The sequence below is a fragment of the Allosphingosinicella deserti genome, from assembly GCF_003012735.1.
Lineage (GTDB): Bacteria > Pseudomonadota > Alphaproteobacteria > Sphingomonadales > Sphingomonadaceae > Allosphingosinicella > Allosphingosinicella deserti.
On sequence record NZ_PXYI01000004.1, the window covers coordinates 1 to 112462 of the forward strand.

Here is a 112462-nt window from a genome sequence, read left to right on the forward strand (position 1 = left end):
CGAGGAGCGCACCGTCGAAGCCTGCTGGAAGCGCATCGGAACCCTCCTCGACTGCTTCGACCCCGTCGAATGCGCAAACTACCTCGCAAACAGCGGATATGCTTCAGTCTAAGATGATCATGCTCTAGTGCTGTTCGGCACGGTACGTGCCAACGGCCAGGTGGTCTGGCCGCTGATCATCCTGTTCATCTCGATGTATCCGGTGCGGCTGGGTATAGCGCTCGGCGGCTACCAATGGCTCGGCGCCGACGCGCTATGGCTGAGCTTTCCCGTCGGCATGGTCACGACGATGCTGATGGCGACCGCGCTTTATCTCCACGGCGGCTGGCGGCGCAGCGGGATCGCGCCGTCGCCGATCGACGAGCTCGAATGCCGCGAGCAGGCTGAAGCGACCCGGGAGCCGGGCGGCGCGCTCAATCCGGCGGCGTAGGATCCACCGGATCGGCGGGGACCACGACTTCGACCGCGCACTGGGCGATGCTGGCGGTGACTGGGGTTCTGGCGAGCACTTCGCCGTCGATCGAGATCTTCTGCCGTGGCCGAGTCTCGATCCTCATCGTGCGGCCGTGGAAATGCTCGACCGTGGCTTCGCGCGCCTTGAGCTTCATCATGCTCGACAGCCAGTTCCACATCAATTTCGTCTTGCTGCGCCCGATGACTGCCTGGACGACGAGCTCCCCGGTATCCACGTCGGCTTTCTCGACCAGTTCGACGCCGCCGTGGAAGCGGCCGTTGGCGATCCGGACCTCCGTCGCCCACACGGTTTCCTTGCCGCTCTCGCTCTCGATCGTGAGACGAAACGGCCGAAAGCGGATCAGGCACCAGCTCGCCCACATCAGATAGCCGACCCGGCCGAGATATCGTTTGAGGCGGTGCGGGATTCCTTCGCCGATCATCGGCGACAGACCCATTGCGGCACAATTGGCGAAATAATCGCCGTCGATCTTGCCGAGATCGATCCTCCGCCGCTGACCGTTGGCGATCGTATCGACCGCGCCTTCGAGATCGAGTGGAATGCCAAGCGTTCGGGCAAAGCTGTTGGCCGTGCCGAGCGGCAACAAAGCAAACACGCAGTCCCGTCCGACGACGAAATCGATCGTGCAGGAAAGAGATCCGTCGCCGCCGCCGACGATCACCATCGGCGCGCCGTCCTCAACGGCCTTGTCGACGGTGCGGTTGAGCTTGCGGGGATCCTTTACCGCATGGCTCGCAATCAGCCGGACGCCGGCTTCCTCGAGCAGTCTCTTGGCGTCGTTGAACAGCTCTTGTCCCCGCCGCGAATGGGCGTTGACGATGAGGACGGCGTCGCGCGGCACGGGGCGGGGGGTCATCAGCACGATGCGTTAAACTCGCCACGCATCCGGAATGTTCAACGGCCGGCGCGGCGATCGCGCGAAGCGCTTCCACCCCAAAGGATCAGGCCCTACAGCGGCGGCGATGACTCAGTCCTCTTTCCCCGCTTTGCGGATGCGCCGTACCCGGGCCCATGCCTGGAGCCGCGCGATGGTCGCCGAACATGTCCTGACCGCGTCCGACCTGATCTGGCCGCTGTTCATCGCCGAAGGGCAGGGGGTGGAAGATCCGATCTCCACGCTTCCCGGCGTGTCGCGCTGGTCCGTCGACCTGATCGCCAAGCGGGCGGTCGAGGCGCGCGATCTCGGCATTCCCTGTATCGCCCTGTTTCCGAACACACCGCGGGGCCTGCGGACCGAGGACGCCCGCGAGGCGCTCAATCCGGACAATCTGATCTGCCGCGCCGTCCGGGCCGCCAAAGACGCAGCGCCCGAGGTGGGAGTTCTCACCGACGTCGCGCTCGATCCCTACACCGCCCACGGTCATGACGGCATCGTCGACGAGGCCGGCTATGTGTTGAACGACCGTACCAGCGACGTTCTGGTCGAGCAGGCGCTGGTGCAGGCGGCGGCCGGCGCGGACATCGTCGCGCCGTCCGACATGATGGACGGCCGCGTTGCCGCAATCCGTGCTGCGTTGGAGCGAGACGGGCGGCACAACGTCCAGATCATGGCCTATGCCGCCAAATATGCGAGCGCCTTTTACGGTCCGTTCCGCGACGCAGTCGGCTCGCGCGGGCTGCTGAAGGGTGACAAGAAGACCTATCAGATGGATTATGCCAATGCCGAGGAAGCGCTGCGCGAGGTCGCGCTCGACCTTGCCGAAGGCGCCGATACCGTGATGGTGAAGCCCGGCATGCCCTATCTCGACATCATCCGCCGGGTGAAGGAGCGGTTCGAAGTGCCGGTCTTCGCCTACCAGGTTTCGGGTGAGTATGCGATGATCGAGGCCGCGGTGGCGGCCGGTTGTGCCGAGCGGGACGCGATGGTGATCGAGAGCCTGACCGCGTTCAAGCGGGCGGGTTGCTCCGGCGTCCTCACCTACCATGCAATGCTTGCCGCGAGACTGCTCGGCGGCTGAGGCCGCTTCCCTTCCGCGATGCAGGGGGGGTAAGGCGATTGTCGGAAATGACCGTGGGGAGATATCGAGTGGTGGTGCAGGCGTCCGTCTTCCTTCAAGCCTGCCCCAGACCGTGACGTCCGCCGCCGCCGTCCCGGATGTGCCGCTCGGCCGCTTCGCCCGGCCGCTGTTCCTGCTGACGATCCTGACCGGATCGTTCCTCCTTTTCCTCACCCAGCCGATGGTTGCGCGGATGGCCCTCCCACGCCTCGGCGGCGCGCCGGCGGTGTGGAACAGCGCGATGCTGGTCTATCAGGCGCTGCTGCTCGGCGGATATGCTTATGCGCATTTCCTTTCGCGGCTGGCGCCGCGGCGGCAGGCGGGCGTGCATCTGGCGCTGTTCGCCGTGGCGGCCCTGTGGCTTCCGCTGGGGATCGGACGGGGCGTGCTGCCGCCCGATGCGTCGCCGGCCTGGTGGGCCTTGTGGTTCCTGCTGAGCTCGATCGGCCCCGTCTTCTTCATCGTGTCGGCGCAGGCGCCGCTGATGCAGCGCTGGTACGCGCTCGATTTCGGCCGCGGCGACCCCTATCCGCTCTACGCCGCCTCGAATCTCGGCAGCTTCGCGGGCCTGCTGTCCTATCCATTGGTCGTCGAGCCGTTGATGACGCTCCAGCAGCAGAGCCTGCTCTGGACCGGCGGCTATGCGCTTTTGGTGCTGCTCGTCGGGCTGTGCGCGCTCACCGTCCCGCCCGGTGCGGTCGAGGAGGCGCCGCTCGAACAGGATGGAGCGCCGCCGTCGCGCCGTCAGTTGCTGTGCTGGGTTGCGCTGGCGGCGGTCCCGTCCGGGCTGATGCTGTCGACGACCACCCACCTCACCACCGACATCGTCGCGATGCCGTTGCTCTGGGTGGTGCCGCTAGGCCTCTATCTGTTGAGCTTCGTGGTCGCGTTCGCGGAGCGACGTGGATTGGCCAACGCTCTCACCCTGATCGCGCCCTTCGTGATGCTGATCGGCGGCGGCCTCGCCTTCAGCGGCGGCGCGCGGGGGCCCTTCTTCATGGCGACGCTCGGCCTGTTCCTGCTGTTCACGGTGGCGGTTGCGCTCCACACCGCAATGTACCGCTCGCGGCCTGCGGCCGGGCATCTCACCACCTTCTATCTTGCCATGGCGGTGGGCGGGATGATCGGCGGCATCTTCTGCGCGCTGATCGCACCGACGGTGTTCGATTGGACCTACGAGCATCCGCTGCTGATCCTCGCCGGCGCGGTGCTGGTGCCGCAATCGCCGCTGATCCCATGGGGCGCGCGCATGCCGAAGTGGCTTGCCGCGACGATCATCCTGTTCGCGTTCCTGCTCTCTTACTGCGCCGACATGAAGCCGTTCCTCTGGATCGACACCCATTGGGCGCTCGCTTGCAGCATCCTGATCTCGCTGCTCGCCTTGCTGTTCCTCGGCCGACGATGGCTCTTCGGCCTGTGCATTGCGGCTCTGATGCTGAGCTATGGCGGCTGGCGCACGCTCGATGAAAGCCGGCATGCCGATCGCAGCCGCTCCTACTTCGGCGTCTACTCGATCAGCACGCGCTCCGATCCGCCGGCGCGCCTGCTCACCCACGGCACCACCCTGCACGGGGTGCAGAATCTGGGCCCTTCCGGCGAGATCGAGCCGACGACCTATTATGCTCGTCGCTCCGGGATAGGCCATGCAATGGCCTCGCTGGAAGTCTTTCACGGGTCGGCCCCGCGCGTCGGCGTGGTCGGCCTCGGCACCGGTACGCTCTCCTGTTATGCGCTGCCGGGGCAGGATTGGCGCTTCTTCGAAATCGATCCCGCCATCGTCACCATCGCCCGCGATCCCGCGCGCTTCACCTTCCTGACGCGCTGCGCGCCGCAAGCCAAGATCGTGCTCGGCGATGCGCGGCTCAGCCTGTCGCGGGCCGCGCCAGGCTCGCTCGACCTGCTCGCGATCGACGCTTTCTCGTCCGATGCCGTGCCGATGCACCTGCTCACCCGCGAGGCGCTGCAAGTCTATCGCCGCGCATTGTCGCCGACCGGCATTCTGATGGTGCACGTGTCGAACCGATATCTCGATCTAGAGCCGGTGCTCGCCGCCGCCGCGAAGCGGGACGGATGGCATGCGCGGCTCTTCAGCTACGTTCCCACCGAGCCTGAAGAGGCCCGCAACATGACGGCATCGGTGTGGATCGCGATGGCCCCGGATCCGGATACGCTGCTCGCGCTTCAGATCTCGAGCGGCGAGGATGCCTATCTCTGGCGCCCGCTCAAGGGCCGCAAGGACTTCAAGGGCTGGACCGACGATCATGCCAGCATCCTTCCGTTGCTCGAGGACTGGCGGAATTGGGTTCCGGACGCGATGAAGGATCTGCGATGATCGAGACCGAGCGACTCTGGCTGCGCAATTGGACTCCGGCAGATTGCGAGCCGTTCATCCGGCACACCAACACGCCGGGGGTGATGCAATGGCTGGGTGGAGTCAGGAGCCCCGACTTCCTCCGCGACCGTATTCTCGACCGCTTCATCCCCTGGCAGGAAACGCTCGGCCACACCTTTTGGGCCGTGGAGCGCAAGGCCGACACGGAATTGCTCGGCTTTTGCGGTCTCAAGATCGCCGATGATCCGGGCAGCCCGGTAGAGGGCGAGCTCGAGATCGGCTGGCGATTGCGCGAGGATGCCTGGGGGCAGGGCTATGCCAGGGAGGCCGCCGCCGCTTCGCTCGATTTCGCGTTCACGACGCTCGGGGCAGCCCAGGTCGTCGCTCTCACCGTCGAGGGCAACAGCCCGAGCTGGGGCCTGATGAAGCGGCTCGGCATGACGCGTCGCCCGGATCTCGATTATCAGGGGCCGGATTGGGCCGAGGGGATCGTCATCGTCTATCTGATCCGCCGCGAAGAATGGCGCAGCTGATCCGGTTCGGCGGCCACGCGCCGCGAGTCGAGCCAAGCGCCTTCGTCGCGCCCGGCGCGCGGTTGATCGGCGATGTCGAGATCGGCCCCGAGGCGAGTATCTGGTACAATTGCGTCCTGCGCGGCGACGTCAACCGCATTCGGATCGGCGCCCGGACCAATATCCAGGACGGCAGCGTCATTCACGTGGATTCACCCAAGCCCGGCGCCGCGGCCGGCCACCCGACGATCATCGGCGCCGATGTGCTGATCGGTCACATGGCTATGGTCCATGGCTGCATCCTTCACGACCGCGCATTCGTCGGACTCGGCGCAATCGTGATGGACGGCTGCGAAATCGAGAGCGGCGCGATGCTCGCCGCCGGGGCGATGCTGACGCCCGGGAAGGTGATTCCGTCAGGCCAGCTGTGGGCGGGGCGACCGGCGAAATATGTGCGCGATCTCAGCGGCGCGGAGCTCGACGGCCAGGCGCAGGGCATCGCCCATTATGTCGCACTCGCCAGGGCGCATGCGGAGGCGATCAGCGGGCGCTGAGCCGCTGCTCGAATTCGCCGAGTTGGCGCTGCTGCTGTTCGGCCAGCGCTTGAAGCGATGAAGTTGCCGTCTGCAATTGCGCGCTGTCCGCGGCGCTGAGCGGGCCTTCGGCTGCCTGGGCGATCGCGAAGGCGTCGAGATCGGCGAGCGCCTGCAGAGTCGCGCTCCGTCGGGTCTGCGCCCGCGAGACCGCCTGCTGCGCCGCCACCCAGCTGTCGCTGCCGGCACCGCCAGCACGCGCCACGATCGGCCGAGCCGCCGCCACAGCCTCGGCGAACGCCGCGTCTCCGGCACGAGCAGCGGCGATCAATGCGGCGAGACGCGAAGCGATCCCGGGGCGGTCCGGGGCAGGCTCCGGCACCCGCTCCGGATCGCCGGAGGCGTAGAGGGCCTCGGCGGGACGCGGCGCCAGCGAAGGGTAGGGCCCCGGCGCCGCACACCCGGCTGCCAGAGCAAGACAGGCGGCGGAGCCGGCGAGCAGGGCGACGATCTTCATGACGTCTTCCTAGAGTGTCGCGGCACGGCGTGGAAGCGCCTCCGCACCCGTCCCGGCACGCTTGCCGAGGCCGTTACGTTTTTCCTCAGAACGGGCTTGCCACGTTCGGATGTTGCCCGTAAGAGCCCCTCCACCGGGCGCCCGTAGCTCAGCTGGATAGAGCACCAGACTACGAATCTGGGGGCCGGAGGTTCGAATCCTTCCGGGCGCGCCATTTCGCTTTCGCGAACAAGATCAGCGCCTTGCGCGCACCGCCAGTGGTGCTGCGGCGCGGATCTCCGCTAGAACAGACCATCGGATTCCAACCGATCGTCCGCGCGATCGCGCCGAAACGCACCCGCGACCGAAACGCCGACATCTCGGATTCCAGCCCAATGACGGGAGCAAGCGAGATGCTGTCCGAACTTTACTGGATCGAGGCGCCCGGCGTGCCCCGTCTTGCCACAATGGCGCGGCCGCGTGCCGGGGATTGGCTGGAGGACGAAGTGGCACATTGGGCGCGGTCGGGTGTCGGGATGGTCGTCAGCCTGCTCGAGCCCGACGAAGTCGACGATCTGCAGCTTGGCATGGAAGCGGCATTGTGCCGACGAAGCGGCATCGAATACCGCTCCTTTCCCATCCCGGATCGCGGTGTTCCGGACGATGTCGGCGCGGCCTGGCGCTTTGCAGCGGAGATCGCCGAAACGGGCAAGACGATCGCAATCCATTGCCGGGCCGGCATCGGTCGCGCCTCGATCGTAGCTGCGCTGGTCCTGATCTGGCGCGGCCTGGCCGCTGATGCCGCCCTTCATGCCATCGAAAAGGCCCGTGGACTTCCTATACCGGACACCGAGGAGCAACGCGCATGGGTGCTGACGTTTCGCGATCGGCAACGCTGATCCTCAGCCGCGTTGCGTCTCCTTCCTACCGGTCGTGCTTGTCCGCGCGTCGGCGGCCGAACAGCAATTTGCGCTCGAGGCGCTTGCGTAGGGCTTCGTAATAAGCGGTGAGGAACCCCTCGTTGCTGTCGACCTCGCCGATCCCGAACTTGTCCCGGATCGTGCTCGCCACCGCGGCCATGCTGTCGTCATTCCCCGCGCGCAGCACCTGCTCGAGCGTCTGCAACTCGTAGATGCCATAAGCGTCGAGCTGTTCTTCGGTAAACTGATAGGTTGCGCCAGTGGCCTCGCCCCGCATCAGATCGAAGGTCAGGCTGCGCTTGGGCGCATTGATCACCCAGGTGCCCGCGAGCAGATCTCCGATGCGAAGTCGATCGCGATTGAACAGGGGGAAGAACAGGAAGAGGCAGGCCCAGCCGAGGCCGAGCAGGGTCGTCGCCGTGTCGACTCCGTCTCCGGCCGCCTCGAAGCCGAGGAAAGAGAGCGGCAGATAAACTTCGATCTCGCGCATCAGATTGCGGGCGATGACCGCATCGGCGGTGAGCCGGCCGCCGTCGCGGGCGACGACCCGGAGGCCCGCGATCCGCTTGCCGAATGTCGCCGCGCGCGGACCCATCTCCATCAGAATGAAGTAGAAGTTTCGCAGCAGGAAGAAGCCGAGCAGCCAGGTGATCGCGAGCACCTCCAGCCCGTGACCTTCCGTCGCCCAAAGGCCGAGCAGGGCGACCAAAGTGAAGACGACGAGCACGGCGATCATCAGCATCGCATCGAGCATGAAGGCCGTCATGCGCTGGCCGGCGGTGGCGAGGGTGAGGCCGAGGTCGACGCCCTCCGGAGTGACCAGGCGCCGGCGCATCGCCGCTTCGTCGCGCGGTGCGAGCGCCGCCTTCTTTGCCCGTCTAGCCATTGCGCGGCCTGCGCGGTGCGTAGAAATAGACCAGCCAGAGCAGCAACATGGTGAGGCCGATCGCGTAGCGAACGGCGTCTTCACGGATCAGCTGGCGGGCGAAGCCTTCGAGCAGGCCAGCGGCGATCAGCATGAACACGACCCCGACCATGGCCGTCGCGGCGCCGCGGCCCACCATGCTCGCGGCGGCGAGCCGCGATGCAGCGCCCGGGAAGACCACGCTCCAGCCGATCCTCAGGCCGGCGGCACCGGCAAGGGCGATCGCGAACAATTCGGTCGAGCCGTGGATGATCAGCCAGCCGCCGAGCTGCGGGCCTAGCCCGTGCCCGCCGTACAGGGCTAGGAAGGCGCCGAGCATTGCGCCAGTGTAGACGAGCAGCAAGGTGGTCGGAACGCCGAAGGCGAAGCCGAGCGCGAAGCAGAAGATCGCAACCTGGGCATTGTGGGTGAACAAATAGGTGGCGAAGAAGGCCAGACCGTCCTGGTCGGCGCCGGAATAGAGGCTTTCGCGCAGCTTTTCCCGACTGGCGCTGAAATCGCGCCCCGAGGCGAGGTCGCCTGGGACGAAGGCGTTGAAATATTCGGGTTGCGCGGAGACGAGCAGATAGCCTGCGATCGTGCCGACCAGCATCAGTGCCAGCGCGATCAGCGTTTCCCGGCCGAGGCCGCGAACCGCAGCCGGCCAGTCATGCACGAAGAATTGCCGCAGACGTGCACCCGGCGAGGTCCTGACGCCGTAGAGAAAGAAATAGGCACGAGCACAGAGATGCTCGAGATAGGTGACGAGTTCCAGGTCCAGCGAGGTCTCTCGGGCTACCGACAGCGAGGAGAGGGCGCTGCGGTAGAGGACCGGCAGCGCCATCAGATCATCGTCGGACAGCGCGCGCGGCGACTTCCTCTCGCAAAGGGAGACGAGCGCATCGAGCCGTCGCCATTCCTCCTCGCGTTCGGCACGAAGGCCGCGGAACTGGGCTGGAGCGTTCACAGGAGGTTCCTCTGCTTGACCTCTAGATAGGCATTGACCAGCGCCGGCCCCGCGCGATCGTGCGCCGCCTCGATGACGTGGACGCCAAGCCGCCTCAGTCGATTGACGACCAGGCGCCGCTGCCGGAGCAGAGCCGCCGCGGTGACCGCCCTGGTGACGTCCTCCGGTGCGTTCGGTTCGGCGGCGGCGAAGCCTTCGAGCTCCTCGTCGCGGAACAGGATGAACAGGACGAGGTGGCGCTTCAGCAGGGTACCGACTGCCGCGAGCATCAGTTCGGCGCTGACCGTGTCCGCAAAATCGGTGAAGATGACGATCAGCGAGCGTCGCTGCAGCCCGGTGGCGAGAGTCGCCAGCCCGAGCGTGTAATTGGTCTCCCGGTCGGAATATTCGACCGCCCCGGCGACCCGCTGCAGCAAGGCGAACGATCGTGCGCCGGAGACGGGCTTGGTCGAGACCCGCGGGTGGGAATCGAACCCGAACAGGCTGACGCGGTCACCGTCCTTCAACGCGACATAGGCGGTGAGCAGGGCGGCGGATACCGCGCGGTCGATCTTCGGCAGGCCGACGAGCGGCTCGCACATCGTCCGTCCACTGTCGAGCGCGATGATGACATTGTTGTTGCGCTCGGTGCGGTACTCCTTGGCGAGCAATTTCCGATGCCGCGCCGACTGTTTCCAGTCAATCGCCCGCCGGTCCATGCCCTGCTGGAAATCGGCAAGCGAATCGAACTCCGCGCCTTCGCCGATCTGCATTCGTGCGGTGAGACCGTGGAGCATGTCGCGGTGGCTGTAATCGGCCGAGCGCTCCCGCAGCGCACGAATGTCGGGAACGATCACGATCTCGTCGGTGACCGCCAGCTGGCGCTGCTTCCACACCAAGCCGAGCGGGCCGCGCCATCGCACCCAGACATGCTCGAAGCCGGCGACGCCGCGCCGGATCGCAACAAGGGGAATGATCGTCGTGCCCCGTCCATTCGCGATGGCGGCGTGGCTGCGCAGGCCGTTCGGCGCTTCGAGGAGATAGTGGCTGCCGATCGCGATTTCGCAGTCGGTCGGCGCCCCCTTGGCGAATGTCACTTGGATATCCACCGCGAGCTCCGATCCTGCCGCGGCGCTGCGGGGGCCGCCGACGGTCACCGCCACGTCCTTCGGTGCAGCGCCGAGCGCCGCGTCGAGGATCAGCAGGACGATCAGGAAGCCGAGAAACGCGAGACCGGCGACCCAGTAAGCCGGAGCGAGCACGCCGATCAGCAAGGCCACCGGCGCCGAGGCGCCGGCAACCACGATCGCGCGCGCGGACGGATAGATCAACGCGGCGCCTCGACCGCTTCGAGCAGGCGATCGATCACCGTCTCGACCGGCCGCCCCTCGATCTCGGCCGCCGGGGAAAGGGCGACGCGGTGGCGGAGCACCGATGGCGCGAGCGCCTTCACGTCATCGGGAATCACGTAATCTCGGCCGTCGAGCGCGGCGCGCGCGCGCGCGGCACCGGCGAGCATCGCAGCCGCGCGCGGCGACGCGCCCGTCTCGAGATCCGGAGCTTCGCGTGTCGCCCGGACGAGGTTCACGACGTAGCTTGCGACCTCGTCGACCATCGGAATTGCCGCCACCGCGGCGACGGCGGCTGCGACCTCCTGGTTGGAGACCCTCGCCTCGATTCCCCATTCCTCGGCTCGCGGCGCCCCGAAGCGAGCGCCGTGCTGGGCGACGATCTTTCGTTCCTGTTCCGCCGAGGGATAATCCATCTGGTGCTTGAACAGAAAGCGATCGAGCTGGGCTTCGGGAAGCGGGTAGACGCCCTGCTGCTCGATCGGATTCTGGGTGGCGACGACCATGAAGCGATCGGACAGTCGATGGGTGTCGCCGTCGATCGTCACCGCACGTTCCTGCATCGCTTCCAGCAGGGCCGCCTGGGTCTTCGGCGGCGTGCGGTTGATCTCGTCGGCGAGCAACAGCTCACAGAAGATCGGACCGTGCGTCAGCGTGAACTGGCTCGTCTGGAAATTGAACAGATTGGAGCCGAGGATGTCGGCAGGCATCAGATCCGGCGTAAACTGGATTCGACCGTAATCGAGGCCCAGCACCCGCGCGAAGCATTGGACGAGGAAGGTCTTGGCCGTTCCCGGAGGGCCTTCGAGCAGAACGTGCCCGGACGAGAACAAGGCGACGAGCAGCAGCTCGACCGCCTCTTCCTGACCGACGATCGCCTTCGCGATCTCGCCGCGGATCGTTCCGGCGAGGCTTCTGACGTCTTCTAGCTTCACGTGATCAAGTCCTTCTTCCATCGAAAGAGGGCGCGCGCGGCGGCGAGGAGCCGCGATCGATCCTCGGAGTTGCGCGCCTCCTCGGCGAGCGTGCTGAATGTGGGCTGGTCGTGCGGGGAGAGCCGGTCGAGATAGGCATCGAGCTCGCCGTCGCGAAGCGCGAGATGCGCTCCGCTGTCACGCGCCGCCGATTCGCGGATAAGCTCGGCATAGGCCGCGCCTGCGCTGTGCTCGCGGCGTGCGATCCGAAGCAGGGTGGCGCTGTTCTCGACCAGTGCGCTCTTGCCGAATGCGACGGCTCTTTTGTCCTGCGCCGCCGGCCCGAAGCGGAAGGCGCCGTGAAGACCGGCGAGCAGTGCTGCGACCACGAGGGCGAGCGTCAGCGGGAGGAATGGCTGCTCGAACGCCAGCTTGAGCGCGCTCGGCTTGCGGGCGAAGCCGTTGAGCGTCAGATCGAACACGATCCCCTCCGCCTCGGTTGCGTTGAGCGCGTCGAGCAGGGTCAGGGCCGCTTTGGCGCGTGCCGGATCGCGCATTGCCTGATTGTTGAGCAGATCGGGCTCCGCGAGCACGTAAAGCGGGGCGTCGCCGACGCGGCCGAGCAGGATGGCGCCCGATCGGGTGGTCACCAGCGGCTGGAGATCGTCCCCGCCGATGGTCTGCACCATAGCGGGTAGCGGGGCACGGAAATCGGGCATGAAGCCCTCGCCCCGCGCGCCGCCGGACGAAGGCTTTTGCGCGATCTTGAACCCGGGCTCGTCGTCGAGCATCCGCTCGACCAGGAAGCTCGGCAGGGTGCCTGCGCCCTTCACCCACCCGGGATGCTGGAGATCGGGTACGACCTGCCATTTGGGGAGCACGACCAGCGTCGGCTTGGCCGTCCTTTTTTCCAGCACCGCCTCGAGCGCTTCGTTGGTCGTATCAGGCTCGGCGGCGATCACCACGAGATCCTCGGTGTCGAGCATGTCGATCGAACGGGCCAGCTCGACTTCGCCGTCGCCGAGTGTGATCAGCTGGACGACTCCCTTGAAGCCGACGGCAGAAGCCGAAAGCGCATGCGCGCGCCCGTCCCGGCTGTTGCGCAAATCGCCGGCATAGGCGGTCAGCACCATGAACAGGGCGAACGCGACGAGCCCGGCGGTAATCAGGGCCGCGACCATTTTTGGATTGAAGACTGGGAGGGCCGCTGAAGCGCTCTTCACTTCTTCCACTCCGGCGCGAATGCGAATTCCTCGTAAGATGCACGGCAGAGCGTCCAATCCTGTGCGTCGAGGGTGCGTCCTCCGAACAGACTGCGCTCCACTGCCATGACGATGCGGGAAAAGGCGGTGCGGGGGGCCGCGGGGATCTGGGGTGCCCCGGCAATGTCGCGGCTGGTCAGCGCGGGTCGCACGATCTTGGGGCGCTTGCGCTCGATTTCCTCGATGCTTCTGAACAGCAACAGGTGCGCAGCCTCACCGAACCTTCCGGATGCGGCGAGCGAATCCGCTTCGGCAAGCAGCGCGCGCGCCGGCGCTTCGTCGGGGCGCCAGGCATCGCTCGCCGGCCCCGGCTCCGCGTTGCGACGACGCTTCAGGAAAGCGAGGCCGCCGCCTTCGATCCAGCGAAACAGCCAATAGAGAATGGAAAGCACCACGATTGCGAGAACGATCCAGAAGATGGCCTTGAAGACCGGTCCGCCATTCTCGAGCAATTCGGCAAGCCACCGCAGCCAGGCCGGAGGCTCGGGCGGCACGAATTCCGGCAGATCGAACTGGATCGAACTGTCGGTGCGAAGCTTCGCATGCGCCTCTGCGAAGCGCGCAGGGTCGCCGGCCGCCGTCCATTCCTGTTCCGCTGAATCCGCCAAACCACGCCCCCTGCGGGCGATGTAAGCGGGTCTGCCCGCCGCGTGCAAGCGCAAGCGACGAGAGGGCGGCCGGCGCTGTGCCGATCTGGACAAAGCGGGTGCCACGGCTAAGCTGCGGGGCAACACGGAGGGGAATGATGGCAAGTCTGGCGCATCAGCAGAAAATCGACATTGGCCGGGTGATTCAGGGCGGGGTCAGCGCCGTCGGCGCGAACGCACCGATGTATCTGCTCGCGGCGCTGGTGCTCGCCGGCGTTCCAACCTTCCTTGTGCAGTATTTCTTCGTGACGGGGATTCAATCGTTCAACACGACGACGATCGTCCTGATGGTGGTGTCGGTTTTCGTGACATTGTTCGGGACCTATTTGCTTCAGGCGGCGATGGTTCGCTCCTCCATTCTCGTGCTGAGCGGACGGGACGCCGACATCGGTGGCAGCCTGGGCGTCGCGCTTCGCCTGGTGCTGCCGATGATCGGCCTTGCGATCGTGACGACGTTCGGGGTGGCGCTCGGCATGATGCTTCTGATCGTGCCGGGGATCATGCTCTATGTAGCGTGGGCCGTTGCCGTTCCCGTGTTGATCGAGGAGAAACGCGGCGTGTTCGGCAGCCTCGGCCGAAGCGCCGAGCTGACCAAGGGCTCACGATGGGCGATCTTCGGGCTGCTGGTCGTTTACGTCATCGTGGCCAGCGTGATCGGAGGGGTATTCGGCGCATTCGGTCCGACCAATCCGTTCGAGGCTTCCTTTGCATTCGCACTGGTCAACGCTCTATCCTCGACCGTGACCAGTCTCATTGCCGCGGCCATGCTCGCGAGCCTCTATGTCGAGCTCCGAACGGCCAAGGAAGGCGCGACCTCGGACGGGCTGGCGGCGATCTTCGCCTGATTTTGGCCGTGCCCGACGCAACCGGATCGGCCGAGAAACGTCCCTGCTGAATGCGTTCGACAATCGGCCTGTTCACCCTTGCGTCCCTCCTTCTTGCCGGCTGCGGAGGCCCGGATGCGTCCGGGCCGGCCGTGACCGGGGAGGATCGCGCCGCCGCGGCCGAGCAGCATGCCCAACTGCTTGCCGAATTCGGCGGCGCCTATCAGGGTGACGAGAGCGTCTATTTGACGCGGCTCGGCGGGAAGATCGCGGCGGCCGCGGGCCTTGAGGGACAGTGCACCTTCACTCTCGTCAACACCGACGTGGTCAACGCATTCGCCGTGCCCGGCTGCTACATCTACGTGACCCGCGGACTGATGGCGATCGTCGGCAGCGAGGGCGAACTCGCCTCGGTATTGGCGCACGAGGTCGGCCACATCGTCGGCCAGCACAGCAAGCGCCAGCAGAAAAGGTCGCTGTGGCGCGGGCTCGGCGTGCTTGCGGTGCAGGTGCTGACCGGATCGGAGCGGCTGACCCGCATCGCCGGCAACGCCGCGACCTTCTTCACGTTGCGCTATTCGCGGGCCCAGGAATATCAGGCGGACGATCTCGGCCTCGGCTTCCTTCGCTCCGCCGGCTACGATCCCTACGCGGCCTCCGACATGCTGGGTGCGCTCTCGCGGCAGGAGCAGTTTCTGGCCGCGACCAAAGGCCGGGACGAGGCGAAGAGCATTCCGGAATGGGCACGGACCCACCCGCTTACCGGCAGCCGCGTGGAACGCGCGCGGCAAGCCGCAGCGGCGACTGGCGCGCAGCCCGACGCCCTGCCGGAATATGAAGACCGGTATCTGCAGGCGCTCGACGGCCTCCTCTACGGCGACGATCCGCAGCAGGGTTTCGTCCTTGGCCGGCGATTCGCCCATCCGGTGATGCGGATCGGGTTCGAGGCTCCGGCGGGCTTCACGCTTACCAACAGCCCGCAGGCGATCCTGATCGAAGGGCCGGACGGATTGCGCGGAGAGTTCGGCGGCGGCCGGGTTCCGGAAGGGGGGCTTCAGGCTTATGCCGAAGCCCTGTTGCGCCAGCTGCTCGGCGATGCGCCCGTGCGCGTCGGCGATGGCCGGGCGGCGCGGGTGAACGGCGTCGACGCGCTGTTCGTGCCGGCCGCCGTGTCGACCGAAAATGGCGAGATCCCGCTGTCGATCGCCGTCTACCAGGCGTCTGGCGGCAATGCCTATCACTTCGCGATGGTGTCGAACTCGGCGGGCGGCTCGGCGGACGCGCTGGATCCGCTGTTCCGCTCCTTCCACCTGCTCTCGGCGGAGGAAGCCCGCCGCCTGCGGCCGCGGCGGATCAGGGTGGCCGAGGTCGGTCCGGGAGACACGATCGCCTCGCTTGCCGGACGCATGGCGGACACCAACCAGCGCGCCTTGTTCCTGTTTCTCAACGATCGCGCGCCGGACCAGCCCGTGCGGCCGGGCGAGAAGGTCAAGATCGTAAGCTTCGCCGAGCGGTGATAGGTTGTCAGGCTGCCCTCAGCCGACGTGCTCGGGCTTGCCCTTGCGCTTGGTGGAGGCGAGTTCTTCCAGCTGAGCCTCGCTCATCGATCCGGCCATGCCCTTAGATGCGCCCTTGAGCTTGCTCTTGGGCGTGTCGCCGCGCTTGGCCGAAAGTGCGGCTCCGGCGGCCTTTTGCTGCGCTTTCGATTTGGCAGGCACCGGTGACTCCTCTAACGGCACTCCCAACCGGAACCGACGCGCCCGACGCGCGGTTCCTTCGACACGATCCCAGCGGAGGAACAATGGACGAGATCGAATGGTGGGAGTTCGACTCCGCCAAGGACATGGCCGAGCAGGTTGCCGGTGACATCGGCTTCGTGATCGAAAGCGCGCTCGAGGCGCACAAGGGCGCGCGCCTGGCCGTGCCCGGCGGCTCGACCCCGGATCTGATCTATGCCGAGCTGCTCAAGCGCAAGGACATCGACTGGACCAAGGTTACGCTGATCCCGACCGACGATCGGCTGGTGAAGCTCGATGACGGTCTCAGCAACTACGGCAAGCTCGAGGGCTTCTTCGGCGCGAGGAAGGCCGACATCGTCAGCCTGATTGACGAAGCGGCACTGGAAAATCCGCAGGAAGCGGGCCGGCTTGCCGATGCGCGTCTTTCGCTGCTGCAATGGCCGCTCGATCTCGCCTGCCTCGGAATGGGTGCCGACGGCCACACCGCCAGCATCTTCCCGGGCCCCGATTTCGATGCGGCGGTGAACGGCCCCCGCACCCGCCGTGCGATCGGCGTGCGTCCCGATCCGCTGCCGGACGCGGCACCGGTCCCGCGGGTCACGTTGACCGCGCCGGCGCTCGCCTCGGCGCGTACCGTGATGATCGTGATCTCCGGTGCCGAGAAGCGGCGCGTCCTGGAGCAGGCGCTGAAGGAAGGGCCGCTTTCCTCTTATCCGATCGGCCGCGTCGTCTCGGCGATGGACGTTCCGATCGACATCTACTGGAGCGCAGAATGACGGCGCTTGCGGGGGCTCAGACGAGCTCCCGCACCCCTACTTCCTCGTAGAGCGCGGCCCGCGCCTGTTCGAGCTGTGCCCACATAGCGGGATCGAGCAGGTTCTCCGGCGTGATCGCCTCCGGCCACTCCTGCGCAATGACGGCGCCGATCCGGTCGAGCCTCGCTTCGTCGACCAGGAAGCGCGGATCCACCCGTTCGGGCTCAGCGACGACCCGCAGGCGCAGGCAGGCGGGCCCGCCGCCATTGGCCATCGACTGGCGCACATCGACCACGAAGATCTGCCGGATCGGTCCGTTGCCGGCGACATGCGCCTGCAGCCAGCTCCAGACCGACGGTGTGTCGCGCGCTTCGTCCGGGAGGATCATGCCCATGCCGCCGACGGGCAAGGTCACCAATTGCGCGTTGAACAGGTAGGATCGGATCGCGTCCTCAAGGCTCACGGCGCTGGCCGGCACCTCGACGATCTCGACCTCCGGCGCCAACCGCTTCAGCTCGGCATAGAAGACCGGGCCATTCTCGAACGCCTGCTCGTGGGTGAACAGGACATTCTCGTTGGCCACGGCGACCACGTCGTTGTGGAAGGCGCCGGCGGCGATCGCCGCCTCCGACTGGCAGACGAACAGGGTTCGATCGGGATCGAGGCGATGCAGGCGGGCGATCGCCCGACTGGCTTCCTCATGTTGGCGCACCGGGTAGACCCCGCCGCGCTGCCCGTAGACGAAGACCTCGACACCCGGGGCGTCGTGCGATGCGCACAGGCGCATGTGGTTGGCAGCGCCTTCGTCGCCAAAGGTTGCGGGCACCGGCGCATGGACGGCGAACCGCGTGTCGTCGGCGAAGGCCAGCCGGAGCTGCGCCAGCGTCTCCGGCCATTCGTGGCTGCGATGCGCCATCGTCCGCAGGTTCGCAGCGGTGAGGTGGCAGCGGCCGTCCGCGCAATCGGGGGCAGGCGAGACGGTCGCGGCATTGGCCGCCCACATCGCCGAGGCTGAGAAGGCGGCCGGGCGGAGCGAGGCAGGCACTGCCTCCACGCCGGTGCCGAGCTCCGCCAGCCAGGCACGATCCGGACGGCGGTGCGGCAGCAGGAGGCCCTGTGGAAGGCCGAGGCGGAGGTTGTGGCGCATCTTCTCGAGCCCTTGCAACGCCGCGGCACGGGGATGCGAGACCAGCCCCTTGTTGCTGGCGGAGGCAACGTTGCCGAGGCTGAGGCCGGCATAATTGTGGCTCGGCCCGATGATGCCGTCGAAGTTGATCTCCCGCATCGCTCAGCGACTCATGGCCAGGATCGTATCGCCTGCAGAAATGCCGAGCATCTGGGCCGTGGCGCGGCTGATCGTCGCACTGCCGCCCGGGGCGGTTTCGACGCAGGCGCAGCAGGCGCGGAAATCCTCCAGACGGCCGCTTGCCAGCATCTCCGAAGGGCCGCTGACCTCCTCCGCGATGTTCTCCACCGTCAGGCTGCGGGAATCCCGGATCGTGCGGATCTGGTCGGTCGGCGAGATCATCGTCGGGCCGCCGTCGAAGATGTCGACGTAGCAATCGAAGTGAAAGCCCTCATTTTCCAGCATCTTCATCGCCGCGCGTCCCTTGGGATGCGGGACGCCGATGACGCTGCGGGCGCTTTCCGGCAGCATCGCGGTGTAGATCGGAGTCTTCGGCATCAGATCGGCAATGAATTGGGTGCCGTGGGCGGCGTTGAATTCATCCGCTTCCTGGAAATTCATGCCGAAGAACTTGCCGGCAATCGCGTCCCAGAACGGCGATCCGCCGCTTTCGTCAATCACCCCACGCAGTTCCGCCAGTACGCGCTTGCCGAACCGTTCGCGGTGAAGCTTGATGAACAGATAGCGGCTGCGGGCGAGCAGCAGGCCAAGCCCGCCTGCGCGCTCTCCCGGGTGGAGGAAGAGGCCGCCGACTTCCGAGGAGCCTTCGAGATCGGTCGAGAGGTTGAGGAGCTGGGCGCGGAAGGTCTTGCCGAGTGCTTTCGACGTCTGGGTGAGGGTGCCGATTCGGTAGCTGTAGAATGGCGCGTGCACGCCGACCAATCCGAACACCTGGCAGGTTCCGCGGATCTGGCCGGTGTCGACATTTTCGAGCACGAACAGGAACATGTCGTCGCTCGGCTCGTCACCGGTTCGCTCGAACGATTTCTGCGAGCGGACGATCTTGTCGACCAGGGCGCCGCGGTCCGGCGGGAGGTTGGTGAAGCCGCCCCCGGTCAGCTTCGCCATTTCGTAAATGGCCTGGAAATCGTCATTGCCCGCCGGGCGCACGCGAAAGCTCACAATTTCTCCCCTGTAGCGAGCCGGAGGAGCGCCAGGGCCGACAATTGCGCGCGTTCCTCGAGGCTCTTCACGATCAGATATTCGTCTGTGGAATGAATGGCGCCGCCGCGCACGCCCATCGTGTCGACCACCGGCACCCCGCAGGCGGCGATGTTGTTGCCGTCGCAGACGCCGCCGCTCGCCCGCCATCCAATGTCCTGGCCGAGATCGGCGCCGCATCTTTTCACGAGGCCGAACAAGCGCTCGGCACCGGCATCGAGCGGCTTCGGCGGACGGCCGAAGCCGCCATGGACATGGATGACGACATCGTGCTCGGCGGCGATCGCATCGACCGCGCCGTCCAGCGCCGCCTCCGCCGCAGCCTGCTTCTCGCGTGTTTCCGGGCGCATATTGACCCGCAGGACGGCGAGATCGGGCACGACATTGTTGGGACTGCCGCCGTCGATCTTCGCGGGATTGACCGAGAGGCCGGGGGCGCGAGCTGCCGCCAGCCGCACGGCGAGGTCCGCCGCCGCGACCAGGGCGTTGCGGCCGTCCTCCGGATTGCGGCCTGCATGGGCGCTGCGACCGGTGACGACGATGGAGAAATTGCCGCTGCCGGGGCGCGCGCCGGCAAGCGTGCCGTCGGGCAGGGCGGCGGGCTCGTAAGTGAAGGCGGCATATTTCCCGCGCGCCGCCGCCGCGATCAAGGCGGCCGATCCGGGCGAACCGACCTCCTCGTCGGAATTGATGACGATCTCGTAGCCGAGAGTGGCGGCCAGCGGCGATGCCTCCACGGCCTTGAGCGCAGCAAGCATGACCGCGAGGCCGCCTTTCATGTCGGCGACACCGGGTCCGCCGAGGACACCGTTCTCGCGCCACGCAACCGACTGGAACGGATGATCGACACCGAACACCGTGTCCATGTGGCCGGTAAGCAGCAACTGCACCGGAGCATCGGCCCGGACCTTGAGATGAAGGTTGCGGCCATGTTCAATCGCGCGCGTGCTGCCGCCGGCATCGACGGCTTCGGCCGGGGAGGGGGCAAGCAGCGCGAGATCGCCGGGCAGGAGCGAAAAGGCGTCCGCCAGCATCGTGGCGATCCCACTCAGCCCCTCGAGATTGCGCGATCCGCTGTTGATCGCCGCCCAGGCCATCACCTGGTCGAGCATCGGCTCGGCGGCGCAGCGCGCAATCGCGTCGCGCTCGATGATCGTCAGCCCCCGCATCCGCTTGCTCTAGCCAACCGGTGCGGCGGAGTACAGGCGGCGCCCGTGGTCGATCAGCGCAGCCATTCGCGGAAGGCGTGGAGGACCTTTTCGTACAGCTCGCGTTTGAAGGGGACGATCATCGCCGGCAGGGTTTCCGGATCGGCCCAGCGCCACGCACGGAATTCCGGGTGCTCGGTTTCGATGTCGATATCCTCGTCTCGACCGAGAAAGCGGCAGAGGAACCAATGCTGGCGCTGGCCGCGCCACTTGCCCTTCCACAGCTTGCCGACGAGATCTTCCGGGAGATCGTAGAGCAGCGCCTCGGGAGCGCGGGCGATCACTTCGACCTTGTCGCGGGTGATGCCGGTTTCTTCTTCCAGCTCACGCAGGGCGCCGTCTTCCGGTTCCTCGCCCTCATCAAGACCGCCCTGCGGCATCTGCCAGGCCTCGAGCGTCGAGTCGAGGCGTTGCGCGACGAACACCTTGTTATCGCGATTGATCAGCATCACGCCGGCGCCGGGGCGATAGGGAAGGGTGTACCGGTCCACGCGGTTTTGCTCGCTCATTGTGCCTGTGCCTCCTCGATGATCAGCTTCAGCGCCTCGATCGCGCCGCGCACGTCGGTATCCGACGACGGAATCGCCTTTCGGAGCGAGATGAAGCCGTGGATGTTCCCGGTTGCCTCGCGGAACACCGTCCTCACCCCCGACTGCACCAGCGCGGCTGCATAGGCCCGGCCCTGGTCCCGGATCGGATCAAGGCCGGCGGTGAGGACCAAGGTCGGCGGCATGCCTGTCTGGTCCTTGAGCAAAGGCGCATAACGCCAGTCGTTCCGATCGGCCCGATAACACTCCTCGAACCATCCCATGTCATCTCGGGTGAGCAGATAGCCCTCGGCGAAATCGGTGAAACTCGGATAGCCCTTCGCCGGATCGGCGGCAGGATAGATCGGCCACTGCGCAAGGACGGGGACGGCTGCCGGCGAATCACGCAGAGCGAGGCTGACGACGATCGCGAAATTTCCGCCGGCGCTGTCGCCGCAAGGGATCAGGCCGGTGATGCCGCGGCCGAGCGCATCGGGGCTGGCCGATGCCCAGCGTGCCGCGGCGATGCAGTCGTCCGGCCCCGCGGGAAACGGATGTTCCGGCGCCAATCGATAGTCGACGGCCAGCACGGGGAGATCGAGCGCCTTGGCAAGCATCGTGCAAAAAGGCTCGTGCGTGTAGAGATCGCCAAGCACGAAGCCGCCGCCATGGAAGAAAAGCAGCAGCGGCCCCGGGGCGCGGGTTTCGCGCGCGTCGTAGAGGCGAAGCGGAATATCGCCGCCGGGTCCAGGACAGGAGAGATCCCGGATCACGACAAGCGGCTCCACGGGCGCATCCGCCACGTCCCGCGATTTCCGCATCATCTCGCGCGCCGCATCCAGGCCCGCTTCGCTGCTGCGCGGGCCCGGCAGGGCGTTGAGGAAATCGAGAAAGGCGCCGACATCGGGGCGCACGGAGGGTTCGGCGGATCGGTTCAAGCAGTCGGCTCCAATTTAGGCGCCGGGCGACGCCGAAGATCGGGCGTCATTAGGAACCAGGAGGAGGCGCGTCCACTGCCGGACATGCTCGGGAAATCCCGGAGCCGAGATCCCGAAAGGCGGACCGAGGCGCGCTAATGGGGGGAGCTGCCTCGGCCCTGACCGACCGGCGAACAGGGGTGATCGGGTCGGCTGCGCGCTCTTTGGCCGATTCGGGCCGGTACTTCCATATGGGAGGAACACCGTATCGCAGTTTCGACCGTCTACGTGGGACGGTACGTCGACACTCTTCGTCCCAGCCAGCCTGCCTCGGTTCGGCGTCGCTCGGGGAGCGACAGGGGCAGTGGGCACGCGAGAAGCCTCTTGCGAGCGCTTCCGCTCTTCCCGTCGCGGATCGCGGCAGGTGCCGCCAACTCAGTCGAGGACCTGGATGATCGATCGCTTTCCGGCGATCAGGCGTCCTGGAGGACGGCCGCGCGGGCGCGGTGGAGCGGCGCGCAGCGCTCGATCCAGGCAATCTCCATCTCGCGCCCTGTCTCGGCGAGTTGCTGCGCACGCCGCATGTGGAGCGCGCTGAGCTTCAAATGTGCGGTCGCGACCTCGGACCGTTCCGCTCGATACGCTGCATCGAGCTCGGCCCGTGCCCTGGCGACGTGGAAATCCTTGTCTTCGGAGGTCAGCACAAACACTCTCCCGGTGAATGGAGCGGTCGTTCGACTAGGCAGGCATAATGCCTTGGCGTTGAAGATCAGGCGCGGTGATTGTTACGCGTCGCCCAGACCAGCAGGCGCGCAAACAGCATCCAGCCGCCAATCTCTTGCTCGGCGAACTGTCGTGCGGCTCCTGAATTCATCTTTCCGTTCAGCATGCTTCGACTCCCGTCTTCCGCATGGCGAGCTTTAGCAGAGGCGTATTGCAGTCCGATGACGTTCGATCTTGGCGATCCGGGCTGGGACTGCCTCGGGCCGGAGTGCGAAGCTCGGACTGTGGCTAACGGGACGCACATGCGGCGGTGCGGCATGGCGCTGATCGAGCGGGGAGCGGGGCAAACAACAAGTGCCCGGACATCGCTGCCCGGGCACCTGCGTGACGATTGCTCGTCAACCCCCTTGGAAGATGACGGCCCGCACGAAATCCCACCTCGCATAGGATAACGGGGCCGATGCCTCCCCGAACCGAGGCCTTCGCCAATCGTCCGGTGACCCCTGCTAGGCGCTGAGGCCCCGTATTGTCACGGGGTAATCAAAGACTTGTGGCAAAATGCTGACGGGCTGTGTCGAGAATGCAACAGGTGGGTGTGTCCTGGAGCGAGTCGCAGGGCGGTTGCCTTGCATCTATGCCGCCCTTAGAGACTGGCCGCTCCCCCTGAACGGACACCTGCAACACAATGCGTCTCACCCGCTATCTGCTCCCCGTTACCAAGGAAACGCCCGCCGACGCCCAGATCGTCAGCCACAAGCTGATGCTGCGTGCCGGCCTCGTCCGCCAGACCGCTGCCGGAATCTATGCCTGGCTGCCGCTGGGGCTGCGGGTGCTGCGCAATATCGAGCAGATCGTCCGTGAGGAACAGGACCGAGCCGGAGCCGTCGAGCTGCTGATGCCGACCGTCCAATCGGCGGATTTGTGGCGTCAGTCCGGACGTTACGACGCCTATGGGCCGGAGATGCTGCGGTTCGTCGACCGCCATGAGCGCGAGATGCTCTACGGGCCGACGAACGAGGAGATGATCACCCAGCTTTTCTCCGAGGCTGCGCGCTCCTATCGCGATCTGCCGCGGACCCTGTACCACATCCAATGGAAGTTCCGTGACGAACGCCGTCCGCGATTCGGCGTGATGCGCGGGCGCGAGTTCCTGATGAAGGACGCCTACAGCTTCGACATGGACGAGGAAGGACTGAAGGAGAGCTATGAGGCGATGTTCGTCGCCTATCTGCGTACCTTCGCAAGGCTCGGCCTGCAGGCGGTGCCGGTGCGCGCGCCGACCGGCCCGATCGGCGGCAATCTCAGCCACGAATTCCACATCCTTGCCGATACCGGCGAGAGCGCGGTCTTCTACGATGCCGCGATCGAGGAGGTCACCCGCGAGGAATTGCTTTCCGCCGATGCGTCCACGATCGCGCGGCTCACCGGCCTCTATGCGATGGAAGAGGAAGAGCATGCCAAGGTGACGGACTGCCCGGTATCGGCCGATCGCCTGCGCACCCGCCGCGGCATCGAGGTTGGGCACATCTTCGCGTTCGGCACCAAGTATAGCGACAGCATGGGTCTTTCGGTCCAGGGCAAGGATGGCAACCAGGTGCGGCCGCACATGGGCAGCTACGGGATCGGCGTGTCGCGCCTGATCGGCGCGATCATCGAGGCGAGCCATGACGACAATGGCATCATCTGGCCGGAAAGCGTCGCACCGTTCCGGGTCGGCCTGATCAACATGCGTGTCGACGATGCCGCCTGCACCGAGGCCTGCGACATGCTCTATCGCGAGCTCCAGGCGGCCGACGTCGAGACGCTCTACGACGACCGCGACGAACGCGGCGGCGCCAAGTTCGCGACGATGGACGTGATCGGCCTGCCTTGGCAGCTGATCGTCGGACCCAAGGGGCTCGCCAAGGGCGTGGTCGAACTGAAGCATCGCGCCACCGGGGAGCGCGAGGAACTGTCCGTCGAAAGCGCGCTGGCGAGACTGACCCTGTGATCCTGAACCGCTATGAGCGGATGATCGCCCGGCGCTATCTGCTGCCGGGCAAGGGCGAGGGGTTCATCTTCCTGGTCGCCGCAATCAGCCTCGTCGCCGTGATGCTCGGAGTCGCGGCCCTGATCATCGTGATGAGCGTGATGAACGGCTTTCGTGCCGAGCTGTTCGACAAGATCGTCGGCCTGAACGGCCATGCCGTGATCCAGGGCTATGGCGGCCGGCTCGACAATTGGCAGGACATCGTCCGGCAGACCCGGGCGGCGCAGGGCGTCACCTCGGCCGTCCCGCTGATCGAGCAGCCGTTGATGGCGAGCTATTCCGGCCGCGTCGAAGGCGTGCTCGTGCGCGGCATGCAGCGACGGGACATCCTCGCCAATCCGACGCTCAAGGGGAAGGTGCTGGCCGGATCGCTCGAGACGCTGCAGCCGGGATCGAACAACGTCGCGATCGGTGCACGTCTGGCCGAGGCGCTCGGCGCCACGGTGGGCGGACAGATTTCGCTGATCAGCCCTGAGGGGCGATCAACCCCCTTCGGCACGGTGCCGCGGATCGTCTCCTACAACGTCTCGTCGATTTTCGAGGTCGGGATCTATGACTACGACAAGGCATTCGTCGTGATGCCGATCCAGGATGCGCAGGCCCTGCTGATGCTCGGCGACTCCGTCGGGATGGTCGAAGTGCAGACGGTGGATGCCGATCGGGTCGGCGAGATCCTGGCCCCGTTGCAGCCGGTGATCAGTGGCCGCGCGGTCGTGGCGGATTGGCGATCGCTCAATTCGTCGCTGTTCGAGGCGCTGCAGGTCGAGCGGGTCGCGATGTTCGTCGTGCTGTCGATCATCATCCTCGTCGCCGTGTTCAACATCCTCTCGTCGCTGATCATGCTGGTGCGGGCGAAAACGCGCGACATCGCGATCCTGCGGACGATGGGGGCCTCGCGCCGGGCAATGATGAAGGTGTTCATGACCGTCGGCGTGTCGATCGGTGCGCTCGGCATCCTCGCCGGCCTGGTGCTCGGCGCGATCTTCCTGTTCTTCCGTCAATCGGTGGTGAACTTCATCCAACTCGTCACCGGCCAGAATCTGTGGGATCCGTCGATCCGTTTCCTTACCGAGCTGCCGTCGAAGACGGATCCGTTCGAAGTGACCGCGATCGTGCTGATGGCGCTTCTGTTCAGCTTCCTCGCCACCCTCTACCCGGCGTGGAAGGCGGCGAGCACGGATCCGGTGCAGGTGCTTCGCTATGAATGACGTTCTTTCCGTCCGCAGCCTTCGCCGCAATTTCGAACAGGGCGGGGTGACCATCCACGTCCTGCGCGGCATCGATCTCGATATCCGCAAGGGCGAGATCGTTGCCTTGCTCGGCCCCTCCGGCTCCGGCAAGTCGACCCTGCTGCAGGCGGTCGGCCTGCTCGAGGGCGGCTTCGAAGGATCGATCCGGATCGGCGGGGAGGAAGCGGCATCGCTCGACAATGACGGCCGCACCCGTCTGCGCCGCGACGCACTCGGCTTCGTCTACCAGTTTCACCATCTGCTTCCCGATTTCACCGCATCCGAAAACGTGGTGCTGCCGCAGCTTATCCATGGCGCAGAGCCGAAGGCTGCGGCCGAACGGGCCGAAAGCTTGCTGTCCTCGCTTGGCCTCGGCCAGCGCCTGACCCACCGGCCGAGCCAGCTCTCCGGCGGGGAGCAGCAGCGCGTCGCCGTCGCGCGCGCGCTCGCCAATCGGCCGGCCCTCGTCCTGGCCGACGAGCCGACCGGCAATCTCGACGAGAAGACCGCTGACGTCGTGTTCGCAGAATTCCTCCGCCTGGTTCGCGATGAGGGCAGTGCCGCCCTGGTCGCCACCCACAATGAGCGGATCGCCGCCAAGATGGACCGGGTGCTGAGATTGCACGAGGGCGTGCTCGAGTGAGCGACGCGAGGCGGGGAGCCGGGGCGCGGATCGGAATCGCCGCGCTGAACCTTCTCGTTCCGGGGCTGGGCCTTCTTAGACTCGGACATTGGAAGGCCGCTCTGGCATGTGCCCTGGCAGCCCCAGTCGCCTGCCTTCTGCTCGTTCTCTTCTACATCGCCGCGCCAGTTCTGCACTTCTGGGGCTGGGCCGTGAGCCTTGGCCTCGTTTCCCTGACGATCGTGCTCGCGCTTGCGGCTTCGATAATCCTGAGCTGGCGCTGGAGCCCCCTCCGCCCTCTCGAACGTCCGGTCTGGCAACGCTGGTATGCGATCGTGGGGCTCGGCTTGGTCGCCATGCTGCTGGTCTCGGAGGTGGCGGGCCTTCCCCGGCTTTACTATCGGTCGTTCTACATTCCCGCCGAGAGCATGAATCCCCTCCTGCTGAAGAACGATCGCCTTGTCGCGGACATGCGGGCACGAGAGGTCCGCCGGGGCGACATCATCGTTCTTGCGGTCGGCGACTCCATGTACGTCAAGCGTGTGGCCGCTTTGCCCGGGGATCGCGTCGCGATGCGCGGCGGCATATTCGTACTGAACGGAACGCCCGTCAGGCAGCGCTTCGTCCGCCAGGAAGGCGAATATCGGCGATACGCCGAGCGCTTTCCCGGCGAAGTGGCGGAGCACGAGATCTACGACAAGGGCGAACAGCTTTTCGATGAAATGCGCGAACGCGCAGTGCCCCCCGGTCATTTGTTCGTGCTTGGAGACAATCGCGACATGTCGGCCGACAGTCGCGTGCCTCGTGCCGAGATGGGCGTGGAAATGCTGCCTGCCGCAGACATTCGCGGAAGGGTCTTGTTCAGGACGTACGGGCCGAGCGGGAGAATCGGAGAGTCGCTGACACGTTGAGGCGATTTCGTGCGTTGGGAGCGAAAATCCAACGGCAGGACCCCTCAGGAATGCACAAGCTCCTATCGACTGCTCTCGTCTGTTCGTTCATTGTCACGAGCGGCTGCGACTGGATGAAGGCCAAAAGCGCACCGGGCGCGAAAACGGAGAAGGAACTCGCTGCTGAAGCTGGCGAGCGCCTGCGCAAGGCCTGCTCGTCAGCGGAGACCTATGATCGGCTGAAGTCCGTCGTGTTCGACGAGGCAGCGCGGATTCGTAACTCCGATGCGCGGAACCTCGATCCGATCGCCGCCGCGTCGGTGGTCCGGATGGAAAAGCCGGTGGTGAAGAGCCGTGACGAGGCGCTCGATGTCACCGTCTGCAGCGGCCGCTTCATCCTCGAGCTTCCACCGGGCGCCGAAAATGCGTTCGACGGAATGCGCCGGGTCTCGGCCGAGGTCGAATATTCCGCGCAACCCGCCGCCGACGGCAGCGGCCTCGTCTACCAGATGGATGGCGCCGAGCCGATCGTCTACCGGCTCGCGACCTTCGGCCTTGCGGGCGGCAAGCTGCCCCAGGTCGTCACGGTCCCGCAGCCCAGCGCGCCCGCGGCCGCGGCACCGCAGGTCGATGTGGTGGATGCCAACCCAGCAGCGCAAGCGGCGCCGGCCCCGGTCCCAAAAGCGCCGCCCGTGCAACCGGGAGGCAAGCCCAGCTTCAATTGCCGCTATGCCGGCACCCGCTCGGAGCGGATGATCTGCGGGTCTCCTGCGCTGGCGGCCCGCGACCGGCAGATGGCCTCGGTCTATTATGAGGCGATGGCGAACAGCGATGCCGCGACTCAGCGCCACCTGCGCCGGAGCCGCGATGCCTTCCTCGCCCGCCGCGAGCAATGCGGCTCGGCGGCGTGCGTCGACGGCGTCTATGCAGCGCGGATTTCCGAGATCAAGACCGTCCAGGAAGGCCGCTGAAGCTGCGGATTTCCTGTGGAAAAGATCCCGTTTCACTTCCCATAAGCGGCGCGGCTGCCCATAACGAATCCATGTCCGCACCGTACGTCCCGCTTCGCATCTTCTCCTGCTACACGATGCTGGAAGGTGCGATCGAGCCCAAGGCGATCGCCAAGCAGGCGAAGAAGCTGGATCTGCCTGCAGCGGCGCTGACCGACCGCAACGGCCTTTATGCGGCGATGGCGTTCACCGACGCCTGCAAAGGCGAGGGCGTTCAGCCGGTCGTCGGGACGATGCTCGGGCTGGCCCGGCCCGGGACCCCGGACGGCAAGCCGCCGATCATCGACTGGCTCGCGCTTTATGCGCAGAACAGCGCCGGCTACGACAATCTCTGCGCTCTCGTCTCGGCCGCGCATCTCGATCGCCCGGTGGAAGAGGAAGCCCATGTCGGATTCGACTTCCTCGAGGGGCGTACCGATGGCCTGATCGCGCTCACGGCGGGCGCCGAGGGCGCGCTTGCACGGCTGATCGCCGAGGGACAGGATTCGCTGGCCGACGATGTGCTCCGCCGGCTCGAGACGCTGTTCCCGAACCGCCTCTATATCGAGCTCAGCCGCCGCGGCGATTCTATCGAGGAGGCAGCCGAGCCCCGGCTGATCGATCTCGCTTATGCCCGCAATCTCCCGCTGGTGGCGACCAATCCGGCGCGGTTTGCGGAGCCGCATTTCCACCAGGCCCACGATGCGATGCTTTGCATCGCGCAATCGAGCCAGATCGATCGCGACGATCGCCGCAAATCCTCGCCGGAAGCCTGGATGAAGCCGGCCGCCGAGATGCGCCGCCTGTTCGAGGATCTGCCCGAGGCGATCGAGAATACGGCCGTGGTCGCCCGCCGCTGCGCGGTCGGCGCGCCCAAGCGCAAGCCGATCCTGCCGAGCGTCGCCGGCGACCTCGAGGGCGAGGCGCGTCAGTTGCGCGAGGATGCCTTTACCGGTCTCGAGAAGCGCCTCGCGCTCTACCCCGATCTCACCGCGGAACAGCGCCAAGTCTATCTCGATCGCCTCGAATTCGAGATCAAGATCATCGTCGGGATGGGGTTCCCGGGTTATTTCCTGATCGTCGCCGACTTCATCAAATGGGCCAAGGACAACGACATCCCGGTCGGTCCGGGCCGCGGATCCGGTGCCGGCTCGGCGGTTGCCTGGGCCCTGACCATCACCGATCTCGATCCGCTTCGGCTCGGGCTGCTGTTCGAACGCTTCCTCAATCCGGAACGCGTGTCAATGCCCGACTTCGACATCGACTTTTGCGAAACCCGCCGCGGCGAGGTCATCCGCTACGTCCAGCAGCGTTACGGTGCCGACAAGGTCGCGCAGATCATCACCTTCGGTAAGCTCAAGGCACGTGCCGTGCTCAAGGATACCGGCCGGGTGCTGCAGATGTCCTATGGGCAGGTCGATCGCCTGGCCAAGCTGATCCCCAACCATCCGACCGATCCGTGGACGCTCGACCGCGCGCTGAACGGCGTATCGGAACTTGCCGCCGAATATAAGGGCGACGCTCAGGTCAGACGCCTGTTCGATCTTGCGATGAAGCTCGAAGGCCTGCCGCGGCACAGCTCGACCCACGCTGCCGGCGTGGTGATCGGCGACCGCCGGCTTGACGCGCTGGTGCCGCTCTATCGCGATCCGCGGTCCGACATGCCGGTCACCCAGTTCGACATGAAATATGTCGAGGGCGCCGGGTTGGTGAAGTTCGACTTCCTCGGTCTCAAGACACTGTCGGTCCTGCAAAAGGCGGCACATCTGCTCAGGAAGCGCGGTGTCGACGTGTCGTTCGAGACGCTGCCGTGGGACGACGAGGAAGTCTACAAGCTGCTCCAGCGCGGCGAGACGGTTGGCGTGTTCCAGCTCGAGTCCGAAGGCATGCGGCGCACGCTCGCGGCCGTGAAGCCGACCAATTTCGAGGACATTATCGCGCTCGTGTCGCTCTACCGGCCGGGCCCGATGGACAATATCCCGACCTTCGGCGCGCGCAAGAACGGCCGCGAGCCGATCGAGTACCCGCACGCCTTGCTCGAAAACGTGCTCCGCGAGACCTACGGCATCTTCGTCTACCAGGAACAGGTGATGGAAGCCGCCAAGGTGCTCGCCGGCTACAGTCTCGGCGAAGCCGACCTTCTGCGGCGCGCGATGGGCAAGAAGATCAAGGCGGAGATGGACGCGCAACGCGAGCGCTTCGTCACCGGCTGCAAAGCCAACAACATCGAGAAGGCGAAGGCCAACGAGCTGTTCGACTTGATCGATAAGTTCGCCGGCTATGGCTTCAACAAGAGCCACGCCGCCGCTTACGCGCTGGTCGCCTACCAGACGGCGTGGCTGAAGGCGCATCACCCGGTGGAGTTTTACGCCGCTTCGATGTGCTTCGACATGCACCAGACCGACAAGCTGGCCATCTTCGTCGACGACATGCGCCGGCTCGAGATCGAATGCCTGCCGCCCTGTGTCAACGCCAGCGCGGCCGAGTTCGACGTCGAGCCCCACGGTGAGGGGCATGCCGTCCGCTACGCGCTCGGTGCGCTCAAGGGCGTCGGCGAGAAAGCGATGGAACAGCTGGTCGAGGAACGCAAGGTCAAGGGACGTTTCAAGTCGCTCGACGATTTCGCCGAGCGGGTCGATCCGCGCCTGCTCAACCGCCGCCAGATCGAGAGTCTCGCCTCCGGCGGCGCATTCGATGCGCTGGCGCCGAACCGGGCGGCAGTGTTCGCCGCTGCCGAGACGATCCTCGCCCATGCCGCGAGCGCCGCGGAGGAAAGGACCAGCGGCCAGGGCGGCCTGTTCGGCGGCGAGAGCAACGTCGTGCCGATCCGCATGCCGGTCGCCGCGGCCTGGTCGATGGCCGAAAGCATGGCGGCGGAGAAGGAAGCCTTCGGTTTCTATTTTTCGGCGCACCCGGTCGATCGCTTCCGCCACCTTGCCGAGGCGCACGGTGCGCGCAGCTACGGGGCCTATTGCGCGATGCCGGCGCCGCCGGATGGGGGCCGGTCCAACGGCGTGATGGCCGGCATGGTCGAGGATGCACGCTGGCGAACGTCGGCACGCGGCCGGCGTTACCTCATGGCGACGATGTCCGATGCGTCCGGCCAGTTCGTTGCGACCTGCTTCGAGGATGACGTTGCCGAGCGGCTCGAAGAGGCGGCGAAAACCGGCGCCTGCGCGCTGCTCACGGTCGAACTCGATCGCCGTCCCGGCGACGAGACCCCGCGGGTGACGATCAAGCAGATCCAGCTGTTCGACACGCTCTCGAAGCGCGCTCGGCTCCAGCTGGAAGTCCAAGTCGAGGATGAGGCGGCGCTTCGCCGGCTCGCAGCCGCGCTCGCCGGCGAACGCGGCGGCAGCGGCGACTTGCGCCTTCGGGCGAAATTCGGAGGGGGTGAGGCCGAAGTCCTGCTTGGCCGCGACTTCAAGCTCGATGCCGATCTCGCCGCGCGCCTTGAACGCCTGCCCGGCATTGTCGCGGTGAATCTGTCGGCCGCGCCTGCGCCGCGGCTTGCGCTGGTTTCCTGAGGGCATACACTCCCCGCAAAACGGGAGAGTTTATGCTGGGTGGAATGCAGGATTGGCCTCTCCGCATCCCGCGGATTCTGGATCATGCGGCGCGGGAGCACGGCACGCGCGAGCTCGTCTCCCTCTATGCGGACGGCACCCGCACCCGCACGAATTGGGCCGGGATACACCGCGACAGCCGCAAGCTCGCTGCCGCGCTCGAACGCCTTGGCATCGCTCCGGGCGACCGGGTGGCGACGCTGGCGATGAACCACAGCCGCCACGTCGTTGCCTGGTACGGGACGATCGGCATGGGCGGCGTCATCCACACGATCAACCCGCGCCTGTTCGACGATCAGCTCGTCTACATCGCCAACCATGCCGAAGACCGGATCCTCTTCTACGACCGCGCCTTCGCACCACTGGTCGAGCGACTGAAACCGCGCTGGACCTCGATCGAGCATTTCATCTGCTTCGATCCCGCCGATGGACAAACGGGATTCGAAGACCTCATCGCGGCGGAAAGTGGTGATTATCCCTGGATAGAGGGCGACGAACGCGACCCGGCGATGCTCTGTTATACGAGCGGCACGACGGGCGACCCCAAGGGCGTGCTTTACGAGCACCGCTCGACCGTGCTGCAGGCGATGATGCTGACCTCGGGCGACGTGTTCGAACTCTCGGCGCGCGCCGTCGTGCTGCCGGTGGTGCCGATGTTCCATGCCGCGGCCTGGGGGCTGCCGTTCGCCACTGCGATCGTCGGCGGCAAGATGGTGTTCTCAGCCGATTATACGCCGAGCGCGATGTGCGATCTGATGCACGACGAAGGCGTCAGCCACACCGCGGGCGTGCCGACCGTCTGGCTGGCGCTGATCGGCCATGTCGAAGCGAGCGGCGCCGATCTCGCTAGCCTGCGGGTCGTCCATATCGGCGGGGCGGCGGCGCCGCGATCGATGATCGCCTGGTTCCGTGATCGCGGCATCCGCGTCGGGCACGCCTGGGGCATGACCGAAATGTCGCCGCTCGGCACCTGCGGCGCGCCGCTGGGAAACTGGGACGAACTCGGCGAGGCCGAGCAGCTCGATTATCTCTGCCGGCAGGGACGTGTGCCGTTCGGCGTCGAGCTCCGTACGCTCGACGACGCGGACGCTGTCCTGCCGCGTAACGGCAAGACGTCGGGACGGCTGCAGGCCCGCGGCCCCTGGGTGCTCGAGCGCTACTTCCAGGATGGGCGCGGGGCGGCCGTGGACGCGGAGGGTTGGTTCGAGACAGGGGACGTGGCGATCCTGCATCCCGACGGCGTGATGCAGATCACCGACCGCTCGAAAGACGTGATCAAGTCGGGCGGCGAGTGGATCAGCTCGATCGAGCTCGAAAATGCGGCGGTTGGTTGCCCCGGCGTCGCCGAAGCGGCGGCGGTCGGCGTGCCCCATCCCAAATGGGATGAGCGGCCGCTGCTGCTGATCGTTCGCAAGCCTGGCAGCGAAGTCACCTCCGAGCAGGTTCTCGACCATCTCGCGGACCAGGTGGCGAAGTGGTGGCTGCCCGATGAAATCCTGTTCGTCGACAGCCTGCCGCATACTGCCACCGGCAAGCTGTTGAAAACCACTATTCGGGAGGCGTATCGTGATCATCGCCTGCGAGGCGCGGCCTGAGGGATTGATGTGTGATCAGCGTTCAGAAGCAATTGTTCGATTTGGCTGAGAAGGGCCTTGGCGAGGGCCGGCAGCTGTGGGTGAGCATTGATCACGTTCCCGGCGAATGGCACCCGGTATCGAGCATCGCACTGAGCCGCGGGGGCAATTTCATCCGCATGTGCCGCGCCGACGACGGCACCCTGATGGTCTGCCGGTTCAAGGATCTTGCGGCGGTCCGCTTCGACGAAGGTCAGCGGGCAAGCGCTTAGAACAGACGGAGCTGGGCGCCTTGCGGGGGAACGAACAGGTCTGTCCTCAAGCTGATCTTCTCGCGGGTGAAGCCGTGTTTCGCCGAGGCGATCTTGAACCGGGTGGCGATCAGGTCCGCCCAGGGGCCGGAACCGCGCATCCGGGTGAAGAAATCAGGATCGTTGTCGCGCCCCCCACGCAGGGCCCGGATGATGTTCATCACCTTGTCGGCGCGATCTGGGAAATGCTCGTCCAGCCACGCCCGGAACAAGGGCGCGACCTCGTGCGGCAGCCGCACCGGGATGTAGAAGGCGCCGATCGCGCCAGCTTGCGCCGCGGCTTCGAGAATATGCTCGACCTCATGATCGGTAATCCCGGGCACCACCGGTGCGATCGCCACATAGGCGGGGATCCCGGCTTCGCGCAGCATCTTCACCGCCGCCAGCCGCTTGCGCGCCGCCGGCGCCCGCGGCTCGAGTGTGCGGGAGATGGCGGGAGTCAATGATGTCACCGACACCGCAACGCAGGCGAGACCCTCCGCCGCCATCGGTGCGAGGATGTCGATATCGCGGGTGACCCGGTCGGACTTGGTCGTGATCGTCAGCGGATGCCTGGTCTCGGCCAGCACCTCGAGGATGCTGCGGGTGATCTTCCACCGCGCTTCGATCGGCTGATAGGGATCGGTGTTCGTCCCGAGCGCCATCGGCCGCGGCACGTAGCCGCGCTTCGACAACTCGGCACGCAGCAATGCCGCCGCGTCCGGCTTGGCGAACAGCTTCGATTCGAAGTCTAGGCCTGGCGACAGATCGTGAAAGGCGTGGGTCGGCCGCGCGAAGCAGTAGATGCAGCCATGTTCGCAGCCCCGATAGGGATTGATCGAACGATCGAACCCGACGTCGGGAGAGACGTTGCGTGCGATGATCGTCTTCGGCCTCTCGACGGTTACCGTGGTCCGCAGCGGCGGCGGGGCTTCGTCGAGATCCTCGCGCGCATCCAGCCAATCGCCGTCCGCCTCCCGCACCGGGAGGTTGAAGCGGGTCGGCGTCCGGTTCTCGGGCGCGCCGCGGCCATGGTGCACATCAGGGCGACTCATGAAGGAGAGCATGGGCCGTGCCTTGGAACAGATCAAGAACAAAATCGCGCTTAGTCAGATACCCCGGACGGGGTGGAGACGAAGCAGGAACGGTGCTGAAGGCTCACCCTGATCGGTGCTGAAACGCTGAGCTCGGCAAGCGGACCTCAGTCGGTGCCGAGCGCCAGTTCCTTGTCGTTCTTCTGCAGCCGAACCGCCGCCGCGCCCGGCATGCCCGGGAAACGCGGCCACATGCCTTGCGCCAAAGCGTTGCGGCTCGGCGAGGTCTTGCCGTTGACCTGATCGTAGACCCAGTAATTGCGGAGCACGATCGGCACGTAACCGCGCGTTTCCCAATAAGGGATCGACTCGATGTAGAGGAGCGGATCGCCCTTATCCATCTGACGGAAATTCCATTCGCCGATCGGCTTCGGGCCGGCATTGTAGGCCGCGATCACCTTGGGAAGCAGCCCGCCGGTGGCCTGTAGATCCCGCAGATACTCGATATAGGATTGGCCGTATTTGAGGTTCGATGCCGGTTGGCTGAGCTGATCATTGGTGAACGCATCGCCGCGCGCGCGCGCGATGTCGCCGGCGGTGCCGGGGCGGACCTGCAGCAGCCCCTGGGCACCGGCCGGACTGATCACGGCGGTGCGAAAGTTCGATTCCTGCAGAGCGTGGCCGAACACCAGCGCCTGATCGACCCGCCAGCCCTTGCTCGGCCGCCAATCCGGTCGCGGATAGCGAGCGGCGATGTTGATCGTGGCCCCGCGCGGCGCATTATGGGCTAGCCAATATTGCGTTCCCGCAAGATTGAGGTCGGCCGCCAGATGAAGCAGACAATTGTGGTCGGCCGGGCCGCCGATCCGCGCCTGCTGGCGGAGGAACTGATCGGCAAGCTCCATCTCGCCGATCTCGGCGAGCGCGATAGCGGCCTTCACATTGGGCTTGTCCGCGATCGGGCGCCACTCGGCGTCGCGGTAATTGTGCAGACCGGCAAAGCCCGGATCGCGGATGCCGAGCGCCGTGGCGGACAGCATTCCGTAAAAGGTTTCCTTCAGACGCGCGGCGCTGCGCAATTGCTGCTGCACCCGCTCAGGGCGGCCGCACATCATGTCGGCGCGCGCGCCCCAATAATTGCCCGCTGCGGCAAGCTCGACATCCGTGGCGCGGCCGGCGACGGTGGCGAAGGCATCGGCGGCGGCCCGGCAATCCTTCATCCGCCAGGCGGCGAGGCCCGACGTCCAGGTCGCCTGCAACGCGAATTCGCCGATCCCGACGCGCGCCTGCTCCGAGATGCGGCGCGCATCCGCGTCGCTTCCGATCAGATAATAAGACCATCCGATCCGCTGCTGAAACTCGGTCAGGGCCTCCGGCGTCAGCAGCCCCTGCTTTTCAAGCAACAGCGCCTCTGCCTCCGCAGGCCGATCGCCGACGATCAGCGGCTGGATGAACTTGTCGAGGTCGGCGGCGACCGGGTCGTTCTTCGTGCCCGACACGCGCTCTCGGCGCGGCTGGCTGCCTTGCCAGATCAGTCGTTGCGGCTGGGGGAGAACCGGAAGCATTGTCGCCCCGCGGGTGGCGGCAAGCCGAGCCAATTGTTCGGCCTTCGGCATGTCGGGCGCCCGTTCGAGCACCGGAAGGATCTGCGCCAGCTCGGCCTTTGGCGAATTCTTGGCGAGATAGAGTTCGGCCCAGGCGGCGGCATGGAGGGGCCCCTCCGGCATCGCGGCGAGCTTCGCGGTAGCACCGAACCAATCCTCGGCACGCATCGCTGCGAAGATATCGCGATAGGCCGTGCGCTGATCGGCAGTGAGGACATTGGGGACGACGGCGCGGGCGCCGGCGTCGTCGGCAAGAGCCGGCGCCGCGGGAAGAGCGAGGGCGGCGGCAAGCAGGAGCGTTTTGAGCTTCATGCGTTCACCTCTTCGATCAGCATCTGGAGATCCGCCCAGGCATGGGCCTTGGCGGTGGGAAGGTTGAGCAAGGTTGCGGGCGGAATGGAAACCAAGGCCTTAACCGGTCCTGATTGCGTCTGGATTTCATGCCAGCGGCCACGCGCCTGTGCCATCGGCAATCCAATCAGCGCCTTCGCGCAGGCATCGCCCAGCAACAGCACCGCCTTCGGCGCGACAAGGCCGATATGATGCCGGGCAAGGGTTGCGCAATTGCGCGCGCTGTCGCTCGCAAACCGCCCGTCCGGCGAGCGCAGGCAGGACAAGGCCGCGAGATAGACCGAATTGCGATCCCGGCCGATCGCTGCCAGCATCCGATCGAACAGGCGGCCGGGCTCTCCGGACAGCAAGGTGCCGGTGCCGCAATCGTCGGTGGAGGGCATGTCCGCCAGGATCATCAGCCCGGAGGCAGGGTCGCCGGACGGGCAGACGCGGGGTGCCGAGGGGGCCGCGAAGTTCAGTGTCTCGCTTGTGCGCAGATAGGCCTGGAACAGGTCGATCTGGCCGGGGAGCTCTTCGACCGGTGCGGCGGGCGCCGGAACCGTCGGCGCCGAGGGTTGCAACGCCCGCCGATCCGGTTGCCTTTGCAGAGGGGCCGGCTCGCTCGCACGGGCCAGCGGCGCCGGCTGCGGGCGCAACCAGTCGCGCGGCTCTTCATCGATCAGAACATCGACGCCCGCGTCGGACCACCACTGCAGCACGCTTGCAGCGGCCGCAGGGGTCCAGTGTTCATTTCCCCGCTCCATCCCGATCCAGCAAAACGCTATAGCGGGCGGGCTGGTCAACCGTAAAATTGCCACCTATCTGCGAGGCGTTAGCTGCCCGCGATGAGGAGAGTCCCGGCAGCCCGCAAGGAGAGCTTGAATGTCCGAACGCGAGTCGATGGCGTATGACGTGGTGATCGTCGGTGCGGGCCCGGCCGGTCTCGCCGCGAGCATCCGTCTGAAGCAGCTCGCCGAGGCGGCGGGGCGGGAGCTTTCGGTCTGCATTTTGGAAAAGGGATCCGAGGTCGGCGCGCACATCCTGTCCGGAGCGGTGGTCGATCCGCGCGCGCTCGACGAATTGCTGCCGAATTGGCGCGAGCTCGACAGCCCCATGACCGTGCCGGTCATCGAGAACCATCACTGGGTGCTTACCCGCACCAAGAAACGCGAAATGCCGCATGCACTGATGCCCCCGTTCATGAACAACAAGGGCACCTACACAGTCAGCCTGGGCAATCTCTGCCGGTGGCTGGCGGGCCAGGCGGAAGCGCTCGGAGTCGAGATTTTCCCCGGCTTTGCCGCCGCCGAAATATTGTTCAACGAAGACGGTTCGGTGAAGGGCGTCGCCACCGGCGACATGGGCGTTGCCCGCGACGGAACCCGCAAGCCCGATTACCAGTCCGGAATGGAGCTGCACGGGCGTTACACCTTCTTTGCGGAGGGCGCCCGAGGGCATCTCACCAAGGAGCTGAAGCGCCTGTTCGACCTCGATCGGGACAGCGAACCGCAGGTCTATGGGATCGGGCTCAAGGAATTGTGGGACGTGGATCCGGCGAAGCACGTGGCCGGCCGCGTCATCCACACTCAGGGCTGGCCGCTTGACGATGCCTGGGGCGGCGGATTCCTTTATCACCAGGAGAACAACCAGGTCGCCCTGGGATTCGTAGTCGCACTCAATTACCGCAACCCGCATCTCTCGCCGTTCGAGGAGTTCCAGCGCTGGAAGCAGCATCCGGCGATCCGTGCTGTGCTGGAGGGTGGCAGGCGGGTCAGCTACGGCGCCCGCGCGATCAACGAGGGCGGCTACCAGGCCATTCCGAAACTGGTTTTCCCGGGCGGGGCGCTGATCGGATGCTCGGCCGGCTTCGTGAACGTGCCCCGGATCAAGGGCAGTCACACGGCGATGAAATCGGGGATGCTCGCCGCCGAAGCCGCTTTCGAGGCGATCGCTGCGGAACGCGCCGGCGACACGCTGGATGCTTATGACTCCAGTCTCCATGCGAGCTGGGTCGCGGACGAATTGAAGATGGTCCGCAACGTCGAGCCGATGGTCGCGAAGTTCGGTGGCACCGTCGGCACGCTCGCCGCAGGCCTCGACATGTGGATGCGCTACCTCAAGATCGGCCTGCCGTTCACGATGGGCCATCACCGCGACAATGAGGGCCTTTGGCGTAAGGACCTGGCGCCCAAGATCGCCTATCCCAAGCCCGACAACGTCATCAGCTTCGATCGGCTTTCCTCGGTCTTCCTGTCGAACACCAATCACGAGGAAGACCAGCCGGTTCATCTGACGCTCAAGGACGCCAGCATACCGGTGGAGGTGAACCTCGCCGACTATGACGGGCCCGAGCAGAGATATTGCCCGGCCGGCGTCTACGAATATGTCGAGGAAGGCGGGCGTCCGCGACTGCAGATCAACGCGCAGAACTGCGTGCATTGCAAGACGTGCGACATCAAGGATCCGACCCAGAATATCAACTGGGTCGTGCCGGAAGGCGGAGGAGGCCCTAACTATCCCAACATGTAGGCGTGCGCTCGGCGTCCTTCTCGCAGGCGCCCTGATCCAGCCCTTCAGTCCGGCATCGGCGCGAGTAGAGGACCAATCCGCGCTCGCCGCTTATGCGCGGGCGCTGGCCGCCGACAGCTTCGGTGCGGAGCAGCAGGCGATCGACGGCTATTCCGCCGCACTCGATCTTGCGCCGGATAATGACGTGCTCGCCGCGCGTGCGCTCGACGAGGCGATCGTCGGCGGCAACCACGCGCTCGCCGTGCGTGCCGCGGGCATTCTCGACAAAGCCGGGACGATCGGACCGGATGGACGGCTCGTGCTGCTCTCCGACGCGGTGCGGCGAAAGGAGTGGAAGCGTGCCGCGCTCCAGGCCGATCGCATGGCGGAGGACAAGGTCTTCGCCTTCACCGCGCCTCTGCTCCACGCCTGGATTGCGGTCGGATCGCGCAAGGGCGATCCCGTGGCGCCGATCGAGGGCGCCAAGGACGATCCGCTCGCGACGGCTTATGGCGGAGATCTGAAGCCGTTGCTGCTGATCGCTTCCGGGCGGGAAAAAGACGGGCTCGCGGCGCTGGCGCCGTTCCTCGCACGTGCGGACGCCCGCTCCGAGCGTCTTCGCATTGCCGCCGCGGCGTTGCTGGCGCGCAAGGGTGACCGCAAGGACGCGCTCATTCTGCTGGCCGGCGACAATCCGGCTTATGCCCGTGCCCGATCCTTCATCGAGCGCAAGCAGCCGCTGTTCGAAGGCGACATCGCCGCCGGCGGCATCGCATCGTTGCTTGTCCGAATCTCGGGCGATCTGCGCGGCCAGGAAGTCCCGGCGCTGGCGCTGTCGATCGCCCGCATCGCGACGTTCGTCGCGCCGGAGAGCAGCGAGACATGGCTCTCCGCCAGCGAACTGCTTGCCACTCGAGATCAGAAAGCGGCACTTGCCGCGTTGGACCATATTCCCGCCGACGACCTGCTCGGCCCGGCCGCAATGGACCGGCGCCTTGCCTTGCTGGTCGAGACCGGCGGCGGAGAAAAGGCGCTGGCGGACGCCCGCCGAGCGGCCGAAGCCGATCCTGCTTCGGTGGCCGGCTGGGCGCGGCTGGGTGATCTGCTCGGAAGTCTCAATCGCGACAGGGAGGCCGCCGACGCTTATGCGCAGGCGGTAAAGGCCGCCGAAACGGCACCATCGTCATCGACTCCAACCTGGACCCTGTGGCTGCTGCGAGGCTCCGCGCTGACCAGGGCCGGCGACTGGGCAGAGGGCAAGATCGCCGCCGAGCGTGCTTATGCACTCGCGCCCCAGCACCCGGTCGTGCTCAACTTCCTCGGTTATTCGCAGCTGGAACGGCGGGAGAATATCGATCAGGCGGAGCAACTGATCCGCCTTGCCAGCAAGCTCGACCCTGACAATGCCTCGATCACGGATTCGCTCGGCTGGGCACATTATGTCCGCGGCGATTATGCCAAGGCGATCGAATTGCTCGAGCGAGCGGCGCGCGGCGAGCCGTCGGACGCCGCGATCAACGAACATCTCGGCGACGCCTATTACAGTGCCGGACGCCGTTACGAGGCACGCTATGCCTGGCAGGCGGCGCTCGTCTATGCGGACGATGACGCGTCGAAGCGGATCCGATCCAAGCTCGATGTCGGCCTCAGGCCCGATCTCGCCGCGCCCTGATGGAGGAAATCGCGCGCGCCAAGCTCAACCTCGCGCTCCACGTGCGGGGCCGAGAGCCTGACGGCTATCATCGGATCGAGACGCTCTTCGCTTTCTGCGAGCATGGTGATGTGCTGCGGGTCGACGAAGGCGAAGGCCTGAGCCTGGCGCTCGAAGGTCCCTATGGCGGGGCGCTCGCGGCGGAACCCGACAATCTCGTGCTTCGTGCCGCTCGTGCCCTGCGCGACCGGTTCGCCGTCCGAAACGGTGCGACACTGACGCTCGACAAGAGGCTCCCCGTCGCGTCCGGCATCGGCGGGGGCTCGGCAGATGCCGCGGCCGCCTTGCGGCTCCTCACCAGCTGGTGGGGCCTGGCGGCCTCCGAGGCCGATTTGCTCGAAATCGCACGATTGCTCGGCGCCGACGTTCCGGCCTGCGTGCTGTCACGCACCGCGCGCGGGAGCGGGCGGGGTGATGCGCTCGTGGAAGTCGATCTGCCCGGGCTCGCCGGTACTGCGGCCTTGCTGGTGAATCCCGGGGTTCCGGTACCGACCGGGCCGGTATTTCGCGCCTGGGGCGGCGTCGACGGCGGTTCCTTGCCGGAGGATTTCCGGCTTGGGCGTAACGATCTGCAGGTCCCCGCCATCCACGTCGCACCGATCATCGCCGACACGCTGGCCTGGCTCGAATCCCGTCCGGGGGCGACCCTGGTGCGGATGTCCGGATCCGGTGCGACCTGCTTCGCCTTGTTCGAAGACGAGACCCGGCGCGACGCCGCTGCCGCCGACCTGGCGGTCGCGCGACCCGACTGGTGGGGGATGGCGACTCGTCTCTGTTGATCCACGAGTCCCGGCGGGGGACGGGGTGAGCGCGATCTTAACCATCGTGTGCCGCACTTCTTCGTTTTGGCACGCTTATTGCTGCGCCTTGGGCGACGGGTCGACGCGGTGCTCGGGTGCCGCCGACATTCGTGCTTGGCCCCTGCCTGTTCGCGGGACAGGCGCCATGCCAGATTTCGGAGCCGGCGCTTCGTGCGCCGGCTCTTTTTTGGCGCGACAAGTGTGCAAGCGGGCGCCAAGGGAGCGCGATGCTTGACCTTCAACGAACCGGCGCCATCGCGCGGCTTACCCTGGATCGTCCCGAGGCGCGCAATGCCGTTCCTCCGAATGGCTGGCTGCCGATTGCCGATCTCGCCGAACGGGCGGTGGGAGAGGGCGCCCGGCTGCTGATCCTTGCCGGTCGTGCGGGGGCATTCTGCGCCGGCGCGGACCTTGGCAGCTTTGCGGGTCTTCGCGGCGATGACGCGGCGCGCGCGGGATTTCGCGACGCGATGCGCGAGGCCTTCGATCGGATCGCCGCGCTGCCGATCCCGACCATCGCATGGATCGAGGGGCCGTGCTTCGGAGCCGGTGTCGCGCTTGCAATGGCCTGCGACCTCCGCGTCGCCACGCCGTCGGCGCGCTTCGGCATCACGCCGGCCAAGCTCGGTATCTCTTATCCGCAGCAGGATATTCGCCGGCTGGTATCGCTCGTCGGGCGCGGCCAAGCGACGCGGCTGCTGTTCACGGCGGCCACGATCGATGCTGATGAGGCCCTGCGGGTCGGGCTGGTCGAGGCGGTGATGGAGGCGTCCGACCAGCCGCATTGGATCGAGTCGATCCTCGGCAACAGCGATGCGGGCCTGGCGGCACTGAAACGCGGTATCCAGCTGGCGGCCGCGGGTGTCACGCAGGATGCGGAGCAGGACTCGACCTTCGACGCGCTGATCGGCGGCGACGAACTTCTCCAGCGCCTGGCTGCGCTTCGCGATGGTCGCTGAGCGCCTCCTTGTCAGCGGCGCGTGCTTGGCTCAGAAGCGGAGCATGATGCGGGCTGCGCTCCTCCTTTGCTCGATGCTGCTTGCCGGGTGCGGCGGCGGCAATGAGGCGGCGTCGGAACCCGACACGAAGGCGGCGCCGGTTGCGCTTGCGCAAGGGGCGGAGCGGATCGACTGCGCGGTCGCCGGTGCCGAGACGTTCGCACCGGACTGTTCGGTCGAGCGCCGGATGACCAGCGATGGCCTTGCGCTGACGGTTCGCGGGCCGGACGGAGGTTTTCACCGGCTGCTGGTGACCAGGGACGGACGCGGGGTGGTCGCCGCGGACGGCGCGGTTCCCGCCCAGGTCACGCCCGTGGCGGCCAATCGGATCGAAGTCGCGATCGCCGGCGACCGTTATCGGCTGCCGGCCACCGTCAAACAGTGACGTTCAAGACGATCCTGACGGCCGCGGAGATGCGGGCGGCCGAAGCAGCGGCAATGACCGCGGGCACGCCGGACACGGAGCTGATGGAGCGCGCCGGGATTGCGGCGGCCGACGCGATCCTGGCCTATGCGGCGTGGCGCCCGACGCTCGTGCTGTGCGGTCCGGGCAACAATGGCGGTGATGGCTATGTGATTGCGCGCCGGCTTGCGGAGCGTGGCGCCGAGGTGAGGGTGGCGGCGCTTGCGGACCCTGTGACCGATGCCGCGCGCCGCGCCCGTTCGCGCTGGGCGGGCCCCGTCGAAAGCCTGGATGCCGCCGAACCTGCGTCGCTGCTCGTCGATGCACTGTTCGGGACCGGGCTCAGCCGCGGCCTTGACGAGCCGGTCGCGCAACGGCTCCTGCAGCTTGCGCGCGCCGCTCGCGTCCGTGTGGCGGTGGATCTTCCGAGCGGTGTCGCCACCGACGACGGCAGCATCCTGTCGCCGGTGCCGGACTATGATCTCACCATCTCGTTTGCGACCCTCAAGCCGTCGCACCTTCTCCAGCCCGCGGCGCGTCACATGGGCCGCCTGGTCGTCGCGGATATCGGTCTGGACGTCGAAAGCCGGGTCGAAACGGTCGAGCGGCCGCTGCTGGTCGCACCGGGGCCGGCGGACCACAAATATAGCCGGGGCTATGTGGCGGTCCTCGCCGGCGAGATGCCGGGCGCCGCCGCGCTGACCGCCTCCGCATCCTTGCGCTGCGGGGCCGGCTATGTCCGGCTGGTCGCCCCAACAGCGGTCGAGGGCGTTCCACGCGCGGTGGTGCAGGGCGGCGCCGATGCGGGGGCCGTGCTCGCCGATCCCCGGGTCAGCGCGATCGCGATCGGCCCCGGCCTCGGCAGAGGCGAAGAGGGGCGTGCCCTCCTTGATCGCGTGTTGGGTGCTCAGGCGAAGCTCGTGCTAGATGCCGATGCGTTGACCCTCGCAGCCGAGGCCGGCGCCGATTTCCTTCATCGCGCCCGCATGACTCCGGTGCTGACGCCGCATGCCGGTGAATTCAACCGCCTCTTCGCCGATCGCAGCGGCAGCAAGGTGGATCAGGCCCGGCGCGCGGCCGAACAGGCGCGCGCTGTCATCGTCTTCAAGGGTCCGGACACCGTCGTCGCCGCGCCCGACGGGCGGGTGGCGATCGCAGTGAGCGCGCCGCACTGGTTGGCGACCGCCGGCACCGGCGATGTCCTGACAGGCGTCATCGCCGCGATGCGCGCCTGGGGGCTGGAAGCCTTCGAAGCCGCCTGTGCCGGCGTGTGGCTGCACGGGCGCGCGGCCGAACGCGCCGGGCCCGGTCTTATCGCCGACGACCTTCTCGACCATCTTCCGGGCGCCTTTGCCGAATGTCTTTGATCCAGACCGAAACCATCCTCCGCCTCGCCGGCCGCGGCGATGGAGTCACCGAAAGCGGGCGCTACGTGCCGCTGACCGCGCCGGGCGATGTCGTCGACGTGGACGGCGCGATCATGCCCGGGTCGCACCATCGCAAGCCGCCCTGCCGCCATTTCCCGGAATGCGGCGGGTGCCAGCTCCAGCACGTCGACGACGAGAGCTTCGGTGGCTTTCTCCGCGATCGCATCGCCGGTGCACTCGCCGCCCAGGGCCTTGGCGCTCCCGAAATCCTCGATGCCCACATCTCGCCGCCCAACAGTCGACGCCGCGCCTCGCTCCGCGCGGAGCGGCGCGGCAAGCAGGTGCTGATCGGGTTCAATGCCGAGCAGAGCCACCGCATCGTCGACATGCACGAATGCCATATCCTGCGGCCGGAACTGTTCGCCCTCGTGCCGGCGCTACGACCGTTGCTGGCCCGAATGCTGCCGGCGCGCGGGCAGGGCGGTGTTCGGATGACCCTCACCGATCAAGGCGTCGATCTCCTGCTCGAAAAGGTCGAGGCGGACGATCTGCGCTCAGCCGAGGCGCTCACCGAGTTCGCCCAGGCGCACCGGCTGGCGCGGCTCAGCATCGACGACGGCTATGGGCCGCAGACACGCTGGGAGCCTGATCCGGTGACGATCACGCTCGGTGCCGCCGCGGTGCCGCTGCCGCATGGAGCCTTCCTGCAGGCGACCGCTGAGGGTGAGAGCGCCCTGGTGGCGGCGGTGGGTGACGCGATCGGCGGTGCGGGCATCGTCGCAGACCTCTTCGCTGGCCTCGGGACGTTCGCGCTTTCGCTCGAAGGTCGGATTCTTGCGGTCGAAGGCGCCCGCGATGCGGCGCTGGCGCTCAAGGCGGCTGCCAATCGTACCCAGCGCCAACTGTTCGTCGACCATCGCGATCTCTTCCGCCGCCCGCTTACGGCCGAAGAAGCGAGCCGGTTCGATGCGATCGTGCTCGATCCGCCGCGTGCCGGCGCCAAGGAGCAGGTGCCGCTGCTCGCCGCCTCTTCGGTGCCGCGCATCGCCTATGTGTCGTGCAATCCGGGCACCTTCGCGCGGGACGCCAAGGCCCTCGTCGACGGCGGCTACCGCCTGACGTGGGTCAAGCCGGTCGGTCAGTTCCGCTGGTCGACCCATGTCGAGCTGGTCGGCGCGTTCGTCCGCTGAACCGGATCTCCTCACGCCGCCCTTCCTGAAACCTCTGGGCCGCTTTGCGGTTCTGCCGCAAAGGAGAGAGGCCATGGCTGCGGTCGCGGGACGGCTGGTGAAATGCGGCGACGGAGTGAGTTCTTACAAGGTCGTGCTGGAGCACGACGACGGCCGTGTCGTCGAACATCGCGTTCCGACGATCCGCGCCGGTGAAACGCTGATCCGGGAAGCATTGGCGGTCACGCTACCGGCGGCGAAAGTCGACCCGTGGAATCCGTAGGCTTGGCAGGGTTTCCGGTCATGGCACGGCCGAGTCTGGGCATGGATGCATCGACACTATTCGATTGCGTACGGGGCATCTAAGGCGGGTCGGTGCAGCGCTCGATCTTCCGAAATGGTCATCGCACTTTGCTGGCGTTCGCCGTCGGATCGGTGCTGCTGCTTCGGCTGCTGGTGCCGGTCGGCTGGATGCCTGTGTTCGAAGGCGGGCAGATCAGGCTGGCTCTGTGCGCCGGTTGGGCGCCCGGTCCGGTGGCTTCTCCCTCGGCGCATGCGGGCCATTCCGCGCACCATGACGAAAGCCCTGCGCCCTCACACGATACCGGCAATCAGGGCCACGATGCACCCTGCACCTTCGCAAGCGCTTCATTGCCGTGGCTGGGTATCGACGCGATTGCACTCGAACCGGTCATCAATGCGAACGCCGCTGCCGGTGTTCTCGCCCTCGTATCGGCGCCCGGTCGCGGGCTTGCAGCGCCACCGCCACCCTCCACCGGTCCGCCACTTCTGTCCTGACCCTCGACGCGCCGCCGACTGAAGGCGGCATGGTGCTGCGCGCGCGCAGCCGGCAGGTTCAAGGACAGACATATGCTTTTCACACCGCAAGCGGGCGTTACGCTCGCTGCTCTTGCGGTCGCCGCTGTGCCGGCGGCCGCCGAAACGCGTCCCGCCGAAACGGACGCGATAATCGTCACCGCAGAGCGCCTCGGCGCCGCGGAACAGCAGGTGTCCGCCCGTCCGGGCGGTGCCGATCTCGTGCGTCGAGAGGATTTCCAGGATCGGCTGGCGGTCTCGCTGCGCGATGCGCTGGCCTTCTCGCCGGGCGTCTACGCGCAGCCGCGATTCGGCCAGGAGATCCGCCTTTCGATCCGCGGATCCGGCCTCAGCCGCGGCTTCCACATGCGCGGTCTGACACTCCTGCAGGACGGTATCCCGATCAACCTCGCCGACGACAATGGCGATTTCCAGGAACTCGATCCACTCGTGCTCGAGCATATCGAGGTGTATCGCGGCGCGAACGGACTCCGATTCGGCGGCTCGACCCTCGGCGGTGCCGTCAATGGGGTGACGCCGACCGGGCGCTCGGCACCGGGCGTTGCCGCACGCATCGACGGCGGCAGCTTCGCGACGCTGCGCGGCCTCGTCTCCGCAGCGTTTGCCGATGCGGCCGGAGATGCATGGATCGGAGTCACCGGCGATCGGTCCGACGGCGACCGCGAGCATGCGAGGCGGCGATCCCTGCGCGCGCACGCAAATGCCGGCCTGCGGCCGGCACCCGGCATCGAAATCCGCTTCTACGTCAGCGGACAGACCATCGATCAGGATTTGCCCGGCGCACTTCCGCTCGACGTGGCGCGGCAGCGCCCCCGGACCGGCAATGATGCGGGCGATCAGGCTCGGGACATCGATTCGCTGCGTCTGCAAAACCGCACGACATTGGATTTCGGGTCCCTGCGATCGGAGGTCGGACTATTCCTCAACGCCAAGCAATTGCACCATCCGATCTACCAGGTCGTTGACCAGCAATCGACCGATTACGGCGCCTACGCCCGCGCCGGCTTCACCCGTGGCCCGGTTGACCTGACACTGGGAGTAACGGCCCGTTTTGGAGCGACTGATTCCCGACGCTATGTGAATGTTGGCGGCCGCCGCGGCGCGCTGACCTTCGACGCCGAGCAAAGCGCCCGGACGATCGATGTCTATGGTGAGGGACGCTATCGGCTGGGGCGGTTCAGCCTTATCGCCGGAGCGATCTACACCGACGGTGAACGCCGGCAGGACCAGCTGTTTCCGATCCCGGTTCAGGGAAGAGCCGCCTTCGAGCAGGTCTCGCCGCGGTTCGGAGTGCTTTGGGCGCCGCGCGCCGATCTGCAGGTCTACGCCAATTACAGTCGCTCGCACGAGTTGCCCGGCTTCATCGAGCTCGCACAGGTGGCAAGTTTCGTACCCCTGGCGGAGCAGCATGCCTGGACCGCCGAGTTCGGGGCACGGGGCAAGCTTGGCATCGCCAGCTTCGATCTCAGCCTCTATCGGGCACGTCTCGACGGCGAGCTGCTGCAGTTCGCGATTGGTCCCGACATACCGGCGTCCACGTTCAACGCGGGCGACACTCTGCACCAGGGCATCGAGGCGGGGCTGGAACTCGCTTTGGCGCCTTGGGCGCGCCTGCGGCAAGTTTATCAGTTCAACGACTTCCGCTTCAGGAACGATCCGCAGTTCGGCGACAATCGACTACCGGTCATTCCGCGCCATGCCTATCGCGCCGATCTGCGCCTCGGCTCGGATCGGCTCTCCGTGACCCCAGGCTTCGAATGGGTGCCGGAAGGTGCCAGGGCCGACTACGCCAACAGCCTGAAACTTGGCGGCTATGCCCTGGTCGGCGCCACGGCAGAGGCACGAATCCGGCCAGGGCTGAGCCTGTTCGTCGAAGGGCGCAACCTCGCCAATCGCCGGGCGGTCGGCGATATCTCGGCCGCGGTCGATTATCGAACGCTGACGCCCATGCAGCGCGCCATCTTCTATCCCGTTGAACGGAGGGCGCTTTACGGCGGCCTCCGCTCGATCTTTTGAGGGGAGCCGCAATGGACACCTCTCTTTATCGCAGGGTGTGGCGTTGGCATTTCTATGCGGGGCTGATCGTGCTTCCCGTCCTGGTCTGGCTCGCCGTGACGGGCGGCCTGTACCTCTACAAGCCCGAGATCGAGCGCGCTTTCTATCACGACTGGGTGGTGCTGCCGGCGCCGGCCTCGCCGCAGCCGCTCGCCGCGACGATCCGGCGGGTGGAAGCGGAAGCAGGCGGAATCGTTCGCCAGATCGCGCGGCCGGCCGGTCCGCGCGAGAGCTGGCGGATGACGGTCGAGCGGCCCGACGGCGTTCGTCGCACTGCGTTCGTGGATCCGGCAAGCGGCCATGTGCTCGGCACGACCGCGGACGGAGGGGTCATGAAAGTCGTCCGGGATCTCCACAGCCTGGTGATCGCCGGACCGGTCGGCAATGCCGTGATCGAGATTGTCGCCGGGTGGACGATCATCCTGGTCGTTACCGGTATCCTGCTCTGGTGGCCGAGCGGCGGCCGCAAAGGGCTGGCGCTGCGGGGCGTACCGGCGGGACGGCTGTTCTGGCGGGATCTCCACGCGTCGACGGGGGCGCTCGTCGGCGCCGTGATCCTGTTCCTCGCCGTCACCGGAATGCCGTGGTCGTTCTTTTGGGGGGCGACTGTCCAACGTCTCGTGACCGCGCAGGGGCTCGGGCGACCGGCACCGCCGAACACCGATCGTGGCGCTGCTTCGCGTCATCATCAGGATGCCGATCCCCGCCGGGAAACGCACCCATGGGCCCTGCATCAGGCGGCCGCCCCCGTCGCCGGCGGCGGCGGTGGCGACGTCGGTCCGGACCGAGTGGCGGCGGTCGCTGCGGCGCGGGGACTCCGGCCACCATATACGCTGAACCTGCCGTCGAGTCCGGGCAGTCCCTACTCGATCAGCCGCACGCCCGCGCGTGCGGACGAGGCGCGGCTGCTCTACGTCGATCCGGCGCATGGGCATGTGCTCGGCGACACCTCCTATCGCGACTTCGGTGCCGGAGCGAAGGCGATCGAGTGGGGCATCTACACCCACCAGGGCCAGCAATATGGCGAGCCGAACCGCCTGCTGATGCTGGCCGGGTGTTTGGGGGTGCTGCTTCTGGCTGCGACGGCGCCCATACTCTGGTGGAAGCGACGGCGACGCGGCCGGCTGGAAGCGCCTCCACGCCCGCGCGGTGAGGGCAATCGGCGCATCCTCGCGCCGATGTTGCTGATCGGAATGGTTTATCCATTGACCGGATTGACCATGGTGGCGGCGCTCGCGGTGGAGCTGGCGATACGAAAGCGGCGCCAGGCAGGATAAGGCCACGACAGTCTGGCAGCAGCCGAACATGCCGCGCGAAGAGTTGGCGCCAATAACCCCGCGGCAGCACGGCCCGTCTTTATTCGGTTGCGGGTAATCGGCGCGTCTGGGAAGAGGCGCGAATGTATCGTTCGATCGAGGGTGGCTTGCGGCACGGCGATCGGCATCTTGGCGGCGCCCGCCGGATGACCATCCTCATCGTCGTTGCTGCGTTGCTCCTCGCGGCGATCGCCTGGGCAACGGCCCTGTTTCAGAGCGGGTTCGAGCGTCGCACTGCAGAACAGGCTGCCATTGCCCAAGTCACCTTTCGAGCGATGATGCTCCAGCAATATGTTGCCCGGACGCTCGATGCCGCAAACATCGCCACGCTTCACGTCGCGGACCTTGATCGTCGCCGCGACGGCGGCGCTCTGCGCGGACGTCCGGAGCGCCCGGCGTTGATCTCGGGGCCAATCGCGCGGAACCCCGCGTTCCTCGGTCTCAGCATCGCCGATGCGCGAGGCGACATCGTTGCCACCACGATCCGGCAGCCTGGGCGGATGATGAACGTCCGCACGCATCCTGCCTTCGCGGCGCACCTGTTGCGCGACACGGATGCGCTGTTCGTCAGCAAGCCCGGCCTGTCGCGGCTTCTCGGCCGCAACACCATGTGGCTGTCGCGGCGGCTTTCGGATCCCAATGGCCGGTTCGACGGTGTGGTGGCGATCAACATGGATCCGGCGCAGTTGACCGGCATCTACGACGACGCGACGATGGGCGCGTCGGACGTCGCCTGGGTCGTCGGGTTGGACGGAGTGATGCGATCCCGCCGGACGCAAATCCAGATCTCGTCGGGTGAGGACGTCACAAAGAGCGGTGCGCTTGGCCTCCAGGCGCGTGCACCGCACGGAAGCTATGTCGGCCGCGACACAATCGATGGCCGCCCTCGTTACCTCAGTCAAAGGCGGATCGCCGGCTATCCGTTGTTCGTCAGCTACAGCGTCCTCCAGCACGATGTGCTTCGCCCGGCAAGGCTGAGGGGGCGCCTGTTTCTTCTCGCCGCCGCCCTCGTGACCATTCTCGATGCGTTGCTTGCTGCCATGCTGATTATCGCCCTGCGTCGGCGGGAAAAGCGGGCGGTGGAACTCGCCGCTGCCAAGAACCAACTTGAGGAAGCGCAACGAGTGGGGCGGATCGGCGATTGGGCATTCCGGCTGAACAGCGACGAATCGCGCTGGTCTCCCGAGCTCTTCCGTCTCTACGAGCGAGATCCCGTGCTCGGCGCTCCGAGCGCCGCAGCCTTTGCCGACTGGCTGCACCCCGACAGTGCTCAATGCCACTGGGACGCGGTCGCACGAACCCTCGAAACCGGCGTCCCGTCCTCATGGGAAGTCATGGTCCGGCTGCCGAGCAACGCCGTTCGCCATCACCTCATTTCCGCGGTTCCGACGCGTGACGAGCAGGGCCGGATCAGCGGCCTGCACGGCACCACGCAGGACGTCAGTGAGCGCAAGGCGCTCGAATCGCTACGGGCCGAAGTAGCGCATCTCGGGCGCATAGAAGCCATGAATGCGATGGCGGCGACGCTTGCCCATGAGTTGAACCAGCCGCTTACCGCCGCGTCAAACTACCTGTCCGGAAGCCGCAGGATTCTCCAGATGCCGAACAAGGCGCGGGAAGACGCCATCGAAGGCGTCGAAGCCGCACGGGAGCAGATCGGCCTTGCCGCGGAAATCATCCGCAGGGCGCGTGCGATGGTCGCGAAGGAACCGACGAAAATGGCGCCGGTGGCGATCGCGGAGATCGTCGACGATGCCATCGTCCTGCTGAGTGCCGGTGAACGAATCAGCGGCGTGGACGTTCGCCAATCGCTCGGCGCGGATGCGCAGTTCGTCCTTGCCGACCGCATTCAGGTCCAGCAGGTGGTGATGAACCTCGTCCGAAACGCCTGTCAGGCTGCGGCAGGCGCCGAGATCCCCGAAGTGGTCGTGTGCAGTACTCGCGCCGAGGACAATCTCGTCTGCATCGCCATCGAGGACAATGGTCCCGGTTTCCCAGGTGAGGCGGAGCAGCTTTTCTCGCCTTTCGTGTCGGGCAAGCCGGAGGGCCTCGGGCTTGGCCTGTCGATTTCGCGCACGATCGTGGAGGCCCATGGCGGCCGCATCTGGGCGGAGGACCGGGAGACCGGCGGCGGCCGGGTCGCCTTCACGCTCCCGGGCCTGGCCTGAGCATCACTCCGCGCAGCGCCTACTTCCGTTCCGTCAGCTGTTGCCCCTGATTGCCGTTGATGCTGCGTGATCGGCCCCGTCCAGCATGTCGCGCACTTTCCGGGCCAGCTGGTGGGCGCTGTACGGCTTCTGCAGCAGGGCAACGCCATCGTCGAGGCGGCCATGGTGGACGATCGCGTTTGGCGTGTAGCCGGTCGTGTAAAGGATCTTCAGATCAGGCCGCCGCGCCAGCGCGGCTTCGGCAAGGCGGCGGCCGTCCATCTCGGGCATCACCACATCGGTGAACAGCAGTCGAACGTCCGGCTCCTGGTCGAGGATGGCGAGCGCTGCGACCCCGTGGGATGCAGCGAGCACCCGGTAGCCGAGTTCGCGCAGCGTCTCGACGCTCATCTCGCGCACCCTGGGTTCGTCTTCGGCGAGGAGGATCGTCTCGCCTGGACGGGCGCGAGGCAGTGCGGGGTCCGGCACGGATCGGGTCGGCTCGACCGGCGCTTCGCTCCCCTGGTAGCGGGGCAGGTAGATCTTGATGGTCGTGCCCTGTCCGGGCTCGGAATATATTTTGAGATGCCCGGCCGATTGCTTGACGAAGCCATAGACCTGGCTGAGCCCAAGGCCCGTACCGCGACCGACCTCCTTGGTGGTAAAGAACGGCTCGAGCGCCCGCGCCGCGATCTCGGGCGGCATGCCGCATCCGGTGTCGCTGACCGCGATCAGAACATATTGGCCGGGAACGAGGTCCATCTCGTGGGTGCGGACGTAGCTCTCGTCCAGCCGGCAATTGGCGGTTTCCACGGTCAGCGCGCCGCCGTCCGGCATTGCGTCGCGGCCGTTGATCGCGAGATTGACGATCGCATTGTCGAGCTGTGCCGGATCGGCATGGGCGCGCCACAATCCGCCGGCGAGAACCGTCTCCAGCTTCACACGCTCGCCGAGCGTCCGCCGCAGAAGCTTCGACATTCCGGCGACCAGCTGATTGGCATCGATCACTCGCGGAGAAAGCGGCTGGCGGCGGCCGAAGGCAAGCAGGCGGCGGGTCAGCTCGGCCGCCTTGTCAGCCCCCTGCCGGGCATTGGCGATGGCTCGGGCGAGGCCAGCGGGCTCGCTCGCGCGTCGCTCCGCCATGTCGAGATTGCCGACGATCACAGCGAGCATGTTGTTGAAATCGTGCGCAATGCCCCCGGTCAGCTGCCCGACGGCTTCAATCTTCTGCATCTGCCGGACCTGGGCCTCAGCATCTTTGCGCGCCGTCGCCTCGTCGCGCAGGCGCACGTTGGCTTCGCGCAGCTCGGCGGTGCGAACGCGAACCTCACGCTCCGTTTCGGCGCGCGCCCGCACTTGTTGCAGCATCAGGGCTGCGAAGAGGATGCTGATCAACGTGCCGGCAACTCCGACGAGCAGCCCGAGCAGGAGCGGTGAGCCCTCGTCGAAGCGCTCCGTCGACGAAAGGCGGATCAACCACGGGCGACCTGCCACATCGATCTGTCGGATTGCGACCTGCCCGGCCCCCGCCTGCGGGATGCGGCTGCGGTAGAGGAGGTGCGCATCTCCGATGGCGCCGTCGAAGACTTCCACGACCAAGTCGGTGAGGTCGCGCCTGGCGAAGATCGCACCGAACAGATCATAAGCGCGCAGCGGGCTGTAGACCCATCCTTGCAGCGTGCCGTCTCCGCTGCGGAACATGGGCGTGTAGATCAGGAAACCAGGCTGCTTCACCGGATCGATTTCCTGGACCAGGCGGACCTTTCCGGTCGTTCTCGTATTACCGGCTCGCGCCGCCGCCAGCATTGCGGTCCGACGGGTGCTCTCGCTCAACATGTCGTAGCCGAGCGCCGCGCGATTCAAACGATTGAGCGGCTCCAGATAGAGAATGGCGGAGAGCTCGGGGCGTTCGCCTTCCGGCCAAAGCCGCAGCGTCGGTACGTCGCGTGTACGGCTTTGCGCGGCAAGCGCGGCGAGCATGGCGCGATCCGGTGCATGGGCCGCATAGCCAATGGCGAGAACGCCGGGATGGTTTTGCTCCAGTCGCAGCCGGCCGACGTAAGCGCGAAAATCGTCGCGGCTGACCTCGCCGGTAGCGAGGAAGAGGCCGGCCGCGCCGCGCAACAGCGCCAGCTGACCAAGCATTCGATTCTCGATTGCGGCCACTGCGCTGTTCGCCAGCCCCTCGAAGCGCGCCTGCCTTCGTCCGGCTTCCGCTTGCGCCGTCAAAAGGGCGGCGGAGATCGTTCCGGCAAGGCCGATCAGGAGAGCGAGAAGAGGCGCGGCGTAGCGGCGCACGAACGTCATGAAGTTCCGACTATCAGGTGTCTGAGCACCGTCAACGCCTCGCCGAGACATCGGCCCCGAAGCCGGACAAAAAAGAACCCCCGCCGGTGAGGGCGGGGGCTCCTTGATGCCAATGTCGTGCTCGACCTATTTGTCGAACAGCTTGGAGAAGCGACGCTTCGCACGCTCCCGCCAATGGCCGCGATGGTAAGCGTCCGATGCAAGCAGCGGCATGACGCTGGTCGCCTCGGCGAACACCATCTGCTCGAGCGCGGTTGAAACCTTGCCCCAACTCGCCGCCTCCTGAAGCGTGGACGAGGAGCAGGCGCCGTCACGCACATCGGCAACGGTGATCTGCACCGCATATTTGTGCACTTCGACTTCCTTGCCGAGGATCTCGGCGCAGACGACCGTGTCCTGGACAAAGTTCTTCGGCACGCCGCCGCCGACCATCAGCAGGCCAGAAACGCCGGCTTCGATCTTGATGTCGGTCAGTTCACGGAAGTCCGCGATCGAATCGAGCGTGAGATAGGGCTTGCCCTCCTTCATGCGATCGACCTGATGCTTGACCAGACCGAAACCGGCCGAGCTGTCGGTGAAGGCCGGGCAGAAGATCGGCACGTCATGCTCGTAGGCGAGCTTGACCAGGCTGTTCTCCTTCTTGCCGTTGGCGGTCAGCCACTTGCCCATCTCGCGGATGAACTCGCGCGAGGAATAGGGGCGGGCTTCGAGCGAATTGGCGATCTCACCGATCGTATGATCGGTCTCCTGCAGCTTCTCCTCGTCTATATAGGTATCGTAGATCCGATCGATGTACAGCGAGCGCAGGGTGTCGTCGTCGGGGATCTCGAGCGCCTGATAATGTTTGTGGCCGAGCGCCTCGAAGAAGTCCATGTCGACGATGGTGGCGCCGGTGGCGACGACTGCATCGACCATGTTGTTGCGGATCAGCTCGGCATAGAGATCCATGCAGCCGCCCGCCGAGGTCGACCCGGCGATGACGAGGAAGATCGAGCAATCCTTGTCTGCCAGCATCTGGTTGTAGATGTCGGCGGCGCGGCCGAGATCTCGGCTCGTGAAGCTCATCTTCTTCATCGCGTCGACGATCGGACGCGCGTCGAAGCTCTTAATGTCGATGTGCTCGACGACGGACGACAGCAGCTCGGCCTTGCGAGTGTCGTTGCGGCTCAGATCGTTCATTCTTCAATCCTCATAGCAATCGTCATGCCGGTGCAGGGCGGCATCTCGATACTGAATATGTGTTACGGGGACGAGACCGAGCCTCGCTCAGGTCCCGTCCGTTGTACAAAATGGCGGCTTGCTCGGACCTTAATCGATCAGGGCTCCCGCCGTTCGATCAGGGTCTGTGCTTGACCGCGATCTCGCGTGCGTCTTCGACGACATCCCCATAGAGGCTGGCCATCGGCTCGTCCTCGACGATCTCCTTGGCGGCCACGCCGAAGCCGTTGAAGGCCGTCCGCATGGCGCAACCATAAGCGCCGAGCATCCCGATCTCGATATAATCGCCCGGGCCGACATCGGCGGGGAGATTGAACGGCCCTGTCATATGATCGAGATCGTCGCAGGTCGGCCCGTAGAAGCTGAACGGCATCAGCTTGCTGTCGGATTCGTCGGCGCGAACGAGCCTGACCGGGAAACGCCAGCCGACATGCGCCGCATCGAACAGGGCGCCATAGGCACCGTCGTTGATGTAGAGCTGGTCGCCACGACGCTTCTCGACGCGCACAAGCACGCTGGCATATTCTGCGCTCAGCGCCCGGCCCGGCTCGCACCAGAGCTCGGCCGAATAGCTGACCGGAAGACTCTCGAACGCTTTCGCGATCACGTCGAAATAGCCTTCGAGCTCCGGCGGCTCCATGCCCGGATAGACGGACGGGAAGCCGCCGCCGACATCGACGATGTCGACCGTGACCGCCGCCGCGACGATCGCAGCGCGAACCCGCTCCATCGCTTCCGCATAGGCCTTCGGAGTCATCGCCTGGCTGCCGACATGGAAGCAGATGCCGAGGGCATCGGCCGCCTGGCGAGTGGCGAACAGCAATTCGCGCATCTCCGCCGGATCGGCGCCGAACTTGGACGCGAGGCTGAGCTTCGAATGATCGGACGAGACGCGGATGCGAACGCACAGGTTCAGATCATCGGCGCCATCGGTGGCGCGAACAATCTTCTCCAGTTCCTCCATCGTATCGAGCGAGAAGGTGCGAACACCGAGCTTATAGGCTTCGGTGATTGCTTCCTCGGCTTTCACCGGGTGCATGAAACACAGGGTCGCTTCCGGCAACGTCTCGTTGACCAGGCGCACCTCGGCGAGCGACGCGACGTCGTAATGCGTAACGCCGGCCTCCCACAGGATGCGGAGCAGGTCGGGAGACGGATTCGCTTTCACTGCATAAAGCGACCGACCCGGGAACTTCTCGATGAAGAATCGGGCCGCGCGCCGTGCAGCGTGCGGACGAAGGAGCGTGACCGGCTGTACCGGACGAAGGGCGGCAGCTAGCCCCAGCGCATTATGGTGCGTGTGCAACTCAAGGGACCTCCAAAGGCGGTAGTTGACGACATGGCTGCCTTGCGGTTGTTGGAAGTCCCCATGGGGCAGCGGCGCCGATATATTGGCGCTGTCCCCCCATGTAAAGAGTTGCTTTTTTACGTAAGAATACAGGGGTTTGTATGGCAGAGAGACGACCGGCGGCGGAGGGTGTCGCAGCTGCGGCGAAGCGATTGGCGAGTCACGTGACTCGCACGCCCCTGTTGCCGCTCGATTGGGGCGGCAATCGGGTGTGGATCAAGGCCGAGTGCCTGCAGCAAGGCGGCAGCTTCAAGCTGCGCGGCGCGATGAACCGGCTGCTGCTGCTGAGCGATGCTGAAAGGGCCCGCGGCGTTGTTGCTTTCTCATCTGGCAATCACGCGCAGGGTGTTGCGATCGCTGCAAAAAGGCTCGGGATCGAGGCGACGATCGTGATGCCGTCCGATGCCCCGGCGGTGAAGCGCGACGCGACCTTGGCCGCCGGCGCCAAGATCGTCCCTTATGATCGGGAGACGGAGAGCCGCGAAGAGATCGGCGCACGGATCGCCCGAGAGCAGGACTGCGCGTTGGTGCCGTCATTCGACGATGTCGACGTGATCGAAGGGCAGGGCAGCGCCGGCGTCGAGATTGCGGAGCAACTCGGCGAGATGCCCGACACGGTGCTGGTGCCGTGTGGTGGCGGCGGCCTCTCGGCCGGCATCGCTCTAGCGCTGCCCGAGGCGGAGATCGTGACGGTCGAGCCGCTGGGGTGGGACGACATGGCGCGCTCGATCGTGGCCGGCGAACCGGTGCCGGTGGTCGAGCCGGCGCCTCCGACGCGCTGCGACGCGCTCCAGACCAAGCGCGTCTCGACGCTGACGCTCGGTGCGTTGCGCGACAGCGGCGCACGGGGGATCGCGGTGACGGAAGGGGAGATCGAGGCGGCGATGGCCTTTGCAATGCGCCAGTTGCGCATCGTCGCGGAGCCGGGCGGCAGCGTCGCGCTTGCGGCATTGCTGGCGGGGAAGGCTGGCGCCGTCAGCGACCGCACAGTGATCGTTGTGTCGGGCGGGAATGTCGATCCGTCGCTCTATGCCGAGATCGTCGCCGGCAGTTGATCAAGCGGCGCCGGCGACTCGCTGACCCTGAAAGGTGAAATGCACTGGGGCGAGCGCCTCGACCTGGCGCGTCACCATCTCGAGCTCGGCGGCGAGGGTCCCGATCTCTGCGGCGTAATGGAGCGCATCGGTGCCGGGGCGGGCCATTGCGGCGGCGTCGAGAAGGGCGTCGAGCATCATCGTGACGCTCGGCAGGATCGATCCCTCGATCCGGACAAAGGCAGCATCGAGGCTGCGGGTCGAGTCAGCGTTGATCATGCGACTCTTGTAGACAGCGCCGCTTTAACCCTTGGTAAAGTGTGAAGGCTTTTTTCCGGCGGCGCGGCGTGGCAGGAGCGGGGGCATGTCCAGCCTGTTCTCGGTCGCCCTCTCGGTCGCAGTGATCGCCGCCTTCGCGCTGTCGATCGGCGGCACCTATCTTCTGGTGAAGCGGAAGGAGCGCAAGCAGGGGCTGCTGATGCTGCTTTGCGCCGCGGTGTTTTTCGTCAACGTGCTGATCTGGACCTTGCCGACGCCGGGCTAAAGGCGCGAAGCCCCGTGCCTTCCTCTTCTTTTCCCCTTGATGGGGGCGAGTAGGATGGCGCCGGTGCGGGTTCCTGATGCCGGCCGCTGGCTCGACCGAAGGTGAAGGGCGCTGACCTTGAACCCGCGCCTGATGTTCTGGGTCCCCAACCCTCCCCATCAAGGGGGAGGGCCAGAAGGGAACTCGTCCTCCGCTCAGCGGATCGTGCAGCTCGGGTCGAGCCGGAAGTCGAGATAGTCGTCGACCGACTTCATCAGCTGCGGCATTTCGTTCGCGAAGAAGTGGTTCGCGCCCGGAATGGTGTCGTAGTGGATGGTGATGTGCTTTTGGGTCCGGAGCTTGTCGACCAGCTTCTGCACCGCGGACGGAGTCACCACCTCATCGCCTTCGCCCTGGATGATGATGCCCGAGGCGGGGCAGGGGGCGAGGAAGGTGAAATCGTACATGTTGGCCGGCGGCGCGATCGAGATGAAGCCGCGCACTTCGGGGCGGCGCATCAGCAATTGCATTCCGATCCAGGCGCCGAAGCTGACACCGGCGATCCAGGTCGTCTCCGCTTCCGGATGGACCTGCTGAACCCAGTCGAGCGCCGACGCGGCGTCGGAGAGCTCGCCGATACCGTTGTCGAAGATGCCCTGGCTCTTGCCGACGCCCCGGAAGTTGAAGCGCAACGTGGCGAAGCCACGGCGGACGAAGGTCTTGTAAAGGGCCTGGACCATCGCATTGTTCATCGTGCCGCCGCCTTGCGGGTGCGGATGAAGGATCAGGGCGACAGGCGCACGCGGGCGCGGACCAGGGCTGAAACGGCCTTCGAGACGGCCTTCCGGACCGGGGAATATGACTTCTGGCATTGCACCTGCGCTTGGGCTTGCGTGATAGGAATATCGGGGCTGCCCCCGACGCGTGCTCGCTATATAGGCCTCGGACGCTTTCGCGCAATTTGAAAGGGTCGGGGCCGGGACGGCGTCCGCCTCCGATGGGCAAAGCTGGTGAAAGGGAAGCACGTGCCGCGCCGCATCTACCTCGATCACGCCGCGACGACGCCGATGCTGCCGCAGGCCGTCGCAGCGCTCCAGGAGGCATGTCTGCTCTGGGCCAATCCCGCGTCGGCCCATGCCGAGGGGCGCGCCGCCCGTGCGCGGCTGGAGGATGCGCGGCGGCGTATTGCCGCCGCGCTCGGCTGGGACGGCACGGTCGTCTTCACCTCGGGCGCGACCGAGGCGATTGCGTTGGTGTTCGATCGCGCCAGGGCCAAGGATTGCATCGTCTCGGCGGGCGAGCATCCCGCCATTCTGCGCAGCGCACCTGACGCGCGCCGGATCCGGCTTCGCCGTGATGGCACACTCGACCTCGACGATCTCGATGCCGCGCTGCACGACACGGAGCGGCCGCTCGTCGCAGTCCAGGCGGTCAACAACGAAACCGGTGTGATCAACCCGCTCGATGTGGTGGCGACGCGGGTCGCCGCGGCCGGTGGGCTGATGCTTGCAGATTGCGCCCAGAGCGCCGGCAAGCTGCCTTTGCCGGAGGCCGATTTCATCGTCGTCGCCGCGCACAAATTCGGCGGGCCGCCCGGGATCGGCGCGCTGCTGGTCAAGGATGGGACGCGGCTTGCCGCAATCGGCGGCCAGGAAGGCGGATTTCGGCCCGGCACCGTCGCCGTGCCGTCGATCATGGCCTTCGCGGCGGCGGCCGAAGCGGACCATGGCTGGTATCAGCATGCCGACGCACTCCGCGCCAGGCTCGACGCGGCAATCCGGGGGGCGGGCGGCGAGGTGGTCGCCAGTGCTGCGCCGCGGATCCCGACCATATCCGCCTACCGAATGCCGGGCGTGCCCGGCGCGTCACAGATGATGCAGTTCGATCTTGCCGGGATCGCAGTCTCCTCGGGCAGCGCCTGCTCCTCCGGCAGCGTCAAGACGAGCCACGTGCTGGCCGCGCTCGGCATGGCGGAAGAGGAAGCACGCGAGGTGATCCGGGTCAGCTTCGGGCCGGAGACGACAGAGGCGGACGTCGACGCGCTCATCGCCGAATGGCGTCGGCTGTTCGACCGAAGGAGGGCGGCATGAGCCCGATCTATCTCGATTATCAGGCAACCACGCCGATTGCACCGGAAGTCGCCGCAGCGATCCGGCCGTGGATCGAGGAGAGTTTCGGCAATCCGCACAGCGCGCACCGTCTGGGCCGCGAAGCCGCGGCGGTGATCGAGATCGCACGCGGGCACATCGATGCGGCGCTGCGCCTGGGAACAGCCGGGCCGCTCCCCGCCGCCCGGCTGTTTTTCACCTCAGGGGCGACCGAAGCGGCCAATTGGGGGCTGAAGGGCGCGGCCGCGCGTTTGCCCGCGAACAAGCGGAGGATCGTCACCCTCGCCACCGAACATGCCTGCGTGCTCGACAGCCTTGCCTGGCTGGCAACGCAGGGCTTCGACATCGAGATCGTGCCCGTCGCGGCCGATGGGATCGTCGACATCTCGCGGTTCGCCGGCGCGTTGACGGAGAAGACCGGTCTCGTGGCCGCGATGCTCGTCAACAACGAGATCGGCGTGATCCAGCCGATCGCGGAGATTGCCGCGCTCGCCCATGCCCGTAATGCCCTGGTCTTCTGCGATGCCGTTCAGGCGCTCGGGCGCGTTCCGATCCCGCTCGAGTCCTGCGACCTGGTCACGGTCTCGAGCCACAAGGTGCATGGTCCCAAGGGCGTCGGCGCACTCTGGATACGTGCCGGGGTCGCGGTGGATCCGTTGCTTCATGGCGGCGGGCAGGAAGGCGGGCTGCGGTCCGGTACGCTGTCGCCGGCGCTGTGCGTCGGCTTCGGCGAAGCGGCCCGCTTGCTGGTCTCGCGGGCGGACGAGGATCATGTTCATGTCGCCCGCCTTTGGTCGGTCGCGCGCACGCAGCTCGGAAAGTGGACTCTGAACGGCGTCGCGGAGCAGCGCTATCACGGCAATCTCAACATCCGCCGCGACGGCGTCGATTCGTCGCGCCTCCTTTCGGAGGTTCGGCAGGTCGCTTTTTCCGCAGGATCCGCCTGCGCTAGCGGCTCGGGACGCCCGAGCCATGTCCTGTCGGCGCTCGGCCTGGCCGATCGGCAGGCACGCTCGAGCATTCGCATAGGCTTCGGCCGCTATACCAAGGAGGAAGATCTGGTCCGCGCGCTCACCCTGATAGACGATGCCGCCAACCGCCAGCAGGCTTTTGCGGCATGACCAGGATTCGCTTCTTCTCCGCGGACGGAGCCCGTGTCCAGGAGGTCGAGGCGGCCGCCGGGGAGCGCCTGCTCGACATCGCACAGGCGCAGGGTCAGCCGCTGGAAGGCACGTGCGAGGGGCAGATGGCCTGCTCGACCTGCCACGTCATCGTCGATGCGGATGATTTCGCGAAGCTGCCGCGGGCGAGCGAAGAGGAAGAGGATTTGCTCGATCTCGCCGCCCACGTCACCCGGACGTCGCGGCTGTCGTGCCAGATCTGGCTGACTGAGGATCTCGCGGATCTGACGGTGCGGATGCCCGGGAGCGCACACAATATGCAGGGCCGCTGAACCGGCGGCCCCGCCTGGACCGCCCGTGCCGGGAGTCTCGGGGGCTTGCGGCTTGCATCGGCGCGGACCTGCCGCCATATGCGCCGCGGGAGTCGGGCGGACGGCGCTCTCGCCAACCCGGTCAGGTCCGGAAGGAAGCAGCCGTAACGAGTTCAAGCTCCGGGTCGTCCCGGCTCCCACCTTACCCGATCGACGCTTTTCCCGATCCGGTGACAGGCTCGGTCAGCCCCACGGCCTTCGACAGCGGCCGCCTGTTCGTCTAGTGTTCCCGCCGATGGCAACCGAATCCGATTCCCCCGACGCGCTCTCCTTCGGCCTTGGCCTGGACGAGCCTCCGCAGCCCGCGAAACCTGAACCCGCGGCCGCTGCGCAGCCCTATCGGGTGCTCGCGCGCAAATACCGGCCGCAGAGCTTCGAGGAGCTGATCGGCCAGGATGCGATGGTCCAGACGCTTGGCAACGCGATCAAGCGTGACCGGCTCGCCCACGCTTTCCTGATGACCGGGGTCCGCGGGGTCGGCAAGACCTCGACGGCGCGCCTGATTGCCAAGGCGCTCAACTGCATCGGTCCGGACGGCACCGGCGGGCCGACGATCAGCCCGTGCAATGTCTGCGAGCCCTGCCGTGCGATCGCGGAGGGGCGGCATATCGACGTCGTCGAGATGGACGCGGCAAGCCATACCGGCGTCGACGACGTCCGCGAGATCATCGAGGCGGTGCGCTACGCGGCGGTCTCGGCGCGGTACAAGATCTACATCATCGACGAAGTCCACATGCTGTCGAAGAATGCGTTCAACGCGCTTCTGAAGACCCTCGAGGAACCGCCCGCCCACGTCAAATTCCTGTTCGCCACCACCGAGGTGAACAAGGTCCCGATCACCGTCCTCTCGCGCTGCCAGCGCTTCGATCTGCGCCGCATCCCGGCCGAGAAGCTTGCCGACCATTTTGCCGAAGTGTCGCGGCTCGAGGGCGTGGAGGTCGAGCCCGAGGCGCTCGCGTTGATCGCCCGCGCGGCCGAGGGCTCGGCACGCGACGGCCTCTCGATCCTCGACCAGGCGATCGCCCATGGGTCGGGCGGGGTCAGCGCGGAGCAGGTGCGGGCGATGCTCGGCCTCTCTGATCGCGGCGCGATTCGCGGTCTGCTGGGCCTGCTTCTCGCCGGCGACGCCCGGGCCGCGCTCGAATCGCTGCGCGGGCAATATGATCTGGGCGTAGAGCCGTCGGCGGTGCTGCGCGGCCTGCTCGAGAGTGTCCACGGCATCACCCGTGCCAAGGTTGGCGGTGTGGATGACCGCGCCCAGTCGGCCGAGGAGCGCGAAGCCTATGCGGAGTGGGCGGGCCGCCTCTCCCATGCGGTGGTTCACCGGCTTTGGCAGTTGCTGCTCAAGGGGCTTGCGGAGGTGCACAGTGCGCCGATGCCGCTGGAGGCGGCGGAGATGGCATTGCTCCGGGTCATCCACGCCTCGGAAATGCCCGATCCCGGTGCCCTGCTCGAACGGCTTGCCAATGGCGAGGCGCTGCCGGTGCGCGCTCCGTCCGCAGCGCCTGCCGCTGCTGGGAGCGCACCGCTAGCCCAGGCGACGCCCACCGCAATCCCGCTTGTACAAGCCGCTGCCGTCGAACCGGCAGCCGCTGAACTTCCGACTGCTGAACCTGCGGCTGCCGAACCTCCAGCTGCGCCGCCGCCGCCGCCGTCCCCGATCGCGGAAACCGCGTCCAGGGCCGCGCCAGCAAGCTACAAGGATCTGATCGAGACGCTTGCGCTCAAGGGCAAGCCGCACCTGGCCCAGCAGCTCCACGATTTCTGCGGCCTCGTGCGCTATGCGCCGCCGGAAATCGCGATTCGCCCGGTGAAGCCGATGTCGAGCGACCTCGTCCGGGATCTCGGCGCCGCGCTCAAGGGACTGACCGGCGAGACCTGGCAGGTCACCGCGGAGGACGGTAAGGCCGAGCCGACCCTGCTCGAGCAGGAGAAGATGGCGGCGGAGGCCGAGCGCCAGAGCGTGCTCGATTCGCCGCTGGTCAAGGCTGCGTTTGACGCCTTCCCTGGCGCCGAGCTGGCCGCCTATACTCTTGACGAACAACGGAGTGCGTAATGCCCAATCTCGACGAACTCATGAAGATGGCCCAGGAAGCCCAGGCCAAGCTGATGCAGGCCCATGAAGGCCTCGACAAAGTAGAGGTCGAGGGCGCGTCCGGCGGCGGTCTGGTCAAGGTGCGGGCCTCGGCCAAGGGCCAGATCCTCGGCATCGACATCGACGAAAGCCTGCTCCAGCCGAGCGAGAAGAACATGGTCGAGGATCTCGTCGCCGCCGCGATCAACGATGCGCGCGCCAAGGCCGACGAAGCCGCAAAGGGCGCGATGGCCGATGTCACGGGCGGTCTCCAGCTTCCCCCAGGCTTCAAGATGCCGTTCTGATCAACCCATCGAAGTGGCACTTCGATGGGGCTCGGCGGCCGGGATCTCAGGAAGAAGCGCGGAGTGCTCTCCTTGCTGACCGTCTGCCGATCGCCAAAGAATCCGATGCCTTTTCCTCCCTGAGATCCCGGCCTTGCCGGGATGACGGCGAGGGGAGGGCGTTCGGCCTAGATCTCGTTGCTCTCGGCGGGGGGCGCCGGCCCCTCTTCTTCGATCACCGGCGCCGCATCCGCCTGCGGCTGCTCATATTCCTCGCCGGGGAGTTCCGTCGGGGCGCGCGCAGGTAGCGGTTTCGGAGTGGTCCTCGCCTTCTTCTTCGGTGCGGTCGGCTCGGCCGCCTCGCGGTTCGACGGTGCCGTCCTGCCCTCATAGACGCAGGCATCCAGCCCCTCACGGGCGACGACGCCGATTCGTCCGGTGATCGAATTGCCGTATCGGCGGGTGAAGCCCTTGGGAGCGGTGGCGCCCCGTTTCTTGGGCAGAGGCAGGATGGCGGCGATGCGGGCGGCTTCGACTCGGCTCATCGTCGAGGCATCATGATTGAAGTAGCGCTCGGCACCGGCATTGACACCATAGGTGCCGATGCCGGTTTCGGCGACGTTGAGATAGACCTCCATGATCCGCCGCTTGCCCCACAAATTCTCAATCAGCAGGGTGTAATAGGCCTCCAGGCCTTTGCGGAAGTAGCCGCCGCCCTGCCAGAGGAAGGCATTCTTGGCGGTCTGCTGGCTGATCGTCGAGCCGCCCCGGATGATCTTGCCGCCGCGTGCATTGCGGCGCATCGCCGCAGCGATCGCGTCCTGATCGAAGCCCGAATGGGTGCAGAATTTGCTGTCTTCGGCCGCGACCACCGCACGAACCATGTCGCGATCGATCTCGTCGATCCCCATCCAGTCGCTGGTCGCCGATCGTCCGGACACCATGTCGCCGATCATCGTGACGGTGATTGGCGGATTCACGAAGCGGTAGAGCAGCACCCACAGGACGCTGACCAGCAGGAAGAGGAAGACTGCCTTGATGATCCAGCCGAGAATGCGGCCGAGCCAGCCGCGGCGGGACGGGGAGCGACGGCCCCCGGAACGAGGACGTGACGTGGGGCGGGAGGCAGCGCGGGCCATTTCCGTCTAGCAGACACGAAAATGCCCCTCCCTGCGGCGCAGGAAGGGGCATCTTTGCCTTGGATCAGCCGGCGGTCAGCAGGCGGCGTTCGCCGGCCAGGTTCATCAGCGCCTTCTGGAGCTTCTCGAACGCCCGGACTTCGATCTGCCGGATGCGCTCGCGGCTGACGTCATAGACCTGGCTGAGCTCCTCGAGCGTCTTCGGCTCATCGGTCAGGCGGCGCTCGGTAAGGATGTGCTTCTCACGGTCGTTGAGCGCCTGCATCGCCTCGAGCAGCAGCTCGTGCCGTACCTTCGATTCCTGCGCTTCGGCGACGCGTTCGTCCTGCAGCGGATCGGTGTCGACCAGCCAATCCTGCCACTGGCCTTCGCCTTCCTCGCGGAGCGAGACGTTGAGCGACGTGTCGCCGCCCATCGCCATGCGACGGTTCATCGACACCACGTCCTCTTCGGAGACGCCGAGATCGGTGGCGATCTTGGTGACGTCCTCGGGCTTGAGGTCGCCGTCTTCGAACGCTTCGATCTGATTCTTCATCCGCCGCAGGTTGAAGAACAATTTCTTCTGGGCAGCGGTGGTGCCCATTTTAACCAGGCTCCACGAGCGCAGGATATATTCCTGGATCGAGGCGCGGATCCACCACATCGCATAGGTCGCGAGGCGGAAGCCCCTTTCAGGCTCGAACTTCTTCACGCCCTGCATCAGGCCGATATTGCCCTCCGAGATCAGCTCGGCAGTGGGCAGGCCGTAGCCGCGATAGCCCATGGCGATCTTGGCGACGAGGCGAAGGTGCGAGTTGACGAGCTTGGCGGCAGCCTCAGTGTCCTGATGCTCCGTCCAGCGCTTCGCCAGCATATATTCCTCCTCGGGGGCGAGGATCGGAAATTTCTTGATCTCGGAGAGGTAGCGGTTGAGGCCCGCCTCGCCGCCCATTGCGGGGATGGTCGCAACGTTTCTTCCGCTAGCCATATTTCTTAACTCCCTACCAGCTACGCTGTTCTGCTCTGCGCCGGTCCGCTGGGGGCTCATACCGAGAGCCCGCTTAACAGTTCCTGCATATCGGACGGAATGGCGCTTTTGAACGACAAGTTTTCACGAGAGACCGGGTGGATAAACCCGAGCTCCGCCGCGTGCAGAGCCTGTCGCTCGAAAGTCAGTGTTTTCAATAACTCACGATGGGCCGGACGGGTCCGCCCATAAACCGGATCGCCGATCAACGGGTGGCCGAGCGAGGTCATGTGGACCCGAACCTGATGCGTTCGCCCGGTTTCGAGTCGGCATTCGACCAGCGCGGCCTCCCGCAACGACCGCACCATGGCATAGTGAGTCACGGCCCGCTTGCCGCGATCACCCCCGACGATCGCCATCTTCTGGCGGTTGGCCGACGAGCGGGCGAGCGGCGCATCGACCTTGCCGGACGACGGGTTCGGAACGCCGGCGACGATCGCCTGGTAACGGCGGTCGATGCTGTGTCTCGCGAACTGCGCCGCCAGCCCTTCATGGGCGACATCGGTCTTGGCGACCACCAGCAGCCCGGACGTGTCCTTGTCGATGCGGTGGACGATCCCCGGTCGTGCCACCCCGCCGATCCCGGACAGGCGCCCGGCACAATGGTGGAGCAAAGCGTTGACCAAGGTCCCGTCGTAATTCCCTGCGGCGGGATGGACGACCATTCCCGCCGGCTTGTCCACGACGAGCAGATGATCGTCCTCGTAAACCAGGTCGAGGGCGATGGCCTGCGGTTCGTTGTGCGCCGGTTCGGGTACGGGAATTGTAACCTCGTAGGCGCCGCCCGCCACCGCCTTGGAGGCCGGATCGCGAACCAGATCTCCCGCCGGCCCGATCACCTGCCCGCTGCTGATCAGCGCCTTCAGCCGCTCACGCGACAGGGTCGGCACCGCAGCCGCAAGCGCTCGGTCCAGACGCCACCCATGGGCATCTGCGGCGAGCGTGGCGGTGATCGAGTTTCCCCCCCGGGTCATAGGGGCCTGATGTGGTGCGGTGCAGCGCGATTTCAAGAGGGAGCGGCATTCGCGCTGCACCAGCGTCGTTTTTAGCGGCACCATCCGAATAAGCATCGCCAATCCTGTCGATCGAGACACGATCGAAATCGCGCCTTCGGATCGCCCAACGGCAGTTCCGGCAGTGCGCTGGTGGCGTCATGGCCTTGCAAGGAGACGCGCGGAGGGCCAATAGGCAGTGGAAGCCAGGGACTGGGGCACGATACCAACATGAAATCTCACGAATTTGCGAGCCTTCTTTGTTCGCGCCTCTGTCATGATCTGCTGTCCCCGGTGGGGGCGCTCAACAACGGTATCGAATTGCTTGCCGACGAGCATGATCCCGAAATGCGCGCCCGCTGCCTCGATCTGCTCGGCGAGAGCGCCCGCGCCTCGGCAAACAAGCTGAAATTCTTCCGTCTGGCATTCGGTGCAGCCGGAGGGTTCGGCGACGAAGTCGACACGCGCGAGGCGCGGGTGGCAATCGAAGGCCTGTTCGGCGGCGAGGGGCGGGTGCAACTCGGTTGGATGGTGGACGAGCCGACCATGTCCAAATCGGCGCTGAAGATCCTGCTCAACCTCGTCCTCATCGCAGGCGACGCACTGGTTCGCGGCGGCCGGCTCGACGTGGGTGCCGAGCGTCATCCCGCGGGGCTCGACATCGTCGTCCGTGCCGAGGGGCCGCGGATCGTTCTGGATCCCGAGCTCAAGCGCGCGCTGTTGGGTGAAACCGACGAGCAGGCGATCGCGCCGCGCGCCGCCGCTGCGTGGCTGGTCCACTCGCTGGTCGTGGAGGCGACCGGAGAAATCCAGGTTGCGGATCAGGAGCCCAACGTATTGCTGATCGGTGCCGCAGTGCCATCCGCCGCCTGACAGCTTCGGCGCTGTCGCAGCGGCACCGCGCCGTGAAAAACCCGGTCGCTGAACAGGCACAGTAAACGGCTTCTTTACTTCTCCCGCTCCATAGCGGCCCTGCAAGCAAGCGGCAGGGGCCATGGACGATCTCATCGGCGATTTCATCGCAGAGACACGAGAAATGCTGGGGGCCCTGGGCGGCGAAGTCGTTGCCTGGGAAGCCGAGCCGCAGGATCGTGCGCGCCTCGACGCCATCTTCCGCTTCGTCCACACCGTCAAAGGCAATTGCGGCTTCTTTGACCTGCCGCGGCTGAACGGCCTCAGCCATGCCGCGGAAGATGCCCTCGCCGAGGTCCGCTCGGGCAAGCGGTCCGCCGATGCGCGCCTCGTCAACGCCGTGCTCGGCATCCTCGACCGGATCGGTGAGCTGGTCGAGGCGATGGAAGGCGGGACGGCTCCGCCCGACGACGATGACGCGACGCTCATCGCCGCGCTTTCTGAGATGGTCGACGAGGAAGTCGTCGCCGCTGCACCGGGTACCGGGGGGCAGCCGCGGGCGCCGGCACGAAGCATTCGCCTGTCGGTGGATCTGCTCGATCGTATGATGAACGGCGTCTCTGATCTCGTTCTGGCGCGCAACGAGCTTGCCCGACGGCTGCGCGATTGCGCGATGGAGGTCGAGACCGAGGAAGCGTTCGAACGCGTGTCCGCCTCGATTGCCGAGGTGCGTGAGGCGATAACCCGGACACGCATGCAGCGAGTCGAGACCCTGTTCGCGCCGTTGCCGCGGATGGTTCGAGATCTCGGCTCGGTGACCGGCAAAAAGGTGGTGCTGGAGATAGACGGCGGGGATGTCGAACTCGATCGCGAGATGATCGAGATGATCCGTGATCCGCTGACCCACATCATCCGCAATGCGGTCGATCACGGCATCGAAGCGCCGGGCGAACGACGCCGCGCCGGCAAGAGCGAAGCCGGGCTACTCCGGGTCAGTGCCCGCCAGGCCGGGAATCAGATCCTCATCGAGATTGCCGACGACGGCCGCGGCATCGATGCCGAGGCCCTGGTCGCCAAGGCGCTCGGCCATGGCATCATCACGCTCGATCAGGCCGGTCGCATGCCGCACGAGCGCAAGCTCGCCCTCGTCTTCGAAGCAGGTCTCTCGACTGCGAAGGCGGTCACGTCGATTTCGGGGCGCGGCGTCGGGATGGACGTCGTTCGCGCCAATGTGGAGCGGATCGGCGGCCTGGTCGATGTCGATTCGACCCTCGGCCATGGCGTGCGGTTCACGCTGCGGGTGCCGCTGACCCTTACCATCATTCCGGGTCTCATCGTCGAGGCCGGCGGACAGAGCTTTGCCATTCCCCGAAGCGCGATCGACGAGATCGTTCGTATCCGTGCCGCGGGCGTTCGCGTCGAATCTCTTGCCGGTGCCGGTGTCGTCACCCTGCGCGGCCACCGCTTTGCCGTCATCGCGCTCTCCGATGTGCTCGGCACCGAGCGGCGCAGCGAAGCGGGCGACGAATTGCTCGTTCTGCTCAAGACCACGGGCGGCGGCGCCTATGCGCTGGCCGTCGATCAGGTCCATGATCATGAGGAACTGGTGGTCAAGCCGGCGTCACCGGCGGTGATGGCAACCGGCCTTTACGCGGGAACGACGCTCGACGGGGACGGGAAACCCGTTTTGCTGCTCGACCCGGCCGGACTCGCCACGCGCTCGGGAGTCTCGCTCGACCGGATCGAGGTGGAGAATGTTGCCGGCAGTGGCGCGGGCGAAAGCGAGCGGCGTCCGATCCTGCTGTTCACCAGCTTCTCGGGTGCCAAACGCGCGGTCAGCCTGCCGGCAGTGCACCGCATCGAAGAGGTCGCCGCCTCGACGATCCGGGCCAGCGGCGGGCGCCTCCATATCACGCTTGGCGAGCAGATCCTGCCGCTGGCCGGCTGCGACACCATCCCGGATCGCGACAAGGTTCACGTCCTTCGCCTCACGGACGGCGTCGAGGAGATCGCTTATGCGGTTGCGGAGGTGATGGATACGGTGTCGCTCGATGGCGCGCCGGTGCCGTGCCAGCAGCCCGGCGAGGTGCAGGGCGTCGCCCTGGTCGACGGCGAGCAGGTCGAGCTTCTCGATCTCTTCTGGATCTTCAGCCGCCACGGCGCGGCCGCCCCGCACGCGGACCGGCCCCTCTGCCTGCTGCCGCAGGATGATGCCTGGATGGACACGTTCCTGAGGCCGCTCATCGAGAGCGCCGGCTATCGTGTCGCCCGGGTGGGCGAGGCCGCGACGGCCGATCTCGTCATCGTAGACGAAAGCGAGGTCGAGCCCGACGTCGGCGCGGCGCGTGTCCTCAAGCTGCGCGCCAATCCGGAGCCGCGCGGCGCCAAGGACGACAGCATCCACCGTTATGATCGCGCCGCCCTGCTCGGCGCGCTGGGCAGCGCGACGAGCACTCCGCGTGCCGCCCGGAAGGAAGCCTGACATGGCCGAATTGCTCCTCCTGGTCAGTCTCGCCGGCGAGCAGGTCGCCGTGCGCGCTTCCGAAGTCGAATCGGTCGTCGAGATCGAGGGGCTGACCCCAGTGCCGCGCGCCGGCGGGCACGTCGCAGGCCTGACCGCACTGCGCAGCCGGGTGCTGACCGTGATCGATTGCATGGCCTCGCTTCAGCCGGGTCTCAGGATCGAAGGACCGCGCGATGCGATGGTCGTGGTGGCGGATGGTCATCCTTATGCCTTGCTCGTTGACCGGGTCGAAGACGTGGTCGAGGCGAGCGGCGAGATCGCACCGGTCCCGGCGTCGCTGTCTGCCGGATGGACACGTGTCGCGACCGGCTATGTGCCCGTCGAAGGAACGCTCTTCCTGCTTGCCGATGTTCACGCGCTGATTGCCGGTCCGCTGGCAGAGGCCGCATGAGCCGCTTTAATCCCGTGCTTACACTTTGCGGTCTAAGATGGCCGCGCCTTCCGAATAGCGAGTTTTGGTCATGAAGAGCTGCCTGGTCGTGGATGATTCGAAGGTGATCCGAAAGGTCGCCCGTCACATCCTCGAAACGTTGAATTTCTCGGTCCAGGAAGCTGGCGACGGCCGCGAGGCGCTGACCCGCTGCGAGGAGCATATGCCGGACGTCGTCCTGCTCGACTGGAACATGCCGGTGATGGGCGGGATGGAATTCCTGCGCACGCTGCGGCAGCGCAGCTTCGAATCGCAGCCCAAGGTCGTGTTCTGCACGACCGAGAATGATGCGGCCCATATCCGCGCGGCGATCGACGCCGGCGCGGACGAATACGTGATGAAGCCTTTCGATCGCGAGACGCTTGAAAGCAAGCTGCAGATCGTCGGCGTCGCATGAGCAGCGCCGCACCCGCGGCGCCCAATCCACCGATCGGAGATGTGGACCGGTCGCCGCCGATACGCCTGATGATCGTCGACGATTCCCCAGTTGCGCGCTCGGTACTGGCGCGGATGCTGGGGGTATATCGCGATTTTGAGGTCGTGCACCTCGCCGGGACCGCCCATGAGGCCCTCGACGCTCTCGCCACGATCGCTATCGACATCGTCCTGCTCGATGTCGAGATGCCCGGCCGCACCGGTCTCGATGCATTGCCCGAGATCCTCGAGCGGGGGCAGGGCGCCCGGGTCCTGGTGGTTTCCTCGGCCTGCGACGAAGGTGCCGAGGCAGCCGTGAGGGCGCTGGCGCTCGGCGCCGCCGACACCCTCCCGAAGCCCGGCACCGGCCGCTTTGCAGGCCGCTTCTCGGAAGAGCTCGCCGAGCGCCTGCGCCGGATCGGGCCGGCAGTGCGTCCCGGTCACCCTGTCGCCAGTGTCCGCTTGCGGCCGGCATCGGACGGGCGGCTGGCCTGCCTCGCACTCGGGGCGTCGACCGGCGGTCTCCACGCGGTCACCGGCATCCTGAAGGCCCTGCCGGCGATGATCGGCGCTCCGATCCTCGTCACGCAGCATCTCCCGCCGGTGTTCATGCCGTTCTTCGCGCGGCAGATCGAAAGCGCATGCGGTCGCACCACCCGCGTCGCCGAAGAGGGGCTTGCGCTCCAGGCTGAAGAAGTCGTGCTGGCTCCCGGTCACGCGCACCTCGCGCTGGAGCAGCAAGGGGGCCGGGTCGTGGTGCGGCTGGATCGAACCCCGATGCCGAGCGGCTGCGTGCCATCGGTCGATGTCATGTTCGCCGCCGCCGGCGAGATGTTCGGGCGCGGCGCACTCGGGGTTGTGCTGAGCGGCATGGGCCGCGACGGCCTTGAAGGCGCGCGCAAGCTGGTCGAGCGCTCCGGCACCATTTTCGCCCAGGATCGGGCGACCTCGGCGGTGTGGGGCATGCCGCGGGCGGTTGCCGAGGCGGGCCTCGCTTCGGCGGTGCTGCCGCCTTCCGATCTCGCTCGCAGGATCACCAACCGGATCGAAGGTGGCACGTGGAAGTAAGCGCAGCCTCCACGCGTGTGTTGAGCAGCATGCTCGAACAGCGCACCGGGCAGCAATTGGCGATGAGCCGCCAATGGCGGATCGAGACGGTGCTCCAGTCGCTCGTCCGCGCCCGAGGGCTCGGCTCGCTCGATCGCCTCGTTCATGCGGTTGCGGCGGGCGGCGATCCGGCGCTCGCCGACGCGGTGATCGATGCGCTGCTCAACAACGAAACCAGTTTCTATCGGGATCGCAACAGCTTCGAGCTGCTGCTCGGCCCGGCCATGGCGCGTCTGGAGCAGGCGCGGACGCGAGAGCGGCGTATCTCGATCTGGTCGGCCGGTTGCTCGACGGGGCAGGAGGCCTACTCGATCGCAATGTGGTTCGCCGAGCGCAAGGCGCGGTGGGTCGGCTGGACGATCGACATCCTCGCCACCGACGTGTCCCGAACGGCGGTCGATCAGGCGCGGAGCGGGCTCTATTCGCAATTCGAAGTTCAGCGTGGCCTTCCAGTCACCCAGATGATCCGCTGGTTCGAGGAAAGTCCCGGCGCCAATTGGCGGATCCTTCCGGAACTGCGCCGCGCGGTACGGTTCGAGGTTCACAGCCTGATGAACCCGGCGCCGTCGCCCGCCCGCTTCGACGTCATCCTGTGCCGCAACGTGCTTCTCTATTTCTCCGATCAGGTGCGCCGGATCGTGTTCGCCCGGCTGGCCGAGGCCGCCGCGCCCGACGCCGTGCTGATGCTCGGGGCCGGGGAGACGGTGATCGGGCAGACGCCTGCCTTCGTTTCCGATCCCGATTGCCGCGGGCTTTATATCCGTCGGCCCGATGCGCTTCCGGCCTATCGGGCTGCCTCCTGATCCTTCAGGATCGATCAAGGTCTTGACGAAGCGGCCGTAATCGGGCCGGAAGCAGTGATGAGCGAAATCATCGACTGCCTCTCGCCCAATTTCGACGAGCGGGAATTGCCGATTTCCATTCTCGTCCTCCATTATACGGGGATGCAGGACGCTGCTTCGGCGATCGCACGGCTGCGCGACCCGGCGGCGAAGGTCTCCTGCCATTACCTGGTGTCCGAGGACGGCCAGGTGCTGAGGATGGTCGACGAGCAGAAGCGGGCCTGGCACGCGGGCAATTCCTTCTGGCGCGGCGTCACCGACATCAATTCGGCCTCGATCGGCATCGAGATCGTCAATCCCGGGCACGATTGGGGATATCGCCCCTTTCCGGAACCGCAGATCGAGGCGCTGATCCCATTGGTCGCCGACATCATGGACCGGCACAAGATCACCCGCGGCAATGTCGTCGGCCACTCCGACGTGGCGCCGAGGCGCAAGCAGGACCCGGGCGAGCTCTTTCCTTGGGCGCGCCTCGCGAAATTGCGGCTGGCGCTGCCGCGACCCACCAAGAATCTGATGGATCCCAATTGGACCGACGGTGGCTTTCTGCTTGCGCTCGAGCGGTTCGGTTATGACGTTTCGGATTCTCTTGCCGCCGTGGTCGCGTTCCAGCGCCGCTTCCGTCCGGAGTTGATCGACGGCGAGATCGACGGCGAATGCCGTGCACTTCTGCTCGCGCTGCTCCTTCCCAAGCCGCGCGGGGATGACTAGATAGCCCCTGTCAGAGGGCCGGGCGGCCGCGGTCCGGCTTGGCCGGAGCGAGGAAAGTCCGGGCTCCACGAAACGACGGTGCCGGGTAACGCCCGGCGGGGGCGACCCCAGGGACAGTGCAACAGAAAGCAGGTCGCGACCGCTTCGGCGACGTGACAGTGAAAGGGTGCGGTAAGAGCGCACCGCGGCCCCGGCAACGACGGCCGGCACGGTAAACCCCACCGGGAGCAAGACCGAATAGGGATGGCGCGGGGGCGACCCCATGGGCTCGTTTCGTCCAATGCCGTCCGGGTTGGTTGCTTGAGGGGCGGAGCGATCCGCCTCCTAGAGGAATGGTCGCACAGGCGGGGAACCGCTGGACAGAACCCGGCTTATAGGCCCTCTGGCATTTTTGTCCCCTGCGGTGGGGGACCGTGGTAGCGAGAAGATATGGCTCGGCAGACACGATCGAACGACTGGGGTTTCCCGCGCTGGCGGAGCTACGGCTCAGAACGGGCGGCGCAGCAGGTGCGTCTGTGCGATCGCGAGGGCTGCGATGCGCCAGGCGACCGGCCGGCACCAAAATCACCGAACAGTCCGGAGCGCTGGTATTTTTGCGAGGCCCACGCCGGCGAGTACAACAAGAACTGGAACTATTTTCAGGGCCTTTCCGCCGAGGACGCCGCCCGTCGCGAGGCTGAGGAGCGCCGCGGCAACGACGGCTTCAAGCAATCGAGCCATTATGCCTGGAGCGGTCCCGGCGACGGCACCCGCAGCCGCGAGGAGATGCGTGCGCTCGACATGCTCGAAGTCGAGGTCGACGCCAGCTTCGACGACATCAAGGCCGCCTACCGGCGTTTGGCCAAGTTGAACCATCCGGACGTGACCCCTGGCGACAGCGAAGCCGCAGCCCGCTTCCAGGCGATCCAGGCAGCCTACGAGGTGCTCCGCAAGGCCGACGAGCGCCGCACCGCCTGACGTCCGCGCCAGACGGGAGAGACGCGCGAGAATTTGCGACTCGGTCGATCCTTGGCCTTGCGTAACGATCCTGCGCTTCCAATCTCCCTCGGCATGACCGACACAGCCGATTACACGCCCCCCACAGTCTGGACCTGGGATACGGAGAGCGGAGGGCGCTTCGCCAACATCAACCGGCCGATCGCCGGGCCCACCCACGACAAGGCGCTTCCCGTCGGCAAGCATCCGCTGCAGCTCTACTCGCTGGGCACGCCGAACGGGGTCAAGGTCACGATCATGCTGGAGGAACTGCTCGCGGCGGGACATGCCGGCGCCGAATATGACGCCTGGCTGATCCGCATCCAGGACGGCGATCAGTTCGGCAGCGGCTTCGTCGACGTGAACCCCAATTCCAAGATTCCCGCCTTGCTGGATCGCAGCGGTCCGGAGCCTGTCCGCGTCTTCGAATCCGGCGCGATCCTTACCTATCTCGCGGAGAAATTCGGCGCATTCCTGCCGGCATCCGGGCCGGCCCGCGCGGAATGCCTTTCCTGGCTGTTCTGGCAGATGGGCAGCGCGCCGTTTCTCGGCGGCGGGTTCGGGCACTTCTACGCTTATGCTCCCGTGAAGATCGAATATGCGATCAACCGCTACGCGATGGAGGCCAAGCGCCAGCTCGACGTGCTCGACCGCCGGCTTGCCGCCAACGCCTTCATTGCAGGCGCGGATTATACGATTGCGGACATGGCGATCTGGCCTTGGTACGGCGTCCTCGCCAAAGGCGAGATCTACGACGACGCAGGCACGTTCCTGTCGGTCCAGGATTATGCCAACGTGCAGCGCTGGGCGGCCGAGATCGCTGATCGTCCCGCGGTCAAGCGCGGTCGCATGGTCAATCGCGTCGTGGGCGATCCCGCAAGCCAGCTCCACGAGCGCCACGATGCCGCCGATTTCGACACCCGGACGCAGGACAAATTGCAGAGCGAAGGAAGTTAGGCGCTGGCGCCCGCTCCTTACTCAATCCGGCGGACCTTCAGGCCCTTCCGCGCGAGAGCGACCTGAATGCTTTCGGTGCCGACTAGGTGGCCGACGCCGACGGCAACGAACTGATCTTTGTTCCCGGCGAGAAGCTGCTGGATGCGAGCCGCGTAGCGCACGTTCCTCTCGGAGACGAGCCGGGTATAGAGGCGTGGGGACCGTTGCTTCAGCTCCACGTTGACGATCGTCTCAAGCGCCGCAATGTCGCCTGCCTGCCAGGCGGCTGCAATCATTGTGGGCAATTGAACGCCGCGCGCGGCGCGATTGATCACGTCTTCCAGAAAGGCGATCTGATCGGCTTCGGGCAGATCTGCGAGGTAGCCGACCTGCTGCGCCATCGTCTCGAACCCTTCGATCGGTTTGCTTTGCTCCTCGGCGAGGGCTTTGAGCGTCAGATCGGCGCCGTTCTTTGCGTCGAGGCCCGCCTTCGTCAACGGCAGCTGCGCTAGGGTCATTGCGGCGAGCCAAGGACGCATCGGCGCGAACTTGGCTGCAGGCACTCCATAATGAACCAGCACCGCATCCAGCTTCGTCTTCTGTGCTGGCGAAAGCTTTGTTTCGAGCGGATTGGCCGGATCAAGGCCGCGTTGCTGCACGATCGCGCCGGCGCCGCCGCTATTTGACTCTGCTTCTAGCCAAAGAGTCGCCGAGGCGCGCATCGCTGCATCGAGGCGCGATGTTCGCCAGTTCATGCCGGCGGGTAGGGCATGTTGAGTCCCGAACAGATAAACGGTCGAATCGGTGTCGCTGACTACCCAAAGAGCAGGGGCCGCCTGTGCTGCCGAGCCGATGAACATGGAGAGGGGAAGCAAGATGCGGATAGCTTTCGTGAATGATTTCATCTCAGATCCTCCATCTATCATGTATAACAAGTTATCATGTTATGGCAAGTTATCCGTCGCGGGATCCTCGCGCTGCCGTGCACGCGGCTTCCTCCGCTTGTTGCCGATTGGCAGGAGGTTCGTTTCGGAACGTGACGATGGCACGCGCGGTGCGACGGATCGCCCTGATGCGCCGGGGAGAGAATGCAGGCGAGGCAAGCGTGCTCGCCGGCGGATTCTACTTCGTGAACATGAAGGTGCCGGTGACGTGTGCCACCGGATCGGCCGAATCGCCGTCATGGGCGACGCCGCGAACGAAGGCGACGCTGTTCGTTACCCGATAGCATTCGCCGCGACCGATGATCCGCCGACCGGGCACGGCTGGGCGGAGATAGTCGACGCGCAGGTCGAGCGTCGCCTGGTGGCGGAAGCGGCCGAGCCTCACCCAGATCGCCATGCTCGTTGCCATGTCCATGAGGCTGATGATCGGCCCGGAAGCGATCACCCCGGTCTCCGTGACTCCGATCAGTTTCTCGGCATATTCGAGCCCGAGCTCGACCCAATCCTCGCCATGATCGACATAGGTGATGCCGAGCGATCCGCCATGGCCGACACGTCCGGCGAAGTCGGTGAACAGCTTCGGGTCGAAGCCCTGCATGCGCGCGAGGTCGGCGACGTCGGTCACGCGGTGAGGCGCTCCGCGGTTTCACGAACCAGCGCGATCATGTTGGGTATTCCCTGGGTGCGATTGGAGCTGAGCTGTGCCTTGAGATCGAACGGAGCGAGTGCTGCATCGATGTCGGTATCGATGATCTGCTTCGGCGTCCTGTCCTGGACGGCGAGCAGCACCAGGGCGACGATCCCCTTGGTGATCGCGGCATTGCTGTCGGCCAGGAAATGCAACGTGCCGTCTTCACGCGGCACGGGATACAGCCACACGGAGGCCGAGCAGCCGCGAACGAGCGTGGCGTCGGTCTTGAGGGGATCGGGCATCGGCTCCAAATCGCGCCCGAGATCGATCAGCAATCGGTAGCGGTCGTCCGGTTCGAGAAGCTCGTAGTCGGCATGGATGTCGTCGAGAGAGGTCATGGCCGCCGCGCTACCAGAGCGAAGGCGGCCCGAGAAGCGTCCTCGAAAGCTGCGCGATCAGGATCAGCCTTCGGCGATCGCCTCCAGCCGGCGGACCCGTTCGCGCAGCGACGCGAGTTCGATGCGGCCGCCGGACGGCGAAGCCGGACCGGATAGTTCAAGGCGCTTCAGCTCCAGCCATCCGCGCCACCCGCGCAGCAAGGCGAGGCTGGTCAGCCCGGCTCCGCCAAGGAACGCCGCGGCGAAGGCGAGGGGGAGAATGGGATCGGCCATCATCACCGATCCCTCAGCTCGTCGATCTGTCGGGCGAGGCTGTTCTCGCGGTCGGTTGCGATCCGCTCGAGCACCGCGACGCGGTCGCGGAGCATCCTCATCTCCTCCTTCATCCGCAAGGTCTCGGGATCGTCGCCGCGCGGCATCATATTGCCGCCGTGCCGGTAACGCGCCTTCATCACGGTGGCGACCATCACGATCAGAACGATCAGGACGACCATGCTGTACTGATTCATCATTCACTCCCTGGTGCCTCGGATCGGCACGTGCATCCATGTGCGCTGCCGTCGCCCGGGCGGATGTCCGTTGCCGTCGCTCAGTTCAGCAAGGCCTTGCTCACCGTCTCGATCTCGTCGGAAACGGCGATGCCGCGATCCGCGGCGATCCCTTCGAGGATCCGCACTCTGTGCTCCAGCCGCTCGACATGCGTTGCATAGTGCGCCGCCTTCTCCGCAGTTTCCCTGCCGACTGCGTCGAGCTGCGTCTGATTGAAGCGGTTCTGCCGCTTATGAATGCCGGCCAGCAGCGCGGCTACGCACACTCCCGTGACGCCGACCACGAGCAGAGCGATCGTCATGAGCACGGGCATGCTTTCGCCTCCCGATCCGGTCAGTTCAATGGACGGTCGCGGAGCTTCTCGATCTCATCCGAGACGCTGAGCCCCTTGTCCGTGACGATCCGTTCGAGCACGCGGACCCGCTGTTCCAGCCGCTCGCTGTGCGCGGCATATTGGGCGGCGCTTTCCGCGGTCCGAGCGCCGAGCAGTTCGAGCTCGCGTTCCTTAAACTTGATGTGGCGCTTGTAGACGTCGCCGATAACGCCGGCGATCACCGGAATTCCGACAACGATGATGAAGAAGATCAGCATGGAGCTGGACATGGCAAAGGCTCCCTCAGTTTCGCGGTATCCGCAGGGCTTCGATTTCGTGGGTGAGGCGATGGCTGTCGTCGGTGACGATGCGTTCCACCGTGGCGAGCCGATCCTTGATCGAACCGAGCTCAGCGCGGAGCTGGGCATTCTCGCTGCTGAGCAGCTTGATCCGCTCGATCGCTTCGTTGCTGTTCTTGGGATAGACCGCCTGGCCCCACGCGCCATCGAGCGGATAGCCGTTCTTTATGCGCAGCCAGGTGGTGAACACCCATCCCCCGATCGCCACGCTGACGATGATCGCGATCATCGGAAAGAGCTGGCTGATGATCGCGATTTTCTCTGACCCCATTGGATTTCCCCTGTTTAGCCGGCGCTCAGGCCTGGCGAAGCTGCTCGATCTCGCGGGCGGTGCGCTCGGCGGGATCGGTGGCGATCCGCTCGAGCACCATCAGCCGGCTCTCGAGGCGGGCGACCTGCTGCTTGAGCAGCTCGTTCTGGTCCATCAGCATCGTTACCGTGCCTTCGGTCTGATGGCCGGCCACGCGGTAGCGGGCGCGGATCAAGGCCATGGTTGGCACGAGGATGACGGCAGCGCCGATTGCGATGGTGATGATCAGGAAAATGGCGAGCTTCTCGTCCATCCTCGTTCCCCCTTTTCTCTATCCCTGACGCGGTTCAGCGCAGTTGCTCGATTTCTCGAGCGAGGCGCCCGTGCGAGCTGGTGACATAGGTCTCGACGTCGGCAAGCCGTCGGTCGAGCTCGCGGAACCGCGAGCGGACGTCGCGCACGGTGCGAGCCGGAGAGGCGCGGACGCCCTGCCAGAACTTGGCCTGCTCCGGAGTCTCGTATTTGAGCTCGTGCGGCTTGTTCGGCGCGAGCCATGCCGCCGCGAGATAGGCGAGGACGGTCATGCCGGAACCGAGCAGGGTCAGGATCACCATACCGATCCTGACGAGGGTCACGTCGATCCCGGTATAGTCGGCGATGCCGGCGCAGACGCCCATCCATTTCTTGTTCTGTTTGTCGAGATAGAATTTGGTGTGACGCGGGGTCATTGGCCGAGCCTCCTCGGCTGGTTGCTGACGCTGCGGCCGTCGCCCAGTCCCGGATCCGAGAGTCCGGAAAGGCCCGATCCCGAAAGCGATGCACTACGCGTTTCGAGCGCCTCGGCGATCGGATCGCAGCTGACGGCACGCCAGTTCGGATTTTCCGCCGACATGATCCGCTCGATCGAGCACATGCGATCGTCGAGGCGGCGCGCCATCTCGTGCAGTTCGTCGAGCAATTGCTCGTCCTCACGGGTGAGCGTCGCCTGAGTCTTCCAGCGGGTGATGTAGTGGAAGATAAGCCAGGGCAGGCCGATGAACAGGATCGGCACGACCGTAAGAGGGATGAGGATGTCTTCCATGGCTCAGCCCTCCTGCGGCTTGCCGCCGAGGCGGGCCTTCAGAGCTTCGAGCTCGGCATCGACTTTCTCGGAATTGCGCAACTCGGCGATTTCCTCTTCGAGCGTCTTGGGCGGAGCGCCGAGTGCGAGGGCGTCGGCGCGGCCTTCGGCCATGTCGGCCCGGCGTTCGAGCACATCGAAGCGCGAGAAAGCGTCGTCCACCTTCGATCCGGCATACATTTCCCGCAGGCGGACCCTGTTCTCGGCGCTCTCGAGCCGGCTCTGGATCGCATTCTGGCGGGTGCGGGCCTCGCGGATCTTGCCCTGGAGCTTGGCGATATCCGTCTCAGCTGCACGCAGCCCATCGTCCAGCACCTCGATTTCCGTCCGAAGGCTGTCGGCCATATCGCCGGCCTTCTGCTTCTCGACCAGAGCCGCCTTGGCGAGATCCTCGCGGCCCTTCGACAAGGCGAGCTCAGCCTTCTCAACCCAGCTTTCCTGCAGCTTGTCGAGCCGGGAGATCTGGCGCCGCATCTCCTTCTGGTCGGCGATCGTACGCGCGGCGGAGGCGCGAACCTCGACGAGGGTCTCCTCCATCTCGAGGATGATCATCCGGATCATCTTCGCTGGATCTTCCGCCTTGTCGAGCAAGTCGGTGAAATTGGCGGCGATGATGTCGCGGGTCCGCGAGAAAATACCCATTCGAAACTCCTTATGTGTCTCACCGGCGAACGATCGGGCGGGGCGCTGGGGGCGAGGCCCCGCCCGGCCGTCCGCGATCGGGTCAGGCATGAGCCTGAACCGAAATGTTGGCTGCGACAAGGCTGACCGGATTCGATTCGACCGCACGGGCCGGCTCCACTGCCGCACCCACCGCGGTCGCCGTCAGAACCACCGCGACAAAGGTCGCAAGCACGCTCTGTCCAAGTCCGCTCAACTTCATCTTCAATCTCCCTGGCGTCTTCGATGCCCCTCATCCCCGGGGCGTTATGCCAGATGCTCTACAAGGGACGTGCCAAATGCCCAAAAGGGCAGAAAAGCGCCATTCTCGGGAGCTTTGAGCGGAGCGATGCAATGTTTCCGCTTGCCAAGAGGTGGGAGTATTTGCCAACATTCAGCAATGGAGCGCACAACCCAGCTGGTCGGCCAATCTTCGTCCTTCCTTGATGCGGTCGAGCGGGCGAGCCGCGCCGCGCCGCTCGATCGGCCGGTGCTGGTGATCGGGGAACGCGGGACGGGCAAGGAGCTGATTGCCGAGCGCCTGCACCATCTCTCGAGCCGCTGGGACGGTCCTTTGGTCACGATGAACTGCGCGGCCTTGCCCGAGACTCTGATCGAGGCCGAATTGTTCGGCCATGAGGCAGGCGCCTTCACAGGTGCGGTCAAGGCGCGCCCCGGCCGGTTCGAGGAGTCAGACGGCGGCACCTTGTTCCTCGACGAGTTGGCGACGCTCAGCCAGGCGGCCCAGGAGCGGCTGCTGCGCGTCGTCGAATATGGCGAAGTCACCCGCATCGGTGCCTCGCGGCCGCTGCGGGTGGACGTGCGCATCGTTGCTGCGACCAACGAGGATTTGCCGCGCCTTGCCGAGGAGAACCGTTTCCGCGCCGATCTGCTCGATCGTCTCTCGTTCGAGGTCGTCACCCTGCCGCCGTTGCGCCACCGCAGCAGCGACATTCCGATCCTTGCCGACCATTTCGCGCGCCGAATGGCGCTCGAGCTGGAATGGCCGCGCTTTCCTGGTTTCTCGAGCCGCGCCCAGGATCGACTACTCGCCTATGACTGGCCGGGGAACGTTCGCGAGCTCCGCAACGTCGTCGAGCGCGCCGTGTATCGCTGGGAAGATCCGGAACAGCCGGTCGACTCGATCCAGTTCGACCCGTTCGAGTCGCCGTGGCGTCCGCAGCGGTCGCTGCTCGGACGTACGGCGGCGCAAGCTGCGTCGGGATCGTCCTCGCCGGGACCCGAGGAAAGGCAAGCAGTCTTGCCGGCGCCGAATACGCCGCCGGCCCATGATCCGGATGGCTGTGCCGATTTTCGGCTGGCGGTCGCTCAATATGAGAAAGCGATCCTCGCCGCGGCACTGGAGCGCTGCCGCTGGAACCAACGTGCCGCGGCGACGGCGCTCAGCTTGACCTACGACCAGCTCCGCCACGCGATGAAGCGGCACGAACTGGCGGGCTGACCCCGGAGCGCCCTTGGGGCGGCGGCTCCGCCGGTCGTAGAAGCTCCCAATTTTGTTGCAGCGCGCCCTGCACGGCTCCCTCCAAATCTGCTATGGTTCGGACACCCTTGAAGGGAAACATGACCTTGTGCGCCGGATCCGGCGCAATCCGCGGGGTTCGCACAAGGTCCAGGAGGAGCTGGACCATGATCGTTCGCACAATCCTCTTCACCGCCGCAGCCGCGGCGATCGCCTGGCCTGCTGCGGCCGCCGTCACCGTTCTCGGCAGCAGTTCGGCCCGCATGTGCTACCTCAGTGCCGAAAACGGCGTGCGTGCCGTTCCTGCCAACCTCGCCGACTGTGATACCGCCCTTGGCAGCGAGGGCCTTACCGACGCGGACCGCGTCGCGACCTTCGTCAACCGCGGCATCCTGAAGCTTCGACTCGGGCGGCTTGGCGAGGCGAATGCCGATTTCGATGCGGCGATCGCGCAGGATCCTGACCAGGCCGAAGCCTATCTCAACAAGGGAATGGTTGCCCTTCGTAGCGAGGATAGCTGGCAGCAGGCGCTGAGCCTGTTCGACACGGCCCTTGCCAAGCAGACCACACGGCCGGAGCTTGCTTATTACGGCCGCGCTGTCGCCAACGAGATGGGCGGGCGGATCAAGGCGGCTTATCTGGACTATCGACAGGCAAGCAGCCTTGCACCGAAATGGTCGGAGCCGAAGACGGAGCTTGCCCGCTTCACGGTCCGTCAGCCATAGCGCCCGCTCCACCCGACGAGGGGTGGACGGCAGCCGCATCCGAAGCTCTTGGACGCGCGTTGTCGCGGTCCACAGAGTGCGACCTCGATTGCGCTTCGGTGACGCCGGAGCGCGCGGGGTCCGGAGGAGAAGAAATCCATGGCGTTCATCCTTCCCGAGCTTCCCTTCGACAAGGAGGCGCTCGGCGACTTCATGTCCGCCGAGACGCTCGAATTCCACCACGGCAAGCACCACAAGGCCTATGTCGACAAGGTCAATGGCTGGCTTGGCGAGAAGGGCCTCGAGGGCGCGTCCCTAAGCCAAGTCATCCGTGCCGCCACCGAACGCGGCGACAAGGGCCTGTTCAACAATTCGGGCCAGATCTGGAACCACAATTTCTTCTGGCAGTGTCTTGCGCCGCCGCAGAGCCAGCGTCCGACCGGCAAGCTCGCCGCCCTGATCGAGGAGGGCTTCGGCTCGACCGAGACGATGCTGTCGCAGCTCAAGGACGAGGCGGTCGGCCACTTCGCCAGCGGCTGGGCCTGGCTGGTGCTCGATCAGGACAAGCTCAAGATCACCTCGCTCCACGACGGCGACAGCCCGGTTGCGCACGAGGGCATGAAGCCGCTGCTCACCGTCGATGTGTGGGAGCATGCTTATTACATCGACTACCGCAATCAGCGCCCGGCGTTCGTCGATGCGGTGCTCAACAATCTGATCAACTGGGAATTCGTTGCCCAAAATCTCGATGGCAACGGCATCTCCCGGGCCGACCAGCAGAGCTGATCACGCTGGCGCGCGGCAATCCTCCCTGGCACGGGGAGGGGGGCCGCGCCAAGCGAGGTGGAGAGGCCGGCAACGAGCTCGGAGCAACCTCTCCACCGCCTGCGGCGGCGGTTTCCCTCTCCGTAACCCAGGAGGATCTTGCGACCGGTCGTCCTTACGCCTTGAGCCGGTACCCCGTGCGGAAGATCCACCAGATCACGGCGAGGCACAGCAACAGGAAGCCGAAGGTCGCGAGCACGCTGACGCCGATCGCGACGTCGGAACTGCCGTAGAAGGTCCAGCGGAAGCCGCTGATCAGATAAACGACCGGGTTGAACAGGGTGATCGTCCGCCACGGCTCCGGCAGCACCTCGATCGAATAGAAGGCGCCGCCCAGAAAGGTGAGGGGGGTGACGATCAGCATCGGGATGATCTGAAGCTGTTCGAACCCTTTGGCCCAGATGCCGACGATGAAGCCGAACAGGCAGAAGGTGGTCGCCACCAGCAGCAGGAACAGGACCATCCAGAATGGGTGGAGGATGCTGACCGGCACGAACAGGTTCGCGGTCGTCAGGATGACCAGCGAGATCGCAGTCGCCTTGGTGACCGCCGCGCCGACATAGGCAAGCACGAGCTCGAAGGCCGACAACGGCGCCGACAGGGGTTCGTAGATGGTGCCGAGGAAGCGCGGCATGTGGATGCCGAACGACGCGTTGAAGATGCTCTCGTTGAACAGGGATAGCATCATCAGCCCGGGGACGATGAATGCGCCATAGTCGATGCCGTTGATATCGCTCATGCGCGAGCCGATCGCCGATCCGAACACGACGAAATAAAGCGAGGTGGTGATCACTGGAGTCGCGAGACCGGTCCAGATCGTCCGCAGGAAGCGGTGCATCTCGAAACGATAGATCGCCCAGACACCGTGACGGTTGAACGCGCCTACGCTCATTCTGCCTCTCCCGCGCGGCCGCTGGTGCCGTTGTTTTCCCGGTCGCCGTTGCCGCGTCCGTTTGTCCGGTGCGCAGCGCGGCCGCCATCGCCGCCTCGGTCGGTCGTCAGGCTGACGAAGATGTCCTCGAGCGAGCTTTGGTGCGTCGCCAGATCCTTGAAGGCAATGCCGAGGTCGCTCATCCGCCGCAGCAGCGAGGGCACGCCGGTGCGGTCGGCGTTGGCGTCGAAATCATAATAGAGCTCCAAGCCGTCGGCGCCGAGGCTGAGCGCCCAATCCGAGAGATTCGCGGGGATCTCGGTCAATGGCTCGCTGAGATTGAGGGTCAGCCGCTTGCGGCCGAGCTTCTTCATCAGCTCGGTCTTCTCTTCGACCAGGATCAATTCACCCTTCGAGATGACGCCGACGCGGTCGGCCATCTCCTCCGCTTCCTCGATATAGTGGGTGGTAAGGATGATGGTGACGCCGCTTTCGCGGAGTTGGCGGACCAATTCCCACATGTCGCGGCGCAGTTCGACGTCGACGCCGGCGGTGGGCTCGTCGAGGAACAGGATGTCGGGCTCGTGGCTCAGCGCCTTGGCGATCATCACCCGGCGCTTCATGCCGCCCGAAAGCTCCAGGATCTTGGCTTTGCGCTTGTCCCACAGCGAGAGATCGCGGAGGATCTTCTCGATAAGCGCCGGGTTGGGACGCTTGCCGAACATCCCGCGGCTCAGCGCCACCGTCGACCAGACCGGTTCGAAGGCATCAGTATGCAGTTCCTGCGGGACTAGGCCGATCTTGGTGCGGGCGGCGCGATAGTCTCGGACGATGTCGTGGCCGTCGGCGGTGATGCTGCCTTCGCTGGCGTTGACGATGCCGCAGACGATGCTGATCAGGGTCGTCTTGCCGGCGCCGTTGGGGCCCAGCAGGGCAAAGATCTCGCCCCGATTGATGTCGAGGCTGACATTCTTGAGCGCCTCATGCCCGCCGGCATATCTCTTGGAGAGATTGCGGATCGATATTACCGGCTCCATCAGGCGCGTCTCCCCATTTTCCATTTGTCTCGTCCCCCCGTCTCACTGCGTCGGTGGGACCGGAGGATCATCCTTGTCGTCGCCGAGCTGGAGACCGTGACGAACCAGCATCGGCACGTTGGCGGCGGCGAACAGGAAGGTTGCCGGAATGAACCCCCACAATTTGAAGCCCGCCCAGAAGGTGGTGCTGCTATTGCGCCAGACCAGCTCGTTGGCGATCGCCATGACCAGGAAGAAAACCGCCCAATTGCGCGACAGCAACTGCCAGCCCCGTTCGGATAGTCCGGGATAGGCGGTGCCGAGCACCATCTTCAGCAGGTTGCGTCCGGTGACAAGGCCGAAAGCGAGCAGCGACGCGACGATCAGATAATAGATGGTCGGCTTGATCTTGATGAACACCTCGCTGTGGAACCACAAGGTGGCGCCGCCGAGCACGAGGACCATCGCCGCCGAGAACCACAGCAAGGGCGAGACGTGGCGGTAGCGGAACAGCGACACCGCGATCGCCGCCACGATCGCGATCATGAAGGCGCCGGTCGCGGCGAAGATGCCAAGCGTCAGATTGACGATGAAGAACACTGCGAGCGGACCGAGGTCGGTGAGCAGGCGGACGCCTGCACTCGACTCCGGACGGCTTGCTTTCGAGATCGGCTCCGGCACGTTCGATCCTTCGCTGCCCGTCATCGTGCCAGTCCCGCAATCGCACGGGCGATCACGCGAGGATCGAACGGACGCAGATCGTTCATCCCTTCGCCGACGCCGATCGCGTGGATCGGCAGCCCGAATTGCTCCGCCGCCGCGACGAGGACGCCGCCGCGGGCGGTGCCGTCGAGTTTGGTCATGATCAGTCCTGACACGCCGGCCACTTCCTTGAACACCTCGATCTGGTTCAGCGCATTCTGCCCGGTGGTCGCGTCGAGAACGAGCACGACATTGTGCGGTGCCGCCGGATTGAGCCGGCCCAGCACGCGCCGGATCTTGGCGAGCTCGTCCATCAGACCCTTCTTGTTCTGAAGGCGGCCCGCGGTGTCGACGATCAGTGTGTCGATCCCCTCTGCGGTCGCCTTCTTGACGCCGTCGAAGACGATCGCGGAGCTGTCGCCGCCCTCGGGACCGGAGATGATCGGCACGCCGATCCGATCGGCCCACACCCTCAGCTGCCCGATCGCTGCGGCGCGGAAAGTGTCGCCGGCGGCGAGCAGCACGCCGTAATCCTGCTCCAGGAACAGGTGGGAGAGCTTGGCGATCGTCGTCGTCTTGCCCGAGCCGTTGACGCCCACGATCAGGATCACCTGGGGACGCGGAAAGGCATCGATCTCGAGCGGCTTGGCGACCGGCGCCAGCACCTTCTCGATCTCGTCGGCAACCACTTCGCGCAAGCCCTGCTCAGTGAGGCCGCGCTCGAAGCGCTCGCCCGCGAGCCGTTCGCGGATCCGGCCGGCAGTGGCCGGCCCGAGATCGGTGGCGATCAGCGCTTCCTCGATCTCGTCCAGCGTCTGCTCGTCGAGCGCGGCGCGCGCGAACAGCCCGCCGAGATTGTCGCCCAGCCGCTCGGACGTCTTCCGAAACCCGGACTGCAGCCGATCGAGCCATCCTGCGTCGCTCAAGCAACCTCTCCGACCAGCATTTCGCCTTCCACTCTTGTGATCACTGCCTCCACCGTCTTTCCCACGTCGCAGCCGCGCGTCAGCCGCACCGGCGCGAAACTCTCGCCATGGCCGAAATCACCGGGTCGCTCGACCAGCACGCGCTGGCGTGTGCCGACGAGAGCGTCGAGCCAAACCATCTTGCGCCGCCCGCTTGCTGCCCGCAGCCGCCGCGCCCGTTCGCGCGCGACGGTTGCCGGCACTTGCGGCATGCGGGCCGCCGGTGTGCCCTGCTTTGGCGAATAGGGGAAGATGTGTCCCATGACGATGTCGCAATCGTCGACCAGACGGAGGCTGTTCTCCGCCATCTCCTCGGTCTCCGTCGGGAAGCCGGCGATGAGATCGGCGCCGATCGCGATTGCCGGACGCGCCGCCTTCAGTCGCTGGACGATCTCGACCGACGCAGCGCGGCTGTGACGGCGCTTCATCCGCTTCAGCACCATGTCGTCGCCGGACTGGAAGCTCATATGGAGGTGCGGCATGAAGCGCGGCTCGCCGGTGACGATGTCGAACAGGCGCGCGTCGATCTCGATACAGTCGAGCGAGGACAGACGCAGCCGCTTGAGCTCCGGCACGTGGCGCAGGATTCGCTCGATCAGCAAACCCAGGGAAGGGGCGCCGGGCAGATCGGGGCCGTAGCTGGTGACGTCGACTCCGGTCAGCACCACTTCCTCGATGCCCTCCCCGGCTAGCGCCTTGATCCGCTCGACAACGAGTCCGGCCGGTACCGAGCGGCTGTTCCCGCGACCGTAAGGAATGATGCAGAAGGTGCAGCGATGATCACAGCCATTCTGCACCTCGACAAACGCGCGCGAGCGTTCCGCGAAACCGGACACGAGGTGCGGTGCAGTCTCGCGCACCGCCATGATGTTGGACACCCGGATTTCGGCGGACGCGGAGTCGCGGGAGCGGGACGGGACGAACGAGCCCGCCTCGAACTTCTCGCGATTGCCGAGCACCCGGTCAACCTCGGCCATGGCCACGAAGGTCTCCGGCTCGACCTGGGCGGCGCAGCCGGTGACGAACACCCGCGCATCCGGGCGGGCGCGCTTGGCGCGGCGGATCGCCTGCCGGGTCTGCTTCACCGCTTCGTTGGTGACCGCGCAGCTGTTGACGATGATCAGATCGTCCTCGCCGGCCGCCAGCGCGCGCATCGCCTCGCTTTCCGCGGCGTTGAGGCGGCAGCCCATCGTGATGATCTCGGGGCCGCTCACAAATCGACCTCGCCGGTGAAGACATGGGTCGCGCCCCCGCGCATCCTGATCGTGGCGCCGGGCGTCCAGGAAATCGTCAGCGCGCCCCCCGGCAGCCGGACCTCGACCCGGTCGGCAACCAGCTTGCGCCGGATCGCCGCAACCGCGGTCGCGCAGGCGCCGGTTCCGCAGGCGCGGGTCAGACCGGCGCCGCGCTCCCACACACGCAACCGGATCGCGCCGTCCTCGAGCGATGCAATGTTGACATTGATCCGATCGGGGAAAAGCGGATCGTTCTCGATGATCGGCCCGAGCCGTTCGAGCTCGACGGACCCGGCATCGTCGACGAAGAAGATGACGTGCGGGTTGCCGACATTGACCGCTGCCGGATCGCGCAGACCCTCCCAGCCGATCGGCAGGGTGGCGGTGTCGAGCGGATAAGCGAGCGGGATCTCGTCCCAGCCGAAACGGGGAACGCCCATGTCGATCTCGGCCTCGCCGTCGCCGGCTTGCCCCTCGAGGATGCCGGCCATGGTCTCGATCCGGCTGTGCCCGCCGGCGATCAGGGCGACGCAGCGCGTGGCATTGCCGCAGGCCTCGACCTCGCTGCCGTCCGAGTTCCAGATCCGCATCCTGAGATCGGCAGTGTCCGAGGGCTCCATGACGATCAGCTGATCGAAGCCGATCCCGGTGCGGCGATCGCCAAGGGCGCGCGCCGTCGCAACGTCCATCTCCAGCGGCACGTCACGCGCGTCGAAGATGACGAAGTCGTTGCCGAGGCCATGCATCTTTCGGAACTGCCGCTTCATCGCGCGAGCAGATAGGGGGCGGGAGCCCCTTCGTCCACCTTCGCGCGGGATCATGAAGGTGGTGTGTTCAACCTGTTTGCGCATGAATGGTGTGCATGATATTTGTTCATCATGAGCAAACAGGAACCGCAGGGGCGCAAGCGGCCGACCAACGTGTCGCTGAGCGTCTCCCTTCTCGAGGAAGCCAAGGCGCTTGGGGTCAACGTTTCGCAAGCCTGCGAGCGCGGGCTCGCCGAGGAGGTCCGGGCGACCCGCGCCCGCAAATGGCTGGAAGGCAATCAGGCGGCGCTCGCCTCGTTGAATCGCTTCGTCGACGCATCGCCGCTCGGCGGCGTGCGGCAATTCTGATGGCACGCTTCGACATCTGCACGATCCGCAACGGCGCGCTGGTCATCGATTGCCAGGCCGACATTCTCGCCGGGCTCAAGACCCGGTTCGTCGTGCCGCTGATCGAGGAGAAAGACGGTCTGGAGCCGGCGCAGCGCCTCACACCGGTGTTCGAGATTTCCGGACGGCGCTACGTGATGATGACCCATCTCGCCGCCGGCATTCCGGTCGGCGAGATGCAGGTCATCGTCGGATCGCTCGCCGACCAGGAGGCCGAGATCCGAGGCGCGCTCGATCTGCTCCTGGTCGGACCCTAAGGATCTAGGCGAAGATCCGCATCACCATCCGAACGTCATGCCCACTCGTCCGCCGATCGAACCCTTGACGGTCGATCCAGCAAATCCGCCGCTCACCCAGACATGGTTGCTAACCCTCGCCACGGCAGCGCCCGAGAACCCCTGCTGACCGCGATACGTGGCGAGGTTGAACGAGACTGCGATCGTGGAATCCGGCGGGATCATCGTGCCGCCCAGCGCCATCGCTGCGGCGATGCCGCCATTGGCGCGACGGATGCTGTCGTTGAGACCGAGCTCGAGCGCTTCCGTGCGCCCTTCGATTGCGCTGGTGCGGCTGCCGAGAGTCGACAACTCGGCGACATCGATGCTGGATGTGCCGAGATTGCCGGCAAGATCGGTGGTGACCATGCTCACTGCACCGCTCTGTGCCGCTCGGCTGGCGGAGGTGTTGAGGCCGGGCATGCTGTAGGTGGAGCCCGCCGAACCGAGTGCGACCTGCCCCGCCCGTGTGGCGGTTGCGCCTTGGCCGATCGCGACGCTCGCGGCCGCGCCGGCGTTGGCCCCGTCGCCGAGTGCAATAGCGGAACTGCCGCTGGCGACGCTCTGGTTGCCGAGCGCGACGGCACCCTGGCCGGTCGCGCTGTTGGTGTTGCCGAGCGCGACGGCACCCTGACCCGTGGCGAGGTTCGGATCTCCGATCGCGACCGCGCCGTTGCCGCTGGCGCTGTTGCCGGCTCCGATCGAGACCGATTTGCCGCCGATCGCCCGCGCGGCGTCTCCGATCGCAACCGAGGAGCCGCCGCTTGCCACGGAATTCTCGCCAACGGCGATCGCGTTCGTGCCGCTCGCCTGCGGCCCCGGACCCGTCATGTTGCTCCGAAAGTAAGCGCCATCGGCAGACGCCTGGTTGGCGGTCGCAAGCGCCGTGTTCGCCGTGCCTTGTGCCGCATTCGCGCTCCCTTGCGCCGTTTCCGCGTTGGCGAGTGCGGTGTTCGCCGTGCCTTGCGCCGCTGCCGCGTTCGTCAACGCGGTGTCGGCACTCCCCTGTGCCGTCGCGGCATTTGCGAGCGCGGAGTTGGCTGTCCCCTGCGCCGCGTTGGCGGCGGTCAGTGCCTGGGCGGCAGTGCCGCCGCCACTGGTCGCGGCGGCAAAGGCATTGTCCGCCGTGGTCTGCGCCGTCGCCGCATTGGCCAGCGCCGTGTTGGCAGTCGCCTGCGCAGCCTGGGCGGTGGTCTGCACGGACGTGAGCTGATCGAGATTGACCGCGTCGGTCCCGCTGGTGCCGGCACGTACATTGGCGATCTGCCGCTCGGCGCCGACCCCACCCACGGACACCGTATCTGCGCGGGTGGCAACGGAGTTCACACCGAGCGCAACCGAGTTGGTGGCGCTCCCTTCGACCCGGGCGCCTTCTCCGATCGCGGTGGATTGATCGGTGAACGCGCCGGCAAAGGCGCCCACGGCCGTCGAGCCGAGGCCGGTCGCCTCGGCGCTCCGTCCGAGCGCCGACGAGGGCCCGTTGCGCGCGATGGCGCCGGTGCCGACCGCAACGCCGTCGCCCTGCACGGCCTCGGAGAGATAGCCGACTGCGACGCCGGACACGCCGGCGCTGGCCTCCGCCCCAAGCGCGACACCGCCCAACCCCGTCACCGACGTGCTGGAACCGAGCAGAACCGCCCTATCCGCCGCGCTGTTCGCAGTTGCGCCGATCGCGATCGTGCGCTCGCCTCCGGCGAACGCCGAGGTGCCGATCGCAAGCCCGTTTTGGCCGGATACACCGCTGCTGAAGCCGATCGAGGTTCCGCCCACCGCGTTTGCGATCGATTCCCGGCCCAGCGCCAGCGAGCTTTCTCCAGTCGCTGTCGCCGATCTGCCGAATGCGGCGGCACTTTCGGCCGCGGCTCGGCTGTAGCTGCCTAGGGCGATGGCCTGAAGCGCACTCGCCTCCGAGTTCAAGCCAAGCGAAACCGCGTTTTCGCCGCTCGCGATCGCTGCCATGCCGACAGCGACTGAGGCGACGCCCTGCGACTGGGCGTCAGTGCCAAGTGAAAGACTGAGGTCTCCCGTTGCGCGGGCGAAATTGCCGAGCGAGGCTGCGCGCTGTCCGGCCGCCCGCGCCTCGAAGCCGACGGCGGTCGCCTGACTGCCGGTGATCGTTCCGAAACCGATCGAGATCCCGCCATAGCCGTCTGCCCCGCTTTGATAGCCCATCACGATCGCATCCGCGTAGGTCGAGCCTGCCCCGTCTCCAATTGCGATCGTGTGGATCCCGCCGGAAATCGCGCTGAAGCCGATCGCAACGCCGTTCCCGCCACTCGCAACCGCGGCGTAGCCGACGCCTATGGCACCGTCCGCCGTCGCCTGGGAGCCGAGACCGACCGCGATGGATTGATCGCCGCTTGCGGTCGCTGTTGTGCCCAAAGCGGCGCTGCTTTCGCCCGAGGCGCTCGCGAATGCCCCGACGGCCGTCGCGAGCACTCCGGAAGCCTCGGCTTCGGAGCCTAATGCGGTTGCCGATCCGCTTGTTGCTGCGGCGCCTGCACCGACGGCAACTGCCGACACGGCAGGCGTAGCGTTCTGCCCCTGCGCATTCGCGCCTTCGCCGATCGCGACATTGCCATTGCCGCCGGCAGTGGCATTGCCGCAGACGACGTTGTTGACCGACGCGGGGACGATCGTGCCGACCGGATTGCCGTTTGCATCCTGGCACAGCACATTCTGCGCCTCGGCGGTTGCGGGAAGGATCATCAGTCCGATTGTTGCCGCCGACGTGGTCGCAAGAGCGCGCACGAACGCACGATGGCGAAAGTCGATAATCTGCATGTCTGTTTCCCTACGCTTGAATAAGTATGATGTGGACCGCGGCGGTGAACACCTTCCGTCCGATGACGGGTGGGCTCAGAGCCTGAGTGCTGCGTTTGGCTACACAGGTAGCGCTGCTCGGAGCGTGGACGGCAGCGCAGCGCGAATGGACCGGGGCGCAAGGACGCGGCTGGACCCCACCCTGGTGTTGCGGGCGGTTGGCCCTCACGTTGCGCCGGAGTCCAAGTGCTTTGCGCGCTTGTCCAAGCGCCGCTCCTGTAGGGCAGCTAAACAAGCCGTCCGGAGCGTCCTTGGCTCCCGCGACATGGAGAGGACCATGATTTTCCCGAAAGGCCGAGCCGGCGTATTCGCGGTCGCGTGCAGCGGTGCAGTGGCGGCTTCGGCCGTCGTAAGCGCGTGTGGCAGCGGCGGTGAAAGCGGGAGCGGTGGCTCGATCCCGGCGGGGTGGAACGCCCTCGACGCTTGCGCGACCCTAGGCAAAACCGATGCGGCAGCGGCCACGGGGGCGCAAGTCCGCGCTGCCACCTTGTCGACGGTCGTCGAGCCCAAGAACGGAAGTGCCGGCTTCTCGATGTGCACGTTCGAACTTGCCAATGGCGGTAAACTGATGCTGCTGACTCGAGAAGCGCCGAGCGACGACGCCACCGCGACGGCGATTGAGGCGGCGCGCACGGCCGGCGGGTCGATGCCGCCGGCGCGCGACGTGCCGGGGCTCGGCCGCGCCGCTCTGTGGAGCGAAGAGACGAAGGGGTTGCAGCTGTTCCTCGACGGTCGGCGCTACGCCACGATCAACTATTTCGCGCCGCCGGGTGTCGATCCGGAGCCGGTGGCGATCGCGGTCGCTAGGAACTTGCTGTGAGGGGCACCCGTGTCTTCGTCGCTCTTCTGCTGGCCACCAGCGGCGCTGAGGCGCAGGTCGGCGACGAGATGATCCGTGAGACGGCAGGCAGGTGGCAGATCATCCCTGCCGACGGGTCACCGGCCTGCTCGATCGTGCTGACCGCGACCCCAGATGGCGCGGAACGCTGGCGCGCGCAGCCGGAGCCGGCCTGTGCCGCACGCGTGCCTGCTTCGCGGGGCGTCACAGGCTGGAGACTGGCGGACGGAATGGTGCTCCTCGACGCCAGGGGACGCGCGAGGATGACCTTCGTCGAAGACGAGACGGCCGTCCCGACCAGTCCCGACCTCATCAATCCGCGACACTATCTGATGCCTGCAGTGGCCGGATATACCCATCGCCTCCAACCCGCCGAATGGGCCGGCACATGGAAGATCATGCAGACTGGGAAACGGTCGTGCACGATCACGCTTCGCCAGGCGCCGCCCGGCAACGGCGGCGCGGCCGGAACGGTGACGGCCGCCTGCCCAAGAGGGAGCGTGCCCGCGCGGCTCGAACGTTGGTCGCTCGAGGACTTGAAGCTGATCCTGTGGGGCAAGAACGATTTGGTTCTCGCGTTCGAACCGGCCCCCCATGGCCGCTGGATCGCGGAACCGGGGGCTTGGAGTCTCGCGAGATGACCGCGCAAGCCGCGTCGTCTCGTCGGAGTTACGACGGAGCAGCGCAGCCCTTGCGCAATTCGCCGCCGGTGCGGAGCTCAACGGCGATCGGATAGGCCCTGTCCGACATCCCGTCGGAGCAGCCCGGCTGACTGCGGGCACGCAGCTCGAACGGCTTGCCGCCGAGCGCGCCCGTCCAGGTCTCGTTGCCGCCGTCGTCCTTGCTGTAGCGCGTCCAGACCCGAGTACCCGTCTGATCTTCGGGGTGGCTGTAGGTGACGCAGCGGCCGTCGATCTGCGCGTTCCAGAAGGGTTCGGTGCCGATCGCGCGGATCGGCCGGACGTCCAGACGTTGGTCCCCCTGCTTGCGGCAGGCTGCAGCTGCAGTGTTCGTTCGAGGCTCAGGTGGGACAGCACGGGCGCTGCAGGCTGCGACGAATTCGCGGACCAGGTCCTTCGGCGGAGCGTCATGAGGACCGCTCGACTGAGCGCCGTAACCGGCCGAAATCGGACCTGCGATCAAGCGCTCGAAATCGGGGGGGAAGGCACCGGTCGCGGTGATTCCGCCGTGGCCCCGATCCACCTTGGTGTCGGCGACGAACGCCTCGACCTGGCTGCCGCTGCCGAAGGACAGGCGTTCCTCGCTATCGATCCGTCGAAGAGCGGGAATGTTCACGACGAGCATGTTCGCGCCGGCGGGGCAGAACAGCTGGACCGCGGCCTTCCCGCCGGTCTCCGCCAGTGCCAGGGTTGCGCCTTCGCGGTCGGACTGAAGCGTCCACCGCGAAGACGTTTGTGGGGCCGAGGATTTCGGCGGAGACTCTGCGGAACGTTCGGCTGTGTTTGCACTCACTTTCGCAGACTCGTTCGATGCATCCGGCGTCGGGGCACCGCTGCCGCATGCGACAAGCAGCAGGTACGCAGTGGTGATCGGCACAATGCGCATAGTGAGATCCTCTCGACCAAGCTTAGCTTCGGCGCGATCGTTGCGGAAGTTTTACGATCATGGCCGCCACCAGTGTGCATGGCCCATTTCGCCGCCGCCGTCGATGCGCTAGCGGGACCCTTATTCGAAGGGGATAGATGACCATGATCTCGAAAACGGCAGTGCTTGCGACGGGGCTCGGCATGCTGCTCCTTTCCGGTTGCACGACGGTCGCGGCATCAGGCGCGGCAGGCGGAGCGGCGGCAACCGAGGCAGCGCCGGAGTTGATCCCGGCTCCGGAGTCCGGGCGTGCCAGCGCCGCCGAGCAGCTCCACGCCCTGTTCAAGCAAAGCGACGAGGACAATCTCCGCCGCAACCCGATCAACGCCCTGTTCCGCGGCGACATGCGGTATGCGGATCAGCTCGGCGACTATATCACCGACGCTTATTATGCGGCGGAGCGCGAGGCGGCCCGGAAGGAACTCGAAACCCTCGCATCGATCGATCGGGCCGCGCTGTCGCCGACCGACCGTATCGCCTACGACGTGTTCAAGCGCCAGCAGGAGCTGCAGCTTCGCAGCGCGTCGGCCGAAATCCTGGCGCTCACCGCAGTGCGGCCGATCGACCATTTCTCGGGCTTTCACAGTTTCTACCCAGATCTGGCGTCGGGCGAGGGCGCGGCACCGTTCAAGACGGTCAAGGATTATGAGGACAACCTCAAGCGCCACCGCCAATATCCGGTGCTGCTGGACCGAGCGATCGGGCGCTTCCGAGAGGGCATGAGCTCCGGCGTCGTCCAGCCCAAGCTGGTCGTCCGCAACGTCATCGACCAGCTCGATCTCCAGCTTGCGCAGGGTGTGGAAGGCTCCACCTTCTACGGTCCGGTCCGCACCTTCCCCAACGATATTCCGGCCGCCGATCAGCAGCGCCTTCGCGCAGACACCGCGGCGGTGATTCGAGACGAGATCCGCCCGGCCTACGTCCGGCTTCGCGATTTCCTCAAGAACGAATATCTGCCCGTTGCCCGGGACGGGGTCGGCCTCGCTGACATGAAAGGCGGCGCGCAACTTTACAATTTTCTGATCGAGCAGAATACGACCCTGCCGCTCTCGGCCGACGACGTCCACACTCTCGGCCTGCGCGAAGTCGCGCGAATCCAGGGCGAGATGGAGACGGTCAAGAACCAGGTCGGCTTCAAGGGAACGCTCGCGAGGTTCTTTGAATATCTGCGCACCGACAAACGCTTCGAGCCTGCTTCGAAGGAAGCGCTCCGCGATGGCTATTACGCGATCGGCAAGCGCGTCGATGCGCGGGTCGGGACCCTTTTCGCAACGCTGCCCAAAGCCCCGCTCGAGATCCGGCCCGTGCCGGATTACCGCGAGAAGAACGACGCCGGCGGCAGCTACAATAGCGGCACGCCCGACGGCTCCCGCCCCGGGGTTTTCTACTATAACAGCTACGATCTTCCCTCGCGCAAGACATGGGGAATGGAGACGCTCTACCTCCACGAGGGCGCGCCGGGCCATCACTTCCAGATCAGCCTTGCGCAGGAGAATGAAGCACTGCCCAATTTCATGCGCTTCGGCGGCAACACCGCCTATGTCGAGGGCTGGGCGCTCTATGCCGAGACCCTGTGGGACGAGCTCGGCATGGAGACCGATCCCTATCAGCGGTTCGGAGGCCTCAACGACGAGATGCTGCGCGCGATGCGCCTCGTCGTAGACAGCGGCATTCATGCCAAGCGCTGGACCCGCGATCAGGCGATCAAGTACATGCTCGACAACAGCTCAATGGGCAAAACCGACGCCACCGCCGAGGTCGAGCGCTACATCGCCATTCCCGGCCAGGCACTCGCCTACAAGCTCGGCCAGCTCAAGATCCTCGAACTGCGCGCGCGGGCCGAAAAGGCGCTCGGGTCGAAGTTCGACCTTCGCCAATTTCACGAGCAGGTGCTCGGCACCGGGGCGCTGCCGCTGACCGTGCTCGACAGCAAGATCGACGACTGGATTGCAGCCAGGCGCGGATGACGGGCAGGGCAGGGGGCGGGACCAACGCGGTGGGTGATGCCGGCATTACCGGCGGCCGGTCGCGCCGTTTTCCTCGATCAGCGCCTTCCCACCGGTCGCCCGCACCCGCAGGCCCCGTGCGTCGACCTCTGCGTTGCGGATCAGCAGCCCGCGCCTGGACTCGACGCGCACGTCCTTGAACACGAGGCCTTCGATCGGACGCTCGGGTACTCCGACGACGATTCCGGCGCGGTCGGCACCGACCGCGCGGAGCCCCTCGACACGGACGTTGCGGATCCAAGGTGTGGAGCCCGCTTGGTAGGGCTGCTGCGCATCGGTGTCGGCCGGATAGATTTGGTGGCCGAGCACGAAGCCGCCCTTGGCAGCGAGCTGGGCGGCGACGGCCGTCTCGTCATAGCCGGCCCCTTCATAATAGCCGGAGAAGACCATCGGGGTTTCGACGTCGGTCATCCTGTTGTTGCGGAACACGATGTCCTGGACGAGCCCACCCCGTCCAGGCGGAGTCTTGATGCGGATGCCGTACATCGATCCGGTGAGGTCATTGTCCTCGACCAGCACGTTCCTGACGCCGCCGATCGTCTCGCTGCCGATGCAGATGCCGCGACCGGCGAAGCCCTTGTTGCCGCGGATGACGATGTTCTCGACAGCCGCGTCCGGTCGCGCCGGGTTTCTCTTCATGGATTTGATCGCAACCACATCGTCGCCGACGTCGAAGACATTGTTCGTGATTGTCATGTTGCGGACGTCGATCGGATCGATCGCGTCTGTGTTGGGTGAGTGGGCAAGGGCAACGAACCTCATGCCATTCACGCGAATATCCTCGCTGTCCTTCACGACCAGGTGGAAGCTCGGGCTGTTGTAGAGGCCGACCCCGTCGAAATTGAGGTTGCGGCTGCGCGCCGCGTGGACGAGGCGAGGGCGGTTCGTGCCGCCACCCTTCATGTTTTTACGCGCCTGCGCCCGCCACCGATCCCACCAGCTCTGGCCCTGGCCATCGATCCGTCCCCCACCGGTGATTGAAACGTTCTGCGCATCGGCGATGTTGATCAGCGCGATCCAGTCGGCGTTGGTGACGTAGGCCTTGGTCACATCCGTGACCTTGTACGGCGCTTCGTCGGTGATGCCGACCAGTTCCGACCATTGCGCGAGGTGAAGGTCTATATTCGATTTGAGGAAGATCGGCCCGATCAGATATTCTCCCCGGGGCACGAGCACGGTGCCGCCGCCCTTGCGCGCGCAATCATCGATCGCGCGCTGGAAAGCCTCGGTATCGAGGAAGACCCGGGTGCCCTTGGCACCGTAACGGGTGACGTCGCAGGTGCGTGCCGGGATGCTCGACGGTTTCGCTGTTGCCGGCGCCGCGCGCGTGGAAGGCGTCGGCGAGAAGACCAGGGCTATGGTCGCGATAGCCGATGCGAACCCCCGCCTGCCGAATGACCGGACCATCCTGTCCTCTCCTAAATTTCTGTTCTGGCACAAGAAATTAGAAACAGGGTTCGCAGAAGTCCAGCTTCTTTGACACCGGTGTCGATTGAAGCTGCGGTCCGCCCGAACTTCGCTGGACCGCCTCGGCACGCCTTCGAGAAGTTTTCACATCCGTGCCGATCGGTTCGTTAGCGGAGAGGAAGCGATCAGAAACGCCACGTTATGTACAGCGGATATCGTATAATATATTTGACATACGATAGTCATTCATGATCCATGTGCCCCGACACGAAGAGTCACAAAGGGGAAGCACATGACGTTTCGTCGCAACCGCATTCGCGTGCTGCAGGGATCCTGTGCAGCAATCGCCTTCACCGTCTGTGCCGCGGGCGTGCAGGCGCAGACGATCGACACGACGAACGCCGAGCCGGCAGGCGATCTCGCAAGGGCCAGGGCGGAGCCGACTGGAAACGCAACCGGCCCCGGGGAAGATATCGTCGTCACGGGGACGCGCATTCAGCGCCCAGGCATGACCAGCAACAGCCCGATCACCGCGGTCGACGCGGGTGAGATCCGGCTGCAGGGCGCGACCAATATCGAGAATGTGCTCAACCGCCTGCCGCAGGTCACGCCGGATGCGAACGAGAATGTCTCCAACGGCTCCGACGGCACCGCGCGCATCAATCTGCGCAATCTCGGCAGCAACCGGAACCTGATCCTCGTCAATGGTCAGCGGCTGCTGCCGATCCAGGCGACGGACGTGAACCTCATCCCCGCGGCGCTGGTGAAGCGGATCGACGTGGTGACCGGGGGCGCCTCTGCGGTCTACGGCTCGGACGCGGTTTCGGGCGTGGTGAACTTCATCATGCTGGACGATCTCAACGGCGCCCGGCTCGACGTCCAATACGGCTTCTCGGCACACCACAACAATAACGACTTCGCCCGCGATATCGTGAGTGCGAACGGCTATTCAAATGCGCTTTCGTCGCCTGTCGACGGCCAGAAGTTCGAGGCGACGCTGGCGCTAGGCGCGAACTTCGCGGACAATCGCGGCAACGTGACGGCCTATTTCGGCTATCGCGACATCCAGCCCATCGTTCAGGCCCACCGGGACGTTTCCGCCTGCGCCTTCGATCCGGCAGGGACGGGCAATTCGACCCTGACCTGCGGCGGATCGAGCAACAACCCGTTCGGCCTGTTCCAGCCGCTGACCGGCCCGAGCGCCGGGCTGCGCTTCAACAACACCCGTGACGGCAACCGCACCTGGGTGCCCTACGACAGCAGCTTCCGCTACAACACGTCGCCGCTCAACTACTTCCAGCGCTCTGACAAGCGCTACACCGCCGGCGCCTTCGCGCATTACGAAGTGACGCCGGCTGCGGAAGTCTACGGCAGCTTCATGTACATGGACGACAACACCTATTCGCAGGTGGCGCCGTCCGCGCTTTTCCAGGGCACGACCTATACGATCAACTGCAACAATCCATTCCTCAGCCAGGAGCAGGGACAGAGCCTGTGCGGTGCTGGCTACGGCACCTCGGCGACACAGGATCTGTTCATCGGCTATCGTCCGGTCGCCGGCAACGCGAAGCCAAGGCGTGACGATCTGCGCCATACCGATTTCAGAGTCACCGGCGGTGTTCGCGGCGAGATTGCGGAAGGCATCCGATATGACGTGAACGGGCTGTTTTCGTCCGTACTCTTCAATGAGAACTACCAGAACGACATCGATCCGCAGGCTGCCAATCGTGGTCTTCAGGTGGTCAACGTCAACGGCGTGGCGACCTGTACCTCGGTGATCGACGGCACCGACCCCGATTGCGTGCCGCTCGACGTGTTCCGCTACAACGGCATCAGCGACGAGGCTTTCGATTACATCTACGCGCCGACTTTCACCCGCGGTCTCGACAAGGAGACGGTGATCAGCGGCACGGTCACTGCCGATCTGACGTCGTACGGGATCAAGAGCCCATGGTCCGACGAAGGGATCGGCGTGGTCCTTGGTGTCGAGCATCGCCGCGAGAGCTTGAAGTTCGAGGCGGACGCACTCGCCCAGCGGAAGGGCACGCAGGAATCGCAGGGCAAGTTCAACGTCACGGAATTCTTCACCGAAGTGCGGTTGCCGATCGCATCGGGCAGGCCGTTCTTGGAAGCGCTCGCGCTGACCGGCGGCTATCGCCTGTCCAACTACAGCTCGATGGAAAAGAAGATCTCGACCTACAAGATCGAGGGCGAATACGCGCCGGTCAAGGACATTCGCTTCCGCGCGAGCTACAATCGCGCAATCCGGGCACCCAACATCTCGGAACTGTTCGCGCCCCAGCAGATCGGCAATGTTTCCGCCCAGGATCCCTGCTCGGGCCCCAATCCGACCGCGACGCTCGGCCAATGCCAGCTGACCGGCGTCACCACCGCGCAATACGGCCACATCTTCGAATGTCCGAGCGAAGTCTGCAGCGCCCAGGGCGGCGGCAATCCCAGTCTGCGCCCAGAGGAAGCCGACACCTATACGGCCGGTATCGTGCTGACGCCGCAATTCCTGCCGCGCTTCAACCTCTCCGTCGACTATTTCAACATCAAGGTGAAGGACTATATCAGCTCGGTTCCGGCCTCGCTGATCATCAGCCAGTGCTTTGCGACAGGAGATCCCTTCTTCTGCGGGTTGTTCACCCGTGACCCGCGCTCAGGCGTGCTGTTCGGCGAGGCTGGATATGTGGAATCGACGACACAGAATACCGGCTCGCTGAAGACGTCGGGCATCGACATCGGCGCGAACTGGTCGACTCGCATTGCCGACAAGGTTGCGGTCGATGTCGCCTTCGTCGGCACCTGGCTCAACGAATTGCTGAACGAGCCGCTGCCCGGTCTCGGCGCCTATGACTGCAAGGGCCTGTTCGGACCGACCTGTGGCCAGCCGACGCCGGAATGGCGGCATCAGGCGCGGATCACCGTTTCCGACGCCAATCGGATCGGGTCGGTGTCGCTCAACTGGCGCTACATCGGCGGGACCAAGCTCACCAACAACACCGACGATCCCTTCCTGACCGGGCCGTCCTACATCATCAACAGCAAGATCAAGGCCTACAATTACTTCGATCTGGCGGCCTCCGTGGAAGTGAAGGAGGGCATCGCCTTCCGCTTCGGCGTCAATAATCTGTTCGACAAGGATCCGCCGGTCATTGCCCAGGGGCTGCTCAGCGCGTTCGGCAACGGCAACACTTATCCCGGTGTCTACGACATTGCCGGCCGCAGCTTGTTCGCCGGCCTGTCCGCCGCCTTCTGATCGACCAAGGCCCCGCACGCGCGGCGTGCGGGGCTATTCCGATATCCCACCCACGGTAGCCGACAGGCGCATGATCTCCCGCCCCCTACCATCGCCCTGTCCGCCTTGCTCGCGACAGCCGCCTTAGCGATCCACGCGCAGCAGCCAAACGGCGCCTCCGTCGACCGCTCGGTGCATCTTCGATCATCCGATCCTTGTCCTCAAATCGCGGGGTCGCGCTCCTTCGACCGGAATCAGCGCGGCGTGAGAACAAGGCGCGTCGGCGCTGCCGTGAGCCCGATCGAATATGCCTCGCGCTCCTCGGTGCCGCGATCGGGGCGATATCTTCGGCCGTCTTTCGTCGTTGTTTCGATGCGCAGCCGGGCCAACGGCGTGGTCGCGGTTGCGGGATCGAGAACCAACTCGATCGTGCCGGTTGCGGGCGCATAGGTCGCGGACGAGATCTTGCCGGCCTCGAGCGTCAGCCAGGCGCCGGCCGGCGCGACGAACAGGCGGCTCCGCGCGCCGTCTTTCGGTGCGATCCGAACCGTCCCGTTCTGCTCGACGGCGGTGCCGCCGAAGCCGAGCCAGCCGAAGGCAGGATGATCGACCAGATAGGTCGCGGCCGCATAGACATGGCCGAAATAGCCCATGCCGTAATCGCCGCTATACGGATCCCATGCCATCCGATCCGGCCAGGAGTGGAAGCCTGCCGACGAGAAACCCTCCCGATCGACGTTGGTGATACCGCCCATCAGGCCGCCATAGGCCACCCGCAGCAGATGGAAATCGGACGGATCGGCGCGGTAAGCGTCAAACAGGGGTATGGCGTTGAGGGTCGAGCCATAATGATGGATCTGCCGCTCGATCCGGGGAAATTTGCCGGCGTATAGAAAATCCCAATAGCGCCGGGCGTTGCCGTTATAACCCCAATGGGGAACCGTCGGATCATAGCCGAGGATCACCTCGCGGGTGGTGTCGGCCTGCTTCTGCCAGCCGAAGAAGCGCATCCACGCGTAGACTTCGGCCTGGCCCGTGGAATCCCACGCCATCTCGCTGCCGAACGGATAGGCGAGCGTCCGCCAATGTTCGGCGCGGCCGCGCATCAGCCGCTCCATTTCAGCGGCTTCTTTGGCCAGGTTCTCGCGCTTCAGATCCTTGAGGATGTCCACGAAGATGTCGCCTTCCATCTGGCCGAATTGGGCATAATGCGGCGCATCGCGCATCATCGCGACGCTGGTCTGGAAAGCGCGTTCGAGATACCAGCGCCAGTCGTGCCGCCGGACCAGCCCCTGATGATTGCGGGCCAGTCGGTACAGCACCCAATGGCCGGCGGCGACGTGCGGATAATTGTAGGAGCGGCCGAGATCGTCCGCCTGCGCCTTCTTCCACGACGCCCAGGTGGTCCAGTCGCGGTCCTTGTCATAAGCGTCGGGGAATTTGATTGGATCATAGTAGAACAGGCTCTTCCTGACGCCGCCTGCATGCGGGCCATCGGCGACCTGGAGCTTGCCGACGATCGTCTCGTCGATCAGGCGCTCGAGCTTGGCGACTTCGCCCGCGTCGGGATTGTCGAGCTGCTTCATGATCGCGGCAAGCCAACTGCCGCCGCCGCCTTCGTCGCTCATCCCGGCGATCCAGACGCGATGATCCTGGGTGACGATCTCGTTGGCCTCGCGATCGTAGGTGAGGATGGCGGGCGCGCGGCCGAATGGATCGCGCGCGTCGTCGGTCCATTGCCGGGTGGTCGAGAAACGGCCGAGATCGGCATGAAGCTGCTCGAGCGGCTTGGTGACGAAATAATGGATCGTCCCGACACTGCCGTCCGCATAGATTATGGAGAGACGGGCGCGGCCCCAGCCCTTGCTGCTGACGGCATAACGCTGCCATCCGTTGACACTGCCCGAGACGGTGGCGGTGAGCGCTCCGGCGGGGTGGCTTTCGATCCGGTGCACCGGGCTGCGGCTCTTGAGGAACAGCAAGGCGGGCTGATCGGTGGGAACGACATAGCCGGGAAGGCCGACGGCGACTGGACGTCCATGATCGGCCAGAATCTGCTCGATCGCGCGGATTGCCGGCGCCTCGAGGAAGCGGATGCCGATCGTGCGGCTCTCGCCCGGGGCCAAGGTGAAGGCGGTCGGGGGATTCCATTGCTCGCCGGCCGCTTTCCATTCGCGCTCGGCAAATCCCTTGCTCGCCACCAGCCAGTCGTAAAAACCCTCCGCCGTCTGGGCACGCGGCGAACGGTCGGAGAGCACCGAATCCGGTGCCTCCTTGGCCGTCACGATCGGCGAATAGGCTTCGAGCGGCGTGCCTTTCTCGGGGACGACCAGCAAAGCAGGGCCCTTGCCGTTGAGGCGCGTGACCTGAAGATAGCCGGCGTCGGCACCGACATAGGGATCGACGAACACGGCGCCGGCGTGCGCCTGCTCCAGGGAGCGATCGGTGATGATGTTGTCGAACACCATCGGCATGCCGAGGCCGCCGACCTCGACCGGCGCGGATCCGCGATTGGTGAGGGTGAAGCGGAGGGCGAAAACGCCGTTGTCGTCGACCCAGTGCCGCTCGACGGAAAGCGGGATTCCCTCGCCCATAGACGCGGTGATGTCCGAAGCCGACAACGTGGCGCCTGCGGTGCCGAGCGCCCGGACGGTGCGGCGACGATAAGCCGACGAGAAATCGCGCCAGTCGCCCTTGCCGGTGCGGACGCGCAGGTGAAGATCGCCGAGATGGACATAGCCGTCGGCGCTGCGCTCCGCAGCGCGGCCGGACGGGACGAAATCGAAGGCCGGTTCGGTGGCGGGGGAGAGACGGGCGAGGGTGCCGGTATCGCGGCGAAAGGCGACTTGAAACGGTCCCACACGGCGGATCGCGTCGCCGGCGGCAGCCGGCTTCGCCGCTCGCGGCGGCGCCGCGAACGATATCGAGCCGATCGCGGGAACGGCAGCGACCGAGACGATCAGGGCTGCCGTCGAAAACCAGCGGGACGCGATCATGACCTTACTCCCTGGATGGCGCGCTGCGGCCCGCCGTTCGCTGCGCATCAATCTAGACGAAGAGCCGCCACCCCCGTCAACATAAATTATATCGTATAATATTTTAGCTCGGCGGTGCGGTAGCTGTTGACGCCGAGTCACCTTCGTCATAATCGTATACCGTATCTTAATGTTGAGGTGAGGCCATGTTCGTAACCAGCCGCCGGACGCTTCTCATGAGCGGCGCAGCCATCGCCTTTCTGCCGAGATCATCCGGGGCATGGGCGGCGGCGTCGGCGCTGCCCCGCACGGCGAAGCCGCTGCCGCTTTCCGCGGTGCGCCTGAAGCCTTCGCACTATGCGACCGCAGTGGAGGTCAATCGCAAATATCTGCTGAGCCTCGATCCCGATCGGTTCCTGCACAACTTCCGCAAATTTGCCGCGCTGGAGCCGAAAGCGCCGATCTACGGCGGATGGGAAAGCGACACGATCGCCGGTCATACCCTTGGTCACTATCTGACCGCCCTGGTGCTGACCAACGCCCAGACCGGATGTGAGGATTGCCGCCGGCGTGCCGACTATATCGTGCGTGAGCTCGCCGAGGTGCAGGCGAAGCGGCGGGACGGGTATGTCGGGGGGCTTCAGCGCAAGCGCAAAGACGGCAGCGTGGTCGACGGCGAGGAGATCTTCCCGGAAATCATGCGCGGCGAAATCCGCTCCGGCGGGTTCGATCTCAACGGATCCTGGGCACCGCTTTATACGGTGCACAAATTGTGCGCGGGCCTGCTCGATGTTCACGCCGGGTGGGGCAATCAGCAGGCGCTCGCCGTACTGACCCGCCTCGGGGATTATTTCGAGCGGGTGTTCGCGGCCCTGAACGACGCCCAGATGCAGGAAATGCTCGCCTGCGAATATGGCGGGCTCACCGAGAGCTTCGCCGAACTCCATGCGCGCACCGGGGACAAACGCTGGCTTGCGGTTGCCGAACGCCTGTACGACCGCAAGGTGCTCGATCCGCTCGCCGCCGAGCAGGACAAGCTCGCCAACTTCCACGCCAATACCCAAGTGCCCAAGCTGATCGGGCTAGCACGGCTGCACGAGCTCACCGGCAAGCCGGCCTACGGCACGGCCGCACGCTTCTTCTGGACCCGGGTTACCGGCCATCATTCCTATGTGATCGGCGGCAATGCCGATCGCGAATATTTCTTCGAACCGGATACGGTCGCCAATCACATCACCGAGCAGACCTGCGAGCATTGCAACACCTACAACATGCTCAAGCTCACCCGGCAACTCTACAGCTGGCAGCCGAACGGCGCGTTGTTCGACTATTACGAACGGGCGCATCTCAATCACGTGATGTCGGCCCAGGATCCGGCAACCGGGGGCTTCACCTACATGACCCCGCTGATGACCGGCATTCCCCGCGGCTATTCCTCGCCCGACGAGGATTCCTTCTGGTGCTGCGTCGGCAGCGGCATGGAAAGCCATGCCAAGCACGGCGAGGCGATCTTCTGGGAAGGCGAGGGGGCACTGCTCGTCAATCTCTACATCCCCGCAACTGCCGAGTGGAAGGCGCGCGGCGCCGCCCTGAGCCTCGACACCCGTTACCCCTATGGGACGGAGAGCCGGTTGACCCTCGACAGGCTCGCCCGGCCCGGCCGCTTCCGGATTGCGCTGCGGGTGCCTGGCTGGGCGAAGGGAAGGGCGACGATCGCGGTGAACGGCAAGCCGGCTGCACCAATATTCGCGGACGGCTACGCGATCGTCGAGCGGCGCTGGCAGCCGGGCGACGTCGTGACGATCGATGTGCCGCTGGACCTCCGCATAGAATCGACGCCCGGCGATCCCGACACGATCGCATTCCTGCGCGGACCGATGGTGCTCGCGGCGGATCTCGGCGCGGTGCCGGCCGGAAAATCGGGGCGCGATGTCGAAGGCTATGACGGAGTCGCGCCGGCCATGGTGGGCGAAGATCTGCTCACTGCCTTCGTTCCTGTCGATCCGGGCCGCTCCATCTATCAGGCAAAGGGGATCGCGCGCCCGGCCGATCTGACCTTCGTGCCCTTCTACAGCCAGTATCGGCGGCGCAGCGCGGTCTATTTCAAGCGTTTCAGCGATGCCGGCTGGGCCGCCGAGCAAGCGGCATTTCTGGCCGAGCAGGCGCGTGCGCGGGATATCGCGGCGCGGTCGGTCGATGTCATGCATTTGGGTGAAATGCAGCCGGAGCGCGATCACGATCTCGCTTCCGAAATCTCCTATCCGGTCACCTATCGTGCCCTTCAGGGCCGCGACGCGCGTTCGGGCGGCTTCTTCTCCTTCAAGATGAAGGTGAAGCCGGGTCCGTTGATCCTTCAGGCGAGCTATTGGGGCGATGAGCGCAGGGTCTCGTTCGACATCCTCGTCGACGGCGTCAAGATCGGCAGTCAGGTCCTCGACCACGACAAGCCGGGCAGCTTCTTCGACGTCGAGTATCCGATCCCGGAAGCTGTGACGAAGGGCAAGGCCGAGGTGCTTGTGAAGTTCGTTCCACACGATCGCAGCCGCGTCGGCCCGGTATTCGGCGTACGCATCTTTACCGCCAAGCCGGCGCCGATTGCGTGAGCGAGACGGCGGAAACCGGTATCAGCATGTCCCTGGCGGAGCTTCGTGCGCTCGCGATACGCGTGCTGCGCGCCGCCGGTCTAGCCGGCGACCATGCCGACGCCGTGGCCGAGACGATCGTCGCCGGCGAGCGCGACGGTTGCGCGTCGCATGGAGCGTATCGCCTGCTGGTTGCCGTAAACAGCATTCGGAAAGGCATCGTATCCCCCGATCCGACACCCCGCATCGAGGAGCCCGCGCCAGCCCTGATCCGAGTCCGCGGTGACTTCGGCTTTGCCCAGCTCGCCTTTGCGCTCGGCCGTCCGCGCCTGGTGACGAAGGCGCGCCGTTACGGGATCGCCGCAATGGCGCTGAACGACGTCGTCCATTTCGCGGCGCTCTGGCCCGAGGTCGAAGCATTGGCCGAAGACGGGCTGGTCGTCCTTGCGCTGACACCGAGCCACGCCTGGGTGGCGCCGGCCGGCGGAACGCGGCCGGTGTTCGGCACCAATCCGATCGCGTTCGGCTGGCCGCGACCGGGGCGGGAGCCGTTCGTCTTCGATTTCGCGACCAGCGCCGTTGCGCGCGGCGAGATCGAGCTTCATCGCCGGGCCGGCAAGTCGGTGCCCGAAAGCTGGGGCTTTGATTCGCAAGGGCGGCCGACGTCCGACGCGGAGGCGGTGCTGAACGGCGCGATGCGCACCTTCGGCGGCCACAAGGGCTCCGCGCTGGCGGCAATGGTGGAGTTGATGGCCGGCCCGCTCATTGGCGATCTGACCAGCAGGCAATCGCTCGAGGCCGATCAAGCGCGCGGCGGTTCGCCGATCGGCGGAGAATTGATCATCGCGATCGATCCGGCCGGCTTTCTCGGCGGGTCGGTTGCCGGCGCGTTGATCGAGGCCGAGGCGATGTTCGAGGCGATCGAAGTGCAAGGGGCACGCTTGCCCTCATCGCGCCGCTATGCCGCCCGCGCGAGGAGCCTGAAGGAGGGTGTGGTCATTCCGGCCGCTCTCCATGCCGATATCGAAAAGCTCTTGGAGGCCGAATGAAAACCTTCCTGCTGGTTCACGCGTTGACGCTGACCTCCGCCGCCGTCTCCGCACAGGTGCCGGCCGCTGCGGAGCGGGCCGCCAAGAGTTCCGCCGACGCACGGTTCGAAACCATCTACACGGACGAATATGCATGGCGGGAGCGGCTCAACGGGCCCAGCGAGGATGGGCCGCGAAGCATTCCCGATCGATTTCCTGACGTCGGTCCGAAGGTGCAGGCCGAAAAGCTGGCCCGCTGGACTGCGGTCGCGGCGCAGCTGGCGTCCATCGATCCGGGCGCTCTGTCGCCGGAGAACCGGGTCAACTTCGCGGTCTACAGCGCCCAGATCGAGGCGCTGCTCGCGGGCCAACGCTATCGCGAGTACGAAAAGCCCCTCAACGCCGACAGCAGTTTCTGGGGTGACATTGCCGGCGTCGGAGGCGAGAGCTTCCGCACCGAAACCGATTATCGCAATTACATTCAGATGCTGCGAACGATGCCGGGTCATTTCGCGCAGCAGATCGTCAACATGCGCGCCGGCCTCGCGCGCGGCTTCACCCCGCCCAAGGTGACGCTGGAGGGACGGGAATCCGGGGTCGTCGAGGTCGCCGGGGCGAAAACTCCCGAGGCATCGCCGTATTACGCGCCCTTCAAGGCGATGCCCGACGCGATCCCCAGGCCAAGGCAGGCGGAATTGCGCACGGCGGGCAAGGCGGCCATCGCCGAAGCGGTGATCCCGGCGCATCGCGACCTGCTGACGTTCCTGCGCGGCGACTATTTCCCCAAGGCGCGAACCGCGCTCGCCGCCTACGATCTTCCGGACGGTAAAGCTTATTATCAGGCGAAGATCCGCGAATTCGTAACGCTCGATCTTCCCGCGGAAGAGATCCACCGGATCGGCTTGCGCGAAGTCGCGAAGATCCGTGCACGCATGCACGATGTCATGCGTAACGTGAAGTTCGAAGGCGATCTCAAGGCGTTCCTGACCTTCCTCCGTACGGATCCGCGATTCTACGCGAAGACGCCGCAGGAACTACTCGATCGCGCCGCATGGATCGCCAAGACCTTCGACGGCAAGGCCGGCGACTGGTTCGGGCGGCTGCCGCGAAGCCGCTTCGCAATCAAGCCGGTGCCGGAGGCGATCGCGCCTTTCTACACGAGCGGCCGCGGCGGGCCCGGCATCTACTTGGTCAACACCTACAATCTTTCGGCCCGCGCGCTCTACTCGCTGCCCGCTTTGACGCTGCACGAAAGCGCGCCCGGCCACGCCTTCCAGATGCCGCTCGCCAACGAGAATGACAGCCTGCCCAAGTTCCGGCGCGAGTCCTATCTTTCGGCCTATGGCGAGGGCTGGGCCCTCTATTCGGAAGCGCTTGGCGAAGAGATGGGCATGTACGAAACGCCCTATGATCTGTTCGGGATGCTGAGCTACCAGATGTGGCGCGCGGCGCGGCTGGTGGTCGATACCGGCATCCACACCAAAGGGTGGACCCGAGCGCAGGCGATCGCCTTCCTGCTCGACAACACCGCACTTGCCGAGCACGAAGTGACCACGGAAGTCGATCGCTACATCGCCTGGCCAGGGCAGGCCCTTTCTTATTATATGGGCGAGCTCGCAATCCAGGAGCAGCGCGCGCGCGCGCAACACGCGCTTGGCGACAAATTCGACATCCGCGCCTTCCACGACGCGGTGCTGTCGCTCGGATCCGTGCCGCTGCCGGTGATCAAGGATCGGATCGACCAGTTGATCGCGGACGGCGGCAAGGGGCCCTATCCGATCGAGCGGTAAGCCCCGGAGGTGTGCTCCTCTCAGCCGAACGGCCGGTCGATCGAGACCTGGGGTTCGGTGAACCAGGCGGCACCGGTATCGGTGACGTGGAAATGATCTTCCAGGCGGATGCCGAACTTGCCCGGGACGACGATCATCGGCTCGTTCGAGAAGCACATTCCGGGCGCAAGGGGCGTCCTGTCGCCGCGGACGAGGTAAGCGGGTTCGTGGATGGATAGGCCAATACCGTGACCGGTCCGGTGCGGCAGACCGGGGAGACGGAAATCGGGGCCGAGGCCCGCCGCTTCGAGCACGCGCCGCGCGGCGGCGTCGACCGCTTCGCAGGGGGCGCCGGGCTGCACCGCATCGAACGCGGCGGCCTGCGCCTCCTTCTCAAGTGACCAGATCGCCCGTTCCTCGGCGCTCGCACGACCGAAGGCATAGGTCCGGGTGATGTCGGAATGATAACCCTCGACCCGGCAGCCGGTATCGATCAGCACGAGCTGATCCTCCTTCAGGATCTGATCGCCCGGCAGGCCGTGCGGGAACGCAGTCGCATGGCCGAACTGAACGATGCAGAAGGTGGAGGCGCCGCCGCCGATCGCGCGGTGGGCTTCGTCGATGAACCGGACGACCGTGCTTGCGGCGATGCCGGGCGCGAGAATGCGCGCTGCACGGCGGTGAACTTCGAGAGTCATCGCCTTTGCTTGCGCGAGCAGCTGCAACTCGGCCGCCGATTTGCACTTGCGGCAGCCGTCGATCGCGGGCGCGCCATCGATTACGGAGAGTCCGGTGCGCCGCAGCTTCTCGCCCCATTGGAACGGCAGCAGGGGGTCGAGCGCCAACGTCGAACCGGGGGCAAGCGCGCCGGCGGTCAACGCGACCGGATCCTCATCTTCCTCCCAGAGCAGGAGCTCCGCCCGGCTGTCGAGACCGGCCTCGAGCGTGCCGCGTTCGAACGCCGGACAGATGATCGAGGCCGGCCCGTTCACCGGCAGCAGCAGGGCAACCATGCGCTCGCTGGGGCTCCACGCGAGGCCGGTGAAATAGCGCAGGCTGGCGCCGGCATTGACGAGCAGGGCATCCGCGCCGGCCGCCTCGGTCAGCACCCGGGCACGGTCGAGGCGCGACTGCCGCTCGTCACGCGTGATCGGCGGCGCCAGGTGAGCCCAAGGGCGGATCGCCGCCAGCTCCGCTTCGTAGCTTGAACCTCCGATGGTCATGCTTGATGCTTCCTTCCGAAACGCTCGACTGCGAACGGTGCGAGATCCACGGGGACGGTCTCGCCACACACCAGTGCCGACACGATCTCGGCCGTGACGGGTGCGAGCGTCAGTCCGAGATGCTGGTGGCCGAACGCATAAAGCAGGTTCGGGACGCGGCGCGAGCGGCCGATCGCCGGCAGATAATCGGGCAAGGTCGGCCGCGCCCCCATCCAGCGGGTGAATGGTCCTCGCAGCGGCAGGCCGATTTCTGAGACATGCCGCTCGAGGCGCTGCCATTTGCGGGGATCGGCCGGGGCATCGGGGGCGCCGAATTCGACGAAGCTCGCGGCCTGCACGCAATCGGCATAGCGGGTGACGATCATAGATCTGTCTTCCAACACCAAAGGCGGCAGCTGCG

Annotated in this window: 107 protein-coding genes, 1 tRNA gene, 2 other RNA genes and 2 pseudogenes (1 of these 112 cut by a window edge); 61 read left to right on the plus strand and 51 right to left on the minus strand. The window is 65.9% G+C overall.

Going from position 1 to position 112462, the window contains the following annotated elements; genetic code table 11:
* Window positions 1–112, plus strand: a pseudogene (locus C7I55_RS28495) (IS630 family transposase); the annotation flags it as partial.
* 15 nt (window positions 113–127) lie between these two features.
* Entirely contained in the window at window positions 128–430 is a 303-nt protein-coding gene (locus C7I55_RS12035) for a hypothetical protein (RefSeq protein ID WP_199192811.1), read from the plus strand.
* Here the strand turns inward: C7I55_RS12035 and C7I55_RS12040 are convergent.
* Window positions 414–1331: a diacylglycerol/lipid kinase family protein gene (locus C7I55_RS12040; RefSeq protein WP_106513245.1), complete on the minus strand. Its 918-nt coding sequence runs from the start codon at window positions 1329–1331 to the stop codon at window positions 414–416. The genes C7I55_RS12035 and C7I55_RS12040 overlap by 17 nt on opposite strands.
* 106 nt (window positions 1332–1437) lie before the next feature.
* Here C7I55_RS12040 and hemB point away from each other — a divergent pair, with 106 nt between their 5' ends.
* The 4 genes from hemB (at window position 1438) to C7I55_RS12060 (ending at window position 5870) form a co-directional block, all read left to right on the plus strand.
* The gene (gene hemB, locus C7I55_RS12045) at window positions 1438–2433 is read left to right on the plus strand and encodes a porphobilinogen synthase (protein WP_106513246.1); all 996 of its coding nucleotides are present in this window, start codon (window positions 1438–1440) and stop codon (window positions 2431–2433) included.
* A 112-nt stretch (window positions 2434–2545) separates the two neighbouring features.
* Entirely contained in the window at window positions 2546–4804 is a 2259-nt protein-coding gene (locus C7I55_RS12050; RefSeq protein WP_233222185.1) for a fused MFS/spermidine synthase, read from the plus strand.
* Window positions 4801–5337, plus strand: a complete 537-nt coding sequence (locus C7I55_RS12055) for a GNAT family N-acetyltransferase (RefSeq protein ID WP_106513247.1) — start codon at window positions 4801–4803, stop codon at window positions 5335–5337. Before C7I55_RS12050 ends, C7I55_RS12055 begins: the two co-directional genes overlap by 4 nt.
* Complete coding sequence (locus C7I55_RS12060) at window positions 5325–5870, plus strand: gamma carbonic anhydrase family protein (RefSeq protein ID WP_106513248.1); 546 nt, start codon at window positions 5325–5327, stop codon at window positions 5868–5870. The genes C7I55_RS12055 and C7I55_RS12060 overlap by 13 nt, the downstream gene beginning before the upstream one ends.
* On the opposite strand, the gene C7I55_RS12065 is transcribed toward C7I55_RS12060, so the two are convergent.
* Window positions 5857–6366, minus strand: a complete 510-nt coding sequence (locus C7I55_RS12065; protein WP_106513249.1) for a hypothetical protein — start codon at window positions 6364–6366, stop codon at window positions 5857–5859. The two genes, C7I55_RS12060 and C7I55_RS12065, sit on opposite strands and share 14 nt — an antisense overlap.
* Window positions 6367–6503: 137 nt before the next feature.
* Here C7I55_RS12065 and C7I55_RS12070 point away from each other — a divergent pair.
* Window positions 6504–6580, plus strand: a tRNA-Arg gene (locus C7I55_RS12070).
* A 232-nt stretch (window positions 6581–6812) separates the two neighbouring features.
* Window positions 6813–7244 carry a protein-tyrosine phosphatase family protein gene (locus C7I55_RS12075; protein WP_408640609.1) on the plus strand — a complete coding sequence of 144 codons (432 nt, stop codon included), beginning with the start codon at window positions 6813–6815 and terminating at the stop codon, window positions 7242–7244.
* 25 nt (window positions 7245–7269) lie between these two features.
* On the opposite strand, the gene C7I55_RS12080 is transcribed toward C7I55_RS12075, so the two are convergent.
* The 6 genes from C7I55_RS12080 to C7I55_RS12105 are packed head-to-tail and all read right to left on the minus strand — an operon-like array spanning window position 7270 to window position 13248.
* A complete protein-coding gene (locus tag C7I55_RS12080; RefSeq protein WP_233222186.1) occupies window positions 7270–8151 on the minus strand; it encodes an RDD family protein in 882 nt (293 codons plus the stop codon).
* Entirely contained in the window at window positions 8144–9136 is a 993-nt protein-coding gene (locus C7I55_RS12085) for a stage II sporulation protein M (protein ID WP_106513252.1), read from the minus strand. The genes C7I55_RS12080 and C7I55_RS12085 overlap by 8 nt, the downstream gene beginning before the upstream one ends.
* Complete coding sequence (locus C7I55_RS12090) at window positions 9133–10446, minus strand: DUF58 domain-containing protein (protein ID WP_106513253.1); 1314 nt, start codon at window positions 10444–10446, stop codon at window positions 9133–9135. The genes C7I55_RS12085 and C7I55_RS12090 overlap by 4 nt, the downstream gene beginning before the upstream one ends.
* A complete protein-coding gene (locus C7I55_RS12095; protein WP_106513254.1) occupies window positions 10443–11399 on the minus strand; it encodes an AAA family ATPase in 957 nt (318 codons plus the stop codon). Before C7I55_RS12095 ends, C7I55_RS12090 begins: the two co-directional genes overlap by 4 nt.
* On the minus strand, window positions 11396–12601 hold the full coding sequence (locus tag C7I55_RS12100; protein WP_158266401.1) for a DUF4350 domain-containing protein: 1206 nt from the start codon (window positions 12599–12601) through the stop codon (window positions 11396–11398). Before C7I55_RS12100 ends, C7I55_RS12095 begins: the two co-directional genes overlap by 4 nt.
* On the minus strand, window positions 12598–13248 hold the full coding sequence (locus tag C7I55_RS12105; RefSeq protein WP_106513256.1) for a hypothetical protein: 651 nt from the start codon (window positions 13246–13248) through the stop codon (window positions 12598–12600). The genes C7I55_RS12100 and C7I55_RS12105 overlap by 4 nt, the downstream gene beginning before the upstream one ends.
* A gap of 137 nt (window positions 13249–13385) precedes the next feature.
* On the opposite strand from C7I55_RS12105, the gene C7I55_RS12110 reads away from it, so the two are divergent.
* Window positions 13386–14132 (plus strand): hypothetical protein, encoded by a 747-nt coding sequence (locus C7I55_RS12110; protein ID WP_146151009.1) that lies wholly within the window; start codon window positions 13386–13388, stop codon window positions 14130–14132.
* A gap of 50 nt (window positions 14133–14182) precedes the next feature.
* On the plus strand, window positions 14183–15628 hold the full coding sequence (locus C7I55_RS12115) for a M48 family metalloprotease (protein WP_106513258.1): 1446 nt from the start codon (window positions 14183–14185) through the stop codon (window positions 15626–15628).
* An 18-nt stretch (window positions 15629–15646) separates the two neighbouring features.
* Here C7I55_RS12115 and C7I55_RS12120 read toward each other — a convergent pair whose 3' ends face one another.
* Window positions 15647–15829, minus strand: coding sequence for a DUF3008 family protein (locus C7I55_RS12120; protein ID WP_106513259.1), 183 nt, complete (start codon window positions 15827–15829; stop codon window positions 15647–15649).
* Window positions 15830–15912: 83 nt separating this feature from the next.
* Here C7I55_RS12120 and pgl point away from each other — a divergent pair, with 83 nt between their 5' ends.
* Entirely contained in the window at window positions 15913–16626 is a 714-nt protein-coding gene (pgl, locus tag C7I55_RS12125; RefSeq protein ID WP_106513260.1) for a 6-phosphogluconolactonase, read from the plus strand.
* A 16-nt stretch (window positions 16627–16642) separates the two neighbouring features.
* On the opposite strand, the gene C7I55_RS12130 is transcribed toward pgl, so the two are convergent.
* From C7I55_RS12130 to C7I55_RS12155, 6 genes are all read right to left on the minus strand, one after another.
* The gene (locus C7I55_RS12130) at window positions 16643–17890 is read right to left on the minus strand and encodes an N-succinylarginine dihydrolase (protein WP_106513261.1); all 1248 of its coding nucleotides are present in this window, start codon (window positions 17888–17890) and stop codon (window positions 16643–16645) included.
* 3 nt (window positions 17891–17893) lie between these two features.
* Window positions 17894–18913, minus strand: coding sequence for an arginine N-succinyltransferase (locus C7I55_RS12135; RefSeq protein WP_106513262.1), 1020 nt, complete (start codon window positions 18911–18913; stop codon window positions 17894–17896).
* A complete protein-coding gene (locus tag C7I55_RS12140; protein ID WP_106513263.1) occupies window positions 18910–20121 on the minus strand; it encodes a hydrolase in 1212 nt (403 codons plus the stop codon). Before C7I55_RS12140 ends, C7I55_RS12135 begins: the two co-directional genes overlap by 4 nt.
* A gap of 53 nt (window positions 20122–20174) precedes the next feature.
* Complete coding sequence (locus C7I55_RS12145; protein ID WP_106513264.1) at window positions 20175–20669, minus strand: RNA pyrophosphohydrolase; 495 nt, start codon at window positions 20667–20669, stop codon at window positions 20175–20177.
* On the minus strand, window positions 20666–21625 hold the full coding sequence (locus C7I55_RS12150; RefSeq protein WP_233222187.1) for an alpha/beta hydrolase: 960 nt from the start codon (window positions 21623–21625) through the stop codon (window positions 20666–20668). Before C7I55_RS12150 ends, C7I55_RS12145 begins: the two co-directional genes overlap by 4 nt.
* Window positions 21626–22077: 452 nt before the next feature.
* Complete coding sequence (locus C7I55_RS12155; protein WP_106513266.1) at window positions 22078–22308, minus strand: hypothetical protein; 231 nt, start codon at window positions 22306–22308, stop codon at window positions 22078–22080.
* A 704-nt stretch (window positions 22309–23012) separates the two neighbouring features.
* On the opposite strand from C7I55_RS12155, the gene proS reads away from it, so the two are divergent.
* From proS to C7I55_RS12195, 8 genes are all read left to right on the plus strand, one after another.
* Window positions 23013–24317: a proline--tRNA ligase gene (gene proS / locus C7I55_RS12160; protein ID WP_106513267.1), complete on the plus strand. Its 1305-nt coding sequence runs from the start codon at window positions 23013–23015 to the stop codon at window positions 24315–24317.
* Window positions 24314–25564 (plus strand): lipoprotein-releasing ABC transporter permease subunit, encoded by a 1251-nt coding sequence (locus tag C7I55_RS12165; protein ID WP_106513268.1) that lies wholly within the window; start codon window positions 24314–24316, stop codon window positions 25562–25564. The genes proS and C7I55_RS12165 overlap by 4 nt, the downstream gene beginning before the upstream one ends.
* Window positions 25557–26228, plus strand: coding sequence for an ABC transporter ATP-binding protein (locus tag C7I55_RS12170; RefSeq protein WP_106513269.1), 672 nt, complete (start codon window positions 25557–25559; stop codon window positions 26226–26228). The genes C7I55_RS12165 and C7I55_RS12170 overlap by 8 nt, the downstream gene beginning before the upstream one ends.
* Entirely contained in the window at window positions 26225–27118 is an 894-nt protein-coding gene (gene lepB, locus C7I55_RS12175) for a signal peptidase I (protein ID WP_106513270.1), read from the plus strand. The genes C7I55_RS12170 and lepB overlap by 4 nt, the downstream gene beginning before the upstream one ends.
* A gap of 50 nt (window positions 27119–27168) precedes the next feature.
* Entirely contained in the window at window positions 27169–28068 is a 900-nt protein-coding gene (locus C7I55_RS12180; RefSeq protein WP_106513271.1) for a lysozyme inhibitor LprI family protein, read from the plus strand.
* 71 nt (window positions 28069–28139) lie between these two features.
* Entirely contained in the window at window positions 28140–31613 is a 3474-nt protein-coding gene (dnaE, locus tag C7I55_RS12185) for a DNA polymerase III subunit alpha (protein ID WP_106513272.1), read from the plus strand.
* A gap of 32 nt (window positions 31614–31645) precedes the next feature.
* Entirely contained in the window at window positions 31646–33247 is a 1602-nt protein-coding gene (locus tag C7I55_RS12190; RefSeq protein WP_106513273.1) for a long-chain fatty acid--CoA ligase, read from the plus strand.
* Between the two features lie 11 nt (window positions 33248–33258).
* Complete coding sequence (locus C7I55_RS12195; RefSeq protein ID WP_106513274.1) at window positions 33259–33498, plus strand: hypothetical protein; 240 nt, start codon at window positions 33259–33261, stop codon at window positions 33496–33498.
* Here C7I55_RS12195 and C7I55_RS12200 read toward each other — a convergent pair.
* From C7I55_RS12200 to C7I55_RS12210, 3 genes are all read right to left on the minus strand, one after another.
* Window positions 33495–34571, minus strand: coding sequence for a PA0069 family radical SAM protein (locus C7I55_RS12200; RefSeq protein ID WP_106513854.1), 1077 nt, complete (start codon window positions 34569–34571; stop codon window positions 33495–33497). The genes C7I55_RS12195 and C7I55_RS12200 overlap by 4 nt on opposite strands.
* Window positions 34572–34717: 146 nt before the next feature.
* The gene (locus C7I55_RS12205) at window positions 34718–36466 is read right to left on the minus strand and encodes a lytic transglycosylase domain-containing protein (RefSeq protein WP_106513275.1); all 1749 of its coding nucleotides are present in this window, start codon (window positions 36464–36466) and stop codon (window positions 34718–34720) included.
* Window positions 36463–37251 carry a uracil-DNA glycosylase gene (locus C7I55_RS12210; protein WP_106513276.1) on the minus strand — a complete coding sequence of 263 codons (789 nt, stop codon included), beginning with the start codon at window positions 37249–37251 and terminating at the stop codon, window positions 36463–36465. The genes C7I55_RS12205 and C7I55_RS12210 overlap by 4 nt, the downstream gene beginning before the upstream one ends.
* Window positions 37252–37369: 118 nt before the next feature.
* Between C7I55_RS12210 and C7I55_RS12215 the strand changes: the two genes are divergently transcribed.
* The 12 genes from C7I55_RS12215 (at window position 37370) to C7I55_RS12270 (ending at window position 51819) form a co-directional block, all read left to right on the plus strand.
* Entirely contained in the window at window positions 37370–39016 is a 1647-nt protein-coding gene (locus C7I55_RS12215) for an electron transfer flavoprotein-ubiquinone oxidoreductase (RefSeq protein WP_106513277.1), read from the plus strand.
* Window positions 39017–39200: 184 nt separating this feature from the next.
* Window positions 39201–40667, plus strand: a complete 1467-nt coding sequence (locus C7I55_RS12220) for a tetratricopeptide repeat protein (RefSeq protein WP_106513278.1) — start codon at window positions 39201–39203, stop codon at window positions 40665–40667.
* Window positions 40667–41485, plus strand: coding sequence for a 4-(cytidine 5'-diphospho)-2-C-methyl-D-erythritol kinase (locus C7I55_RS12225; RefSeq protein ID WP_199192812.1), 819 nt, complete (start codon window positions 40667–40669; stop codon window positions 41483–41485). The genes C7I55_RS12220 and C7I55_RS12225 overlap by 1 nt, the downstream gene beginning before the upstream one ends.
* A 248-nt stretch (window positions 41486–41733) precedes the next feature.
* Window positions 41734–42465, plus strand: coding sequence for an enoyl-CoA hydratase/isomerase family protein (locus tag C7I55_RS12230; RefSeq protein WP_106513280.1), 732 nt, complete (start codon window positions 41734–41736; stop codon window positions 42463–42465).
* A gap of 43 nt (window positions 42466–42508) precedes the next feature.
* Complete coding sequence (locus tag C7I55_RS12235; protein WP_233222188.1) at window positions 42509–42889, plus strand: hypothetical protein; 381 nt, start codon at window positions 42509–42511, stop codon at window positions 42887–42889.
* Window positions 42886–44274, plus strand: coding sequence for an NAD(P)H-hydrate dehydratase (locus C7I55_RS12240; RefSeq protein ID WP_106513281.1), 1389 nt, complete (start codon window positions 42886–42888; stop codon window positions 44272–44274). The genes C7I55_RS12235 and C7I55_RS12240 overlap by 4 nt, the downstream gene beginning before the upstream one ends.
* On the plus strand, window positions 44265–45464 hold the full coding sequence (locus C7I55_RS12245; protein ID WP_106513282.1) for a class I SAM-dependent RNA methyltransferase: 1200 nt from the start codon (window positions 44265–44267) through the stop codon (window positions 45462–45464). Before C7I55_RS12240 ends, C7I55_RS12245 begins: the two co-directional genes overlap by 10 nt.
* A gap of 73 nt (window positions 45465–45537) precedes the next feature.
* A complete protein-coding gene (locus tag C7I55_RS12250; RefSeq protein WP_106513283.1) occupies window positions 45538–45726 on the plus strand; it encodes a hypothetical protein in 189 nt (62 codons plus the stop codon).
* A 92-nt stretch (window positions 45727–45818) separates the two neighbouring features.
* Window positions 45819–46241, plus strand: a complete 423-nt coding sequence (locus tag C7I55_RS12255) for a hypothetical protein (protein WP_106513284.1) — start codon at window positions 45819–45821, stop codon at window positions 46239–46241.
* 72 nt (window positions 46242–46313) lie between these two features.
* Entirely contained in the window at window positions 46314–48296 is a 1983-nt protein-coding gene (locus C7I55_RS12260) for a TonB-dependent receptor family protein (RefSeq protein ID WP_106513285.1), read from the plus strand.
* An 11-nt stretch (window positions 48297–48307) separates the two neighbouring features.
* Window positions 48308–49612 carry a PepSY-associated TM helix domain-containing protein gene (locus C7I55_RS12265; protein WP_106513286.1) on the plus strand — a complete coding sequence of 435 codons (1305 nt, stop codon included), beginning with the start codon at window positions 48308–48310 and terminating at the stop codon, window positions 49610–49612.
* 122 nt (window positions 49613–49734) lie between these two features.
* Entirely contained in the window at window positions 49735–51819 is a 2085-nt protein-coding gene (locus C7I55_RS12270; RefSeq protein ID WP_106513287.1) for an ATP-binding protein, read from the plus strand.
* A 33-nt stretch (window positions 51820–51852) separates the two neighbouring features.
* Here the strand turns inward: C7I55_RS12270 and C7I55_RS12275 are convergent, their stop codons facing one another.
* The 3 genes from C7I55_RS12275 to C7I55_RS12285 form a co-directional block, all read right to left on the minus strand.
* The gene (locus C7I55_RS12275; RefSeq protein ID WP_158266402.1) at window positions 51853–54105 is read right to left on the minus strand and encodes a CHASE domain-containing protein; all 2253 of its coding nucleotides are present in this window, start codon (window positions 54103–54105) and stop codon (window positions 51853–51855) included.
* Between the two features lie 126 nt (window positions 54106–54231).
* Window positions 54232–55284 (minus strand): 1,9-bis(guanidino)-5-aza-nonane synthase, encoded by a 1053-nt coding sequence (locus tag C7I55_RS12280; RefSeq protein WP_106513289.1) that lies wholly within the window; start codon window positions 55282–55284, stop codon window positions 54232–54234.
* Window positions 55285–55441: 157 nt separating this feature from the next.
* Entirely contained in the window at window positions 55442–56629 is a 1188-nt protein-coding gene (locus C7I55_RS12285; RefSeq protein WP_106513290.1) for a type III PLP-dependent enzyme domain-containing protein, read from the minus strand.
* 206 nt (window positions 56630–56835) lie between these two features.
* Between C7I55_RS12285 and C7I55_RS12290 the strand changes: the two genes are divergently transcribed.
* Window positions 56836–57726: a threonine ammonia-lyase gene (locus C7I55_RS12290; RefSeq protein ID WP_332888421.1), complete on the plus strand. Its 891-nt coding sequence runs from the start codon at window positions 56836–56838 to the stop codon at window positions 57724–57726.
* Here the strand turns inward: C7I55_RS12290 and C7I55_RS12295 are convergent, their stop codons facing one another.
* Complete coding sequence (locus C7I55_RS12295) at window positions 57727–57984, minus strand: hypothetical protein (protein WP_106513292.1); 258 nt, start codon at window positions 57982–57984, stop codon at window positions 57727–57729. It abuts the gene before it with no gap.
* A gap of 85 nt (window positions 57985–58069) precedes the next feature.
* Here C7I55_RS12295 and C7I55_RS12300 point away from each other — a divergent pair, with 85 nt between their 5' ends.
* A complete protein-coding gene (locus C7I55_RS12300; protein WP_106513293.1) occupies window positions 58070–58249 on the plus strand; it encodes a hypothetical protein in 180 nt (59 codons plus the stop codon).
* Between the two features lie 194 nt (window positions 58250–58443).
* On the opposite strand, the gene C7I55_RS12305 is transcribed toward C7I55_RS12300, so the two are convergent.
* Window positions 58444–59100 (minus strand): alpha/beta hydrolase, encoded by a 657-nt coding sequence (locus C7I55_RS12305; RefSeq protein WP_106513294.1) that lies wholly within the window; start codon window positions 59098–59100, stop codon window positions 58444–58446.
* A 138-nt stretch (window positions 59101–59238) separates the two neighbouring features.
* Here C7I55_RS12305 and C7I55_RS12310 point away from each other — a divergent pair, with 138 nt between their 5' ends.
* The 6 genes from C7I55_RS12310 (at window position 59239) to C7I55_RS12335 (ending at window position 64207) form a co-directional block, all read left to right on the plus strand.
* Entirely contained in the window at window positions 59239–60318 is a 1080-nt protein-coding gene (locus C7I55_RS12310) for a cysteine desulfurase family protein (protein ID WP_269845210.1), read from the plus strand.
* Window positions 60315–61457 carry a cysteine desulfurase family protein gene (locus C7I55_RS12315; RefSeq protein ID WP_106513296.1) on the plus strand — a complete coding sequence of 381 codons (1143 nt, stop codon included), beginning with the start codon at window positions 60315–60317 and terminating at the stop codon, window positions 61455–61457. The genes C7I55_RS12310 and C7I55_RS12315 overlap by 4 nt, the downstream gene beginning before the upstream one ends.
* Window positions 61454–61789 carry a 2Fe-2S iron-sulfur cluster-binding protein gene (locus C7I55_RS12320; RefSeq protein WP_106513297.1) on the plus strand — a complete coding sequence of 112 codons (336 nt, stop codon included), beginning with the start codon at window positions 61454–61456 and terminating at the stop codon, window positions 61787–61789. Before C7I55_RS12315 ends, C7I55_RS12320 begins: the two co-directional genes overlap by 4 nt.
* A gap of 84 nt (window positions 61790–61873) precedes the next feature.
* An RNA gene (ffs, locus tag C7I55_RS12325) (signal recognition particle sRNA small type) lies at window positions 61874–61973 on the plus strand.
* Between the two features lie 90 nt (window positions 61974–62063).
* Entirely contained in the window at window positions 62064–63884 is a 1821-nt protein-coding gene (locus C7I55_RS12330; RefSeq protein ID WP_106513298.1) for a DNA polymerase III subunit gamma/tau, read from the plus strand.
* Window positions 63884–64207, plus strand: a complete 324-nt coding sequence (locus C7I55_RS12335) for a YbaB/EbfC family nucleoid-associated protein (RefSeq protein WP_106513299.1) — start codon at window positions 63884–63886, stop codon at window positions 64205–64207. Before C7I55_RS12330 ends, C7I55_RS12335 begins: the two co-directional genes overlap by 1 nt.
* A 371-nt stretch (window positions 64208–64578) precedes the next feature.
* Here C7I55_RS12335 and mtgA read toward each other — a convergent pair.
* The 3 genes and pseudogenes from mtgA to C7I55_RS12350 form a co-directional block, all read right to left on the minus strand.
* Window positions 64579–65325 (minus strand): annotated as a pseudogene (gene mtgA / locus C7I55_RS12340) (monofunctional biosynthetic peptidoglycan transglycosylase); the annotation flags it as partial.
* Window positions 65326–65389: 64 nt separating this feature from the next.
* A complete protein-coding gene (gene rpoH / locus C7I55_RS12345; RefSeq protein WP_106513301.1) occupies window positions 65390–66292 on the minus strand; it encodes an RNA polymerase sigma factor RpoH in 903 nt (300 codons plus the stop codon).
* Window positions 66293–66348: 56 nt separating this feature from the next.
* Window positions 66349–67305: an RluA family pseudouridine synthase gene (locus C7I55_RS12350; RefSeq protein WP_106513302.1), complete on the minus strand. Its 957-nt coding sequence runs from the start codon at window positions 67303–67305 to the stop codon at window positions 66349–66351.
* A 249-nt stretch (window positions 67306–67554) separates the two neighbouring features.
* Here C7I55_RS12350 and C7I55_RS12355 point away from each other — a divergent pair, with 249 nt between their 5' ends.
* The 10 genes from C7I55_RS12355 to yghU all read left to right on the plus strand — a co-directional run bounded on the left by C7I55_RS12355 (window position 67555) and on the right by yghU (window position 76135).
* The gene (locus tag C7I55_RS12355; RefSeq protein ID WP_106513303.1) at window positions 67555–68196 is read left to right on the plus strand and encodes a histidine phosphotransferase family protein; all 642 of its coding nucleotides are present in this window, start codon (window positions 67555–67557) and stop codon (window positions 68194–68196) included.
* A gap of 121 nt (window positions 68197–68317) precedes the next feature.
* Window positions 68318–70657, plus strand: a complete 2340-nt coding sequence (locus C7I55_RS12360) for a chemotaxis protein CheA (RefSeq protein ID WP_106513304.1) — start codon at window positions 68318–68320, stop codon at window positions 70655–70657.
* A 1-nt stretch (window position 70658) separates the two neighbouring features.
* Complete coding sequence (locus tag C7I55_RS12365) at window positions 70659–71090, plus strand: chemotaxis protein CheW (protein ID WP_106513305.1); 432 nt, start codon at window positions 70659–70661, stop codon at window positions 71088–71090.
* Window positions 71091–71160: 70 nt separating this feature from the next.
* Window positions 71161–71526: a response regulator gene (locus tag C7I55_RS12370; RefSeq protein ID WP_106513306.1), complete on the plus strand. Its 366-nt coding sequence runs from the start codon at window positions 71161–71163 to the stop codon at window positions 71524–71526.
* On the plus strand, window positions 71523–72611 hold the full coding sequence (cheB, locus tag C7I55_RS12375; protein WP_233222190.1) for a chemotaxis-specific protein-glutamate methyltransferase CheB: 1089 nt from the start codon (window positions 71523–71525) through the stop codon (window positions 72609–72611). The genes C7I55_RS12370 and cheB overlap by 4 nt, the downstream gene beginning before the upstream one ends.
* A gap of 29 nt (window positions 72612–72640) precedes the next feature.
* Complete coding sequence (locus C7I55_RS12380; protein ID WP_106513307.1) at window positions 72641–73453, plus strand: CheR family methyltransferase; 813 nt, start codon at window positions 72641–72643, stop codon at window positions 73451–73453.
* A gap of 57 nt (window positions 73454–73510) precedes the next feature.
* Window positions 73511–74203 (plus strand): N-acetylmuramoyl-L-alanine amidase, encoded by a 693-nt coding sequence (locus tag C7I55_RS12385; RefSeq protein WP_106513308.1) that lies wholly within the window; start codon window positions 73511–73513, stop codon window positions 74201–74203.
* A gap of 10 nt (window positions 74204–74213) precedes the next feature.
* Window positions 74214–74593, plus strand: an RNA gene (gene rnpB, locus C7I55_RS12390) — RNase P RNA component class A.
* 39 nt (window positions 74594–74632) lie between these two features.
* Window positions 74633–75160, plus strand: coding sequence for a J domain-containing protein (locus C7I55_RS12395; RefSeq protein ID WP_106513309.1), 528 nt, complete (start codon window positions 74633–74635; stop codon window positions 75158–75160).
* Window positions 75161–75253: 93 nt separating this feature from the next.
* Entirely contained in the window at window positions 75254–76135 is an 882-nt protein-coding gene (gene yghU / locus C7I55_RS12400; RefSeq protein ID WP_106513310.1) for a glutathione-dependent disulfide-bond oxidoreductase, read from the plus strand.
* Between the two features lie 17 nt (window positions 76136–76152).
* Here the strand turns inward: yghU and C7I55_RS12405 are convergent, their stop codons facing one another.
* The 13 genes from C7I55_RS12405 to C7I55_RS28135 form a co-directional block, all read right to left on the minus strand.
* A complete protein-coding gene (locus tag C7I55_RS12405) occupies window positions 76153–77019 on the minus strand; it encodes a TraB/GumN family protein (protein WP_158266403.1) in 867 nt (288 codons plus the stop codon).
* Window positions 77020–77236: 217 nt separating this feature from the next.
* Window positions 77237–77656 (minus strand): PaaI family thioesterase, encoded by a 420-nt coding sequence (locus tag C7I55_RS12410; protein ID WP_106513857.1) that lies wholly within the window; start codon window positions 77654–77656, stop codon window positions 77237–77239.
* A 23-nt stretch (window positions 77657–77679) separates the two neighbouring features.
* Window positions 77680–78087, minus strand: a complete 408-nt coding sequence (locus C7I55_RS12415; RefSeq protein ID WP_106513312.1) for a SufE family protein — start codon at window positions 78085–78087, stop codon at window positions 77680–77682.
* 63 nt (window positions 78088–78150) lie between these two features.
* Window positions 78151–78360 (minus strand): hypothetical protein, encoded by a 210-nt coding sequence (locus C7I55_RS12420; protein ID WP_106513313.1) that lies wholly within the window; start codon window positions 78358–78360, stop codon window positions 78151–78153.
* 2 nt (window positions 78361–78362) lie between these two features.
* Window positions 78363–78596 carry a hypothetical protein gene (locus C7I55_RS12425; RefSeq protein WP_106513314.1) on the minus strand — a complete coding sequence of 78 codons (234 nt, stop codon included), beginning with the start codon at window positions 78594–78596 and terminating at the stop codon, window positions 78363–78365.
* Between the two features lie 80 nt (window positions 78597–78676).
* Window positions 78677–78949, minus strand: coding sequence for a hypothetical protein (locus tag C7I55_RS12430; RefSeq protein ID WP_106513315.1), 273 nt, complete (start codon window positions 78947–78949; stop codon window positions 78677–78679).
* Between the two features lie 20 nt (window positions 78950–78969).
* Entirely contained in the window at window positions 78970–79239 is a 270-nt protein-coding gene (locus tag C7I55_RS12435; RefSeq protein ID WP_199192813.1) for a hypothetical protein, read from the minus strand.
* A gap of 13 nt (window positions 79240–79252) precedes the next feature.
* Complete coding sequence (locus C7I55_RS12440) at window positions 79253–79579, minus strand: hypothetical protein (protein WP_106513316.1); 327 nt, start codon at window positions 79577–79579, stop codon at window positions 79253–79255.
* A 25-nt stretch (window positions 79580–79604) separates the two neighbouring features.
* Window positions 79605–79871 (minus strand): hypothetical protein, encoded by a 267-nt coding sequence (locus C7I55_RS12445; protein WP_106513317.1) that lies wholly within the window; start codon window positions 79869–79871, stop codon window positions 79605–79607.
* 34 nt (window positions 79872–79905) lie between these two features.
* Window positions 79906–80286: an envelope stress response membrane protein PspC gene (pspC, locus tag C7I55_RS12450; protein ID WP_106513318.1), complete on the minus strand. Its 381-nt coding sequence runs from the start codon at window positions 80284–80286 to the stop codon at window positions 79906–79908.
* Window positions 80283–80639 carry an envelope stress response membrane protein PspB gene (gene pspB, locus C7I55_RS12455; RefSeq protein WP_106513319.1) on the minus strand — a complete coding sequence of 119 codons (357 nt, stop codon included), beginning with the start codon at window positions 80637–80639 and terminating at the stop codon, window positions 80283–80285. The genes pspC and pspB overlap by 4 nt, the downstream gene beginning before the upstream one ends.
* Window positions 80640–80642: 3 nt before the next feature.
* Complete coding sequence (gene pspA, locus C7I55_RS12460) at window positions 80643–81320, minus strand: phage shock protein PspA (protein ID WP_106513320.1); 678 nt, start codon at window positions 81318–81320, stop codon at window positions 80643–80645.
* A gap of 82 nt (window positions 81321–81402) precedes the next feature.
* Complete coding sequence (locus C7I55_RS28135) at window positions 81403–81561, minus strand: hypothetical protein (protein ID WP_158266404.1); 159 nt, start codon at window positions 81559–81561, stop codon at window positions 81403–81405.
* Window positions 81562–81738: 177 nt separating this feature from the next.
* Here C7I55_RS28135 and pspF point away from each other — a divergent pair, with 177 nt between their 5' ends.
* The 3 genes from pspF (at window position 81739) to C7I55_RS12475 (ending at window position 84308) form a co-directional block, all read left to right on the plus strand.
* Window positions 81739–82800, plus strand: a complete 1062-nt coding sequence (pspF, locus tag C7I55_RS12465; protein WP_106513321.1) for a phage shock protein operon transcriptional activator — start codon at window positions 81739–81741, stop codon at window positions 82798–82800.
* Window positions 82801–82985: 185 nt separating this feature from the next.
* Window positions 82986–83543: a tetratricopeptide repeat protein gene (locus tag C7I55_RS12470; RefSeq protein ID WP_106513322.1), complete on the plus strand. Its 558-nt coding sequence runs from the start codon at window positions 82986–82988 to the stop codon at window positions 83541–83543.
* Window positions 83544–83681: 138 nt separating this feature from the next.
* Window positions 83682–84308 carry a superoxide dismutase gene (locus C7I55_RS12475; RefSeq protein ID WP_106513323.1) on the plus strand — a complete coding sequence of 209 codons (627 nt, stop codon included), beginning with the start codon at window positions 83682–83684 and terminating at the stop codon, window positions 84306–84308.
* A gap of 154 nt (window positions 84309–84462) precedes the next feature.
* On the opposite strand, the gene C7I55_RS12480 is transcribed toward C7I55_RS12475, so the two are convergent.
* From C7I55_RS12480 to dapF, 6 genes are read right to left on the minus strand one after another with little or no spacing between them, the layout of a single operon-like run.
* Window positions 84463–85239 carry an ABC transporter permease gene (locus C7I55_RS12480; RefSeq protein ID WP_106513324.1) on the minus strand — a complete coding sequence of 259 codons (777 nt, stop codon included), beginning with the start codon at window positions 85237–85239 and terminating at the stop codon, window positions 84463–84465.
* Window positions 85236–86255 carry an ABC transporter ATP-binding protein gene (locus C7I55_RS12485; protein ID WP_106513859.1) on the minus strand — a complete coding sequence of 340 codons (1020 nt, stop codon included), beginning with the start codon at window positions 86253–86255 and terminating at the stop codon, window positions 85236–85238. The genes C7I55_RS12480 and C7I55_RS12485 overlap by 4 nt, the downstream gene beginning before the upstream one ends.
* A gap of 42 nt (window positions 86256–86297) precedes the next feature.
* On the minus strand, window positions 86298–86939 hold the full coding sequence (locus tag C7I55_RS12490; protein ID WP_106513325.1) for an inner membrane-spanning protein YciB: 642 nt from the start codon (window positions 86937–86939) through the stop codon (window positions 86298–86300).
* Window positions 86936–87862 carry a signal recognition particle-docking protein FtsY gene (gene ftsY, locus C7I55_RS12495; RefSeq protein WP_106513326.1) on the minus strand — a complete coding sequence of 309 codons (927 nt, stop codon included), beginning with the start codon at window positions 87860–87862 and terminating at the stop codon, window positions 86936–86938. Before ftsY ends, C7I55_RS12490 begins: the two co-directional genes overlap by 4 nt.
* Window positions 87859–89115, minus strand: a complete 1257-nt coding sequence (gene mtaB / locus C7I55_RS12500) for a tRNA (N(6)-L-threonylcarbamoyladenosine(37)-C(2))-methylthiotransferase MtaB (RefSeq protein WP_106513327.1) — start codon at window positions 89113–89115, stop codon at window positions 87859–87861. The genes ftsY and mtaB overlap by 4 nt, the downstream gene beginning before the upstream one ends.
* Window positions 89112–89903, minus strand: coding sequence for a diaminopimelate epimerase (gene dapF / locus C7I55_RS12505; RefSeq protein ID WP_106513328.1), 792 nt, complete (start codon window positions 89901–89903; stop codon window positions 89112–89114). The genes mtaB and dapF overlap by 4 nt, the downstream gene beginning before the upstream one ends.
* Before the next feature lie 111 nt (window positions 89904–90014).
* On the opposite strand from dapF, the gene C7I55_RS12510 reads away from it, so the two are divergent.
* Both C7I55_RS12510 and C7I55_RS12515 read left to right on the plus strand, forming a co-directional pair.
* Window positions 90015–90251, plus strand: a complete 237-nt coding sequence (locus C7I55_RS12510; RefSeq protein ID WP_106513329.1) for a type II toxin-antitoxin system CcdA family antitoxin — start codon at window positions 90015–90017, stop codon at window positions 90249–90251.
* Window positions 90251–90547: a CcdB family protein gene (locus tag C7I55_RS12515; RefSeq protein WP_106513330.1), complete on the plus strand. Its 297-nt coding sequence runs from the start codon at window positions 90251–90253 to the stop codon at window positions 90545–90547. Before C7I55_RS12510 ends, C7I55_RS12515 begins: the two co-directional genes overlap by 1 nt.
* A 21-nt stretch (window positions 90548–90568) precedes the next feature.
* On the opposite strand, the gene C7I55_RS12520 is transcribed toward C7I55_RS12515, so the two are convergent.
* Entirely contained in the window at window positions 90569–93349 is a 2781-nt protein-coding gene (locus C7I55_RS12520) for a YadA-like family protein (RefSeq protein ID WP_106513331.1), read from the minus strand.
* Between the two features lie 316 nt (window positions 93350–93665).
* On the opposite strand from C7I55_RS12520, the gene C7I55_RS12525 reads away from it, so the two are divergent.
* Complete coding sequence (locus tag C7I55_RS12525) at window positions 93666–94208, plus strand: hypothetical protein (RefSeq protein WP_106513332.1); 543 nt, start codon at window positions 93666–93668, stop codon at window positions 94206–94208.
* On the plus strand, window positions 94205–94867 hold the full coding sequence (locus C7I55_RS12530; RefSeq protein WP_106513333.1) for an AprI/Inh family metalloprotease inhibitor: 663 nt from the start codon (window positions 94205–94207) through the stop codon (window positions 94865–94867). Before C7I55_RS12525 ends, C7I55_RS12530 begins: the two co-directional genes overlap by 4 nt.
* 28 nt (window positions 94868–94895) lie before the next feature.
* Here the strand turns inward: C7I55_RS12530 and C7I55_RS12535 are convergent, their stop codons facing one another.
* Window positions 94896–95531 (minus strand): COG3650 family protein, encoded by a 636-nt coding sequence (locus C7I55_RS12535; RefSeq protein ID WP_146151010.1) that lies wholly within the window; start codon window positions 95529–95531, stop codon window positions 94896–94898.
* A gap of 443 nt (window positions 95532–95974) precedes the next feature.
* On the opposite strand from C7I55_RS12535, the gene C7I55_RS12540 reads away from it, so the two are divergent.
* Window positions 95975–97798: a DUF885 domain-containing protein gene (locus C7I55_RS12540; RefSeq protein ID WP_106513860.1), complete on the plus strand. Its 1824-nt coding sequence runs from the start codon at window positions 95975–95977 to the stop codon at window positions 97796–97798.
* A 45-nt stretch (window positions 97799–97843) separates the two neighbouring features.
* On the opposite strand, the gene C7I55_RS12545 is transcribed toward C7I55_RS12540, so the two are convergent.
* Window positions 97844–99244: a glycoside hydrolase family 28 protein gene (locus C7I55_RS12545; protein WP_106513335.1), complete on the minus strand. Its 1401-nt coding sequence runs from the start codon at window positions 99242–99244 to the stop codon at window positions 97844–97846.
* A gap of 292 nt (window positions 99245–99536) precedes the next feature.
* Here C7I55_RS12545 and C7I55_RS12550 point away from each other — a divergent pair, with 292 nt between their 5' ends.
* On the plus strand, window positions 99537–102506 hold the full coding sequence (locus C7I55_RS12550; protein ID WP_106513336.1) for a TonB-dependent receptor domain-containing protein: 2970 nt from the start codon (window positions 99537–99539) through the stop codon (window positions 102504–102506).
* 233 nt (window positions 102507–102739) lie between these two features.
* Here the strand turns inward: C7I55_RS12550 and C7I55_RS12555 are convergent, their stop codons facing one another.
* Window positions 102740–105481 carry a DUF5695 domain-containing protein gene (locus C7I55_RS12555; RefSeq protein WP_106513337.1) on the minus strand — a complete coding sequence of 914 codons (2742 nt, stop codon included), beginning with the start codon at window positions 105479–105481 and terminating at the stop codon, window positions 102740–102742.
* A gap of 215 nt (window positions 105482–105696) precedes the next feature.
* On the opposite strand from C7I55_RS12555, the gene C7I55_RS12560 reads away from it, so the two are divergent.
* The 3 genes from C7I55_RS12560 to C7I55_RS12570 are packed head-to-tail and all read left to right on the plus strand — an operon-like array spanning window position 105697 to window position 110860.
* Window positions 105697–108063, plus strand: a complete 2367-nt coding sequence (locus C7I55_RS12560; RefSeq protein ID WP_106513861.1) for a glycoside hydrolase family 127 protein — start codon at window positions 105697–105699, stop codon at window positions 108061–108063.
* Window positions 108064–108089: 26 nt separating this feature from the next.
* Entirely contained in the window at window positions 108090–109091 is a 1002-nt protein-coding gene (locus C7I55_RS12565; protein ID WP_106513862.1) for an Ldh family oxidoreductase, read from the plus strand.
* Complete coding sequence (locus C7I55_RS12570; protein ID WP_106513338.1) at window positions 109088–110860, plus strand: DUF885 domain-containing protein; 1773 nt, start codon at window positions 109088–109090, stop codon at window positions 110858–110860. The genes C7I55_RS12565 and C7I55_RS12570 overlap by 4 nt, the downstream gene beginning before the upstream one ends.
* Window positions 110861–110880: 20 nt before the next feature.
* Here C7I55_RS12570 and C7I55_RS12575 read toward each other — a convergent pair whose 3' ends face one another.
* A complete protein-coding gene (locus tag C7I55_RS12575) occupies window positions 110881–112062 on the minus strand; it encodes a M24 family metallopeptidase (protein WP_106513339.1) in 1182 nt (393 codons plus the stop codon).
* Window positions 112059–112462, minus strand: partial view of an NAD(P)/FAD-dependent oxidoreductase gene (locus C7I55_RS12580; protein WP_106513340.1) — the 3' end only. Its footprint extends 832 nt past the window's final position; 404 of the gene's 1236 nt are visible here — the last part of the coding sequence; its start codon lies beyond the right edge, outside the window; the stop codon is at window positions 112059–112061. The genes C7I55_RS12575 and C7I55_RS12580 overlap by 4 nt, the downstream gene beginning before the upstream one ends.

Excerpts from the sequence above, each read along its gene's own strand:
- C7I55_RS12040 (WP_106513245.1), bottom strand. The coding sequence starts at position 1,331 with ATGACCCCCCGCCCCGTGCCGCGCGACGCCGTCCTCATCGTCAACGCC.
- hemB (WP_106513246.1), top strand. The coding sequence starts at position 1,438 with ATGACTCAGTCCTCTTTCCCCGCTTTGCGGATGCGCCGTACCCGGGCC.
- C7I55_RS12055 (WP_106513247.1), top strand. The coding sequence starts at position 4,801 with ATGATCGAGACCGAGCGACTCTGGCTGCGCAATTGGACTCCGGCAGAT.
- C7I55_RS12060 (WP_106513248.1), top strand. The coding sequence starts at position 5,325 with ATGGCGCAGCTGATCCGGTTCGGCGGCCACGCGCCGCGAGTCGAGCCA.
- C7I55_RS12065 (WP_106513249.1), bottom strand. The coding sequence starts at position 6,366 with ATGAAGATCGTCGCCCTGCTCGCCGGCTCCGCCGCCTGTCTTGCTCTG.
- C7I55_RS12075 (WP_408640609.1), top strand. The coding sequence starts at position 6,813 with ATGGCGCGGCCGCGTGCCGGGGATTGGCTGGAGGACGAAGTGGCACAT.
- C7I55_RS12080 (WP_233222186.1), bottom strand. The coding sequence starts at position 8,151 with ATGGCTAGACGGGCAAAGAAGGCGGCGCTCGCACCGCGCGACGAAGCG.
- C7I55_RS12110 (WP_146151009.1), top strand. The coding sequence starts at position 13,386 with ATGGCAAGTCTGGCGCATCAGCAGAAAATCGACATTGGCCGGGTGATT.
- C7I55_RS12115 (WP_106513258.1), top strand. The coding sequence starts at position 14,183 with ATGCGTTCGACAATCGGCCTGTTCACCCTTGCGTCCCTCCTTCTTGCC.
- pgl (WP_106513260.1), top strand. The coding sequence starts at position 15,913 with ATGGACGAGATCGAATGGTGGGAGTTCGACTCCGCCAAGGACATGGCC.
- C7I55_RS12130 (WP_106513261.1), bottom strand. The coding sequence starts at position 17,890 with ATGCGGGAGATCAACTTCGACGGCATCATCGGGCCGAGCCACAATTAT.
- C7I55_RS12140 (WP_106513263.1), bottom strand. The coding sequence starts at position 20,121 with ATGCGGGGGCTGACGATCATCGAGCGCGACGCGATTGCGCGCTGCGCC.
- C7I55_RS12145 (WP_106513264.1), bottom strand. The coding sequence starts at position 20,669 with ATGAGCGAGCAAAACCGCGTGGACCGGTACACCCTTCCCTATCGCCCC.
- proS (WP_106513267.1), top strand. The coding sequence starts at position 23,013 with ATGCGTCTCACCCGCTATCTGCTCCCCGTTACCAAGGAAACGCCCGCC.
- C7I55_RS12170 (WP_106513269.1), top strand. The coding sequence starts at position 25,557 with ATGAATGACGTTCTTTCCGTCCGCAGCCTTCGCCGCAATTTCGAACAG.
- C7I55_RS12180 (WP_106513271.1), top strand. The coding sequence starts at position 27,169 with ATGCACAAGCTCCTATCGACTGCTCTCGTCTGTTCGTTCATTGTCACG.
- dnaE (WP_106513272.1), top strand. The coding sequence starts at position 28,140 with ATGTCCGCACCGTACGTCCCGCTTCGCATCTTCTCCTGCTACACGATG.
- C7I55_RS12190 (WP_106513273.1), top strand. The coding sequence starts at position 31,646 with ATGCTGGGTGGAATGCAGGATTGGCCTCTCCGCATCCCGCGGATTCTG.
- C7I55_RS12200 (WP_106513854.1), bottom strand. The coding sequence starts at position 34,571 with ATGAGTCGCCCTGATGTGCACCATGGCCGCGGCGCGCCCGAGAACCGG.
- C7I55_RS12205 (WP_106513275.1), bottom strand. The coding sequence starts at position 36,466 with ATGAAGCTCAAAACGCTCCTGCTTGCCGCCGCCCTCGCTCTTCCCGCG.
- C7I55_RS12210 (WP_106513276.1), bottom strand. The coding sequence starts at position 37,251 with ATGGAGCGGGGAAATGAACACTGGACCCCTGCGGCCGCTGCAAGCGTG.
- C7I55_RS12215 (WP_106513277.1), top strand. The coding sequence starts at position 37,370 with ATGTCCGAACGCGAGTCGATGGCGTATGACGTGGTGATCGTCGGTGCG.
- C7I55_RS12225 (WP_199192812.1), top strand. The coding sequence starts at position 40,667 with ATGGAGGAAATCGCGCGCGCCAAGCTCAACCTCGCGCTCCACGTGCGG.
- C7I55_RS12230 (WP_106513280.1), top strand. The coding sequence starts at position 41,734 with ATGCTTGACCTTCAACGAACCGGCGCCATCGCGCGGCTTACCCTGGAT.
- C7I55_RS12235 (WP_233222188.1), top strand. The coding sequence starts at position 42,509 with ATGATGCGGGCTGCGCTCCTCCTTTGCTCGATGCTGCTTGCCGGGTGC.
- C7I55_RS12245 (WP_106513282.1), top strand. The coding sequence starts at position 44,265 with ATGTCTTTGATCCAGACCGAAACCATCCTCCGCCTCGCCGGCCGCGGC.
- C7I55_RS12250 (WP_106513283.1), top strand. The coding sequence starts at position 45,538 with ATGGCTGCGGTCGCGGGACGGCTGGTGAAATGCGGCGACGGAGTGAGT.
- C7I55_RS12260 (WP_106513285.1), top strand. The coding sequence starts at position 46,314 with ATGCTTTTCACACCGCAAGCGGGCGTTACGCTCGCTGCTCTTGCGGTC.
- C7I55_RS12265 (WP_106513286.1), top strand. The coding sequence starts at position 48,308 with ATGGACACCTCTCTTTATCGCAGGGTGTGGCGTTGGCATTTCTATGCG.
- C7I55_RS12270 (WP_106513287.1), top strand. The coding sequence starts at position 49,735 with ATGTATCGTTCGATCGAGGGTGGCTTGCGGCACGGCGATCGGCATCTT.
- C7I55_RS12275 (WP_158266402.1), bottom strand. The coding sequence starts at position 54,105 with ATGACGTTCGTGCGCCGCTACGCCGCGCCTCTTCTCGCTCTCCTGATC.
- C7I55_RS12280 (WP_106513289.1), bottom strand. The coding sequence starts at position 55,284 with ATGAACGATCTGAGCCGCAACGACACTCGCAAGGCCGAGCTGCTGTCG.
- C7I55_RS12295 (WP_106513292.1), bottom strand. The coding sequence starts at position 57,984 with ATGATCAACGCTGACTCGACCCGCAGCCTCGATGCTGCCTTTGTCCGG.
- C7I55_RS12300 (WP_106513293.1), top strand. The coding sequence starts at position 58,070 with ATGTCCAGCCTGTTCTCGGTCGCCCTCTCGGTCGCAGTGATCGCCGCC.
- C7I55_RS12305 (WP_106513294.1), bottom strand. The coding sequence starts at position 59,100 with ATGCCAGAAGTCATATTCCCCGGTCCGGAAGGCCGTCTCGAAGGCCGT.
- C7I55_RS12315 (WP_106513296.1), top strand. The coding sequence starts at position 60,315 with ATGAGCCCGATCTATCTCGATTATCAGGCAACCACGCCGATTGCACCG.
- C7I55_RS12320 (WP_106513297.1), top strand. The coding sequence starts at position 61,454 with ATGACCAGGATTCGCTTCTTCTCCGCGGACGGAGCCCGTGTCCAGGAG.
- C7I55_RS12330 (WP_106513298.1), top strand. The coding sequence starts at position 62,064 with ATGGCAACCGAATCCGATTCCCCCGACGCGCTCTCCTTCGGCCTTGGC.
- C7I55_RS12335 (WP_106513299.1), top strand. The coding sequence starts at position 63,884 with ATGCCCAATCTCGACGAACTCATGAAGATGGCCCAGGAAGCCCAGGCC.
- rpoH (WP_106513301.1), bottom strand. The coding sequence starts at position 66,292 with ATGGCTAGCGGAAGAAACGTTGCGACCATCCCCGCAATGGGCGGCGAG.
- C7I55_RS12350 (WP_106513302.1), bottom strand. The coding sequence starts at position 67,305 with ATGACCCGGGGGGGAAACTCGATCACCGCCACGCTCGCCGCAGATGCC.
- C7I55_RS12355 (WP_106513303.1), top strand. The coding sequence starts at position 67,555 with ATGAAATCTCACGAATTTGCGAGCCTTCTTTGTTCGCGCCTCTGTCAT.
- C7I55_RS12360 (WP_106513304.1), top strand. The coding sequence starts at position 68,318 with ATGGACGATCTCATCGGCGATTTCATCGCAGAGACACGAGAAATGCTG.
- C7I55_RS12365 (WP_106513305.1), top strand. The coding sequence starts at position 70,659 with ATGGCCGAATTGCTCCTCCTGGTCAGTCTCGCCGGCGAGCAGGTCGCC.
- C7I55_RS12370 (WP_106513306.1), top strand. The coding sequence starts at position 71,161 with ATGAAGAGCTGCCTGGTCGTGGATGATTCGAAGGTGATCCGAAAGGTC.
- cheB (WP_233222190.1), top strand. The coding sequence starts at position 71,523 with ATGAGCAGCGCCGCACCCGCGGCGCCCAATCCACCGATCGGAGATGTG.
- C7I55_RS12380 (WP_106513307.1), top strand. The coding sequence starts at position 72,641 with ATGCTCGAACAGCGCACCGGGCAGCAATTGGCGATGAGCCGCCAATGG.
- C7I55_RS12385 (WP_106513308.1), top strand. The coding sequence starts at position 73,511 with ATGAGCGAAATCATCGACTGCCTCTCGCCCAATTTCGACGAGCGGGAA.
- C7I55_RS12395 (WP_106513309.1), top strand. The coding sequence starts at position 74,633 with ATGGCTCGGCAGACACGATCGAACGACTGGGGTTTCCCGCGCTGGCGG.
- yghU (WP_106513310.1), top strand. The coding sequence starts at position 75,254 with ATGACCGACACAGCCGATTACACGCCCCCCACAGTCTGGACCTGGGAT.
- C7I55_RS12405 (WP_158266403.1), bottom strand. The coding sequence starts at position 77,019 with ATGAAATCATTCACGAAAGCTATCCGCATCTTGCTTCCCCTCTCCATG.
- C7I55_RS12410 (WP_106513857.1), bottom strand. The coding sequence starts at position 77,656 with ATGCAGGGCTTCGACCCGAAGCTGTTCACCGACTTCGCCGGACGTGTC.
- C7I55_RS12415 (WP_106513312.1), bottom strand. The coding sequence starts at position 78,087 with ATGACCTCTCTCGACGACATCCATGCCGACTACGAGCTTCTCGAACCG.
- C7I55_RS12420 (WP_106513313.1), bottom strand. The coding sequence starts at position 78,360 with ATGGCCGATCCCATTCTCCCCCTCGCCTTCGCCGCGGCGTTCCTTGGC.
- C7I55_RS12425 (WP_106513314.1), bottom strand. The coding sequence starts at position 78,596 with ATGAATCAGTACAGCATGGTCGTCCTGATCGTTCTGATCGTGATGGTC.
- C7I55_RS12430 (WP_106513315.1), bottom strand. The coding sequence starts at position 78,949 with ATGCCCGTGCTCATGACGATCGCTCTGCTCGTGGTCGGCGTCACGGGA.
- C7I55_RS12435 (WP_199192813.1), bottom strand. The coding sequence starts at position 79,239 with ATGTCCAGCTCCATGCTGATCTTCTTCATCATCGTTGTCGGAATTCCG.
- C7I55_RS12440 (WP_106513316.1), bottom strand. The coding sequence starts at position 79,579 with ATGGGGTCAGAGAAAATCGCGATCATCAGCCAGCTCTTTCCGATGATC.
- C7I55_RS12445 (WP_106513317.1), bottom strand. The coding sequence starts at position 79,871 with ATGGACGAGAAGCTCGCCATTTTCCTGATCATCACCATCGCAATCGGC.
- pspC (WP_106513318.1), bottom strand. The coding sequence starts at position 80,286 with ATGACCCCGCGTCACACCAAATTCTATCTCGACAAACAGAACAAGAAA.
- pspB (WP_106513319.1), bottom strand. The coding sequence starts at position 80,639 with ATGGAAGACATCCTCATCCCTCTTACGGTCGTGCCGATCCTGTTCATC.
- pspA (WP_106513320.1), bottom strand. The coding sequence starts at position 81,320 with ATGGGTATTTTCTCGCGGACCCGCGACATCATCGCCGCCAATTTCACC.
- C7I55_RS28135 (WP_158266404.1), bottom strand. The coding sequence starts at position 81,561 with ATGAAGTTGAGCGGACTTGGACAGAGCGTGCTTGCGACCTTTGTCGCG.
- pspF (WP_106513321.1), top strand. The coding sequence starts at position 81,739 with ATGGAGCGCACAACCCAGCTGGTCGGCCAATCTTCGTCCTTCCTTGAT.
- C7I55_RS12470 (WP_106513322.1), top strand. The coding sequence starts at position 82,986 with ATGATCGTTCGCACAATCCTCTTCACCGCCGCAGCCGCGGCGATCGCC.
- C7I55_RS12475 (WP_106513323.1), top strand. The coding sequence starts at position 83,682 with ATGGCGTTCATCCTTCCCGAGCTTCCCTTCGACAAGGAGGCGCTCGGC.
- C7I55_RS12480 (WP_106513324.1), bottom strand. The coding sequence starts at position 85,239 with ATGAGCGTAGGCGCGTTCAACCGTCACGGTGTCTGGGCGATCTATCGT.
- C7I55_RS12485 (WP_106513859.1), bottom strand. The coding sequence starts at position 86,255 with ATGGAGCCGGTAATATCGATCCGCAATCTCTCCAAGAGATATGCCGGC.
- C7I55_RS12490 (WP_106513325.1), bottom strand. The coding sequence starts at position 86,939 with ATGACGGGCAGCGAAGGATCGAACGTGCCGGAGCCGATCTCGAAAGCA.
- dapF (WP_106513328.1), bottom strand. The coding sequence starts at position 89,903 with ATGAAGCGGCAGTTCCGAAAGATGCATGGCCTCGGCAACGACTTCGTC.
- C7I55_RS12510 (WP_106513329.1), top strand. The coding sequence starts at position 90,015 with ATGAGCAAACAGGAACCGCAGGGGCGCAAGCGGCCGACCAACGTGTCG.
- C7I55_RS12515 (WP_106513330.1), top strand. The coding sequence starts at position 90,251 with ATGGCACGCTTCGACATCTGCACGATCCGCAACGGCGCGCTGGTCATC.
- C7I55_RS12520 (WP_106513331.1), bottom strand. The coding sequence starts at position 93,349 with ATGCAGATTATCGACTTTCGCCATCGTGCGTTCGTGCGCGCTCTTGCG.
- C7I55_RS12525 (WP_106513332.1), top strand. The coding sequence starts at position 93,666 with ATGATTTTCCCGAAAGGCCGAGCCGGCGTATTCGCGGTCGCGTGCAGC.
- C7I55_RS12535 (WP_146151010.1), bottom strand. The coding sequence starts at position 95,531 with ATGCTCGTCGTGAACATTCCCGCTCTTCGACGGATCGATAGCGAGGAA.
- C7I55_RS12540 (WP_106513860.1), top strand. The coding sequence starts at position 95,975 with ATGCTGCTCCTTTCCGGTTGCACGACGGTCGCGGCATCAGGCGCGGCA.
- C7I55_RS12545 (WP_106513335.1), bottom strand. The coding sequence starts at position 99,244 with ATGGTCCGGTCATTCGGCAGGCGGGGGTTCGCATCGGCTATCGCGACC.
- C7I55_RS12550 (WP_106513336.1), top strand. The coding sequence starts at position 99,537 with ATGACGTTTCGTCGCAACCGCATTCGCGTGCTGCAGGGATCCTGTGCA.
- C7I55_RS12555 (WP_106513337.1), bottom strand. The coding sequence starts at position 105,481 with ATGATCGCGTCCCGCTGGTTTTCGACGGCAGCCCTGATCGTCTCGGTC.
- C7I55_RS12560 (WP_106513861.1), top strand. The coding sequence starts at position 105,697 with ATGAGCGGCGCAGCCATCGCCTTTCTGCCGAGATCATCCGGGGCATGG.
- C7I55_RS12565 (WP_106513862.1), top strand. The coding sequence starts at position 108,090 with ATGTCCCTGGCGGAGCTTCGTGCGCTCGCGATACGCGTGCTGCGCGCC.
- C7I55_RS12570 (WP_106513338.1), top strand. The coding sequence starts at position 109,088 with ATGAAAACCTTCCTGCTGGTTCACGCGTTGACGCTGACCTCCGCCGCC.
- C7I55_RS12575 (WP_106513339.1), bottom strand. The coding sequence starts at position 112,062 with ATGACCATCGGAGGTTCAAGCTACGAAGCGGAGCTGGCGGCGATCCGC.